A 112,273-nucleotide genomic window follows, 5' to 3' on the forward strand; every position below is an offset into this window, starting at 1 on the left:
CCCGGCGCGGCTGTCTCGGCGCTCAGCGCCGATCTCGACCCGCTTTTGGCCGCCTTGACGGGGATGGGCATCGCGCCATCGGATATCCAGACCGGGCGGCTGTCCCTGTCCCCGGTCTATGCCGACGGGCCGCGCGACGGCGGAGAGGCCCCGCGAATCGCGGGCTACAGCGCCGAAAGCGATGTGAACGTGCGCCTTGGCGACGTGGCGCGCCTGGGCGATGTGCTGGATGCGGCGGTGGGCGCCGGGTCGAACCGGTTCGGCGGGGTATCGTTCGGCCTGTCCGATCCGCAACCCGCCGAGGATGCAGCTTTGGCCGGTGCCATGGCCGATGCGATGCGCAAGGCCGCGATCCTGTCCGAGGCGGCCGGGCTGGCGCTTGGGGACGTGATCTCGATCGACGAAACGGGCCGGTCGTCCTCTCCCGGCCCGGTCATGATGCGGATGGATGCCGCCGAGGGGGGTGTGCCCACCGCCCCCGGCGAGGTCGAGACCGTCGTGACCATCCAGGCCGTTTTCGGCCTGGAATAGCCGCGCCGCCTATCCCGCGGCCTTGGCGAGCGCCTGGTCGAGGTCGCGGATCAGGTCGTCGGCATCCTCGAGCCCGATGGAGAGGCGCACCATCTCGGGGGCGGCGCCCGCCGCGCGCTGCTGGTTCTCGTCGAGCTGGCGGTGCGTGGTCGAGGCCGAGTGAATGATGAGGCTGCGCGCGTCGCCGAGATTGGCGACATGGCTGAACAGCTCGACCGAATCGATCAGCTTCATGCAGGCGTCGTAGCCGCCCTTGAGCTCGAAGGTGAACAGCCCCGACGCGCCCTTGGGGCAGATGCGCTGCGCGCGTTCGGCATAGGGCGACGAGGGCAGGCCGGCATAGGTGACGCGGGCCACGGCCGGGTGCGATTCGAGCCACTGGGCGACCTTCATCGCGTTGGCGCAATGACGCTCCATCCGCAGCGACAGCGTCTCGGTGCCCATCAGCGTGTAATGCGCGGCCTGCGGGTTCATCGTCATGCCCAGATCGCGCAGGCCGACGGCGATGCCGTGGAAGGTGAAGGCCATGTTGCCGAAGGTCTCGTGGAACTTGAGCCCGTGATAGGCCGGCTCGGGCGCGCTGAGCGAGGGGAACTTGTCGCTCGCGGACCAGTCGAAGGTGCCGCTGTCGACGACGCAGCCGCCGGTGACGGTGCCGTTGCCGGTCAGGTATTTCGTGGTGGAATGCACGACCAGCGTCGCGCCATGCTCGATCGGGCGGCAGAGATAGGGGGTGGCGGTCGTATTGTCGACGATCAGCGGCAGCCCCGCATCCTGTGCGATCCGGCCCACCGCATCGAGATCGGTGATATAGCCGCCCGGATTGGCGATGCCCTCGCAAAAGATCGCGCGGGTGTCGTCGTCGATGGCGTCTCGGATGGCGCCTTCGTCGTCGAAATCGACGAACTTGGCCGACCAGCCAAAACGTTTGATCATCTGCGTCATCTGCGTGACGGTGCCGCCGTAAAGCCGGGTCGAGACGACGACGTTGCAGCCCGGCATCATCAGCGGAAACAGCGCCATGACCTGTGCCGCGTGGCCGGACGAGCAGCAGACCGCGCCCGCGCCGCCCTCGAGCGTGGCGATACGTTCCTGAAGCACGGCCACCGTGGGGTTGGTCAGCCGCGAATAGATGAACCCGACCTCTTGCAGATTGAACAGCGCCGCGGCGTGGTCGGCATCGCGAAAGACGTAGCCCGTGGTCTGGTAGATGGGTGTCTGGCGCGATCCGGTAGCCGGGTCGGGGCGGGCGCCCGCATGGATCTGCTGGGTGTCGAAGCCGTAATCTGACATGGAATCCTCCGCATCTGTCGCCGCCCGTTTAAGCGAGGCTTGCCGCTTGGGCAACGTCCGCGGGCGGGCTCAGTCGGTGGGGCGCTGGACGTTCTCCTCGGCATAGGCGCGCGCGTCGTCGGGGCCGTCGCGGGCCACGATGCTGAAGGTTCCGTTGGCCTCGAGGATAAGCGCCGCGACCTTTTCGGGCGCGCCCGCCGCGCTCGAGCGGATGACAGCCATCAGTTCGTTCACGGTGATCCGTTCCTCGCGCAGCGCGTCGTGCAGGATCTCGCCGCTGCGCATCAGCAGCCGCGGCTCGGAGCGGACGGCGCGCGCGATGGTCTTCGACCGCAGCGATGTCCACGCGACGATCCATTGCAGCCCGATCAGAGTGGCAAAGGCCGCGGCACCTTCGACCAGGGGCACGGACTGGGTCAGGATCGTCGAGGCGAGCGTCGAGCCCAGCGCGACCGTCACGATCAGATCGAAGGCGTTAAGCTTGGCCAGCGTGCGCTTGCCCGAGACCCGGATCATCGCGACGACGGCCGTATAGGCCATGAGCGCCATCGCGACGGTGCGGAAAATGCCCTCGGCGCCCTGATAGAACATGTCCATGCCGGTTCTCCTCTGCCGCCCGGCGTTCAACGCATGGGCCTGCGGCTCGGGTCCGGCACCGGCTCAGCCGGTCATGCGCACCTTGCCGATATAGGGCAGGTGGCGATCGGCCTGGGCATAGTCGATGCCGTATCCCACCACGAACTCGTCGGGGATCTCGAAGCCCGTCCAGGTCGCGGCGATATCGACCTCGCGGCGCGACGGCTTGTCGAGCAGCGCGATGGTTTCCAGCCGGCGGGGGCGGCGGCTTTCGAGCAGGCGCAGGACATGATGGAGCGTAAAGCCCGTGTCGACGATATCCTCGACCACCAACACGTCGCGCCCGCCGATCTCGCCCGACAGGTCCTTGAGGATACGGACCTCGCGGCTGCTTTCCATGGCGTTGCCATAGGACGACGCCTCGAGGAAATCGACCTCGACGGGCAGGTTCAGAACCCGCACGAGGTCGGCGATGAACACGAAGGATCCGCGCAGCAGCCCCACCACGACAAGCTGATCGGTCCCGGCAAAGGCGGCCTCGATCTCGCGCGCGAGCTCTTCGATGCGGGCCGCGATCTTCTTGGCCGAGATCATCTCGTCTATGTCGTAGCCGTCATGTGCCATGCCGTCCCCTTGAATTCATGCGCGTTCCGGCCGACATCCCTGTTGGCCGGGATGGGCCGGACCGCACCGGGAGAGGATATGCCCAAGCATCACGAGACCCGCAAGCTGCCCTATACGGCCGAGCAGATGTACGACCTCGTCGCCGATGTCGAGGATTACCCGAAATTCATCCCGTGGATCTCGGCCGCGCGGATCCGCACCCGGACGCCGCGCGACCCCGGCGAGACGATCGAGGCCGATCTCATCATCTCGTTCAAGGTCTTTCGCGAGCGGTTCACCAGCCGGGTGGATCTCGACCCCGAGGCGCGGCGCATCGACACGGCCTATCTGAACGGGCCTTTCCGCCACATGGAATCGGTCTGGCGCTTTCGCGACGTGGATGGCGGGTGCGAGGTGATCTTCGACGTGGATTTCGAGTTCAAGAGCCGGATCCTCGGCTCGGCCGCCTCGATGTTCTTCAACGATGCCATGCAGCGCATCGTCCGCGCCTTCGAACGCCGCGCGGCCGAGCTTTACGGCCGTCCCGGTGGCTGACGGCCCGGCGGCGCAGGCGAACATCGTCGTCATGGGCGTCTCGGGCAGCGGCAAGAGCACCATCGGCGAGGCGCTGGCGGCGCGGCTAGGGCGCGATTACCTCGACGGCGATACGCTGCATCCGCGGGCCAATATCGACCGGATGGCGCGGGGCATCGCGTTGACCGACGCCGATCGCCTGCCCTGGCTGGAACAGGTGGGTGCGGCGCTGGTCCCGCCGGGCCGGGTCGTCGCCTGCTCGGCCCTGACGCGGGCCTACCGCGACCTGATCCGGGCGCGGGCCGGGCGCGAGGTGATATTCGTCTACCTGCGCGGCCGCCGCGAGACGCTGGCCCGGCGCATGACCCGGCGCACCGCGCATTTCATGCCCGTGGACCTGCTCGACAGCCAGTTGGCGACACTGCAGGAACCGGGCCCCGACGAACGCGCCGTCACCGTCGATATCGAGAACGGCGTGGACGAGATCGTGACCCGCGCGGCGCGTGAAATCGCCGATCCGGGCTGAGCCGCGCCTCAGCCGATGGCCGCGGCCAGCATCCGCAGCGCATGTTCGACCGTCGCGCGGCGCACGGCGTCGCGGCCCGCCGCACCGAACAGCACCGTTTCGGCCCGCACGCCCCGCCCGTCGGCCAGGCCGAAACAGACCATGCCCTCGGGCTTGTGCTCGGACCCTCCGGGGCCGGCGATGCCCGTGACCGCGACGGCCAGCGTCGCGGCCGAGCGGTCGCGCGCGCCCTGGGCCATCTCGCGCGCGACCTCCTCCGATACGGCGCCCACACGGTCCAGCGTCGCGGCCCGCACGCCCAGCATGTCGCGTTTCGCCGCGTTCGAATAGGTGACGAAGCCCCGGTCGAACATCGCCGAGGATCCGGGCAGGTCGGTCAGCCGCGCGGCGATCATGCCGCCCGTGCAGCTTTCGGCGGTGGCGATGACGGTGCCCGTGGCCGTGGCCCGCGCCAGCAGCGCGGCAAGGTCAACCGAAGGCGACGACATGCCAGGCCACGCCGAGCAAGATGACGCAGATCGCGGCGAGCGCCCCGGCGATCACGTCGTCGAGCATCACCCCAGTCACGTCCCCGCGCCGGTCGGCCCAGCCCACCGGACCGGGCTTGAGGATGTCGAACAGCCGAAACAGCGCAAAGCCCGCCAGCCATCCGGGCCAGAGATCGAGAATCGCGGCGCCCGCGAATGCCGAACCGATGCTGACGGGCATCAGCGCGACCCATTGCCCGGCCACCTCGTCGATCACGATCTCGCCTGGATCGGAATGCGCGCTGCCCGCCGTCATCTTGGCCGTGGCCCAATGCCCCAGGCCATAGGCGGCGGCGATCCCGAGGACGCAGGCCACCGGCCCGCCCAGCACATGCAGCACCCAGAACACCGGCAATGCGGCCAGCGACCCCCATGTGCCGGGCGCGGGGCGCAGATAGCCGACAAGGCCGAATGTCGCGATCAGGCGGGGCAGGGTGGCGGGCATGGGGCCTCTGGCGTTGGCGTCAATCGGCGATGAGCGTGACCGACGCGATGGCGGCGATCCCCTCTTCCCGGCCGGTGAATCCCAGCCGTTCCGAGGTCGTGGCCTTGATACTGACCCGGTCGGCAGCGATGTCGAGGATTTCCGCCGTCCGCGCCCGCATCGCGTCGGCATGGGGGCCGATCCTCGGCCGCTCGCATATGAGCGTCACATCGACATTGCCGATGCGGAACCCCCGCGAGCCCGCGCGCGACACCGCGTGTTCGAGAAAGACATGCGAGGCCGTGCCCTTCCATTGCGGATCGGAGGGCGGGAAATGCGTGCCGATATCGCCCTCGGCCAGCGCGCCGTATATGGCATCGGTCAGCGCGTGCAGCCCGACATCGGCATCGCTGTGCCCCGACAGGGCGCGGTCGAACGGCACCGCGACCCCGCACAGCGTCACCGCGTCCCCCGGCCCGAAGGCGTGGACGTCATAGCCCGTTCCGGTGCGGATATCCCTCATGCGGCCCCCTGACGACTGCGCGACGATCGCCTCGGCACGGGCGAAATCGCCCGGCCCGGTGATCTTGAAGGCCCGTTCATCGCCCTCGACGATGGAAACGTCCAGCCCCGCGGCGCGCGCGATCTCGACATCGTCGGCCGCTGCGCCGCCATGGCTGCGATGGGCCGCGCGGATGGCGGCGAAACGGAACCCCTGCGGCGTCTGGGCGCGGAACAGCCCGTCGCGCGGGTGCACGCCCTGCACCCGCCCGTCCGCGCCCGTCCAGAGCGCGTCGACCACGGCAAGCGCGGGCGCGGCGCCCGGCGCGTGGGCCAGCGCGTCGATGACCCGGTCGATCATGTCGGCAGGCACCAGCGGGCGGGCGACGTCGTGGATCAGCACCGCGTCGGGCGCAAGCGCGTCCAGCGCGGCGAGTCCCGCGGCCACCGATTGCGCACGGGTATCGCCGCCCGCGACGACGCGCATGTCGGGATGCGCGTCCCAGCCGGGGGCGAGCCCCATGTCGTCGGGCGCCAGCACCAGCACCACCTGCGCGATGCGCGGATGGCTGCGAAAGGCGTCGATGGTCCATGCGGCCACGGTGCGGCCGGCGAGTTCGCGCCATTGCTTGGGCCGGCCGGGACCGGCGCGGCGGCCCCGCCCGGCGGCGACGATGATCGCGGCGACCGTGCTATCCTTGTCCATGCGTCTGCCCCGCCAGTTTCGCGCCCGTCCGGGCGCCGGTTCATCCTTCTTTGCGCGCGAACTGCGGCAATATACGCCCAAGAATCGGGCTATGCCGGATTTTCTGTGGAAACACCGTGTCGAAGATTTGCAGGCTCGGGGGCATGACGATATGCGATTGGGCACTTGCCGAAGGATTGAGCATCTTGCACGCCGGCCACCGCGATGACGACTCCATTCGACCTGCGCTGCGCGCGCTCGGCGCGTGGCCCCCGGTCTATCTCGCGCCGATGGCGGGGATCACGGACCTGCCGTTCCGCCGGATCGTTCAGGGATTCGGCCCCGGATTCGCCGTCTCCGAGATGGTGGCCAGCCAGGAGATGGTGCAGGGCAAACCGGGCGTGCGCGAGCGCGCGGCGCTGGGCCTCGGCTGCACGCGCACCGCGGTGCAGATCGCGGGGCGCGATCCCTACTGGATGGCCGAGGCCGCGCGACGGGTCGAGGCCGCGGGCGCGGCCGTCATCGACATCAACATGGGCTGCCCGGCGAAAAAGGTGGTGAACGGGGCCTCAGGCTCGGCGCTGCTGCGCGAACCGGACCTCGCGCTGCGCCTGATCGAGGCGGTGGTGGCCGCAGTCGCGGTGCCCGTCACGCTCAAGACGCGGCTGGGCTGGGACGGCGATTGCCTCAACGCCGCCGATATCGCCGCCCGCGCCCAAGCCGCCGGCATCCGCGCCGTGACGATCCACGGCCGCACGCGGTGCCAGTTCTACAAGGGGCGCGCCGATTGGGCTGCCATCGCCGCGATCAAGCGCGCCGTGACGATCCCGGTCATCGCCAATGGCGATATCGTCACCACGGGCGATGCGCGCGAGGCGCTGCGCCTCTCGGGGGCCGACGGGGTGATGATCGGGCGGGGCACGCAGGGCGCGCCCTGGCGCGTGGCCGAGATCGCCGCCGCGCTTTACGGCACGCCCGCCCCCAGGATCCCGCGGGGTGCCGCGCTGCTCGATCTGGCGCTGCACCATCTCGACGAATCCTGCGGCTTTTACGGGGCGCATTTCGGCACGCGGGTCGTGCGCAAGCATCTCGGGTGGTACATGGACCGGGCCGGCGCACCCGAGGCGACACGCCGCGGCGTGCTGACCGCCGCGACGCCTAGCGCCGCGGCGCGCGCCTTGCGCGTCGCGTTCGGGGCTGCCGCGGGCTGCGCGGCGTGAACCGGGCCGAGCGGATCTGGGCGGCAATGCCGGTTCCCGCGATCCTGATCGACGCCGCGGACCGCATCGCCGAGGTCAATGCCGCGGCCGAGGATTTCCTCGGCACCTCCGAGAAATCCCTGCGCGGAGCCCCGATCTTCGACCGGGTCTTCATCGACGCGCCCATCGACGGCGCGCTCGCGCGGATGCGGCGCGACCGTGCGCCGCTCTATGCCAACGCGGTCGAGGTCGGCGGCGGGCAGGCCCCGCCCGAGACCTGCAATCTCAGCATCGCGCCGGTGCCGGGGCTCGAGGGGCATATCCTCGTCATGCTGTCGCCGCGGCAGGTGGCCGGTCGGCTCGGCAAGGCGGGCGAGCCGCGCAACGCCGCGCGCGCGGCCATCGGCATGGCCGAGATGCTGGCCCACGAGATCAAGAACCCGCTGGCGGGGATCACGGGCGCGGCCCAGCTTTTGTCGATGGGGCTCGACCCCGAGGGCGTGGCGTTGACCGATCTGATCGTCGCCGAGAGCCGCCGGATCGTCGCGCTGCTCGACCAGGTCGAACAGTTCGGCAATCTCGCGCCGCCCCGTCGCCGGGCGGTGAACCTGCACACCATGCTCGACCGCGCAAGGAACAGCGCCGCGTTGGGCGCCGCCGCGCAGATGCGGATCGAGCCGCGTTACGACCCGTCGCTGCCCGCGGCCTGGATCGATTCCGACCAGATGCAGCAGGCGGTTCTGAACCTGATGCGCAACGCCGCCGAGGCCGCGGGGCCGGGCGGCGGCACCATCGTTCTGCGCAGCTTTTACGACGCGGGCCTGCGCCTGCGCCGCCCCGACGGGTCGGGCCGTGCGCTGCCGCTTCAGATCGAGGTGATCGACGACGGCCCCGGCATCGCCGCCGACATGCTCGACGGCATATTCGACCCCTTCGTGTCCGGTCGCGAGAACGGCACCGGCCTGGGGCTGGCACTGGTGTCGCGCATCGTCGCCGATCACGAGGGGCTCGTCTCGGTCGACAGCCGCCCCGGACGAACGGCCTTTCGCATTTCGCTGCCCGCGGCGCCCGAAACCGCCCTGCGCGACCCGACGCCTCAAGAGGTGCGCTGACATGGATGGAACCGTTCTCGTCGCCGACGACGACCGCACGATCCGGACGGTTCTGGCGCAGGCGTTGACGCGGGCCGGATGCAAGGTCCATGCCACGGCCTCGATGGTGACGCTTTTGCGCTGGGTCGAAGAGGGCAAGGGCGACCTCGTGATCTCGGACGTCGTGATGCCCGATGGCAACGGGCTCGAAGCGATGCCGCGCATCGCCGCGCTCAGGCCCGGACTTCCAGTCATCGTGATCTCGGCGCGCAACACGATCCGCACCGCCATCGAAGCCGCCGAGGCCGAGGCGTTCGACTACCTGCCCAAGCCCTTCGATCTGCCCGATCTGATGAAACGCGCCGCGCGGGCCTTGTCGCAGGGCGTCGGCACCGCCCCCGCCACGCAGGCGGCACCCCCCGCCGAGGCCGCCGCGGACCTGCCCCTCGTCGGTCGTGCGCCGGCCATGCAGACGCTCTATCGCATGGTCGCGCGGATCATGAACAGCGACCTCGCCGTTCTCGTGACCGGGGAAAGCGGCGCGGGAAAATCGCTGGTGGCGCGTGCGATCCACGATTTTTCGGACCGGCGCGCGCGCCCCTTCGTCGTGGCCGGCGCGGGCGACTTGGCCCAGCCCGAGACGGCCGCGGCGCTTTTGGCCCGCGCGCGGTCGGGCACGATCCTGTTCGACGAGGCGGGCGACCTGTCGCCGGGCGAACAGGCGCGGCTGGTGCGGCTGCTGGACGCGCTCGACCCCGAGGGCGGCCCCCGGATCATGGCGACGACGCAGGCCGATCTCGGCCGCCGGATCGAGGCGGGCGGATTTCGCGCCGATCTGTTCTACCGGCTGGGCGGGGTGGCTCTGCACGTCCCGCCGCTGCGCGAGCGTGTCGAGGACATTCCCCTGCTGGCCGAGCATTTCCTGGCTCGTGCCGCGCGCGACGGGCATACGGCGCGCAGCCTGTCGGACGGGGCGGCGGCGCTTGTGCGGCGCTATGCCTGGCCCGGCAATGTGCGCCAGCTCGAGAACGCGATGCAGCGGCTCGCGGTGACGGGCAACCGGCCCGAGATCGCGCGCGACGAGATGGAGGCCGTGTTGGGCGGTCAACCCGCGGCGGGGCCGCTCCGGGACGATGGCGACGCCGACCGCCTTGGGGCCGGGGTGGCGCGGCACCTGCGGCGCTATTTCGATCTGCACGGCGGCAGCTTGCCCGCGCCGGGGCTTTACGCCCGTATCCTGCGCGAGGTCGAAACCCCGCTGATCGAGATCGCGCTCGACGCGACCAACGGCAATCAGGCCAAATGCGCCGAGCTTTTGGGGATCAATCGCAATACGTTGCGAAAGAAGATCACCGATCTCGATATTCAGGTAGCCAGACGCCGAAAGTTGATGTAAAACGGCAACAGAAGCGTGGCACAAGGGACGACAGATCCCGCCAAAAAGCCATGCCGAGCGGTTTATATCCAGGCGTCGTGTTCACGCCAGAACCTGATGAGGTAGCCCATGATGCATCCGTCCCGGATGCTCAGTTGGGATCGGCTGGCGCGACTGCGCCGCAGGCGGCGTGTGCGCAATGCGGCGACGATCGTTCTGGTCTGTCTCGGTCCTGTGCTGGCATTCGCGACCTACGCGGTGCTCGGCCCGCTCGAGGTGGGGCTGGGCGCGGTGTCGCTGCGCCTCGTGCTGCTGGCCGACCTCGTCTATATCATCACGCTGGCCGCGCTGGTGCTGGCGACGCTGGTGCGGGTCGTTGCGGCGCGGCGCCGCCAATCGGCCGGATCGCGGCTGCATCTCAGGCTCGCGGGCGTCTTTGCGCTGATCGCGCTGATCCCGACGATCACGGTCGCGGTCTTTGCCACGCTCACGGTGAATTTCGGGCTCGAGGGGTGGTTTTCGGACCGGGTGCGGCAGGTGGTGGGCGCCTCGCTCGCCGCGGCCGAAGCCTATGAGGACGAACAGCGCCGGGATCTTTCCGAGGATGCCGAGGCGCTGGCCGCGTTCCTGTCGGCCGCGCGGGCCAATTCGTTCCTGCGCTCGGATGGCGAGCTGCGCCAGCTGCTCGGGCAGGGGCAGTCGCGCATTCAGCGCGGCCTGCGCGAGGCCTATGTCGTCGACGGCGAGGGCGAGATCCGAGCCCGTGGCGAAGACAGCTATCTCTTCGATTTCGAACGCCCCGCCCCCGAGGCCATCGCCGCCGCGCGCAGCGGGCGCACGGTGGTCATCGAGGATTGGGACATCAACGAGTTCCGCGCGCTGGTCCCGATCGCGGGGCTGGGCGATCTGTTCCTCTATGTCAGTCGCGATGTCGACGGAGAGCTCCTGGCCCTGCTCGACGACACGCAGGATTCGGTGCGGCTGTACAACCAGCTCGAAAGCGAACGCGGGCGGCTGCTGTTCGAGTTCGGGCTGCTCTACCTCGGATTTGCGCTGATCCTGATCCTCGCCGCGATCTGGCTGGGGCTGTGGTTCGCCGAGCGGCTGTCGCGCCCCGTCGGCCGGCTTGCCGGCGCCGCTCAGCGGATCGGTGCGGGCGATCTGGACGTGCGCGTCCGCGAGGAAGAGGGCGACGACGAGATCTCGATGCTGGGGCGGATCTTCAACCAGATGACCGGGCAGCTCAAACTCCAGCGCGAGACGCTTCTGGCCACCAATGCCCAGATCGAACGCCGCCGCCGCCTGTTCGATTCGGTCTTGTCCTCGGTCACGGCGGGGCTTGTCGGACTCGATGCCGAGGGGCGCGTGACCTTCGTCAACCGCTCGGCCGAGCGGCTGCTGCAGCTTGACGAGGCGGCCGGGCAGGACACGCACCTGACCGTGGCCATCCCCGAATTTGGCCCGCTTTTCGAAAAGATCGCCCAGGGCCGCGACGAGACCGTTCAGGGCGAGGTCAAGGTGACGCGCGCGGGCCACCTGGAAAGCCTGCTGGTGCGGGTCGCCACGCGGCGCGGCGAGAACGGCGCGCTCGAAGGCTATGTCGTGGCCTTCGACGATGTGACCGACCTCGTCGCGGCACAGAGGCTTGCCGCCTGGGGCGACGTGGCCCGGCGGATCGCGCACGAGATCAAGAACCCGCTGACGCCGATCCAGCTTTCGGCGGGGCGCATCACGCGCAAGTTCGGCCCCGAGGTCTCGGACCCCGACAAGCTGGCTGAGCTGACCGACGTGATCGTGCGCCAGACCGAGGGTCTGCGCCGCATCGTCGACGAGTTCAGCCGCTTTGCCCGCATGCCCGAGCCCGAGCGCTACCGCCACGATCTGGTCGAGACGCTGCGCGGCGCGGTGGTGCTGCAACGCGCGGGGCAGGAGGGCGTGATCATCGACGCGGACCTGCCCGACACGCCGCAGATCGCCGAGTTCGACGAGACGATGATCGGCCAGGCGCTGACCAACCTCATCAAGAACGCGGGCGAGGCGACCCAATCCCTGATCGAGGCGGGCGCCCACGAGGGCTACGCCCCGCAAATCCGCATCCGGCTCGAGACGCCCGCCCGCGACGCGGCGGCCATCGTCATCGAGGATAACGGCATCGGCCTGCCCGACGACCGTGCGCGCCTGTTCGAGCCCTATTTCACCACCCGCTCGGCCGGCACGGGGCTGGGCCTGCCCATCGTGCGCAAGATCATCGAGGAACATGGCGGCACGCTGACGCTGTCGGACGCCGATCCCTTTGCACCCGGCGCCCATCGCGGCGCCCGCGCCGAGATCCGCCTGCCACTTGTCCCCGATCCGCCCGCCACCGGCGCGGCCGGGCCCGATACCGACGCCACGCGCGACCCCGATCATCATTTCATGGAGGCACAGGGAAAATGAGCGACATTCTGATCGTCGACGACGAGCGCGACATCCGCGAACTCATCGCGGATATCCTCGAGGAAGAAGGATATACCACGCGGCGGGCCTCCAATTCGTCGGAATGCATGGCCGAGATCGAGAAGGAGCCGCCCGCGCTCATGATCCTCGATATCTGGCTGAAAGACAGCGACATGGACGGGATCGACATTCTCAAGATCGCCAAGCGCGATTATCCGGGCGTCCCCGTCATCATCATCTCGGGCCATGGCACCATCGAGATCGCGGTCGCCGCGATCAAGCAGGGCGCCTATGACTATATCGAAAAACCCTTCAACATCGACCAGTTGACCGTCGTGATCGGCCGCGCGATGGAAACCTCGCGGTTGCGTCGCGAGAATGTCGCCCTGCGCCGCCGCGAGGCCGAGCCGCCCGAGATGATCGGCAGCTCGCACGCCTTCAAGACGCTGAAATCGCAGCTCGACAAGGTGACGAAATCGAACGGGCGGGTTCTGCTGTCGGGGCCCGCGGGGTCGGGCAAGGAACTGGCCGCGCGCTATATCCACGCCAACTCGGGCCGGTCCGAACATCCTTTCGTCACCGTGGGATCGGCCAGCATCGAGCCCGACCGCATGGAAGAGGTGCTGTTCGGGCGCGAGACGCCCGAGCGCGAGATCGAGCCGGGATTGCTGGAACAGGCCGATGGCGGCATCCTCTATTTCGACGAGATCGCCGACATGCCGCTGGGCACGCAATCCAAGATCCTGCGCGTTCTGGTCGACCAGTCGTTTCAGCGCGTGGGCGGCACCGAAAAGGTCAAGGTCGATATCCGCGTCGTGTCATCGACCACGCGCGACCTGGCCCACGAGATTGCCGAGGGGCGGTTCCGCCAGGAGCTGTTCCACCGCCTCGCGGTCGTGCCGATCCCGGTGCCGGGGCTCGACGAGCGGTGCGAGGATATCCCCGAACTCGCCGATCATTTCCTCAGGGGCTACAACCGCACGCAAGGCCTGCCGCTGCGCGCGCTGGCTGACGACGCCACCGCGATGCTGCAGACGATGAGCTGGCCCGGCAATGTGCGACAGCTCAAGAACCTGATGGAGCGGGTGCTGATCCTGAGCGACGGCAAGGGTCCGATCTGCGCCTCGGACCTGCCCGGCCCCGATGCGCCGGTCGAGCACGAAGGCCGCGCCGTGGCGCTTGGCGCGCTGGCGACACTGCCCCTGCGCGAGGCGCGCGAGCTGTTCGAGCGGGAGTATCTGCTGACCCAGATCAACCGCTTTGGCGGCAACATTTCGCGCACGGCGAATTTCGTGGGGATGGAGCGGAGCGCGCTGCACCGCAAGCTGAAGTCGCTGGGTGTCGTCACGGCGAACAAGCAGGGCAGCCGGGTCGCGTTTCTCGACGAACATGCCGCGGGGTGATCCCGCCCGCGGCGGCCGGTGTCAGGCCGTCGCGTCCTGCGACGCGCCCATCGCGACCTCGGCACCCTCGGCATAGACGATCTGGGGCGTGTCGAAGACCAGCACGAAACTGCGCAGGCGCGCCACCGGCGTCTCGGAGATGAAATCCCCATCGACGAGGCGCCGCGCCGGGACGACCGCGGTGTCGGTGCCGAACATGGCCCGCGCGCGCCAGTCGCGCAGCACCACGGGCTGATCGGCGGCGACGCGCAGCGGGTGTTCGGGCCGGTCATGGCCCAGAACGCTTGCCCGTATGGTCACGACCTGCTGCGCGGTCCGTTCCACCACCGAAACGGCGCGGAGCCGGCGCAGCCCCTGCCGCGTCACGATGCGGTCGCCCGCCTCGAGGAACTCGACCGGGAGCATCCCGTCCGACGTCATCACGCGGGTACCGGCAACGAGGCCGGTCTGGGTGCGGGCACCGGTTTTCGCGATCTGGGTCATGGTCGGCTCCTGTCCGTGGCGTCGCGGCAGTTCTGACCCCCGATTGTGACGGGAATGGGCCGGCGCGGCGGCGAACTCGCGATTTGGCGCGGGGCAGGGCGGGGCCCATGTTTTTCCGCTCGCATCCGACAGGGGGCTTTGCTAGTCAGGCGCGAATTTCGGGGGTACGCCTCCGGGGCGGTTTCTGCGGGTGTGGCGGAACTGGTAGACGCACCAGATTTAGGTTCTGGCGCCGCAAGGCGTGGGGGTTCAAGTCCCTTCACCCGCACCAAAGGACAAAGGGAAGCAAGGCAGATGCAGGTCACCGAGACCCTGAACGAAGGACTGAAGCGGTCCTACCACATCACCGTGACGGCCGACGAGCTCGATGCCAAGGTCAACGAAAAGCTGGCCGAGGCGCAGCCGACCATCGAGATGAAGGGTTTTCGCAAGGGCAAGGTCCCGATGTCGCTGCTGCGCAAGCAGTTCGGCGAGCGTCTGCTGGGCGAGGCCATGCAGGAGGCCGTCGATGGCGCCATGTCGTCGCATTTCCGCGAGACCGGCGACCGCCCGGCCATGCAGCCCGACGTCAAGATGGCCAACGAGAACTGGCAGAAGGGCGACGATGTCGAGGTGAACCTCTCTTACGAGGCGCTGCCCGAGATCCCCGAGTTCGACGCCTCGACTCTCGAGCTCGAGAGGCTCGTCGTCACCCCCGAGGACAGCGCGGTTGACGAGGCCCTGCAAAGCCTGGCCGACAATGCCAAGGCCTACGAGGCCAAGGACGGGGCGGCCGAGGATGGCGATCAGATCGTCATGGATTTCAAGGGTTCGGTCGATGGCGAGGAGTTCCAGGGCGGCGCCGCCGAGGATTATCCGCTGGTGCTTGGCTCGGGCAGCTTCATCCCCGGATTCGAAGAGCAGCTCGTGGGCAAGTCCGCCGGTGACGAAGTCGACGTGAAGGTCAGCTTTCCCGAGGATTACCAGGCCGCGAACCTGGCCGGCAAGGATGCCGTTTTCGCCTGCACCGTGAAAGAGGTGAAGGCCCCGCAGCCCGCCACGATCGACGACGAGCTGGCCAAGAAATACGGCGCCGACGATCTCGACGCGCTCAAGGGCCAGATCCGCGACCGCCTCGCGGCGGAATACGGACAGGCCGCCCGCGCCGTGCTCAAGCGGCAGCTTCTCGACAAGCTCGACGACATGGTGAAGTTCGAGCTGCCCCCCAGCCTCGTCGAGGCCGAGGCCAAGCAGATCGCGCACCAGCTCTACCACGAAGAGCATCCCGAGGATCACGGCCATGATCACGGCGAGATCGAACCGACCGACGAGCATAACAGCCTCGCCGAGCGACGCGTCCGCCTCGGCCTCCTGCTGGCCGATATCGGCCGCCGCAACGAGGTGCAGGTCACGGATGCCGAGTTGACGCAGGCGGTGATGAACCAGGCGCGCCAGTATCCCGGCCAGGAGCGGCAGTTCTTCGAGTTCGTGCAGCAGAACGAGCAGATGCGCCAGCAGATCCAGGCGCCGATCTTCGAGGACAAGGTCGTCGATCACATCGTCGACCACGCAAACGTCACCGACAAGACCGTGAGCAAGGACGAGCTTCAGGCCGCTGTCGAGGCCATGGACGAGGACGAGGCCGCGGCGTAAGCTGAGGTCGGTTCGACTGCTCCGGCCGAGGCCGGGGTTCTGGCGGGGTCGCGTTGGGAGGCGCGGCCCCGTTTCCCGTTCGGGGTCTTGGCACGCTCAGTTCTCGGCCAACTGGCAATAGGCGCCCGCATCCTGCATCCGGCGGCACAGCGCGATGGCTTCGTCCCGCCCCTGGGTCGTGACCTGCGCGGTCAGCCGTGCGCGCCGGCCGAACCCGGCCATCCGCGCCTCGACGATGGCGATCTCGCGCCCCTCGAGGATCGTCGGATATTCGCGCGCGACGCGTTTCACGAACATCTCGACCGTCTGTCGCCGCCGCCCGGCGGCGATGATGACGCCCCAGGCGGGTTTGGGCGGGGTGAACTCGGTCACGCGGCGCGTTCCGGCCTGCCGCGTGCAAGCGTCGAGAAAGGGCTCGTCGGGGGCGAGCGCAAAGTCGGTCGCCTCGGGGGGGTCATCGCGCCAGACCCGCGCGGAATGCCCGGTGATCGCGCGCACATAGGCGCGCGTCTCGCCCGGCAGGATGTGGTCGGGCGCGGCCAGGAACCGCTCGGCCCGAGCCTCGCCCGCGTTATAGGCGGTGGCGGCAAGACCCGGATTGCCGAATCGCGCGGTCAGCTCGGCAAGGTATTCGGCCGAGGCGAAAATCGCGCGCGCCGGGTTGAACGGATCGTCGAGCTGCCGCAGCGCGGCGGTCGCGGGCATGAACTGCGCGATTCCCTGCGCCCCCGCCCGGCTGACGGCGCCCGCGTCGAACAGGCTCTCGCGCCAGAGCAGCCGCGCGAAAAAGCCGGTGTCGATCCGGTGCGTTTCCGCCGCGGCCGCGATCAGGCGGCACGTATCCTCGGTATAGGTCGCAAGCCTGATGCAATGCGCCCCGTCGGCGGTGCAACGGGCATCGACCGGACGCGGCTGCGGGCGCGGCGCGTCCTGCGCCGGGGCGGGAGAGGTCAGGCCGGAAAGGGCAAGGGCGAGAACGAGGATCTGTCGGCGCATGGTTCCGGCGAGGCAATCGGGACGGCCGGGCGGCTGATCCGCCCCGCCTGCTCGAACCTAGCGCACGGTAGCGATTCGTTAAGACGCCTGGGGCAGGCTGGTCGGGAACACCGGACCGGGGCGGAGAATGCTGGACGACATGCGCGACGATACGGGGCCCGCGCGGGATACGCGGGCGGGGGGCGATCCGCTCGCCATTCCGGGCGTGCTGCTGCGGGGGTGGTGGATCGCCGCGATCTTCGTGATCTGTGCGACGACGCTCGGGGCGTGGTACGCCTTCGGGGTGGCCGAGCCGAGCTATCGGGCGACGACAACGCTTGCCGTCGAGACGGCCGCGCCGCCCTTGCCGGATATCCAGTCGCCCAATGCCGGGCTGCCGCCCGAGGATATCGCGCTCAACACCGAGATCGAGGTGCTGCGCTCGCGCGGGGTGCTGACGCGGCTCGCCGACCGCCCCGGCATCGCGGATCACCCCCGGTTTCCGGGCGGCACCGGCGACCGGGTCGAGGATCTGCGCCGCGCCATCGTCGCGAGGGTCAAGCGCGGCACGCGCACGATCGAGATCGGGGTCGTCACGGGCGACCCGGCCCTGTCGCGCGACATCGCGAACGGGCTCGCCGGGCTTTACGTCACGGCCGGGGTCGAACGCAAATCCGAGGCGATCGAGCAGGCCGTCGGCTGGCTTTCGGGCCGCGCGCAGAGCCTTGGCGCCGATCTGCTGGCGCGCGAGGCCCGACTGCGCGCGTTGCGCGAACGCGCCGATCTGGACGGTGCCGAGGGGATCGCCGCATCGGGCATCGAGCTGGAGCGCCTTTTGGCCCGCCTGCCCGAAATCCGGGCCGAGGCCGCGCGGCTCGAGGCGCGGCTCGCCGGGGCGCGCGACGCCGACGCCGATCCGGTGCGGGTGGCCTCGATCCTCGGCGACGCATCGCTCGACCGGCTCGCCGCCGGGGTCGCGACGGGCGAGGGGCGGCTGCGCTTTGACCGGCGGCTGTCGCATGTGGCCACGGCCACCGCGACGGCGCTTGCCTCGCTGCGCGCGGACGAGGCCGCGCTGGCCGGCCGGATCGAGGACCTGCGCCGCCGGGCCGAGGCGCGCGCCGATACGCTCGACGCCATCGCGCAGCTCGAACGCGAAACCGAGGCCGTGCGCGTCCTGCATGACAGTTTCGTGCGCCGTCTCAAGGAAACTACGGTACAGCGCGGATTGCAGGCCCCCGATGCCTGGATACTGTCCGAGGCCGTCGACGGGCGCCGCATCGCCCCGCTGCGCGGCCGCATCACCGCGATGAGCGCGCTTTCCGGGCTCGTGCTCGCGGTCATCGCGATCCTCTTGCGCCACCGGATCTGGGGCGGCCTGCGCACCGCCCCCGAGCTCGAGCGCGAGACCGGCCTGCCCGTGCTGGGCGCCATCCTGCGCGACCCCGCCGGCGGGCCGAGCGACGAGGGCCGGATCGGCCTTCGCCAGTTGCGCACCTCGCTCGTCATGTCGCGTCTGCCGGTATCGGTCATCGCGCTGACCTCGCCAGGCCCCGACGGGACGCGCGCAGGGATGGCTGTCGGACTGGCCGATGCCTTTGCCGAGACGGGGCGGCGGGTGCTGCTCCTGGCGGGTGACACCGGCCCCGAGGGGCTTCAGCCGCATCTCGATCTGCCTTGGGACGAGATCACGCTCGACCCCGGAGAGGCGACGCCCGCAAGACGCGCCCGCCGCGATCCGCGCCATTCCTTCGACGTGCTCGCCCTTCCGGCCGACGGGAATGGGGGGCAGTCCGGTGCAAATGGCTGGCATGGGTCTGATTCAGGCGCGATCTTCGACCGGCTGCGCGGGGCCTACGATACGGTCATCATCGATCTGCCACCGGTTCTGATCGCGGCGCAGACGCGCGCGCTGGCCAGTCATGCCGACGCGGTCCTGCTGTCGGTATCGGCCGGGGCGACGCCGCGGCGGCAGGTTCACGCCGCCATCCGTCAGTTCGGCCTTGTCGCGATGCCCCTGCGCGGGCTGGTCCTGACGGCGGCGGTGCCGGGGGGCACCGGCATTCGTGCCACGCTCGCCCGCCACGGGATCACGCGCGCCCCGGTGATTTCGGCGGTGTGAGCCCCGTCGCCACACGACGCCGCAGCGGCTGAAACGAAAAAGGGCGCCCGTGGGGGCGCCCTTTCGCAATAGCGTTTGCATTCCGCGGATCAGTCTTCGTCGATCTCGGATTTCTCGCGCACGGCCGGCTGGGCGGTCCGCTGCTCGACTTCGCTTTCGTCCTCGTCGAGCTGGGCTGCGCCCAGATCGTCGAACAGGTTCTGCACCTCGAACTCGGCCGCGGCCTCTTCCTCGGCGGCAAGCTCCTGCACCGATTTGCCCTGGCGCTGCAACTCGGCCTCTTCGGGGCTGCGGGCGACGTTCAGCTCGATGCTGACCTCGACCTCGGGGTGCAGGGTGACGGTCGCGCCGTGGATGCCCAGCTCCTTGATCGGGGCCTTGAGCGCCACGCTGCGGCGGTCGATCTCGAACCCGTCGGCCTGGGCGGCCTCGGCCACGTCGCGGGTCGACACCGACCCGTAAAGCGCGCCGCCGTCCGAGGCCGCGCGGATCACGACGAATTGCTGCCCGTCGAGACGTTCGGCCAGGGCCGAGGCGTCGCGCTTGGTCTCTTCGTTGCGGGCCTCGAGCTGGGCCTTCTGCTGCTCGAAGGCGTCGACATTCGCCTTGGACGCCCAAAGCGCCTTTTTCTGCGGCAGCAGGTAGTTGCGCGCGTAACCTTCCTTGACGGTCACGACCTCGCCCATGTTGCCGAGCTTTGCGACGCGTTCCAGCAGGATAACGTTCATTGCCATGGTGCTGTCTCCCTTACTTCACGGCGTAGGGAAGAAGCGCCAGGAAACGGGCGCGCTTGATCGCCCGCGCCAGCTCGCGCTGCTTCTTGGAGGACACCGCGGTGATGCGGCTCGGCACGATCTTGCCACGCTCGGAAACATAGCGCTGCAGCAGGCGGATATCCTTGTAATCGATCTTGGGCGCATTGTCGCCCGAAAAGGGGCAGACCTTGCGACGGCGGAAAAACGGTTTGGCGGCCATGTGTGTACTCAGCTCCTGTCTGGTCTTCAGCGGCGACGACGGTCGTCGCGCTCGTCGCGCTTCTGCATCTGCGCCGAGGGCCCGTCCTCGTGAGCGTCGACCTTGACGGTCAGCACGCGCATGACGTCCTCGTGCAGCCGCATCAGCCGTTCCATCTCCTGCACGGCGGCCGCGGGGGCGTCGCTGCGCAGAAAGGCGAAATGGCCCTTGCGGTTCTTGTTGATGCGATAGGCAAGCGTCTTGACGCCCCAGTATTCGCTGTCGACCAGCGATCCGCCGTTATCGGTCAGAACGGTGCCGAAATGTTCGACCAGCCCTTCGGCCTGCGCGTTCGACAGGTCCTGGCGGGAAATGAAGACATGCTCGTAAAGCGGCATGGCGTTTCCTGTTTTCAGGGCGCATTTCATAGACCGGGAATGGCCTTCCGCGCCCCGGTCACGAGAGGCTGCGCCGATCATGGATCTCCGCGGAAGTCCGCGCCGCCTACACGCTTCACGCAATGGATGCAAGTCTGCCCCGATTTCGGCAAGATCGGCGGCTAGACCATGGTCCATAGCAGCATCGCGCAGGCCAGCCATGATCGCAGACCTTGTCCTCCATCCTCTTCGCAGCCTGGCTGGGCGCCATGTGCGCATCGCCGGGTCGGGGGCCGAACTGCGTCTCGTGCGCACCGGCCCGCCCGAACGCCACGCCGCCGCGTTCGAGATCGCGCTGTGGATCGTCGCCGCCGCGATGGCGGCATTCGCGGTCGGGTTGTGGCTGTGGCTCGACGCCTTTCCGATCGTGCCGCGGGTGGCCGCCACGGTCACGCTGCTTGCGGCGGCGGTGGTGCTGGCGCGGGCGGCGCGGCGCGGAACCGGGCTCGAGACCTTCATCGACACCGAAAAGGGCGAGCTGCGCCAGTACCGCCGGACCTCGCGCGGGGCGCGTCGGCTGGTGCGGCGGGTGCCGCTTGCCGCGGCCGATGCGCTGTTCATCCGCCGCGGCCCCGGTTTCCGGAGCGAGCTTCACGCCCGCACCGATTCGGGCACCACGCTGAGCCTCGGCTGCGCGAGACTGGCCGAGCTCGAGCGGATCGGCGTCCGCCTCCGTGAATGCACGGGTGGCGCGGCACCCCTTGCGGGCGCGCAGGGCGCTGCACCGCCCCGCGCGATGCTGCGCTAGCTGTGCGGACGCGCGCAGAACCTGTTCACGGGTCGGGCTATGTCCGCGCGACGCGCCGGAATATGTCTGCGGCCTGATCCATGACCGAAAGGCCCGACATGACCCGATTTCTCACAGCTGGCGCCATCGCGCTCGGCATCACCGTTGCCGCCGCGGCCCAGGCCGAGCCGGTCGTCTACGATTTCGATCCCGGCCATAGCCAGATCGTGTTCACCTACGATCACCTCGGCTTTTCGACCAATTACGGCATGTTCTCGGGCTTTGACGGCCGCATCATGTGGGACGAGGCGGACCCCGCCGGCTCGAGCGTCGAGGTCTCTTTCCCCGTCCGCTCGATGATGACGGGCTGGGCCGAGCGGTTCGAGCATTTCATGTCCGAAGAGTTCTTCGGCGCATCCAAGGACGACATGGTCACCTTTACCTCGACCGGTATCGAGGTGACGGGCGACGACACGGCCCGGATTACGGGCGATCTGTCGATGAACGGCGTGACCGAGCAGGTGACGCTCGACACCGTTCTGAAAAAGACGGGACAACATCCGATGATGCAGAAGCCCTGGTTGGGGTTCGAGGCGACGACGACCGTTTCGCGCGAGGCGTTCGGCGTGGGCGCCTTCGCGCCCGCCATCGGTGACGAGGTCGAGATCCTGATCTCGATCGAGGCGGGACAGGCCGAGGACTGAGCGGCCCCGTTCCTACCCGTGCCCCGCCGGAGCGATCCGGCGGGGCTTTTTCATGCCCTGGTGTGACCCTTAGCGCAGCGTCACTCCACCCGTTCAGCGGTCAGCGTGATCGTCACCGGCACGTCGAAGCCCAGCGTCGCCGGATCGGTCTGGCCCGCGCCGATGCCGAAACTCCGGCGGTCGATCACCGTCTCGCCCTGCATCCGCGCGGTGTCGCCCTCGATCTCCAGCGTGAAGGGCAGTTCGATCCCCGCCGTCTCGCCCGCAAGCTCAAGCGTGCCTTGGGCAAGATAGGGCCCCACGTCGCCCGGCACGATCTCGGCGGCGAAGACGGCGGTCGGGTGGTCCGCGGCGGCAAAGTAGTCGGGGCCCAGGGCCTGCTGCGTGACCGAGCCGAGCGTCAGGCTCTCGATGGCGACCTCGACCCGCACCGTGCCGTGCCGTCCGTCGCGCGGGATCTCGGAAAAGGCGATATCGGCCGTCCAATCGGCAAAGCTGCCTTCGACCCGCGAGCCGAATTGCTGCACCGCGATCTCGATCCGGCCCTCGCGCACCTGCCAGTTGCCGGCGCCCGCGCCGATCGCGCCGCCATCCTCGGCGGTGGTCAGGGCGGGCGCGGCCAGAACCAGCACCGCCACCACCCCGCCCGCGTAGATCGCAGCGGCCAGCGGCATCGCGGCGCCGGTCTCGTGCGGATAGCCCACCGGCGCCTCGGCCCGCGCGGGCCCGAACCACATGCGCCGCAGCGTGTCGTCGCGGTCGATCAGCGCGTGTTTCAGCGCGCCCGCGACATGCAGCGCGATCGTGCCCGCCAGGATGACGACAAAGACGTAATGCGCCGTGCCCGCGACGACGTGGACGGTCTCGGATTTCGGCACCAGCGGCAGGCCTTGCCCCAGCGGCCACCAGATCGGTGCGAACCCTTCGGAGGAGGCGTGCTGCACCCAACCCGTCAGCGGCACCACGACGAGGGCGGCGTAGAGCACCCAATGCGCGGTGTCGGCGAGGAACGTCTCGGCCCGGCGTTCGGGATGCAGCGGCGCGGGCTTGGGTTGGATCAGTGCCCACAGGATGCGCGCCAGCGCCAGGGCAAAGATCGCGATGCCGAGCGTCTTGTGGGTCGAGAAAAGCGTGGCCTTGACCGCGATCTGACCCTCGGTCTCGAGCGGCCATCGCTCGGCCACGACGCCGAGAACGATCTGGCCGAGGATCAGCCCCGCGACGAGCCAGTGAAACCCCTTGGCGATAGTGCCATAGCGGGCGGCGGTATTGGCGAGCGGCATGTCCATCTCCGTGATCGTCCCGCGCGCCGCCTAGCATATGTGCCACGCCGCGCCCATGAGCGCCTCCGCGCGGCGATTGCAACGTCCGCGCACAGAAGCTATCCGCGCCAGAGGCGACGAGGAGGACGGCTATGAGCGTGGCATTCGTATATCCGGGGCAGGGCGCCCAGGCCATCGGCATGGGGCGGGACCTGGCACAGGCCTATCCGGCCGCGCGCGCCGTGTTCGACGAGGTCGACGCCGCCCTGGGCGAGTCGCTTTCCACCCTGATCTGGGAGGGCGCGCCCGAGGCGTTGACGCTGACGGCCAATGCGCAGCCCGCGCTTATGGCGACGTCGCTCGCCGCGATGGCGGCGCTGGCGTCCGAAGGGGTCGAGGTGACGCATGCGGCGATGGTCGCGGGCCATTCGCTGGGCGAGTACTCGGCGCTGGCCGCGGCGGGCGCGCTGTCGGTGGGCGATGCCGCGCGGCTCCTGCGACTGCGGGGCGAGGCCATGCAGGCCGCCGTTCCGGTGGGCGAAGGGGCGATGGCGGCGCTGCTGGGGCTCGACCTCGAGGCGGCGCAGGATGTGGCCGCCCGCGCGGCCCAAGGCGAGGTCTGCCAGGCGGCGAACGACAACGATCCGGGGCAGGTCGTGGTCTCGGGCCATCGCGCGGCGGTGGAGCGGGCCTGCGATCTCGCCCGCGAGGCCGGTGCCAAGCGCGCGGTTCTGCTGCCGGTCTCGGCGCCGTTTCATTGCGCGCTGATGCAGCCCGCGGCCGAGGCCATGGAAAAGGCGCTGTCGGGCATCGAGATCGCGGCCCCCCGCGTGCCCGTCATCGCCAATGTCACGGCGGCGCCGGTCACCCGCCCCGACGAGATCCGGCGCCTGCTGGTCGAACAGGTCACGGGCGTGGTGCGCTGGCGCGAAAGCGTCGCGCGCATGGCCGCCGACGGCATCACCGAAATCTGCGAGATCGGTGCGGGCAAGGCGCTGTCGGGCATGGTCCGGCGCATCGACCGCTCCATCGCCACGCGCACCATCGGCACGGCCGAGGAAACGCGCGCGGCGGCGCAGGCGCTTCTTGAGCCGAGGGGAGACTGACATGTTCGATCTGAGCGGCAAGGCCGCGCTCGTCACCGGGGCGTCTGGCGGCATCGGCGGGGCGGTGGCGCGCGCGCTGCACGGCGCGGGCGCGACGGTGGGGCTGCACGGCACGCGCGAGGCGCCGCTACACGATCTCGCGCGCGAACTGGGCGAGCGGGCGCATGTGCTGCCCTGCGACCTGGGCGATGCCGATGCGACGGCGGCACTGCCCGGCCGCGCGGTCGAGGCGATGGGATCGCTCGATATCCTCGTCAACAATGCCGGCATCACCCGCGACGGGCTGATGATGCGGATGACCGACGAGGATTGGCAGGCGGTGCTCGACCTCAACCTCACGGCGGCGATGCGCCTTTCGCGCGCCGCCCTGCGCGGCATGATGAAGGCGCGCTGGGGCCGCATCGTCAACGTCACCTCCATCGTCGGGGCGACCGGCAATGCCGGGCAGGCCAATTACGCGGCCGCCAAGGCGGGGCTCACGGGCTATTCCAAGTCGCTCGCCCAGGAAGTGGCGAGCCGGGGCATCACCGTGAATTGCATCGCGCCGGGTTTCATCGCCACGGCGATGACCGACAAGCTGAACGAGGCGCAGCGCGGCGCGATCATGGCGCAGATCCCCATGGGCCGCATGGGGGCACCCGACGAGATCGGTGCCGCCGCGCTCTATCTCGCGAGCCCCGAGGCGGGCTATGTGACCGGTGCGACCTTGCATGTGAATGGCGGCATGGCCATGCTCTGAGCGGCGGCGGGACCATGCCGGTTCCCCCGGCGAAAGCGTTTGCGGTGCCGGGGCGATATGCTATAGGCGGCGCACGATTTTTCAGGGTCGGGGGAAACTCCGCATCCTTCCAGGCAGGCGGCCCGCGCGGGTGCGCGGGGCCGAAACCCAAACCGGGCCGGACCCGGAAGACAAAGGAAAGACCATGAGCGAGAACGATATCGAAACGCGCGTCCGCAAGATCGTCGTCGAACATCTCGGCGTCGAGGAAGACAAGGTCACGGAGAACGCCTCGTTCATCGACGACCTGGGCGCGGACAGCCTCGATACCGTCGAGCTGGTCATGGCCTTCGAGGAAGAGTTCGGGATCGAGATCCCCGACGACGCCGCCGAGACGATCCAGACCTTCGGCGACGCGGTGAAATACATCAAGGACGCCGTGTAAGCGGTTTCCGCAGAACGGATTACGGGGGCGTCGCAAGTGCGGCGCCCTTTTTCGTTCGCGGCCCGCGGCGCGTTCTTGGCGGGCCGGATCGCCATGGGTATTTGAGAAAGAGAAGAGGGGCAGGCCCGCGCGCGGGCGACCGCCGAGGGCTCTTTCGCTCGGGGCGCGGCGCGTGTATCACGCCGCGCAACTGGAACAGCAGGATCGGAGGGGCCGATGCGGCGCGTCGTCATCACCGGAATGGGCATGGTCACGCCACTGGCCTCGGGCGTGGAGGCGACCTGGCGGCGCATCCTCGACGGGCAATCGGGTGCGGGGCCGATCACGCGATTCGACGCCTCCGGCCTGGCCACGACCTATGCCTGCGAGGTGCCGCGCAGCGGTGCGGACGCCTTTGACGCCGATGACTGGCTCGAGCCCAAGGAACAGCGCAAGGTCGACGATTTCATCATCTTCGGCATCGCCGCCGCCGAGCAGGCCATCGCCGATGCCGCGCTCGGCGATCTCGGCGAGGCCGAGCGCGAGCGCGTCGGCGTCATGATCGGATCGGGGATCGGGGGGCTGGAGAGCATCGCCGAGACGGCGCTCCTGATCCGCGACAAGGGCCCGCGCCGCGTCTCGCCGTTCTTCATTCCGGGCGCGCTCATCAACCTGGTGAGCGGGCAGGTCAGCATCCGCCACGGCTTCAAGGGGCCGAACCATTCGGTCGTGACCGCGTGCTCGACCGGCGCCCATGCCATCGGCGACGCGAGCCGCCTGATCCGGCTGGGCGATGCCGATGTCATGGTTGCCGGCGGGGCCGAGGCCGCGATCTGCGAGATCGGCATCGCGGGGTTCAACGCCTGCAAGGCGCTCAGCACCAAGTTCGGCGACGCGCCCGAAAAGGCCAGCCGCCCCTGGGATTCCGAGCGTGACGGCTTCGTGATGGGCGAGGGTGCAGGGATCGTCGTGCTCGAGGATCTCGACCGCGCGCGGGCCCGCGGCGCGCGCATCTATGCCGAGGTCATCGGCTACGGCCTGTCGGGCGATGCCTATCACATCACCGCTCCGCCGCCCGATCACGAGGGCGCCGAGCGCGCGATGCGCGCCGCGCTGCGCAGCGCCGGGATCGCGCCCGCCGATATCGACTATGTGAACGCGCATGGTACCTCGACCATGGCCGACACCATCGAGATGGGCGCGGTGCAGCGTCTTCTGGGCGACGCCGCCGGTGCGGCGACCATGTCCTCGACGAAATCGGCGACCGGGCACCTGCTGGGCGCGGCCGGCGCGATCGAGGCGATCTTTTCGGTGCTGGCCATCCGCGACCAGGTGGCGCCGCCGACGCTGAACCTCGACACCCCGCCCGAGGACGCGATCATCGACCTCGCGCCGAACGCAAAGGTCGAGCGCGAGATCGACGTGGCGCTATCCAACTCCTTCGGCTTTGGCGGGACGAATGCCGCGCTCTTGCTGCGGCGGATGCCTGACTGATGTGGAAGAACCTCGCCTCGAACGGGATCACGCTCCTGATCGTCGCCATGGCGCTTTTGGCCGGGGCGATCGGATGGGGCATGAACCAGTATCGCGGCGAGGGACCGCTGGAGCAGGCGATATGCCTCAGGGTCGAGCCGGGCTCGACCCTGCGCGAGGTGTCCGAGGACCTGGCCGGGCAGGGTGCCGTGGCCTATCCGCAGATCCTCAGGATCGGGGCCGATTACACCGATCTTGCCGACGATCTCAAGGCGGGCAGCTTTCTCGTGCCCGAACGTGCCTCGATGGAGGAGATCCTGGGCATCGTGACCCGCGGCGGCCAGAGCACCTGCGGCACCGAGATCGTCTATCGCATCGGCGTGGCCGCCGTGGAGGTGGAGGTGCGCGAGCTCGACCCCGCGACCGCGCGCTTTGTCGAGGTGGCCGAGTTCACGCCCGGAGCCGGGGAGGTGCCTGCCGCCTATACCGAGATGCGCGACCGTGACGACACCCGCTACCGCGTCGCCATGGCCGAGGGCGCGACGAGCTGGCAGGTGGTCGAGGCGCTGAAATCGGCCGATTTCCTGACCGGCGAGGTCGGCGAGATCCCGGCCGAGGGGCGGCTCGCCCCCGACAGCTACGAGATGCGGCCCGGCGACAGCCGCGAGAGCCTGCTGGCCCGCATGGAGGCCCAGCAGGAAGAGCGGCTGGCCGAGATCTGGGCCGACCGGGCCGAGGGCTTGCCCTACGACACCCCCGAAGACGCGCTCATCATGGCGTCGATCATCGAGAAGGAGACCGCCGTCGCCGACGAGCGGCCGCAGGTGGCGAGCGTGTTCGTCAACCGCCTGCGCGAGGGGATGCGGCTGCAGACCGACCCGACGGTGATCTATGGCGTGACCAACGGGCAGGGGGTTCTGGGCCGCGGCTTGCGACGCTCCGAGCTCGATGCCGAGACCCCCTACAACACCTACCGGATCGACGGGCTGCCGCCGACGCCGATCGCCAATCCGGGGCTCGAGAGCCTGCGCGCGGCGGTCGACCCGGCCCGGACCGAGTATCGTTATTTCGTCGCCGACGGCACCGGCGGGCACGCCTTTGCCCGCACCCTGGACGAGCATAACGCCAATGTCGCCCGCTGGCGCGAGATCGAGGCCGACGCCGCCAACTGAGCCGCCGTTTTGCACCCCGTGGGGGTTGTGCCGCGGCCTGGGGCGGTGTAACGGCTTGCGCACTTCACAGGCGGGGTTCGGGCCCGCGGGGGAGACATTCCCGCGACGTCCACCGGTTGGCCAGCATGGCCGTTCAGCCCCGCCGAGGATCGAAACCGGAAAAGGATAGCGCAATGGCTCTTCCCGAGTTCTCCCTGCGCCAGCTTCTCGAAGCGGGCGTTCACTTCGGCCACCAGACCCAGCGGTGGAATCCGCGCATGGGCGAATATATCTACGGTGACCGCAACGGCATCCACATTCTCGACCTGACGCAGACCGTTCCGATGCTGGAACAGGCGCTGCAGGTCATCCGCGACACGGTGGCCAAGAACGGCCGCATCCTGTTCGTCGGCACCAAGCGGCAGGCGCAAAAGCCCGTCGCAGACGCGGCCGAGCGTTGCGCGCAGTATTACATGAACCACCGCTGGCTCGGCGGCACGCTCACCAACTGGAAGACCGTGTCCCAGTCGATCAAGCGCCTGCGCGAGATCGAGGAGCGGATGGAACAGGGCGCCGACGGCCTGACCAAGCGCGAGCGTCTGAGCCTCGAGCGCGACCAGCAGAAGCTGAACGCCTCGCTCGGCGGTATTCGCGAGATGGGCGGCGTGCCGGACCTTCTCTTCGTCATCGACGTCAACAAGGAGGATCTGGCGATCCTCGAGGCCAAGAAGCTCGGGATCCCGGTCGTGGCCGTCGTCGATACGAACTGCTCGCCCGATGGCGTCGATTACATCATCCCCGGCAATGACGACGCGGCCCGCGCGATCCAGCTTTACTGCGATCTGGTCAGCCGCGCCGCGCTCGACGGCATGTCGGCCCAGCTCGGCGCCGCCGGTGTCGACATGGGCGCGATGGAGCAGATCGACGAGGATCTGCCCGCCGAGCCCGTCGAGACGCCCGCCAATGCCGAGGCGCCGCTAGACGTGTCGACCGAGGCCGTGCATGACGACGCGGTGGCGAAGGACGCGCCCTACGCGCTCGACAACAAGGAGTGACGGATCGGGCCCGCGGATGCCGGGCCCACGTCACGACCGGCGACGCGCGGGGCAGGACGAGCCCCGCGATGTCGTCCTTTTCAGATGAGACGATGAGGAGAGCTTGAAGATGGCGATCACCGCTGCACAAGTCAAAGAGCTGCGCGAATCCACCGGCGCGGGCATGATGGATGCCAAGAAGGCCCTGACCGAGACCGATGGCGACATGCAGGCCGCGGTCGACTGGCTGCGCACCAAGGGTCTGGCCAAGGCCGCCAAGAAATCGGGCCGTACCGCGGCCGAGGGTCTTGTTGCGGTCAAGGTCGACGGCAATGTCGGCGTCGCGGTCGAACTGAACTCGGAAACCGATTTCGTCGCCAAGAACGCCGAGTTCCAGTCGCTGATCCGCGACGTGGCCGATGTCGCCGTGCATCAGCCCGATGTGGCCGCGCTGGCCGAGGCCGACATGGGCGGCAAGAAGGTCAAGGACGTTATTACCGATGCCATCGCCAAGATTGGCGAGAACATGACGCTGCGCCGGATGGAACGGCTCGAGGGCGACAATGTCACCGCCTATGTCCACAATGCCGCCGCCGACGGCATGGGCAAGATCGGCGTGCTCGTCGCGTTCAAGGGCGACGATGCCGCCACCGCGCGCCAGATCGCCATGCATATCGCCGCCATCGCGCCCGCCGCGCTCGACGAGAACTCGCTCGACCCGGCGGTGATGGAAAAGGAAAAGGCGGTTCAGATGGATATCGCCCGCGAGTCCGGCAAGCCCGAGCAGGTCATCGAAAAGATGATCGACGGACGCATGAACAAGTGGCTCTCCGAGGTGACGCTGGTCAATCAGGCCTTTGTCGTGAACCCCGACCTGACCGTGGGCCAGGCCGCCAAGGAGGCCGGGATCGAGCTTCAGGGCTTTGTCCGCGTGGTCGTGGGCGAGGGGATCGAGGTTGAGAAGGAAGATTTCGCCGCCGAGGTCGCCAAGGCCGCCGGCAAGGGCTGAAACTTCGCCACGTGACACGGAAAGGGCGCCCCGCGGGGCGCCCTTTTGCGTTCAGCGGCCGGCATCCCCGGCCATGTCGGCGATCCGGTCGATGGCCAGCGGCTCGATGGTGCGGATCAGGACGGAATTGTTCCGGCTTTCATGCGTTTGCGAGGCGTCCCTGCGGCGCTTGAACACGATCGTGTCGCGCGCGGTCAGGTGCCGCCAGCCCGCCGCCGTCGCCTCGACGAACCACTGGTAATCCTCGAACGCATAGCCGCGGGCCACGTCGCGATCAGCATAACGGATGTCCTGCCATGCCGCGCGCGGCGCCACGCAGATCGCATCGTAGTAATTCGCCGCCGGCATGACGCGGGGCGAGAAAAACGGATGGTCCTGCGCGGGGCTGGCATAGACGTTGTTCACCCCGTCGAACAGCCAGTTGAGCTCGGGGTGGACGATGGCGCGGTCATTCTCGGGACGCTCGAGCAGGTCGAGCGCGCCGGTCAGCCAGTTCTCGCTGACCAGATCGTCGGCATCGACAAAGGCGAGGAACCGACCCCGCGCCAGATCTGCCAACGCGTTGCGCGTCTTGCCCTGGTCGCCGAAATCGAAAGCGTGTCGGTCGAAATCGTCCAGGGCGGCCTGGGTCATGAAAGCATGGCTCGCCTCGGTGCAGCGATCGAGCCCGAGCAAGAGCTGCACCTCGGCACCTCTGGCCTCGACCCCCGCAAGCGCGGCACGGACGCTGCGAAACGTCGGGCCCGAAACGATGGTCTCGGAATGGGCGGTGATGGCGATGGTCAGGGTCGTCACGTTGCGGGCTCCATGTCCAGCGCGGCGAGCAGGTTCGCCATCGCGGCGCCATAAGCCTCGGGTGTGCCGGCGGGTGCGGCCACGGCGTTCCCGTCAAAAATTGAGCGGACTTGGTGGGCGAGCGTCTCGGCATCGGCCTCGTCCCCGCATTCGAGCGGGTCGGTCGATGCGGCGATGACCGGCCGCCCGATCCCGGCGAGAACCATATGCAGGCCCGCCCGATCATGGCCGCGCGCGGTATCGAGAAACGCGTCGATCCGATCGAGCGGCAGGTCCGACAGGCTGTCGATCTCGCCCTCGAGGGTCACGTTTTCGGGCTTGGCGGGCAGTTTGAGCAGCCGGTGCGACGCGCCCGCCGCGACACCGCCGGGAATTGTCCAGACGTGGAAATCGCAGTCCGGCATCTCGAGCGCGACGCGATAGGCCAGCGCGCGCCGGGCGTCGGGCAGTTCGCGATCCGCCCAGCCGATACGCGGGCGTTCCGCCTCGCTTGTAGGCAGGGGAGTGGCGGGCAGATCGGGGTGCGGCGGCAGCACATGCAGCTTGGCATGTTGAGCCTCGGGGATGAGGAACGCGTCGATCAGGGCCGCACGCTCTTCGGGGCGGTCGACGCAGAGCGCCGAGACAAGGTCGAAATGCCGGTAGACATGGCGCGGCCAGCCGCCCGAAAGCCCGCCCAGGTGGCTGACCGCGATACCGGGGCAATGGATCGCGATCCGCGCCACGTCGGCCAGCACCTTGCCGTGGATCTGGAGCGTGTCGAGCATCAGGTCGCTGTCGGTCCCGAGGATCAGCTCGGGCCGGAGCGAGCGCAGCAGTTCCGCCAGCGCACGTTCACGGTCGCGGTTCACCGTGACGGACAGCCGACCGAAAGGCACGGTCCGCACGCCCCGCGGGAAACGGTCCTGCGGGACGTCGAACGGGTCCTGCGTGGCGATGACCACCACGTTCGCGGCGCCGAACCGCGCAGCCAGATCGCGCACCGCGCGGTCGGTGCGGTCAGGCGCCAGGTCGGGCAGCGCGCGACCGGCCACGACCACGATCCGCGCCCGGCGCCATTCGGCGGCGGCCTGCGCCGCGCTCGTTAGCCAGATGCGCGAAACCAGCGCATCGTTGGCCAGCGGCAGCAACCGGACGCCAAGCGCCGCTTCCCATCCGGCGCCGATGAGCGGCTCGATCGCGGTGGCCTTGCGTACCATCTCGCCCAGCGTTCCCTGTTCGAGCCGCGCGCGGATATCGCCATAGGTTTCGCGGTGGATCGTGGCCATCTCGGTGCGGTCGAGCCCGAGCACATCGCGCCCGAGAGCGTCGGCATTGCGGTAAAGCGGCGCCGGGGCAGGCGGCGCGCCCGCCGCGACCCAATGGCCGAGCGGCGTGAGGCCGCTGGCCTCGACCTCGTCGCGGTGCAGCTCGCGATAGGTCCGCGTGGCAAAGAACGGCGACGGGTTGCGACCCTCGTTGGCACCCGCGAGGATGTAATGGGCCACCGGGTCGAGGTTCTTGAGGCCGATATCGGGATAGAGTGCCAGGTAATACGCGAAATCGAAATGCGGTTTGATAAGGTCGTACTCGTCGGGCAGGCCCTCGGGCCGCGGATTCAGCTTTGCGGCCAATGCGTTGCGGTGCAGCTCTTCGCCGTAATGCGCCACGGGGCCGTCATCTGCCATCGCGCGCCGCCAAGCCTCGGCCGCGATCCGGTGCAAGTCCGGCCGCAAGGGACCATGGCCCGCCGGCTCTGGCGGTGGCGCGGGCGGGACCGATGGCGGCTCGGGGCGGAGCCTTCGGCGGAGGCCGGCAAAGAGAGGCTTCATACGGTCAGAACCACATCCGTTCCTGCCCACGGAAGAGGTCCGCAAGACTGTTTTTCCCCAATATTCGGTGCCCGGTCTCTAGCAGAGATCCGCGCGACGCCGCAAGCAAAGGGGGGCCCGAACCGGCGAAGCATAAGTCCGGTAATCATGATTATGTTAAATAAACCTGATGCCCCCGAACGCGTCGGCCCCGGATAGCATCACGCCGTTATCCCATGGTTATCATGGCGTTCGCCGCATGGCTGCATCCATCGAACTCTGTTAGATCATCTGCGACGTTCAGCAGAATGGTTCCGCTCATGTCCCGTACCGCCGGCCCTCGCTCCTCCACCACACAGCCGCGCGTCGTGGTGATCGGCGCCGGTGCGGCCGGGTTGAGCGCGGCCGCCGATCTGCGTGCGGCCGGTATCGCGCCGGTGGTGATCGAGAAAAGCCGCGGCATCGGCGGGCGTCTTGCCACGCGGCGGCGCGACGGCGCGCAGTTCGATCACGGGGCGCCATCGGTCTCGGCAGTGTCCGAGGATGGCGCTGCGTGGCTCGATGCCGCCATGCAGTCTGGCCATGCGACCGAATGGGCCGCGGCTGGAGATACCGCGGGGCCGCAGCATGTCGGCCTGCCGGGCGCCAGCGGGCTTTGCCGCGGGTTGGCAGAGGGGCTCGATATTCGCTTTTCGACCGAGGTCGCGACCGCCCGGCGCAAGGATGGTCTCTGGCGGCTCGGCACCTCCGCGGGCGATCTCGTCGCCGAGATGGTAATCGCCGCGATCCCCGCGCCCCAGGCCGACCGGTTGTTCGGCCATCTGGACCGGGTGAGCACGGAGCTTGCCGGAGTCACGATGGCGCCGGCCTGGACGCTGATGGTGCAGTTCGAAGCTGCTTTCGACGCTCCGCCGCCCGATCCGGCGCCGAGCGGCGTATTCTCGGCGATCCTGTGCGACAGCGCCAAGCCGGGGCGCGATGCGCCGGGCTGCTGGGTCGCGCATGCGACGGCCCCGTTCAGTCGGGCGCATCTTGAACGGGATCGCGACGAGATGGCCGGGATGCTCGTGGCGGCGCTGGCCGAGGCGATGGGCCCCCTGCCCCCGACCCGCCTTGCCATGGCGCATCGCTGGCGCTTTGCCCGCACCGACACGGCGGCCGGGTTGCCGGTGCTCGCCTATCCGGATGACGCGCTGTTTCTCGCCGGGGACTGGACGCTCGGCGCGCTGGCCGATCACGCCGTGCAAAGCGGTCGCGCGGCGGCGCGTGCGGCCCTGTCGGTGATGAGCGGGGGTTAGCTCGCCTCTTCGGCCGCGGGCGCGGTGCGGGCGCGGTCGAGTTCCTCGCGGATCTCGCGCTGCACGCCGCCGAACTCCTTGGCGAGGGTCAGGATCCACAGCACCAGCGGGATGGCGATGAACCCCCCGATCGGCCCCCAGAGCCACAAGAAAAATACAAGCGACAGGAACACGACCAGCGGATTGACCGCAAGGCTGCGCCCGATGGCGGTGGGCGTGACGAACTGCGCCTCGATCATGTTGAGGCAGATATAGACCAGCGCGGGCACCAACGAATAGGCGCCGTCGAACACGACCAGCCCCGCCAGCAAAAGCGCCACCCACAAGAGCGCGGGGCCGAGATAGAGCACGAAATTCATCAGCGTGGTCGCCGCCCCCCAGATATAGGGGTTGGGCATCCCGACCGCGATCATCGCCGCCGTGACCGCGAGGCCAAAGCCGAGATTGACCACCGTGATCGTCACGAAATAGCGCGCGACGCGGCGCTCGGCATTGAGCAGCCGCCGCGCAAGCTCGGTCTCGGCGCCCTTGGCCGAGATATGCTGAGCGCACCAGCCATAGATGCGCCGCCGCGTCAGAAGGAAAAAGAACAGCACCCCGGCAAAGGTGATCGTCTGCCCGGCCACCGCCGGCGCGAGAAACAGCGCGTCGGCCGTGCCGGGCATCGCCATGCCGCCGCCTTCGGTGTCGCCGTTGCCGTTGCCCTCGGGCGACAGCACGTCGTTGATGCGCTCCTGCGCGGATTCGAGCCCCTGGAGCACCGATTGCCAGCGCAAAAGGAATGCGCGCAACTCGCCCATGATGGCGGGCCAGGCATCGACCGTCTTTTGCACCACGGGCAAAAGCAGCGCCGCGAGCGTGAAGATCAGCAAAAGCGCCAGGAAAAAGCTGGCGAGCGCGGCGATATAGCCGGGCAGGCCGATCCGTTCGAGCAGGTCGCTGACAGGCGACAGCACGATCCCGATGACCAGCGCGAGCAGCGTGGGGGCGAAAACGCTCTGCGCGAGGCTCATCGCCCCGACAAGCAGGATGACGCCCATGACGATCGTTGCGATCCGGGCCGAGGTCTCGAGGCGATCCGATGCGGTTGACATGCGGCTGAACGCGCAAGACGGCGCCGCGTTCCCGCCCCCGGCGATCTTTGACGCCCCTAGTCCAGCGCATATCCCGCGCCGCGCACGGTGCGGATCGGGTCGCCCGATCCGGCCGCGCTCAGCGACTTGCGCAGGCGCCCGACATGGACATCGACCGTGCGGCTGTCGACATGGATATCGCGCCCCCAGACCCGGTCGAGCAGTTGCTCGCGGCTCCAGACGCGGCCGGGCTTTTCCAGCAGCGTGCCCAGCAGCCGGAACTCGGTCGGGCCAAGCTTGACCGCCACGCCGTCGCGCGTGACGCGATGCGTTTCGGGGTCGAGCGTGATACCGCCATGCGACAGGGTCTCGCCCAGGTCGGCGGGCCGGGCGCGGCGCAACTGCACGCGGACCCGCGCGATCAGCTCGGCCACCGAATAGGGCTTGGTCACGTAGTCGTCGGCCCCGGTCTCGAGCCCGCGCACGCGGTCGGATTCGTCGGTGCGTGCCGAGAGCATGATGATCGGGATGCCCGCGCCGCCCGGCCGCCGCTTGAGCCGTCGGCAGATCTCGATCCCCGACACTCCGGGCAGCATCCAGTCGAGCACGACGAGATCGGGCGCGACCGCGTCGAACAGGTCCAGCGCCTCGTCCCCGGTCTCGGCGCAGGTGACGCCGAACCCCTCGGCCCCTAGGTTGTAGGCGAGGATCTCGCGCTGCGCGGGCTCGTCCTCGACGATCAGCACATGCGGCGCGCGATCCATCCCCCTACCCCTCGAACTGCGCGCTCGACGTGCGGTCGGCCTTGGGCCGGTCATCCGCAGGCAGCGCCCCCTCGACGATATAGATGACCTGATCGGCGATGGAGGTCACGTGGTCGCCCATCCGCTCGATGTTCTTGGCGATGAAATGCAGGTGCATGCAGCCGGTGATGTTGCGCGGATCCTCCATCATGAAGGTCAGGAACTCGCGAAACAGCGCGTTGTACATCTGGTCGACGCTTTCGTCGCGCGCCCGCACGTCGCGGGCGAGGTCGGCGTCGCGCTGGATGTAGGCGTCGAGCACGTCATGCAGCATCTGCTCGACCTCGCGGGCCATGCGGCGGATCGAATGCGACGCGCCATCGACCACGGGCAGGTCCATCAACAGGCCGGTCCGCTTGGCCATGTTCTTGGAGTAATCGCCGATCCGTTCGAGATTGGCCGAGATCTTGATGACGCTCAGCACGGTGCGCATGTCCGACGCGATGGGCTGGCGCATGGCGATGATGCGCGCGGCATCCTCGTTCACCCGATCCTCGAGCGCATCGACGCGCGCATCGGCATCGCGCACCTTCTGGGCCAGCGCCTCGTCGCGCGACACGAGCGAGGTGGTGGCGTTGCGGATCGATTCCTCGACCAGCCCGCCCATCTTCATTGTCAGGGCCTGCAACCCCTCGAGGTCGCGGTCGAATGCCGAAACGATGTGCTTGTGGGTCATGTCTCTATCCAATCCGGCCGGTGATATAGCTCTCGGTCAGTTTCTCGCGCGGGTTGGTGAATATCTCGTCGGTCTTTCCGAACTCCACCAGTGTTCCGAGATGGAAGAACGCCGTTTCCTGGCTGACCCGCGCGGCCTGCTGCATCGAATGGGTTACGATGACGACGGAATAATCCGCCTTGAGCTCGTCGATCAGCTCTTCGACCTGGCCCGTCGCGATGGGGTCGAGCGCCGAGCATGGCTCGTCCATCAGCAGAACCTCGGGCTCGGTGGCGATGGCGCGGGCGATGCAGAGGCGTTGTTGCTGGCCGCCCGACAGGCCCGTGCCCGAGGCGTGGAGCCGGTCCTTGACCTCGTTCCAGATCGCCCCGCGGCGCAGCGCCTTTTCCACGATCTCGTCGAGATCGCCCCGCGACTGCGCGAGCCCGTGGATGCGCGGGCCGTAAGCCACGTTGTCATAGATGGATTTCGGGAACGGGTTGGGCTTTTGAAAGACCATGCCGACCTTGGCACGCAGTTGCACCGGATCGACGCGGCGATCGTGGATGTTCTCGCCATCCAGCGCGATGCCCCCTGTCACGCGGCAATTGTCGATGGTGTCGTTCATGCGGTTGAAACACCTCAGGAAGGTCGATTTCCCGCAGCCCGACGGGCCGATGAAGGCGGTGACGGCCTTGTCGCGGATATCGACCGAGACATCCTTGATGGCATGCGTCTCGCCGTAGAACACATCGACGCCGCGCGCGGCGATCTTGGGTTCGGTCGTGGCCGTGTCGGCGGCTGTGGGGCTGTCTTTCATGGGGATGTCCTTACCAGCGGCGCTCGAACCGGCGGCGCAAGAGCACCGCGGCGATGTTCATGATGGCGAGAAAGACCAGCAACACGATGATCGCCCCGCTGGCCCGTTCGGCAAAGGCGGGATCGGCGCGTTGGGTCCAGTTGTAGATCTGCACCGGCAGGGCCGAGGCCGGGTCGAAAAAGCCCTCGGGCGGGGCGTCGGGATATTCCCCGACAAAGGCCACCATCCCGATCAGCAGCAGCGGCGCGGTCTCGCCCAGGGCCTGCGCCAGCCCGATGATCGTGCCGGTGAGGATACCGGGACCGGCCAGCGGCAGGACGTGGTGGAACACGGTCTGCATCTTCGAGGCGCCAACCCCCAGCGCCGCCGTGCGAATCGAGGGCGGGACCGATTTCAGCGCGGCGCGGGTCGAGATGATGATCGTGGGCAGCGTCATGAGCGTCAGCACAAGACCGCCGACAATGGGCGCCGATTGGGGCAGCCCGACGAAATTGATGAAGATCGCCAGCCCGAGAATGCCGAAGACGATGGACGGTACCGCCGCGAGGTTCGAGATATTCACCTCGATCACGTCGGTGAACCGGTTCTGGGGGGCGAACTCCTCGAGATAGATCGAGGCCGCGACGCCGATGGGCAGCGCGAGAAACAGCACGATCAGCATCATGTAGGCCGAGCCGAGGATCGCCACGCCCAGACCCGCGGCCTCGGGACGCTGGTCCGAGGCATCCGGGCCGGTGACGAAGCCCCAGTTGAACCCGCGCTCGAGCGCGCCCGCCTCGCGCAGCGCCTCGGCAAGACGAAGCTGCGCGACGCTGATCCGGCTGTCGCGTTCGGCGCTTTCGAGCGTGACCTCGTTCTTGAGGAACTGGTCGACGCGGCTTGTCGCGAGAAAGCGAAAGACATAGGTGCCGCCGATGACCTCGGGATTGGCGAGGACATGGTTGCGCACCTGCGCCGGGGCCGATTTCGACAGCAGCGCGGCGGGATCCTCGAGCCCCTCGATGGTGACGCCCAGATCGGCCACGCGCCGCTCCATCGCGGCCTCGATCAGGGGAACATAACCGAATGTGAGGATCTGGGCGATATCGTCGGGGTCGCGCTCTCCCCGCGGATCGAGCGTCTCGGCCGGCAATGCCACCTCGAGCTCGACGGTGGTCTGGGTAAAGGCCGGCAGGCCCTGCGACAGGATCGACACGAGCAGGAGGAACAGCATCGACAGGGCCGCGACGATGGCGGCCAGCCCGTAGGCGCGGAACCGTCTCTCGGCGGCGTTGCGCCTTGCCGTGCGCGGATCGGCCGTCAGGATCGAGCCGTCGGCGCGGGGGGTCGCGTCTTGCGTGGCGTCGGTCATTCGTACTGCTCCCGGTAGCGGCGCACGATGTAGAGCGCGAGGACATTCAGCGCGAGCGTGATGACGAACAGCGTCAGCCCCAGCGCAAAGGACACCAGCGTCTCGGGCGAGGCGAAATTGGTGTCGCCGGTCAACTGGCTCACGATCTTGACGGTCACGGTCGTCATCGCCTCGAACGGGTTGAGGTCGAGTCGCGCCGCCGCCCCCGCCCCCAGCACGACGATCATCGTCTCGCCGATCGCGCGCGACGCGGCCAGCAGGACGGCGCCCACGATCCCCGGCAGGGCCGCCGGCAGCACGACCTGGCGGATCGTTTCGGACCGGGTGGCGCCGAGCCCGAGCGAGCCGTCGCGCATCGCGTCGGGCACGGCCGAGATGATGTCGTCGGACAGCGACGAGACAAAGGGAATGAGCATGATCCCCATCACCAGCCCCGCCGTCATTACCGACGAGGACGAACTGCCCAGTCCCAGCGGCTGCGCGAAATAGTCCCGCAGCGCGGGGCCGACCACCATCAGCGCGAAGAGCCCGTAGACGATGGTCGGGATGCCCGCCAGCACCTCGAGCAGCGGCTTGACCACCGACCGGACCCGCGGCCCGGCATATTCGGCGAGGTAGATCGCCGCGAAAAGCCCGATTGGCACCGCCACGATCAGCGCGATGATCGAAATGTAGAGCGTCCCCCAGAGCAGCGGCAGGATGGCGAGATCCGAGTCGCCCCGGAAATTGGGCGCCCATGTCGTGCCGAAGAAGAACTCGCTCGCGGGATACTGGCGGAAAAAGTTGATCGATTCGAAGAGCATCGACAGCACGATCCCCAGCGTCGTGAGAACCGCGATGCTGGCCGCCGCCAGAAGCGCCCAGCGGATCGCGCGCTCGACGATGTTGCGGGCGCGGCGATGCCGGTCGACCCGCCGCCATGTCAGCCCCGACCCGATCAGCGCGGCGGCCAGCACGGCAAGGGTCATCGCGCGGCGCCCCGCCTCGCGCAGCGCCAGCGTGTCGCGCGCCGCGTCGAGCACCCACGGCTCGACCGACGCCCCGAGCGCGACGCCCGCATCGGCCAGCCGCGCGCGGATCGCATCCGCGCCGTCGGCGTCCAGCGCCGCGATCCCGTCGGCGTCGATCCGGCCGATCGCCCTGAGCTGGGCGAGCCCGGTGGCCAGACGCTCGACCTCGCCCATGGCAAGGTCGCGGGTGCCCGCGGCCTCGACCGCCGTGTCGGGGATGGCGGCCTTGATGCGGGCGTCGATCGCCAGCGGCTCGACGGCGAGCCATGCGAGCAGAAGCGCCAGCGCGGGCACAAGCCCGGCCAGCGCCACGTCGGCCCCGTAATAGGGCGGTCGCGAATGCAGCTTGCGCGTATCGCCGCCCGCATCACGCAGCGCACGTGCGCGGCCCATGACAAAGGCTGCGACCGCGATGGCCGCGAGCGTCGCGAGGATCAGGATGACCGGCATGGCGTGTTCCCGTTACTCCGGCGGATGGATGGGCGCGGCGCGCCCGGCTTTCGCGGCGCTCGTCAGAGCGATTCCTCGGTCTCGATGCGCGCCTGCATGTCACTCAGCGCGGGATCGGGGACCAGCCCGTAATCGGCCAGCGGCCCGCCCGGCCCCGCGACCTGGTCGTGCACGAAGAACGCGGCGAACTCCTTGAGGCCGGGGATCACGCCGATATGGGCGCCCTTGACGTAAAAGAACAGCGGTCGCGACACCGGGTATTCGCCGCTGGCGATGGTCTCGGTCGAGGGCACGACCCCCCCCATCGTGGCGACCCGCAGCTTGTCGGTATTGTTCTCGTAGAAGGACAACCCAAACACGCCCACCGCATCGGGGTTGGCCTCGATCCGGGCCAGCGTCTCGGTATAGTCGCCGTCGATATCCACCGCGCGGCCATCGTCGCGCACCGCCATGCAGGCGGCCTCGGCAGCATCCTCGTCGCCGCCCATGATCGCGGCGATCTCCTCCAGCGCGCTCGACGCCTCGCAGCCATGCAGCAGCACCTTTTCCTCGAACACCTCGCGCGTGCCGTGCTTGGTGCCCGGAATGAAGGCCGTGATCGGCACATCGGGCAGACGGGCGTCGATCTCGGACCAGCGCGTATAGGGGTTGGGCACGAGCGTCCCGTCCCGCGGCAGCTCGGCCGCCATCGCGCGATACCATTGCGCCGCCTCGAAATCGGCGAAATCGGGGCCGTCGGTCTGGCTGGCAAAAACGATCCCGTCATAGCCCAGCCGCACCTCGATGATGTCGGTGACGCCGTTCTCGATGCAGACGGCACGCTCGCTCTCGCGCATGGGGCGCGAGGAGTTGGCGATATCGACAGTCGTCTCGCCCAGGCCCTGGCAGAACAGCTTGAGCCCGGCCGACGACCCGCCCGCCTGGATGATCGGGGTGGGAAAATCGAAGTTCTCGCCGAAATACTCGGCCGCGATATTGGCATAGGGCAACACGGTCGACGACCCGGCGACCTGCACCTGTTCGCGCCCCTGCGCGACTGCCGCGCCGGTGGCCAGAGCGGCCAGCGCAATGGCCGGGGCGATGATCCTGAGCGTCGGCATCCAAGCCTCCTGTTTGGCGATGGGCGGGCCCTGCCCCGTCTGTTAGCCGAGTCGCGCCACGCTTTTGCAACAGGCGTGTAACGGTTTCATGACAAATCCACGCCCGAACCACCTTCCGCCCGTTTCGCGGGGAGCAGGACGGTGACGCGCGTTCCCTCACCGGGCGTCGAGGCAAAGACCAGCCGCCCCCTGTGGCGCGACACGATATGCTTGACGATGGCGAGCCCCAGCCCCGTTCCGCCAACATCGCGCGCACGGTGGCTGTCCACGCGGTAGAACCGTTCGGTCAGGCGCGGCAGGTGCCGCGCCTCGATTCCGCGGCCGTCATCGCACACCTCAACGCGGTAGCCCGGCCCCCCGAGGGGCGCGGCGCGATCCTCGGCGGCAAGCGAGACCGTGACCGAACGCGCACCGTATTTTACCGCGTTCTCCACCAGGTTCGCAAAGACCTGTCTGAGCTGGTCGGCATCGCCCGTGACGGGCTGCGGCCCGTCGGGCAGGTCGAGCCCGAGATCGACCTCGGCCGCCGCCGCGCCGTCCTCCATCATGCGCAGCACCGCGCGGATCACCTCGGCCAGATCGGTGACGCCCGCGGGCATGTCGGCCTCGCCCTCCTCGAGCCGCGAGAGCGACAGCAGGTCGTCGACCAGCCGCGCCATGCGCCGTGTCTCGGTCTCCATGATACCGAGGAAACGTTCGCGCGCCTCCGGGTCGTCGCGGGCCGGGCCGCGCAGCGTCTCGACGAACCCCGCGATGGCGGTCAGCGGGGTCTTGAGCTCGTGGCTGACATTCGCCACGAAATCGCGCCGCACGCGCCCCGCCGCGTCCGAGGCGGTGCGGTCCTCGAATGTCACGAGAACGCCGCCGCCCGCGCGCGCGACATGGGCGATCCAGGTCGTCTCGACCCCGGCCCCGCGCCCGAGATAGCGCGCGGTCGCCGCCGGAGCGCCCGCCTCGACCGTCTCGATCGCGTCCAGCAGCGCCGGCTGGCGCAGTGCCACGCCGTAATGCCGCCCCGTCATCTGCCGCCCCAGCAGGCTGTGCGCATCCCGGTTCGCGGCCTCGATCCGCCGCGTGGCCCCGATCAGCAGCGCCGGCCATGGCAAGGCGCCGAGCAGGGCCGCGGGACCGGGTGCGGCCATCCGATCAGCCCGCGCCGCGCGCGGCCGACACCGCCCGCGCAAAGGTCTCGCCGATGATCTCGAAGGGCTCGACCCCGACCGAGACGCGGAACGTCCCCTCGCCGATGCCCAGCGCCCTGCGCGCCTCGGGCGACAGGGCGCGATGGCTCGAGGTGGCAGGATGGCTCAGCGTCGTGGCCACGTCGCCCAGCGTCGGCGCAAAGGCCAGCCCCTCGGCCGCGCGCACCAGCGCGTTGGCGGCGGCGCGGCTGTCGTCCACGTCGAACGTCACCATGTTGCCCGTCCGGGCGCCGAGCAGTTGCCGCGCCCGGCCGGCGTCGGGGTGATCGGGTCGGCCGGGATAAAGCACCCGCCGCACACCTTGCGTTTCGGCCAGCATGTCGGCCAAGGCGCGCGCGTTCTCTTCGGCCCGGTCATAGCGCAGGTCGAAGGTATAGAGCCCCCGCTCGGCCAGCCAGCAATCGAAGGGGCTCGGCGTCAGGCCCATGGTCACGGCCAGCACCCGCATCCGCTCGGCAAGTACGGTATCGCGCGCCGCGGCCCAGCCCAGCGTGACGTCGGAATGGCCCGCCATCAGTTTCGTCACAGAATGCAGCACCACGTCCGCGCCATGCTCGAAGGGGTGGATCGCGCGCGGCGTGGTAAAGGTATTGTCGACGATCAGGGCAATGCCGCGCGCCTTTGCCAACTCGGCGATGGCATCGAGATCGGCGATCCGCAGACCGGGGTTCGACACGACCTCGATCAGGATCGCCCGCGTTTCGGGGCGAAGTGCGGCCGCAACCGCCCCGGCATCCGTCGCGTCGACGGTCGAGGCGGCGATGCCGAGCCGCGGCAGCTCGTCCGAAAACAGCCGCAGCGAACGGCCGTAAAGCTGGTTGCCCCCCAGCACGTGATCCCCCGATTTCGCGAGGGCGAGCAAGGCCAGCGTGACGGCGGCCATGCCCGATCCGGTGACGATCCCGTCCGTGCAGCCCTCCATCGCGTTGATCTTGGCGCCCAGAACGGCGGCGTTGGGATGGCCCTCGCGGGCATAGGTGAACCCCTCGGCGCGGCCCTCGTAAAGCGCGTCCAGCGCGTCGGGGCTCTCGGCGCCATAAACCACCGAGGGCTGCAACGGCGTGCCGAGCGCGCGTTCGGTGCCCGCGGGCCAGGGCGTGCGTCGCACGGTGGTCATGCTGCGATCTCCTTTCGGGCGGGGCCGGGCCGCGTGGCGGTCATGTGCGGTCCTCGAACTCGGCATCCAGATGGCGGACCGTCTCGACCAGTCCGGGCTGCTGCTTGCGGCGCAGGCGTTCGGCCGCGATGATGGTTTTCAGGCGGTCCTCGGTCTCGTCGAGATCGTCGTTGACGAGGACATAGTCGTATTCCTGCCAATGGCTGATCTCGTCGCGGCTTTTCTGCATCCGGCGCGCGATGATCTCGGCGCTGTCCTGTCCGCGCTCGACCAACCGCCGCTCGAGCTCGGCGATGGAGGGCGGCAGGATGAACAGCGACAGCGTGTGTTTGCCGAGCGCCGATTCCCGGATCTGCTGGCCACCCTGCCAATCGACGTCGAACAGCACGTCGCGCCCCTGCGCGATGGCCCGTTCGACCGGGGCCGCGGGCGATCCGTAGAGGTTGCCGAACACCTCGGCATGTTCCAGCATCTCGCCGCGCGCGACCATGCCCTCGAACCCCGAGCGGTTGAGGAAGTAATATTCGCGCCCCTCGATCTCGCCCTCGCGCGGGGGGCGGGTCGTGGCCGAGACCGAGAATGTCAGCGCCGGATCCCAGGCCATCAGGCGCCGCGCCAGCGTGGATTTTCCCGCGCCCGAGGGCGAGCTGAGAATGATGAGAAGTCCGCGGCGCACCTGCTGCCCGGTCATGAATTACTCCACGTTCTGAACCTGCTCGCGCATCTGGTCGATGGCATATTTGAGGTCAAGGCCGATCCGGGTCAGGGTTTCGGACTGTGACTTGGCGCAGAGCGTGTTGGCCTCGCGGTTGAACTCCTGCGTCAGGAAGTCGAGCTTGCGCCCCACGGGCCCCTCGCCGGCGAGCAGGTTGCGCGCGGCCTCGACATGCGCGCCCAGCCTTTCGAGCTCTTCGGTCACGTCGGATTTGACGGCGATCAGGGCAAGCTCCTGCGCGAGCCGGTCGGGATCGGCGGCCACCTCGGGCGCGATCCGGTCGAGCGCGGCGCGCAGGGCGCGGCGCTGATCCTCGGCCCGGTCGGCGGCCGCGTTGCGGGCACGGGCGGTCAGGTCGGCCACCTCGTCGATGCGCGCCGCCAGCAGGGCCGCCGTGGCCGCACCCTCGGCGTCGCGCATGGCGAGAAAGGCGGGCAACAGCGCCTCGTCGAACTGGCGCAGCAGCGCCGCGCCCAGCTCGCCCGTCTCGTCCCGTGCGGGTGCGGCATCGTCGGTCCGGACCGAAAGCACCTGCGCGGCCGAGGACGGGGCCAGCCCGTGCCCGCGCGCGGCGGCCAGCGCCTCGAGCGCCATCACCGCGTCGAGCGCCCGTTCCATCGCGCCGCCCTCGGGTCCGGCCGCGGTCCGCGTCACCCGCAGGCCCAGCGTGACATTGCCGCGCGAGAGCGCCTTTTGCAGCCGCGCACGCAGCGCCGCCTCGAGCCCGTCGATCCAGTCGGGCAGCCGCAACCGCAGGTCGAGCCCGCGCCCGTTGACCGAACGCAGGTCCCACGACCACGTCCAGGGCCCGTATTCGCCGGTCGCGGCCGCGAAGGCGGTCATGGATCGCGTCATGCGTTAACCTTTCATTCAAATTGAAGCGGATTTTCGACAGCTGCCATAGTATGACCGTATTCAGGGCCGCAATGGGGCGAAACCGCGTCAGCCCGGACATAGTCCGGCCATGTTAGCGCCGCCCCCGAAGCTGGAGGGATCGAGATGGTATCGGACAAGGTCGTTTTCCTCGGATCGCACAAGACGGCAGGGCAGACCGATCCGCTTGCGGCGCTGGATGCGTGGTGGCGCGGGCTGTGCAAGGGGCGCATCATGCCCCTGCGCGACGAGGTCGATCCCGCCGCGCTCTCGCGCAATCTCGACCGGGTATGCCTGATCGAACGGATCGCGCCGCGGCAGGCGCGGTTCCGGCTCGCCGGGCAGAACCTCGCGGCGATCCTCGGGATGGACCTGCGCGGAATGCCGGTGTCGTGTCTGTTCGAGCCATCGGCGCGCGCTGCGCTCGGCGACGCGCTGGCGGTGCTCTTCGACGAGCCCGCGCGAACCGAACTGCGGCTGAGCGAACCGCCCTCGGCCTTTCGCACGCCCGTGACCGCGCGGCTTCTGCTTTTGCCGTTGCGCGGGCGCAGCGGCGAGCCCGACCGCGCCATCGGCCTGCTCGACCCCGGTGCCGCGACCGTGACGCAACGGCTGAGGATCGAGGGCGCCGATCACCGCACGCTGATCGGCTGCGCCACGCGCCCCGACCCGGTCGACGCACCCTTTGCCGCCGTGGAAAAGGCGCGCAGCATCGCCGCCCGGCGCGCGGGATTCCGCGTGGTGGACTGAACCGGCCCGGTCCCGCGTCGGGCCCGGGCCGTGACGTCAGATCGCGGCGGCGACCTTGGTGCCGTGCACCTCGCGCAGCTCGTCCGCCACGAGGAACGCAAGCTCGAGCGCCTGGCTTGCATTGAGACGCGGGTCACAGGCCGTGTGGTAGCGATCCGACAGATCCTCGTCGCGCAGGGCATGCAGCCCGCCGGTGCATTCCGTGACATCCTTGCCGGTCATCTCGAAATGCACGCCGCCGGGGATGGTGCCCTCGGCGCGGTGGACGGCAAAGAACTCCTGCACCTCGCGCAGCACCGAATCGAACGGGCGGGTCTTGTAGCCCGTCGCGCTCTTGATCGTGTTGCCGTGCATGGGATCGCAGGACCAAACGACGCGCGCGCCCTCTTCCTCGACCGCCCGGATGAGACGCGGCAGGTGGTCGCCGACCTTGCCCGCCCCGAACCGCGCGATCAGCGTCAGGCGTCCCGCCTCGTTCGCGGGGTTCAGCCGTTCCATCAACCGCTTGAGATCGTCCGAGGTGATCGAGGGGCCGCATTTCAGCCCGATGGGGTTCGAGATGCCGCGGCAGAACTCGACATGGGCGCCGTCGGGCTGGCGCGTCCGGTCGCCGATCCAGACAAGATGCCCCGACCCCGCGATGGTCTGGCCCGAGGTCGAATCCACCCGCGTCAACGCCTCTTCGTATTCGAGCAGAAGCGCCTCGTGGCTGGTATAGAACTCGACCGTCGACAGCTCGGCATTGCGGTCGGCGGTGATGCCCGCGGCCGTGATGAAGTCGAGCGTATCCTGAATCCGGTTCGCGATATCGCGATATTTCCCGGCCTCGTCGGCATCGGTAAAGCCCAGCGTCCAGGCATGGACGCGGTGGACGTCGGCGAAACCGCCGGTCGAGAACGCGCGCAGCAGGTTCAGCGTCGCCGCGGCCTGCGTATAGGCCTCGAGCATCCGGTTGGGATCGGGGACGCGCGAATCCTCGGTGAAGTCGAAACCGTTGATGATGTCGCCCCTGTAGGACGGCAACTCGACCCCGTTCGCGGTTTCGGTCGCGGCCGAGCGCGGCTTGGCGAACTGCCCCGCCATGCGCCCCACCTTTACCGTGGGCACCTTGGCGCCATAGGTCAGCACCATCGCCATCTGGAGCATGACCTTGAACGTGTCGCGGATCGTGTCGGCCGAGAACTCGGCGAAACTTTCGGCGCAATCGCCGCCCTGCAACAGGAACGCCTCGCCCCGGCTGACGGCGGCGAGGTGCGATTTCAGCCGCCGCGCCTCGCCCGCAAAGACCAGCGGCGGAAACCGCGACAGGCGCTGTTCGACGGCGCGCAGGGCATCGGCGTCGGTATAGTCGGGCATCTGAACCCGCTCGCGCGTGCGCCAGGTCGATTTTTGCCAGTCGGACATAACGAAACCCCTTCAAACGGTCGCCGGGTCGCAGATATACCGGCCTCAGGGCGGAACGCAAACCTCGATCCGCCATCCGCCCGTCTTGCGCCGGTGTGCCAAACGCGGCAGCGTCCCTCGGGTTATCGCAAGGAGACCGACATGGCGGAGCGTGACCGATCCTCGACCGGCACCCCGCAGCACGTCACCTTTCTGTTGCTTGAGCGGTTCACGCTGCTCAGTTTCGCCTGCGCGCTGGAATGCCTGCGCCTGGCCAACCGTTCGGCGGGGCGAACGCTTTATACCTGGTCCGTCACCGGCGACGGCGGCGACCGGATCGCCTGTTCGGCGGGTATGTCCTTTGCGCTCGACGACGATCTCGCCGAGACGCCGCGCGATGCGCTGATCCTCGTTTGCGGCGGGCTCGACGTCGCGGCGGCCGGCAGCAAGCGGGTTCTGAACTGGCTGCGCCGCGAGGCGCGGCGCGGGGCCACGGTGGGCGGGCTTTGCACCGCCGCCCATACGCTGGCGCGCGCCGGTCTGCTGGACGGGCGCCGCGCCGCGATCCACTGGGAAAACCACGACGGGTTCACCGAGGATTTTCCCGAGATCGAACTGACCAAGTCGATCTATGCCATCGACGGGCCGCGCATGACGGCCGCGGGCGGAACGTCATCCATCGACATGATGCTGAAACTGATCGCGCGGGCCCATGGCGAAGATCTGGCCAATGCCGTGGCCGATCAGCTCATCTATTCCACCATCCGCAGCGCCGAGGACAACCAGCGCCTCTCGACCCTGACCCGGATCGGCGTGCGCCATCCAAAGCTCGCCACCGTCATCCAGAAGATGGAATCCCAGATCGAGGACCCGGTGAGCCCGGCCGAACTGGCAAGGATGGTGAACATGAGCACCCGCCAGCTCGAGCGACTGTTCCGCCGTTACGTGAACCGCTCGCCCAAGCGCTATTACATGGAACTGCGCCTGCAACGCGCGCGCAACCTGCTTATGCAGACCGATATGAGCGTCATCAACGTGGCACTGGCTTCGGGCTTTGCTTCGGCCTCGCATTTCTCGAAATGCTACCGCGCGCATTACGACACGACCCCCTATCGCGAGCGCGGATCGAAAGGCGACGGGCCGCTCGAAGACGCGGCAGCGGAGGGCGAGACATGAGGCGGCCCGGATGATTTTCGCGTCATCCGGGCCTTCTCAGCGACAGTCTGCGTGCGGATCGCGCCGGTCGGGACAGTACCGGCAAACCCACGGGGAGTTGGGCGTATCCGCACCGGGAGGGGTGCGGCCACGTTCGACCGCCGCATGATGAACTGTCTGAGGCGTGAACCCCCGATGCCCCGTTCGGTTCCGGCAGGGCGGTTGTTTTTTGCAAGGCGTCGCGGACGCGGATGGATCGGGGCGGAAACAACGGGAAAGGGCATGGCATGACCGACCGTCTTTGCGTGGCGATCCTCGCCGCCGGGGCCTCGCGCCGGATGCGCGGGCGCGACAAGCTGCTCGAGCCGGTCGATGGCGTGCCGATCCTGCGCAAGACGGCGTTGCGGGCGCTGGCATTGGGCCTGCCGGTCACGATCACCCTGCCCCCGGATGCGCCACGCCGCGCCGCCGCGCTCGACGGGTTGCCGGTCGAGCGCCGGATCGTCGCGGCCGCGCATGAGGGAATGTCGGCCTCGTTGCGGGTGCTGTCGGGATATGGCGGGCCGATGATGATCGTCCTCGCCGACATGCCCGAAATCGGCGTGGCCGAGATGGCGGCGCTGGTCTCGGCCTTCGACAAGGCGGGCGGCACCCGCCCCGTGCGCGCCGCGACCGAGACCGGGCGCGCCGGTCAGCCGGTGGTGTTTCCCGCGCGTCTCGTCACGCGGTTCGCGACGCTCACAGGGGATATGGGCGCAAGGCAATTGCTTGAGGGCGAAGAGGTCGTGTCGGTCCCCCTGCCCGGCGACCGCGCGATCCTCGATCTCGACACGCCCGAGGCTTGGGAGGCCTGGCGCGCGCGGCGCCCCTGAGGCCTCAGACCGTGCCGATCTTGTGCATGTCCCGCACATAAAGCCACAGCGCCACGGCAAAGGCGGCCGAACCCCAGAGCACGATCAGCCCCAGCCATCCCGCAAGCTCGAACAGGCTCGGGTCGGGAAAAACGGTGAACCAAGCGGCCGTCACGATGGCGGCGATCGCCGACACGCTGAGCACGAAGGGCGCGATCCCGACGCGGAATATCGCCAGCACGACCCCCAGAAGTCCCGCCCAGGCCGTGACCGCCCAAAGCGCATCGACCCAATCCGGCATGGTCTGGACGAACCCCTGCTGCCGTTCGGTCATCAGCTTCAGCCAGGGTTCCCAGTCGTATTGGGTGGCGGTGTAATCGGCGGTGCTGATGAGGTGCCAGACCAGGGCAAGGGTCAGGATCGGCCAGAAATGCCAGGGGGTGGGCGTCATGGGATCCTCGAGGGTTGAACGCGATTGGCCGCAATCTGCCCTGTCGCGCTCCTGCCGTCCAGAGCCGACGGCGCGGCTCTCGCGCGCGCGCCTTGCCTCAGGCGGCGAGCTGCGCCTCGAACCGGCGCAGGACGCGGCAGCCCGGCGCGGCCACGCGCCCGCCGGCAAGTTGCGGGCCTTCGGTCTCGACCCAGGCGCCGTCGACCAGCGCAAGCTCGTGCGAGTCGAGCAGGATCGACACCCAGCCGCGACGCGGCGCGTCGGCCCAGCCGATGCCGGGCCGCCCGACCAGGTCGCCCGCCTGCGCAAAGGCCTCGGCCGTGCCCAGCACCAGCATCATCCTGTCGGAGGTGACCAGCACCTTGTGCGTTTCGGCCACCACCATGTCGCGCATGGGCAGATCGGGGCCCAGCGCGCCTGCGGCGATCCGCACGGCGCGGGCACTGCGCGTTTCGGGCAGTTCGTGGCTGATCGCGTGGATCGTGCGCAACCCGTGATCGCGGGTAAAGACCGTGTCGCCCGCCCTGAGATAGCGCGCAGCGATCTCGCCTAGACCCGTCGCGACCATCGCATCGGCCGAGATGCCGGATGCGCGCTGGCCGCGCGGTGCAGGGGGCAATATCGCCGCCAGCCTGGCGGCGAGGGTAGCGTCGGTCATACCGGTCCCTCGGATTTCGGCCGCTGCTGCGCAGCATGGCCTGTTCCTGTGTTGGACTGTTCTAGAGGAAAATATTCCACCGATCTACGGGCAAGAACGACGGATCGACTCTTCTTGCCGGAAAACCGCCTGACGGCCGCCCCGGTCGCGACATGATCGCCGTCACAGGGGCGCCACCGGGAACGGTGCGGGGGCGCGGGCGCGGACCGTTTCCAGAACCGCGCCTATTCTCGACAAATCCCACCGGCCGGCACGGTTTCCTGTATTCGGGCAATCGCTGACCGTGGCGAAACTGTCCGCCCCTGGGAAACGCGCACCCGGTCTTGGCCGACTCGCTCCGCCGTGCCTCAATGCACCCGGTCGTGTTCCCGGCCGCGCGTCAGCACGGGGCGCGCCGCCGCGAACCGCGCGCCGTCGCGTAGCGGGCCCGCGCCCGCAAGGCCCGGAAAGAGGCGTGTGATCTCGTCGCGCTGCGAGCCGTTCAACGCCGCCATGCCGTCGGCCGAGGGCTGGAAACTCTCGCTCCAGGTGCCGTTCGACAGGATCATCTGGTGGCAGTCGAACATGAGGTGGATATAGGTCATCCCCAATGCCTCGACCTGCGCCGCGCCGGGGCCGGCGCACAGCTCGATCGCGGGCACGAGCATCTCGCGTTCCGGCAGATATCGCGTCCTCGTATCCATCGTCATCAACATCCGGTGGTTCGGGCTGACCAGCGTATCGCGTTCGGGCAGTCCGTAGCCCAGGGCGCCCTGCCGGATCAGAACCGGGCGCAGCTCGGGCGCGGCGACGAGATCGGCATGGGTCAGGCGCTTTTGCCCGACCCAGCAGATCTCCTGGATCCCGGCATCGCGGGTGATGATCCGGTCGCCCTCTCGCAGGGTCTCGACCTCGCGTTCGCCGCAGGGCGTGGCGATCCGCGTGCCGGGCGTGAAGCAGGCCGCGCGGGGGCGCGAAGCGGGGGCGGTTCGGGCTGACATGGTACCTCGGCAACAACGGACCGGCCGAAGATGGCGCGAAACCGCGGCCTTGGCAAAGAGAAACCCGCGGGCCTCGAGGCCCGCGGGGTCGCATCGTCGGGGGTCGACGGGCGGGCCCACCCTCCGTCTTGGCCTAGAGCAGCTTGGCCTCGTGCTTTTTCAGCGTCCGGCGGGCGGCGCGATAGGCCTCGATACCCTCGTAATCCTCGAACTCGGGGAAGAGGCGCAGGATCTCGGCGCGCTGATCCTCGCCGATCCCCTTGAGGGTATAGTCGCCGGGCTGGAAGCTCTCGGACCATGCGCCATCCGCCAGAACGACCTCGTGCTGGTCGAACATGAAGTGGATGTAGCTCACCCCCAGCGCACAGACCTGCGCGATCCCGTGCATGTGGCACAGGTGCTTGGCCGCCACGAGGACCTCGCGATCCTCGAAATAGAGCGCGCTCTTGTCGTTGTTGACCAGCATACGGTGATTGGGGCTGACAAGCATGTCGCGCTCGGGCAACCCGAAGCCCAGCGCCCCTTTCGAGATCAGCACCGGCCGCAGGTCGGGCTGCGCGGCGAGATCCTGCCGGGCGAGCCGCTTTTCGCCGATCCAGCGCACTTCCTGGATGCCGCTGTCACGGGTGATGATCCGGTCGCCTTCGCGCAGATCCTCGACCGGGCGCTCGCCCCTGGGGGTCGCGATCAGGGTTCCGGGGGTGAAGCAGGGAATGATCCTCTCGATATTCTCGAAGACCAGCTTGCCGTTCTGGTTGCCGTCGGCGTCGAAGAACAGAACCTCGCCGTCGATCCCGTTGCTGTAGACGACCTCGCCTGGGATCACGCCGTTGGGCGACGTGCCGTCGGTGTTGTCGTTGTCGGGCCGGACATTGACCAGCTTGTAGCTGCCGCCCGGCGCGACCGACCCGCGCAGGTCGAGCGTGTCGAAGTCGTTGCCGCCCGATCCGCCGAGGACGGTATCGTTGCCCAGCAGCAGCTCGAACGTGTCGGCATCGTCGCCACCGCGCAGCAGATCGTCGCCCGGCTCGTCGCCGCCGTTGATCGTGTCGTTGCCCGCGCCGCCGTCGACCGTGTCGTTGCCGCCGGCCGCGTTGATCGAGTCGTTGCCCGCGCCGCCGTCGATATAGTCGTCGCCGAGCCCGCCGACGGCGGTGTCGTCGCCGTCGCCGCCGTACATGGTGTCGTCGCCGATATTGCCGCGCATGAAGTCGTTGCCGGCACCGCCTTCGAGCAGATCGCTGTCACCGTTGGCGATCAGCGTATCGTTGCCGTCTCCGCCGAGCAGCGTGTCGTTTCCGTCCCCGCCGCTGATGAAGTCGTCGCCCTCGCCGCCATCGACCCAATCATCGCCCTTGCCGGCCCAGACGGTATCGTTGCCCGCGCCCGCATGGATCGAATCGTCGCCCGCGCCGCCCTCGATGCTGTCGTCGTCGATCCCGGCATGGATGGTGTCGTTGCCCTCGCCGCCAAAGATCGTGTCCGCATCGTCGCCGGTATAGATCAGGTCGTTGCCCTTGCCGCCATCGACGAGGTCGCGCCCGTCATCGGGGTTGGGATCCTTGGCGTCGGGCAGGGTGTCGATGCCCGCGATGATGGTGTCGTTGCCGTCGCCGCCAAGGATCGTATCGGACCCCTGGATATCGGTGATGTAGTCGTCGCCATCGCCGCCATCGACCGAGTCGTCGTCGATCCCGGCCTCGATCCGGTCGTTTCCGGCACCGCCGAGGATCGTGTCGGCATCGTCGCCGGTAAAGATCGTGTCGTTGCCGGCCCCGCCATCGACGAAATCGCGGTCGTCGTCGGGGTTGGGGTCGAGATCGCCGAGAACGTCGGGCGACTCGGCACCCTCGGGGTCGGGCGAGATGAACGGCACATCGGTGTCGAAGGCCTGATCGGTGCCCGAGGTGTCGATGTGGTCATCGCCCTCGCCGCCCAGCGCGGTATCCGAGCCGTCGCCCCCCAGGAGGGTATCGTCGCCTGTCCCGCCATGGAGCGAGTCGTCGCCCGCGCCGCCGGAAAGGCTGTCATCCCCGGCTTGGCCGCTGAGCGTATCGTCGCCCGCCTGCCCGAGGATCGTATCGCGGCCGCCATCGCCGAACAGCGCGTCGTCACCCTCGCCGCCGTCGATGAGATCGGCACCGGATCCGCCCACGACCGAGTCGTTGCCGTCCTCGCCAAAGATGGTGTCGCCGCCTAGGCGCCCGAACACCGTATCGTCGCCGCCACCGGCCTTGACGATATCGGCATTGGTTCCGATGGGGCTGCCGTTCACGATCTGGTCGGGCCGGTCGATGAGGTCGCCCTCGGGATCGCCGGTGTAGTTCTCGTCGATCAGGTTGGCCTCGTCATCGCCCTCGACGATGCCGTTGAGCTCTTTCCCGCCCAGCGGGGGCGGAACGGGCGAGTCGCCGCGAAGCTCCTCGATCTCGGTAAAGGTCAGGCGGCCCGTTTCGTGGCCCGAGGCATCGCGGAACACGACCGTTCCGTTCGCGCCGTTGCCGTTGCCGTCGACGACGAGATCCTCGACGGTAAAGGCGCCCTGGCCGGTCAGGTCGAGAATGTCGTAATCGGCCGATTCACCCGGCTGGATCTCGGAAGGGCGCGTGACCACGCGTCCGCCCGATCCGCCGTCGATCCGGTCGCCATCGGTTCCGCCGACGATCAGGTCGGCATCGTCGCCGCCCTTGATGGTATCGGCGCCGTGCCCCCCTTCGAGCACGTCGCGCCCGCCCGCGCCGACCAGCAGGTCGTCGCCGTCGCCGCCATGCAGCGTGTCGTCGCCGCCCGGCCCGGTCGTGGCTTCGGTGTAGTAGACATCCGAGATATGGATGCCGGAATTGGCGTGACCGTCCTGCTCATGCGTGATCTCGATGCGCGAGAAGGGCCCGGCGATGTTGACCAGCACCGAGTAATCCTTGGACGTCTCGGAGGCATAGCCCCCCTTGCTGTCGGCCGTCTCGGACCCCGCGACGCTGTCCTCGTCCTTGAGCGTGATCTTCGTGCCGGCATCGGTCAGCGTGACCTCGACCGGGCGGCCCTCGTCGTCATAGGCGCGGACCCGGACGATGCCGTCGCCGTCGATATCGGTGATGCGGAAGCTGCCGTCGGTGACTTCCTCGGAGTAATCGAGAACGTAGGTCGCCTCGTTCCCGTGGCCGTTCAGATCGGATTTGAGGCTCGAGTCGTCATCGACCGGCTCGCCGTCGCTGTCGATCCCGCGCGTGTCGATCTTGGTGTTCGAGACGAAGGTCTCGATATCCTTGTCGTTCTCGTCCTTTGTGAACGTCACCTGGACCTTGCCGGTCTCGTCCAGCCGGTCCCATTCGAACCGCTCGCGGCTGCCCTCGGGGGGATTGTCGCCGTAAAGCTCGTCATCGCCCGCGCCGCCCGACAGCGAATCGTCGCCGCCCTCGCCGTAAAGCGTATCGTCGCCATGGCCGCCGATCAGCGTATCGTCGCCCTCGCCCTCGGCGACGGTCGTCGTGAACTTCACGTCCGAGATATGAATGCCCGAGCGGCCCGAATCCGATCCGGCCGAATGAATGATACGGATGCCCTGCACCGGACCCGCGATCGAGATCTCGGCGCCGACATACTTGCTGTCGGGATCGTCGTCGGCGACCTGCTTCGACTCGCTGATCGTCCCATCGGCCGAGACCTGGAGGTTCTTGCCCAGCTCGAACTCGACCGGAACCTGTTTCCCGTCCGGCCCGACCGCGATTACCTGCACGCCTTTCAGGTTCGCATCGAGATCGGAGAGGGTGAAGCGGACATTCTCGACCGCCTCGGAGAACCCGAACTCGTAGGTGCCGCTTTCATGCGCATCGAGCAGCGATTTGAGCGAGCTTTCGTCGTCGACCCCGGTATCGCCGGTAAAGATGTCGTCATCCTCGAAGCTCGACCGGACCCCCGATCCGGGGATCGCGACGCGCACTTCGACACCGTCGACGGTCTGGCTGACCACGCGGTTCGACAGGTCGTCCCCATCGTCGATATCGCCGTGGCCGTTGGGATCGTCCAGCGCGCTCCAGCGGAAGGTGCCTTCGGTCGCGACGCCTGGCAGGGCGCGGTCGCCATAGATCACGTCGTTTCCGTTGTCGCCCGACAGCAGGTCGTCGCCCGCGCCGCCCAGAACGATATCGTCGTCATGGCCGGCCGATACGGTGTCGTCCCCGCCCCGAGCGTCGACGATATCGCGGTCGGAATGCATGAAATCGCCCGCGTCGATGCGGTCGCCCTCGGGATCGCCACGATACCCGGCGTCGATCCGGTCGGCGCCGTTCGTGCCGCTGACGACATCGTCGGAGGTCAGCTTGCCCTCGGCGAGCTTGGTCTCGAACCATTCCGTGAAACGCCAGGTCATTCGCTTTCCTCCCATGCTGTCGGCACACCCGCTTTCGAGCCGGTGCGGCGACAGAAAATATATTCGCCCAATTATTCCGCCACGAACCCATGGGCATCGGCCCACGCATCAGTGACGGTGTGCGACCCCCCAGGGCCACCGCCAAGTCCCGTCACCGGAGCTCCGAATCGGAAACCCGCGGCTTGGCAAGGTTAGTACGATTTCAATCTACTCTGTTTAGGATCGTTCAGCACACGAACATGCGTCCGACCGAAAATAATCGTCGCCGCTAACAGGCTGAATTGTACGCCATTCAGAAACACATTCGGCCGAATTGCAGACCGACCTAGACTTATGGTGCAGTTTTCGGTTCAGCCGTTTCTCGAGGGCATCCAATCCGTTGCCAATCGCATCCAATACAACCCTGGGATGTATCTATTCGTCGTTAAGCACGTGTTTCCCGAACTGCGCCAATCCGTGGACGAAGGGGGGGATCGTTCCCAAACGTCAAGCGATGTGGAGGCAACCGGAGAATCGCGCCATAAATATGGCGACGCCACGGCCCCGATGCGCCCGATGCGTCAAGGCTGTGGTGCGGGCGGCGGGACTCGAACCCGCACGGGCCTAGCCCAAGGCATTTTAAGTGCCATGCGTCTACCATTCCGCCACGCCCGCGCGCGTCCCCGAAGGGAAAGGTGGTACCCGCGGCCGGACTCGAACCGGCATGGCCTCTCGGCCGGCGGATTTTGAATCCGCTGCGTCTACCATTCCGCCACGCGGGCATCGGGCAACCACCTGTCGAGGCGTTTACCCAGACCCGCCGGGCATGAAAAGGCCCCATGGCGCTTGCGCCGACCCGCGGGCGACGCCACGTTGCGCGGATGGATACGATCCCCCGTCTCGGTGCGCTGGCCGTCGTTCCCAGGGGCGATGCGGTTTGTCTCGTCCAGCGGCGCAATCCGCCCGATGCCGGGCTCTGGGGTTTTCCCGGCGGCCATGTGGAGCCGGGCGAAACCGCGCTGGCCGCCGCCGCGCGCGAGCTCTCCGAGGAAACCGGCGTGATCGCGCGCCCGCTGCGCTACCTGACCAATATCGACGTGATCCGCCGCGATGCCTCCGGCGCCCTGCTCTGGCACTATCTGCTGGCCGCCGTGCTCTGCGCCCACGAAAGCGGCGAGCCCCGCGCGGGCGACGACGCGCTCAGGGCCGCATGGGTGCCGCTCGGCGATATCGCGGCGGGCCGCCTGCCGCTCAGCGCCCGCGTGGCCGAGCTTGCACGCCTGGCCTTGCGCGACCCCCGCCATGCACCCGCCGGTCACGCGCACCCTTGACCGCCCCGCCGCCGCGTGGTCGGAGACCGCCATGATACGCGCGCTCTATGACTGGACCATCGGCCTTGCCGCGCATCCTCATGCGCTTTGGGCACTCGCCATCGTCGCCTTCGTCGAAAGCTCGGTCTTTCCGATCCCGCCCGACGTGCTGATGATCCCCATGATCATCGCCCGCCCGCGCCGCGCCTGGATCGTGGCGGCGGTCGCGACGATCGCCTCGGTGCTGGGCGGGCTCGCCGGCTATGCCATCGGGGCCTTCGCCTTCGAGCAGATCGGCCGCCCGGTTCTCGAGTTCTACGGCAAGGACGGCAATTTCGACCTCTTCGCGGCGCGCTACAACGCATACGGCGCCTGGGCGGTGCTGGTCGCGGGGATCACGCCCTTCCCGTTCAAGGTCATCACCATCCTGTCGGGCACCACCGCGCTGTCGCTGCCCGTCTTCATCGTCGCCTCGGTCATCGCGCGGGGGCTGCGCTTCTTTCTCGTCGCGGGGCTGTTGCGCGTCTTCGGCGCGCCGATCCGCGAGTTCATCGAGCGGCGGCTGAACCTCGTCTTCACCCTGTTCTGCATCCTGCTCATCGGCGGCTTCCTTCTCGTGAGGTACCTATGACCCGACGCATGTTGACCACGCTGGCGGGGCTCGGCTCGGCCGCGCTTCTGGCCGGGGCCTTCGGCTTTCAGGCGATGGGCTATGCGCCCTGCCAGATGTGCCTGTGGCAACGCTGGCCCCATGCGGCAGCGGTGGCGCTGGCGGTGGTGGCATTCGCCTGGCCCCGGCGGATCGTGGCGGTGTTGGGCGCGCTGGCCGCGCTCGTCACTGCCGGGCTCGGCCTGTTTCACACCGGGGTCGAGCGCGCCTGGTGGGACGGGCCGGCCTCCTGCGCGGGGGGCGGATCGCTAGCGGGGATGGGCGGAGCGGACCTTCTGTCGACCGACACGCTCGACAAGGTGGTGATGTGCGACGAGGTGGCCTGGGCCTTTGCCGGGCTGTCGATGGCCTCGTGGAACGCGGTGCTGTCGCTGGGCCTCGCCGCGATATGGGTCGCCGCCGCCCGCCGGGGGCTGCGCGCATGACCCGCGTGACGCTTGTGGGCGTGCCGCTCGATTGCGGCAAGCGGCGGCCGGGATGCCTGATGGGGCCGGATTCGTTCCGCGTGGCGGGGCTGGCCGAGGCGCTGACGGCGCTGGGGCACGAGGTGCGCGATATCGGCAACCTCGCCCCCGGCCCGGCGCGCGAGGTGCCGGGCGCGCATCTCTACCGCGCGGGCGAGGTCGCGGCCTGGACCGAGACGCTGATCGCCACGGGCCGCGCCCTGCCCGACATGCCGATCTTCATGGGGGGCGATCACGCGCTGTCCTGCGGCAGCGTGGCGGCCATGGCGGCCCGCGCAAGCGACCGCGGTCGGCCGCTGTTCCTGCTCTGGCTCGACGCGCATAGCGATTATCACACGCTGGCGACGACGGAGTCGGGCAACCTGCATGGCTGCCCCGTGGCCTACGCGACCGGCCAGCCCGATTTCGACGGCTTCCCCGATCTGCCCGCGCGCGTCGCGCACGAGAATATCTGCATGATCGGGCTGCGCTCGGTCGATCCGTCGGAACGCGACCGCCTGGCCGGGACCGAGGCGGTGCTGCACGACATGCGCGCGATCGACGAACATGGCATCGCGGCCCCCCTGCCCGCCTTTCTCGACCGCGTGCGCGCGGCCGGGGGCGATCTGCATGTCTCGTTCGACATCGACTTCCTCGACCCGTCCATCGCGCCCGCGGTCGTCACAACCGTGCCCGGAGGCGCGACCTTCCGCGAGGCGCACCTGGTGATGGAGATGCTTTGCGAGGCGGGGCTCGTCACCTCGCTCGACCTGGTCGAGCTGAACCCCGCGCTGGACGAACGCGGCCGCTCGGCGCGTCTGATGGTCAACCTGACCGAGTCGCTGATGGGGCGAAAGATCTTCGACCGGCCGACCCGCGCCCGCGGCTAGGCGCCCGCACGCGCGGGCGGCAGCGAATAGGTCATCGAGGCACGCGCGACCGGCGCGTCCTTCCCTTCGGAGTGGATCAGGACGTCGCCCACCGCCAGGCTCCGCCCCAGCTTGAGCAGCCGCGCCTCGCCGATCAGGTCGGCGCCCGCCTCGGGCTTGCGCATGAAATCCATGCTGCAATTCGTCGTCACAGCCAATGCCACGGGGCCGAGCCGCGACAGGATCGCGAAATAGACCGACAGATCGGCCAGCGCGAACATCGCAGGACCCGAAACGGTGCCGCCCGGCCGCAGATGCGCCGGCCGAACCTTGAGCCGGACCGAGATGCCCGCCGCGTCGAGACGCTCGATCCCGAAATCCTCGGCCACCTGCGGAAACTCGGCCCGCAGGAACGCCTCGAGCCCGCCCGCATCCATCTTCAGCCCGTCATCCATTCCGCTTTTCCTTTGCTGACCGGCGCGCCATGGGTATTTGAGAAAGAGAAGAGACATGGGCGCGCCCTGCCCGTCTTCTCTTTTTCAAATACCCATGCCCGCTCAAAGATCGTGGAACGCGCGGGCCTGCCGCGCCGTCCAGTTGACGGTGATCGCGATGGCGTCCTCGCGCGGCGTCTCGTCCTCGACGATCCCCTGCTCGTAGAGCCATGCGCGGCGTCGGCCCGCGTCGAAGGGCAGATCGAGCGTCCGGCGCGAGCGCGGCGCGTCGAGCGCGTCGGCCACCATCCCCAGGAGCGCCTCGACCCCCTCGCCGTCGAGCGCCGAGACGAGCGCCACGGTGTCGTGCCGGTCGGCCAGCGCCGCGAGGGCGGCCGCGCGTTCGGGCGGCAGAAGGTCGGCCTTGTTCCAGACCTCTATCATCGGCACGTCCTCGCGCACGCCGAGATCGGCCAGGATCGCCTCGACATCGGCAGCCTGCTCCTCGGTGCCGGGATGGGCCACGTTGCGGACATGCAGGATCAGGTCGGCGGCCAGCACCTCTTCGAGCGTGGCGCGGAAGGCCGCGACGAGCTGGGTGGGCAGGTTCGACACGAAGCCCACCGTGTCCGACAGGATCACCCGCCGCCCCGTGGGCAGGTCGACCGCGCGCATGGTCGGGTCGAGCGTGGCGAAAAGCATGTCCTCGGCCATGACGCTCGCCCCCGTCACGCGGTTGAACAGCGTCGATTTGCCCGCGTTGGTATAGCCCACCAGCGCCACGATGGGGAACGGCACGCGGGCACGCGCGGCGCGGTGGAGTTCGCGGGTGCGCACCACCTTGTCGAGCTGGCGGCGCAGGCGGACGAGCTGTTCGTCGATGGCGCGGCGGTCGGCCTCGATCTGGGTCTCGCCGGGCCCGCCCACGAATCCGAGCCCGCCGCGCTGGCGTTCGAGATGGGTCCAGGCCCGCACCAGCCGCGTGCGCTGATAGGCCAGGGCCGCCATCTCGACCTGCAAGACGCCCTCGCGCGTGCGGGCGCGGTCCGAAAAGATCTCGAGGATCAGGCCGGTGCGGTCCAGCACCTTGACCCCCCATGCCTTTTCGAGATTGCGCTGCTGCACCGGGCTGACCGGACCGTCGATCAGGACCAACCCGATCTCGTCCGCGGCGAGGCGGGTCTTGAGTTCCTCGAGCTTGCCGGTGCCGAAGAGATGGCCGGGATGGGCGCGCGGCAGGCGCACGATCTCGCCGCCCTCGACCGACAGGTCGGGCAGCGCGGCCGCGAGCGCCAGCGCCTCGTCCAGCGCGGGCTGGGCCGCGCGGCGGTCGCGGTCGGTCTGGATATCGGGGTGCAGGACCCATGCACGCATCATGCGGGCACAACGCGTAAGACGGCAGAGCGGTTCATCGGGGGCGCGGGCCGGAGGATCAGGACACGTCGTCCCCGTCGTAGAGCTGGATCGGCTGCGAGGGCATGATGGTCGAGATCGCGCCCTTGAAGACAAGCTGGCTCTGCCCGTCGCGGCGCAGCAGGACGCAAAAATTGTCGAACCAGGTGATGACGCCCTGCAATTTCACGCCGTTGATGAGGAAGATCGTCACCGAGGTCTTGTTCTTGCGGACGTGGTTGAGAAACGTTTCCTGAAGGTTCTGCTTTTCGGCGGCCATCGGCGATGCGTCCCTGTCCCGGTGTTCTTCTTGGCCCCGATTCCGGAGCGGTTTGGTCCCCGAGTATGCCGTCGGGTCACAGTGTTGAAAAGCGCAAAAGGCCCCCGCCCGTGTCAGCCGCGCCACACATCGCGGTTGAACAGGGCGATGATCGCCAGAAGCTCGAGCCGGCCGAGCACCATGGTCGCCGCGACGATGACCTGCGCGGCGGTGTTCAGCTCGCGCCAGGCGATGGCGTTCTGTCCGCCGACGGCGGCGAGCGGGCCGTTCGTTGACAGGGCCGCGACGGTGATGACCGCGGCTTCGGTAAAGCGCAGCCCCGTAAGCGCCAGCGCCGCCCAGATCGCGCCGATGGTCATGGCGAAGAGCATGAAGAAGATCCACGCGACGAAGGCGCCTTCGCGCCGCAGGCGCCGGCCCGACGATCCCGCGCCGCCCACCGAGCTCGGATGCACCAGCCGCCCCATCTCGCGCGTGCCGTGCTTGTAGAGCGCGTAGATCCGCAGAAGCTTCACCCCGCCGGCGGTGGTCGCCACGCCCCCGCCGATGATCGACAGCCCCATCAGCACCAGCCCCGGCGTCGGCAGCCCCGACCAGAACCGGGCCTGTTCGAAGGTCGAGCCCTCGAACCCGGTCGTGGTGAGGAAGGACAGCGTGGTGAACATCGCGCCCCAGAACGCGGCCAGCGCCCGGCCGAGGTTTTCCTGCTCGTTGGTCTCGATGGCGCCGAGCCAGTGGCGCAGGAACAGGAAGCCGGGGATGGCCAGCACCAGCACCAGAGCCAGCCGGATCTCGGGATCGCGCAACAGGTAACCGCGTTCGCGCGTGATGAAATCGTTGCGGAAGGTCAGGCGCGACACGGCGAAAAAGAGAAAGACGAAGATCGCGATCTCGGGCAGGACGCCGGGGCTTTGCCAGCCGCCCGGCGCGATGCCCGAGGTCGACAGGGTCGACATGGCGATGATCGCGCCCTCGAGCGGGGCGAGCCCCGTCATCACGAGGATCGCCCAGAGCGCCAGCGTCAGCCCGGCATAGACCGGCGCCAGCCTTGCGCCATAGCGCCGCAGGCGCATCCCCGCATCGCCCGCACGTCGTTCGCGCAGCGCCGCGCGGCCGGCGGCGGTCATGTCGGTCGAGACGACCTCGAACCCGCCGAGGTTCAGCGGCGCGAGGATCGCCAGCGCCGAGACCCAGAACAAAAGCCCCCCCATCCAGCCCACCATCGCGCGCCACAGATGCAGCGCCGAAGGCAGGCGGCCGGGCTCCGAGAACAGGCTCGCCCCCGTCGTGGTGATGGAGGAGACCATCTCGAACCAGCAGGCGAAAAAGGACGCGCCGGGGACGGATTCGTGGAACGGCACCGCCAGCATCACCGGCAGCAGCGTCAGCGCCCCCAAGAGCCCCAGAAGCTGGCCGCGCGCCCGCCTGTCCCCGCCCCGGCCAGAAACCGCGACGGCCAGCAGCAGGAACAGCATCGAGAACACGAGCCCCGAATAGAAGAAGCTGCGCGAGACATGCAGGCTGCGCACCTGGAAGGCATAGATCGCCGGCACGAACATCGCGACCGCGCCGATCCCCTGGAGAAGCAGCAGGAAAGGCAGGGACTTGAGCCGGGCCACCATCAGAAAAAGTCTATCGAGACCTGGAACAGCCTCTCGACCGCGGGCACGTCGTCGGCCAGCGCGAAGATGACGATCACATCGCCCTCTTCGATACGGGTGGCGCCGGTGGGGCGGATGATGCGGTCGCCCTTGGCGACGGCACCGACCAGCGCGCCCTCGGGAAAGTCGATCTCGCGCACGAGCTGTCCCGCGATGGGCGAGGTCGAGAGCACCTGCGCCTCGATCACCTCGGCCTCGGCGTCGCCCAGCGAATAGACCCCGCGGACGCGGCCGTGACGAATATGTTGCAGGATCGAGCTGACGGTGGTGGCGCGCGGGTTGATGTAGGCGTCGATGCCCAGCGGCTGCATCAGCGATTGCAGCGACGGGTCGTTCACGAGGCAGATCGACATGCGGCACCCGGCCTGCTTGGCGCGCACGGCCGACAGGATGTTGGTCTTGTCGTCATCGGTGACGCAGAGGACGGCATCGGCCTTGGTGATGCCCGCCTCGTTGAGCAACTCGTGGCTCAGCCCGTCGCCGTTCAGAACGATCGTGCGCTCCAGCGCATCGGCGGCGCGTTCGGCCGCGCGGCGGTCGCGCTCGATCATCTTGGAGCGGATGCGCCGCGCCGAGGTCTCGAGCTTTTTCGCCACGGCCAGCCCGACATTGCCCCCGCCGACGATCACCACCCGTTCCTGCCGGGGGTTCGGCTTGCCGAAGATGTCGAGCGCGCGATCCATGTCGTCGCGATGCGAGACGATATAGATCTGGTCGCCCGCGAAAAGCTGGTCGCCCGGTTCGGGCGCGAAAAGCTGGCCCTTGCGGCGCACGCCCACGACAATCGCGCGCAGGGTCGAGAACAGGTCCGTCAACTGGCGCAGCGGCGTGTTGAGCACCGGGCAATCGTCGTCGAGCACGATGCCCAGAAGCTGCACCATGCCGTCGAGGAACGGGTGCGTGTCGAAGGCGGCCGGCACGCTGAGCCGGCGCAGAGCGGCTTCGGCCACCTCGCGCTCGGGGCTGATGACCACGTCGATGGGCATGTGATCGCGCCGGTAGAGGTCGGAATAGATCGCGTCGAGATAGCTCTGCGCGCGCAGTCGCGCGATCTTGCGCGGCACGGCAAAGACCGAATGGGCCACCTGGCAGGTGACCATGTTGACCTCGTCGGAATGGGTCGCCGCGATGATCATGTCGACATCCCGCGCGCCCGCGCGGTCGAGGATGTCGGGATAGCTGGCATGGCCGACGATGCCCTGCACGTCCAGCACCTCGGTGGCCTGGCGCACGAGATCGGCGTTGTTGTCGACCACCGTCACGTCGTTGCGTTCGCCCGACAGGTGACGGGCGATCTGCCAGCCGACCTGTCCCGCGCCGCAGATGATGATCTTCATGCCGTCCGTTCCGCCATGGCCGCGATCCCGCCCGCTTTGTCACGACGGCCGCGCCGCGGCAAGGGCCGCGCCCTAGCCGCCGCGGCCGGGCAGTCGCGCGATCAGCGCCGAGGTGTCCCAGCGCCCGCCGCCCATGGCCTGCACGTCCTTGTAGAATTGGTCGACCAGCGCCGTCACCGGAAGCGCCGCACCGATCTCGTCGCCGGTCATGAGACAGATCGCGAGGTCCTTGCGCATCCAGTCCACCGCGAAGCCATGATCGAACTCGCGTGCCCGCATCGTCGCGGCCCGGTTCTCCATCTGCCACGAACCCGCCGCGCCCTGGCTGATGACCTCGACCACGGACTCGACGTCGAGCCCGGCGGCCTCGGCAAAGGCAAGCGCCTCGGACAGGCCCTGCAGGAGCCCGGCGATGGCGATCTGGTTGCACATCTTGGTCGTCTGTCCCGCGCCGCTTTCGCCGATGCGGCGCACGATGCGCGCGTAGCTCTCCATCACCGGCAACGCCCGGTCGAAGGCCGCCTGCTCGCCGCCGCACATGATCGACAGCTTTCCCGCCTCGGCACCGGCCTGCCCGCCCGAGATCGGCGCGTCGACGAAGGACAGCCCGGCCGCCTCCGCCTCGGCCGACAGCTCGCGCGTGACGCGGGCCGAGACGGTGGTGTGATCGACGAAAACCGCGCCTTCGGACATGCCGGCGAGCGCCCCCGCATCGCCGCGGCAGATGGCGCGCAGATCGTCGTCGTTGCCCACGCAGGCGAAGACGAACTCGGCCCCCTGCGCGGCCTCGCGCGGGGTGGGCGCGGTGGCGCCCCGGTGATCGCGCGCCCAGGCCTCGGCCTTGCCGGCGGTGCGGTTGTAGACCGTCACCTCATGGCCGGCCGCGGCCAGATGCCCGGCCATGGGATAACCCATCACGCCCAATCCCAGAAACGCGATCTTCGCCATGCTTCACCTCTGCGGTCAAATTGTCTAAGGCGCGAGACTACGCCGGGCCGCCGGGGGGTCAACCTGCGCGGGCCGCACGTTCGGGAACGGGACGCATCCATGGCCGCAGCGATCCGCTGGCTCTTTCGCATCTTCGTGACGCTCGCCCTGCTCGCCGGGCTGGCCTCGGCGGCGCTTTACTGGTTCATGGCGCGCAGCCTGCCCGATTACGACGCCCGGCTCGAGGTTGCGGGGCTCGACGCGCCGCTCGAGATCGTGCGCGACAATTCCAACGTGCCCCATATCTTCGGCGAGACCGATGCCGACGTGTTTTTCGGCCTCGGGTTCGCCCATGCGCAGGATCGTCTGTGGCAGATGACGCTGATGCGGCGCACGGCGCAGGGCCGCCTGTCCGAGATCTTCGGTGCGCGGACCGCCGCCACCGACGAGCTGATGCGCCGGCTCGATATCTACAACCTCGCCCGGCAATCGCTGGGCGCGCAAAGCGACGAGACCATGACCGCGCTCGAGGCCTATGCCGCGGGCGTCAACGCCTGGGTGTCCGAGGTCAATACCGGCGCCCGCGGCCGCGGTGCGCCCGAATTCTGGATGTTCGAGCCGCAGATCGCGCCGTGGAGCCCGGCCGACAGCCTCGCCATGATAAAGCTGCTCGCGCTCAACCTCGGCACCCATCTCGGCGAGGAGGTCCTGCGCGCGCGCGTTTCGCTCGCGCTCGACGATCCCGAGCGGCTGCGCGACATCCTGCCCGACGCGCCCGGACAGGGGGTTGCGGCGCTGCCCGACTATGCCGCGCTGGTCCCCGGCGCGGGCCAGGGCGCCACGCGGCTGGCCGCGGCCACGCCAGATCTCTGGCCGGTGGCCGAACGGGGGCTCGGCGGCGCGTCGAACGTCTGGGCGGCGGGGCCCACGCGCTCGGCCAGCGGCGGGACGCTTCTCGCCAACGATCCGCACCTCGCCTTTACCGCGCCGACGCTGTGGTATCTCGCCCGGCTCGAGCTGTCGTCGGGCGGGGTGATCGGGGCTACGGTTCCCGGAATGCCGCTGGTGCTGCTCGGCCGGTCCGAACGGCTGGGCTGGGGCATCACCGCCTCTTATGCCGACGACCAGGACCTGCACATCGAAAAGGTCAATCCCGACAATCGCAACGAGCTGCTGACCCCCGAGGGGTTCAAGCCGATGCGCAGTCGCCCCTCGATCCTCAAGATCAGGGATGCCGATCCGGTCACGCTGACGCTGCGCTGGTCCGAGAACGGGCCGATCCTGCCGCGCCGGCAGTTCGACCTGTCCGAGATCACGCCGCCCGGTCATGTCGTGTCGCTGTCCTGGACGGCGCTCTCGCCCGAGGACGGGTCGATGACGGCGGGGCTCGAACTCATGCGCGCCGGCGATGTCGATGCGGCCCTTGCCGCGGCCGAGGGGTTCGTGGCGCCGGGGCTGAACCTCGCCGTCATCGACGCCGAGCGCATCGCGATGAAGACCATCGGCGCCCTGCCCCGCCGCCGCGACGGACATGCCAGCAAGGGCCGCCTGCCCACGCCCGGCTGGATCGCGGAAAACCGTTGGGACGGCATCCTGCCCTATGACGCGAACCCCGTCTTTGCCGACCCCGCCGGCGGCATCGTCGGCAATACCAACAACAAGGTCGTGGATCGGCCTTTTCCCCTGCATGTCTCGTATCACTGGGGCGACACGCAGCGCATCCAGCGGTGGCGGCGCCTGATGCAGAACCGCGAGGTCCATACCCGCGAAAGCTTCATGGAGGCGCAGCTCGACACCGTCAGCCCCACCGCGCGCTCGTTGCTGCCGCTGGTAGGCGCCGATCTGTGGTTCACCGGTGAGGCCGCGCCCGAAGGCACGCCCGAGAGGCTGCGCCAGCGGGCGCTTGCCCTGCTCGCGGGATGGAACGGCGAGATGAACGAGCATCTCCCCGAGCCGCTGATCTATGCCGCCTGGATGCGGGCACTGCAGACCCGGCTGATCGCCGACGATCTCGGGCCGCTCGCGGCCGAGTTCACCCATCTCGAGCCGCTCTTCGTCGAGCGGGTGTTCCGCAACATCGACGGCGCGGCCGGGTGGTGCGACGTGGTGCAATCGGCGCGGGTCGAGACCTGCACCGACATGGCGCGACTGGCGCTCGATGATGCGCTGATCTGGATCGACGAGCGCTATGGCACGGCGCTGGAATCGCTGCGCTGGGGGGATGCGCACGAGGCGCTTCACGCGCATGAGACGCTGGGCGGGATCGGAGGGATCGGGTGGTTCGCCAATATCCGTCAATCGACCTCGGGCGGCGACAACACGCTGAGCCGCGGCCTGTCGCGCGGCACCGGCACCAACCCCTTCACCAGCGTCCACGGCGCGGGATATCGCGGCATCTACGATTTCGCGGATCCCGATTCGTCGGTCTTCATCACCTCGACCGGCCAGTCGGGCCATCCGCTGAGCCGTCATTACGACGACCTGGGGGATCTGTGGCGGCGGGGCGAATACATCCCCATGACGCTCGACCCCGATCTTGCGCGCGCCGCCGCCGTGGGCGTGACCGAGCTGATCCCGGCAGGCCGGGCGGAGTGAGCGAAAGGCGCGCTCAGCGCCCCTTGAAGAGGCTGCCCAGCACGCCTCGCACCAGCCGCCGCCCCGTGGTGCCCTGCAACTCGGAAATCAGCGCCTTGGTCATCGCCGCGCCGATCCCGCCGGCGACCGAGGGCCGGGCCTGATCGCCGCCCGTGATCGGGCCGCCATAGCGGCGCCCGGCGCGATAGGCGCGATCCTCGGGGGCGGGGTTTTCGACGGCGGCCGCCGCGCGCGCGGCATCCTCGGTTCGTGCGCGCAGCATCTCGAAGGCGCTTTCGCGATCATGGAGGGCCTCGTATTTCCCGGCGACGGGCGAGGTCGCGATCGCCGCGCGCCGCTCGGCCTCGGTGATCGGGCCGAGCTGCGAGGATGGCGGGCGGATCAGCGTGCGCTCGACCATGCCGGGCACCCCCTTTTCGCCCAGGAAAGACGTCACCGCCTCGCCCACACCGACCTCGAGGATCGCCTCGTCGGTGGCAAAGCGGGGGTTGTCGCGATAGGTCTCGGCCGCGCGCATCAATGCCTTGCGGTCGCGCGCGGTGAATGCGCGCAGCGCATGCTGCACCCGGTTGCCGAGCTGGCCCAGCACGTCCTCGGGCAGATCGTCGGGGTTTTGCGTGACGAAATAGACGCCCACGCCCTTGGAGCGGATCAGCCGCGCGACCTGCTCGACCTTGTCGACCAGCGCCTTGGGCGCGTCGTCGAACAGCAGATGCGCCTCGTCGAAAAAGAACACCAGCCGCGGGCGGTCGGTATCGCCGATCTCGGGCAGGGTCTCGAAAAGCTCGGACAAAAGCCACAACAGGAAGGTGGCGTAAAGCCGGGGCGAGGTCATCAGGCTGGCCGCATCCAGCACGTTGATCCGCCCCCGCCCGTCGGGATCGGTGCGGATCAGGTCCGACAGCTCGAGCGCCGGCTCGCCGAAGATCTCGGCCATGCCTTCGTTCTCGATCACCAGCAGGCGGCGCTGGATGGCCCCGACCGACGACGCGGCGACATTGCCGTAACGCAGTTGCAGCGCGTCGCGGTTCTCGCCCGTCCAGACCAGCAGCGCCTGAAGATCCTTGAGATCGAGCAGCGGCATCCCCTGTTCGTCGGCGATGCGGAACGCGACATTCAGCACCCCTTCCTGGCTTTCGCTGAGATCGAGGAGCCGCGACAGCAAGAGCGGCCCCATCTCGGCCACGGTGGTCCGCACCGGATGCCCGTTCCGCCCGAAGAGATCCCAGAACGTGACCGGAAAGGCCGAATAGGCGTAATCGTTCAGCCCGATGGTCGCGGCGCGCGCGGCAAAGGCGTCATGCAGCTTGAAATCCGCGCGTCCCGGTCGGGCAAGCCCGGACAGGTCGCCCTTCACATCGGCGAGGAACACCGGCACCCCGCGCGTCGAGAACCCTTCGGCGAGGATCTGGAGCGTGACCGTCTTGCCGGTCCCCGTGGCCCCGGCGACGAGACCGTGGCGGTTGGCGTAGTCCAGCCTGAGATATTGCGGGGTGCCGCGATCCGGCCCGCCCCCGCCGACAAAGATATCGTCGCCCATGTCCCTGCCCCGTCCTGCGCGCCCCGGTCCCGACTTTAGCGGTTGTGCTGCCGCAGGGTAAACCCGCCCCCGCGGGGCCGAACGCCTTGCCGGGGCCGGGAAAAATGGCTGTTGACGGATGGGATCGCAGCCCATAGCGTCACCGTCAATCAAGAAGCCGGCCAGTCCGGCAGGGAGATACACCACCATGAAAGGCCCCGCCCCGGCGGGGCCTTTCGCTGTTCGGCCCCTGCGCGCCGGTTTCACCAAGGGCGATGCGTTCGGCCCTTGGAAACGGGGGGCGCGACCTGATAGACGGGCGGGAAACCTTCGGCCAAATCGAATATCAGGGATGGATGGCGACATGACCAAACTGTGGAGCTCGATGTCACTCGCGGCGCTTCTGGCGCTTGCCGCACCCGGTTTCGCGCAGGATGCGCCGGCTGCGGGCGACGGCGGCGATGCCGGCGCCGAGACTTCGGAGCAGGAGGCCGGAACCGGCCCGGCCGTGCCCCCGGTCAACGATCTCGCCATGGGCGAAGAGATCGGCACCGGCACCGAGCCGGGCACGAGCTATGTCGCCACCACCCATGGCGATTGGGAACAGCGCTGCGTGCGCACCGAATCCGGCAACGATCCCTGCCAGCTCTACCAGCTTTTGCGCGACGGCGACGACAACCCGGTGGCCGAGATCAGCATCTTTGCCTTGCCGCCCGGCCGCGACGCCGCCGCCGGCTCGACGATCATCACCCCGCTCGAGACGCTGCTGCCGCGCCAGATCACGCTGGCCGTCGATAGCGGCGCGGCCAAGCGTTACCCCTTCGAGTTCTGCGCGCCCCAGGGCTGCTTTTCGCGGATCGGCTTTACCGAGGCCGAGGTGCGGGCCTTCAAGGCCGGTGCCGCCGCGACGATGACGATCTATCCCGCCGGGGCGCCCGACCAGCCGATCGCGCTCGATATCTCGCTGTCGGGGTTCACCGCCGGTTACGACGCCGTGGCCGAAGCCAACGCCGCCGCGCGCTGAGCGGCGCGGCGATCAGGCGGCCCTGAGCGCGAGCACCGCGTTCAGGCCGCCGAACGCGAAGGCATTGGACAGCGCGACCTCGACGCGGGCCTCCCGCGCCACGTTCGGCACCACGTCGAGCGCGCATTCGGGGTCGTGTTCCTCGTAGCCGATGGTGGGCGCCACGATCCCGTCGCGCAGCGCCATGATGCAGGCCAGCAATTCCACCGCGCCGGTGCCGCCGATCAGGTGGCCATGCATCGACTTGGTCGACGAGATCATCAGGTCGTTGGCATGATGGCCGAACACGTCCGCCACGGCCGCGCATTCCGTCTTGTCGTTGGCCGCCGTCCCGGTGCCATGCGCGTTGATATAGCCCACCCGGTCGCGGTCGATGCCCGCATCCTGCAACGCCCCGGCAATGGCGCGCGCGGCACCCTGCTTGTTTGGCATCACGATATCCGACGCGTCCGACGTCATGGCGAATCCCGCGACCTCGGCGAGGATCGGCGCGCCGCGAGCCAGCGCGCGGTCGCGATCCTCGAAGACGAACATGCCCGCCCCCTCGCCCTGGACCATGCCGTTGCGGGTGGCCGAGAACGGGCGGCAGGCATCCTTGGACATGACGCGCAGCCCCTCCCACGCCTTTACCCCGCCGAAACAGAGCATCGACTCGGATCCGCCGGTCAGCATGACATCGGCCATCCCGTGCCGGATCATCTGAAAGGCCAGCCCCATCGCGTGATTGGACGAGGCGCAGGCCGTCGCCACCGTAAAGGACGGCCCCCTGAGATTGAGCTGCATCGAGACGTGGCTCGCCGCCGCGTTGTTCATCAGTTTGGGCACGACAAAGGGGTGAACGCGGTTCTTTCCCTCTTCGTAGACGGCGCGGTAATTCTCGTCCTGCGTCCTCAGCCCGCCGGCCGAGGTGCCCATGACGACGCCCGCGCGCATCGACAGCTCGTCGGTAAAGACGATGCCGGATTCGCGCGTCGCCTGCCCGGCCGCCAGCAGCGCGAACTGCGTGAACCGGTCGTAAAGCGCGATCTGCTGGCGATTGAAATGCGCGGTCTCGTCGTAATCCCTGACCTGGGCGCCGATCCGCACGGCAAGCCGGTCGACGTCGCGCATCTCGAGCGGCCCGATCCCGCATCGCCCCTCGCGCATGGCGGCGAGCGTTTCGGGCACGTCCGCGCCGAGGGCGTTGATCGTCCCCGCGCCGGTGATGACCACCCGCCTCACGAGCGTTGCGCGGCGATCAGCCCCTCGACCGCGCCCACGATGGCGGCGATCGAGGATATGTCGAACTCGCTTTCCGAGGGGGCGTTGGCGTTGAAGGGGATGGAAATGTCGAACTCTTCCTCGATGGCGAAGATCGACTCCACCAGCCCGAGGGAGTCGATGCCGAGATCCTCGAGCGTCTGGTCGAGCGATACGTCGCCGGGTTCGAGCACGGCCTGCTCGGCGAGGATGTGGATCACCTTGTCCCTGACGTGTTCAGCCATTCTCAACCTCTGGGTCCCTGCCGGCCGATCTAGTCATTCGGGCGGTCTTTTGGAACCTCATTCTGCGCCCCTTTCAGCCGCTTCAGCATCCGCGGCAGGCGGCGCAGGGCCTTGTACATGTCGATATGGGTCTGCATCTGGACGGCCGGGTAGCCCAGCATGACGCGGCCCGCGGGCACGTTCGACAGCACCCGGCTGCCGCCGCCGAATATCACGTCATCCCCGACAAGCAGGTTGTCGGCGATCCCGGTGGCGCCGCCGCAGACCACCCGGTCGCCCAGGACGGTCGATCCGGCGATGCCCGACAGGGCCGCCATCAGGCAGTCGCGACCGAGGACGACGTTGTGGGCGATGTGGCACAAGTTGTCGATCTTGCAGCCCGACCCGATCCGGGTCGACCGGATCGTGCCGCGATCGACGCAGGAATTGGCGCCGATCTCGACATCGTCGCCGATCTCGACCCCGCCCAGCGAATGGATGCGCGTCCAGCTTTGCGCCCGGATCTCGCCCTGGTCCCCGAGGCTTGCGCGGGCACGCTCCACCCCCGAGGCTTCGGGCGTGACGAAGGACAGGCCGTCGGCCCCGATCACGGCACCCGGCTGCGCGATGAAGCGTGCGCCGATCATGACGCCCGCGCCGATCCGCACACCCTGAAGGATCAGGGCATCGTGGCCGATCACGGCATCCTCGGCGATGCTGGCATGGGCGGCGATGCGCGCGCCCGATCCGATCCGGGCGCCCCGGCCGATGACGACGAGCGGCCCGATGGCGGCGCCCACGCCGATCTGCGCCTCGGGGTCGATGACGGCCGAAGGGTGGATGCCGGGCGCGATCTCGGGGCCCGGATCGAGCATGGCGGTCAGATGGGCCATGGCGAGGCGCGGGCGCTGGACGAAAAGCGCCCCCTCGAGCCCGAGTGCGCGCCAATCCGCGCCTTCCCACAGGATAGCGGCGCGGGCGTGGCCCTTGGGCAGGGCCTCGGCATAGGCGGGCTGCATCGCAAGAGCGAGGTCGTCGGGTCCGGCATCGCCAGGCTCGGCCGCGCCGGAAAGGCGCAGGTCGCCCCGCCCCTCGAGACGGGCGCCGAGCGCGGTCGCGATTTCGTCGAGCGTATAGGTTGTCGAGGCCATGGTTCCTCCCGCTTCGGTGCGGGCGGAACCCTAGCTTTGCGGCGCGGGAAGAGCCACCCCGGCCTCGAGCAGCGCCTCGAGGATGCGGGCGTCGCGGCCATAGATGTCGTCGCGATACTCCATCCCGCCGCCCGGCTTGGTCAGCGCCGTGCGATAGACGATGTGCACGGGCAGCGGCTTGGCGAGATTGACGCGCGATTCCCGCCCGGTGCGCAGGTGACGCTGGAACTCGCCCTCGGGGTCGTCGGTCTGCAGCGACAGCAGCGCATAGCCGAACTCGAACGGGTCGTTGAGCCGGATGCAGCCATGCGAGAACGCCCGCACCGTCCGGTCGAACAGGGATTTCGACGGGGTATCGTGGAGGTATATGTTGTACTTGTTGGGAAACATGAACTTGACGAGCCCGAGCGCGTTGCGCGGGCTCGGCGGCTGTTTCATCGAATAGGGAAAGCTGCGGGCCGAGTAGCCCGCAAGGCTGCGCCCGCGGGGCACGACCCGTCCGCGGCTGTCGATGAGCTGCATGTGCCCGTGCGCATAGGGGTTGCTGCGCAGGGCCGGCAGATATTCGTTCACCACGATCGAGCGGGGGACGTACCAGCTCGGGTTGATGACCATGTGATCCATCTCGTCCGAGAACTCGGGAGTGCGGCGCCCGTTCGCGTTCGAGCCGATGACGGATTTGGTCTCGAAAAAGGTCTCGCCGTCGATGACGATCCGTGTGCGGAAATCGGTCAGGTTGACCCAGATGTGTTTCTGCCCGAGATCGCGGTTCAACCACCGTTCCCGCTCCATCGAGACGAGGATCTGCCCCAGACGGTCGCGGGGCGGGCGGTTCATCTCGGCCAGGGTCCGGCCTCCGACGATGCCATCCTCGGCCAGTCCGAAATCGGCCTGGAACGCGGTGACGGCCGCCGTCATCGCCGCGTCGAAGACCTGCGTGGCCGAGCGGCGCAGGTAGCCCATCGCGATGAGCCGGTCGCGCAGCGCCACGACGGCGGGGCCCGACGCCCCCTGCCGCAGCCCTGCATCGGGAATGTCGGCGCCCCAGCCGCCGGTCGCCATGATCCGTTCGAGCTTGAGCTTTTCGCGCACGAGGCGGGTATATTCCTGCGAGGACGGCGGCAGCGTTTCGACGAAGGCGCGCGGATGGGGGGCGGCAGCGAAATCGGCGAGCATCCTGACCCGGTCGACGGTCGGGATGTCACGTTTGATGTCGGGCACGACCCGCGAGGGCGTCAGGATCCCGGTCGACAGCTCGGCCGCGAGGTCGAGAAAGACGCGCGTCAGTTCGACCTCGACCGCGGCACGCTGCGCGGGATCGGTGGCGCGCGCCATCAGCGCCCTGAGCGCCGCCGCATCGGTATCGGGCCGCGGCAGCCCGTGCATCTCGGCCTTGTCCAGCGCGTGCAACAGCGCCGCACGCCGTTCCAGCGCCATCCGGTCGGAGCCAACCCAGATCGGACGGTAGCGCGATTCGCGATAGAACGCGGCCAGCACCTCGTCCTTGGCGGCGGCCACGGCCATCGAGTGTACGAAAGGCGTGATCTGTTGCGAGATTGCCGGCGTGCCCGCGCAGAGCCCCGCGATCAGCGGAACGAGGATCGAGCGGCGGATCAGGGCGGGCGTCATGCGGGACCTCGTGGGGATGCGTGGGCGCGAAAAGATAAGGCGCACGAACGGGATGGAGTACAGGCCTCGACCACGCCGGCCTGTTCAGCGTCATCCGGTTTGTGTCTTTGACGCAACGGAAAATTCTCTCGGATCGTCGCGATTTCGTGTCCGCTTGTTAAGCGGTTCTTTGCCGATTTATGGGAACTTTTTCCCGTGACGCCGCGCGACCCCTTTTCAGATCGTTTGGGGCCGTGTCATACAGTCCCTGCCTAAAGGGGATCTGGGCGAACAACCGCGATCAACGCGGATCGTATGTGAGACAGAGAACGGGACAGGACATCCATGGCACAGAACGACCGGTCTTCGGGCCTTAACCGGCGCGGGCTTCTGCTTGGCGCCTTCGCGGCAACCACGGTCGCCGCCGCTCCGACATATTCCAATGCTTTCGGCATCCTGCGCGGTGCCGGCGATATCCGCCGCATCAAGATGTATTCGGGCCGGACCGGCGAAAAGATCGACACGATCTACTGGATCGAAGGCAATTACATCAAAGATGCCATCGACGAGATCAATTTCTTCATGCGCGACTGGCGCAACAACAAGGTCCGCGGCATCGACACGCGCACGATCGACATAATGTCGGCCTCGCACAACCTGCTCGACACGACCGAACCCTACATGCTGATTTCCGGCTATCGCTCGCCCGAGACGAACGCCATGCTGCGCAGCCGTTCGTCGGGCGTGGCCAAGAACTCGCGCCATCTCGTGGGCGAGGCCGCCGATCTCAGGCTCTCTTCGCGTTCGGTCAACCAGATGTATCGCGCGGCGGCGGCCTGCGCGGGCGGCGGTGTCGGCCGGTATTCCAGCTCGAACTTCGTCCATATGGATTGCGGCCCGGTCCGGTCCTGGGGCCGTTGATCCGCACGCTCCCGACCCCGTAGACAAAAGGCCCGCGACGCATCCGGCGTCGCGGGCCTTTTCGTGTCCGCGCCGCCGTCGCCCGGCGGCGGCGATCTGCCTCAGACCGCCAGTTTCGCGTCCCGCGCTGCCTTGAGCCGGGCGAAATCGTCCCCGGCGTGATAGCTCGACCGGGTCAGCGGCGTGGCCGACACCATGAGGAACCCCTTGCCCCATGCGGCCTTTTCATAGCCCGCGAAGGCCTCGGGGGTGATGTAATCGGCGACGACATGGTGTTTCGGCGTCGGCTGGAGGTACTGGCCAATGGTGATGAAATCGACATCGGCCGCGCGCATGTCGTCCATCACCTGATGCACCTGCGCCCGCGTCTCGCCCAAGCCCACCATGATGCCCGACTTGGTAAAGATGGTCGGGTCGATCTCTTTCACGCGCTGCAATAGCCGCAGCGAATGGAAATAGCGCGCGCCGGGCCGCACCTCGGGATAGAGGCCGGGCACCGTCTCGAGATTGTGGTTGAACACGTCGGGACGCGCCGCGACCACGGTCTCGAGCGCCTCGGGGCCGCATCGCAGGAAATCGGGCGTCAGCACCTCGATCGTGGTGCCGGGCGATTGCCGCCGCGTCGCGCGGATCGTCTGCGCGATATGGGCCGCGCCGCCATCCTCGAGATCGTCGCGGTCCACCGAGGTGATGACGACATGGTTCAGCCCCAGCTTTTTCACCGCGTCGCCGACGCGCCCCGGCTCGAACGCGTCGAGCGCATCGGGCCGCCCCGTCGCCACGTTGCAGAAGGTGCAGCCACGGGTGCAGATCTCGCCCATGATCATCATGGTGGCGTGGCCCTGGGACCAGCATTCGCCGACATTGGGGCAGCCCGCCTCTTCGCAGACGGTGGTGAGGTTATGCGCCCGCATCGTGTCGCGGGTCTTTGCATAGCCTTCGCCCGAGGGGGCACGCACGCGGATCCAGTCGGGTTTCCTGAGGCGCGGCGTTTCCGGGCGATGCGCCTTTTCCGGGTGGCGCTGATCGGGAATTTTCAGGTCGCGGGGCATGGAAAATCTCCTTCGCCCGACCGATCTATGCAGCATCGCCGCCGATGTCCACGCAGGCGCGACCCTTTCGCGCCGTCATCCGCGTCGCATGTTGCACCCGCGGGACGAGACGATTAGAACCGTTCTAAACCGCCCGACCCGAGGAGATATCCCATGGCCGACAAACCCCGCCTGACGACGACCGCCGGTGCGCCCGTCGTCTCGAACCAGTATTCGCAGACTGCCGGTCGCAACGGCCCGATCCTGCTACAGGATTACCAGCTTATCGAAAAGCTCGCCCACCAGAACCGCGAACGCATTCCCGAGCGGGTCGTTCACGCCAAGGGCTGGGGCGCGCAGGGCACGTTCACCGTGACCCACGACATCAGCAAGTATAGCTGTGCCGCCCTGTTCTCGGAGGTCGGCAAGACGACCGAGGTGCTCGCCCGCTGGTCGACCGTCGCCGGAGAGGCCGGCGCCGCGGATGCCGAGCGTGACGTGCGCGGCTTCAGCCTCAAGTTCTTCACCGAAGAGGGCAACTGGGACATGGTGGGCAACAACACGCCCATCTTCTTCGTGCGCGACGCCTTCAAGTTCCCCGATTTCATCCGCACGCAAAAGCGTCACCCCAAGACCAACCTCCGCTCGCCCGAGGCGATGTTCGATTTCTGGGCGGCGCAGCCCGAATCGGTCCACCAGGTCACGATCCTGATGTCGGACCGGGGTATCCCGGTGAACCCCGCGCGGATGAACGGCTATGGCAGCCACACCTTCTCGATGTGGAACGCCGAGGGCGTGCGCCATTGGGTCAAGTTCCACTTCAAGACCCAGATGGGCCACAAGACCTATACCAACGCCGAGGCCGAGGCGCTGATCGGCAAGACGCGCGAGAGCTACCAGGAAGACCTCTACAACATGATCGAATCGGGCAATTTCCCGAAATGGACCATGTATATCCAGGTCATGGCCGAGGAAGACGCCGCCAAACAGCCCTTCAACCCGTTCGACCTGACCAAGGTGTGGCCGCATTCCGATTTCCCGCTGATCGAGGTCGGCGAGGTCGAGATGAACCGCAACCCGGAAAACTACTTCCAGATGGTCGAGAATGCGGCCTATTCGCCCTCGAACGTGGTGCCGGGCATCGGCTTCAGCCCCGACAAGATGCTTCAGGCGCGCATCTTCTCCTATGCCGACGCGCATCGCTACCGCCTCGGCACCCATTACGAGGCCCTGCCCGCCAACGCCCCCAAGGCGGCCGCCAATGTGAACCACTATCACAAGGACGGCCCGATGCGGTTCTTCACCAATGATTTCGGCAATCCCGACGCCTATTACGAGCCGAACCAGTATGACGGCCCGGTCGCGGATTTCTCGAAGAAGGAGCCGCCGCTCAGGATCGACGGCGATGCCGACCGCTATGTCGTCGAGGATGCCGACGCGGATTACGTGCAGCCGCGCCAGCTCTATCTCGAGGTGCTCGATCAGGACGAGCGGAACCGCCTGCATCACAACATGGCCGCGGCGATGGGCCCCTGCTCGGAAAGCGTGACCGAGCGTTGGCTGGCCGTGCTCGAGCGTGTGCATCCCGACTATGCCGCGGGCGTGCGCCAGGCGCTCAAGGACGCGAGCGACGTGAACGCCATCGCCGTGACCGATGACAGCGCCATCGAGGCGGCCGAGTAAGCTTTGAGCTGAAAGCCATTGGAAGGGCGCGGTTTTCCGACCGCGCCCTTTCGCATTTCCGGCCCTAGCCGATCATGTCGTCGGCCGAATGGGTGTCGTAGTGGCGACACAGCCGGTCGAGCCCCACGACCAGCACCACCTTGCCCGAGCGCGCGGCCCAGCCCATGCGCCGCTCGACCGTCTCGAGCCCGTCGAGCCGGCAGGCCACGCGATAGACCACGTCCCCGAGCCCCGGCCCCAGATCGGCCAGCGCCGCCTCGGCACGGCTGCGCGCGGCCTGGGCGCCACGGCCCGTTTGCCGCGCGACCGGCTCCGTCTGCGTCATCGCCGCGTCCCAGTCGATCGCGGTGCCGTCCGCGGCCTCGGCGACGGCCACATCCTCGCGCAGACGCTCGGCCGCGCGGACATGCGCAGGGGTGAGATAGCGTGCGCCCCCCTTGTCGCGCCTGCGGGCCAGCATGGCGATGGGCGTATCCGTGGTCGAATAGCGTGCGCCGCGCCCCGATACGGGGCCGCTCGCCGGCAGCGCGCCGTCGTTGCGCTGGCCCGCGCGGTTTTCCTGCGCGGCGAGAAGGTCGCCCAGAGCCGCACGCCCGCGCGCCGTGATGCGGTAGCGCGCGACGCGCCCCGTGCCGCTGCGCTGTATCCAGTCGCGCAGGGCCATGTCCTCGGCGAAACAGGTCTCGACCACGCCGGTGCGTTCGGTGGTGCCGTCCTCGGTCTCGCGCACGATGACGGCCATATCCATGCCCGCACCGACGGTAAGACAGGCGCCCGTCGCGCTCAGCCGCCGCAGGACCCGGCGGGCTTCGGTCTCGAACCGGGCGTCGCCGGACGGAGAGACGGTCTGGCGGGAGGGCGTCTGATCCATGCCGTCTTGTCGCCGCTCGGCGCGATTCGCACTAGGGTCGACGCGGTCCCCGGCGAGCCGGTCGAGCGCGGTATCGACCAGAGGATCGTCGCGCCGCGCCTCGTATCTGCGGACGCGGCGCAGGACGGTGGAGGGGTGCGCGCCCGTCCGGCGCGCGATCTCGCGGATCGATTCGCCGCCGCTGACATGGTCGAGATAGTGCCGCACCGGCTCGGGCATTCCGGCCTCCCGCTTATCGTCTTGTGCAATCTGGTCCATTCTTCAGCCCCCGTTAAGACAAACAAGCTACGAACCGGCTGGCAGGCCTTTTCGATGCGATGACTGTCGGGCGGAAATGGTTAACGCGCGTTCATCTATGCGCACTATGGTTAACGTCCGTTAACAAATGGTAACGAACTCTTTCCATGTCGCACGCGAAACGTCGCGTCTGCGCAACATGCAGGGGGATCGTGGCAGAAATGGGGCATCGACCCCGGATCACAGGATTTTCCGCCATGAGCTTTCACCCCGACGACCCCATGCTGTACCTGGCCGCGCTGTCGCGCCCCCGCCTGCTGGTCGAGGCCGCACGCCGCGTGGCCGAGGCGCGGCAGTCCGATGCGGCGGCGTCCGCGACGCTGCGCGCGCTGGCCGTGGCCGAGGCCCGGCACGACCGCGACCGCCGGTCGGGCGCGCCCTGCTATGACGGCGCGCGGCACGTCGCCGCGCTGGCCGCGCTGATGGCCGCCTGTCAGGGCCGCATTGCCGGCCGGATCACCCCGGTGGAGTAGCGTTCAGGCAAAGCTGTCCGGCAGGCTTTCCTTGCGGCGGGCGACATAGTCGTTCAGCCCGTCGCGAATCCCCTCGTCGAGCGGCGGCGGGCTGTAATCGGCCAGCATCTTTTCGACCCGCGCCGCGGCCAGCGTCGCGCTGTCGCGCGCGCCCTCGTCGAACCATGTCTCGAACGGTTTGTAGTCGAGCACGTCCGAGCGCCAGAACGCATCCTTGAAATTGGCCTGCGTATGCGCGCAGCCGAGATAATGCCCCCCCGGCCCGATCTCGGCGATGGCATCCATCGCCTGCCTGTTCTCGGAGATGTCGATGGCCTTGGCCAGCCGGTGCAGGATGCCGAGCTGATCGGCATCCATGATGAATTTCTCGGGGCTCGCCACCAGCCCCCCCTCGAGCCAGCCGCAGGCATGCAGCATGAAGTTCACGCCGGCATAAAGTCCCGCCTGAAGCGAGTTCGCGCTTTCATATCCGGCCTGCGCATCGGAAAGCTTGGCGCCGCAGAACGCGCCCGCGCTGCGGAACGGCAGCCCCAGCCGGCGCATCAATTGCCCCGCGCCATAGGTGATCTGGGCCGTCTCGGGCGTGCCGAAGATGGGCGCGCCCGAGTTCATGTCGATCGAGGTCACGAAGGCCCCGGCGATCACCGGCGCGCCGGGCCGGACGAGCTGGGAATAGGCGACGCCCGCCAGCACCTCGGCCAGGACCTGCGCCAGCGTGCCCGCGACCGAGACCGGCGCCATGGCGCCGCCGACGATGAAGGGCGACAGGATCACCGCCTGGTTGGCACGGGCATAGACCTCGAGCGCGCCCATCATCGTCGCGTCGAAGGTCAGCGGCGAGTTCACGTTTATGAGCGAGGTCATCACCGTGTTCTCGGCCACGAACTGCTTGCCGAACAGGATCTCGCACATCTCGACCGAATCGCGTGCCCGCGAGGGCTCCGTCACCGAGCCCATGAAGGGTTTGTCGCTGAGCGTGATATGGGCCATCAGCATGTCGAGATGGCGCTTGCTCACCGGAATGTCGGTCGGCTCGCAGACGGTGCCGCCCGAATGGTGCAGCCATTTCGACATGTAGCCGAGCTTCACGAATTTCTGGAAATCGGCGATGGTGGCATAGCGCCGTCCCCCCGCCTGGTCGCGCACGAAGGGCGGCCCGTAGACCGGGGCCAGCACGAGGTTGCGCCCGCCGATCTCGACCGCGCGTTCGGGGTTGCGCGCGTGCTGGGTGAACACGCGCGGCGCGGTCTCGCACAGCTTGCGCGCGAGCCCCTTGGGGATGCGCACCCGTTCGCCCTGCACATCGGCCCCCGCATCGCGCCAAAGCGCGAGCGCGGCGGGATTCTCGACCACGTTCACGCCGATCTCCTGAAGCACCGTCTCGGCATTGGCCTCGATGATGGACAGCGCCTCTTCGGTCAGGGGCTCGTGATCGGGCACCTCGCGGGTGATGACGGGCGCGCATTCGATCCGCACCGCGGTCCGCTCGGCCCGCCGCGCGGCGCCGCCGCCCGTTCCCCTGCCTCGCTTGCGTGTCGCGGCTTCGGTCATGCTGGCTCTCCTCGTGCGCGCGCGGATCGCCCGCGCGTCCACCGTGACTAGCGCCGGGCGCGGGGCGCGATCTGCCGGTTTCCGCCGCTTCCTGCACCCGCAGCGACATGGCCTCGCGAGGCTCGCGTGCCGCGGGCGATTGTCAACGCGGTCCGGGCGGCGTAATCCCGCGCCCATGGATATCACCGACACCCACCAGCGCCTTCTGATCGTCGATTTCGGCAGCCAGGTCACGCAGCTCATCGCCCGCCGCCTGCGCGAGGCGAACGTCTATTGCGAGATCCACCCGTTCAACCACGTCGACGACGCGTTCCTCGACGATTTCGCGCCGCGTGCGGTGATCCTGTCGGGCGGGCCCGCCAGCGTGCCCGAGGCCGGATCGCCCCGCCCGCCCGCGCGGATATTCGATCTCGGCGTGCCGGTGCTGGGCATCTGCTACGGCCAGCAGGTGATGATGCAGATGCTAGGCGGCGAGGTGGTGCGCACCCCCGGCTCGGCCGAGTTCGGCCGCGCCTATATCGAACCGACGGACGAGCCGCTGGAGCTCATGCGGGGGTGGTTCCACGGCGGGCGCGAACAGGTCTGGATGAGCCATGGCGATCACGTCTCGAGGCTGGCGCCCGGTTTTCGGCCCTTTGCCACCTCGCCCGGCGCGCCCTTTGCCGTCGTGGCCGACCCCGAGCGGCGGTTTTTCGCGACGCAGTTCCATCCCGAGGTGCACCACACGCCGGGCGGCAAGACCTTCCTCGCCAATTTCGTGGCGCTCGCGGGGTTTTCGGGCGACTGGACGATGGGCGCCTATCGCGAACAGGCCGTCGACGCGATCCGCGAACAGGTGGGTGATGCGCGGGTGCTGTGCGCGCTGTCGGGCGGTGTCGACAGCTCGGTCGCGGCCGCGCTGCTGCACGAGGCCATCGGCGACCGCCTGACCTGCGTCTTCGTCGATCACGGCCTCTTGCGCAAGAACGAGGCCGAAGAGGTTGTGGGCATGTTCCGCGACAACATGAACCTGTCGGTCATCCATGCCGACGAAAGCGATCTGTTCCTGACCGCGCTCGAGGGCGTGTCGGACCCCGAGCAAAAGCGCAAGATCATCGGCGCCCTGTTCATCGAGGTGTTCGAGAAACACGCCCGCGCCATCGGCGGGGCCGAGTTCCTGGCCCAGGGCACGCTGTATCCCGACGTCATCGAAAGCGTGAGCTTTTCGGGCGGACCCAGCGTCACGATCAAGAGCCACCACAATGTCGGCGGCCTGCCCGAGAAAATGGGCATGAAGCTGGTCGAGCCGCTGCGCGAGCTGTTCAAGGACGAGGTCCGCGCGCTGGGGCGCGAGCTTGGCCTGCCCGACAGTTTCATCGGCCGCCATCCGTTTCCCGGCCCCGGCCTCGCCATCCGCTGCCCCGGCGAGATCACGCGCGAAAAGCTCGCCATCCTGCGCGAGGCCGACGCGATCTTCATCGACCAGATCCGCCGCCACGGGCTTTACGACGATATCTGGCAGGCCTTCGTGGCGATCCTGCCCGTGCGCACCGTCGGCGTCATGGGCGACGGGCGGACCTACGATTTCGCCTGCGCGCTGCGCGCCGTCTCGAGCGTCGACGGCATGACCGCGGATTACTACCCGTTCTCGCATGATTTCCTGAGCGAAACCGCCACCCGCATCATCAATTCCGTGCGCGGCATCAACCGCGTGACCTACGACATCACCTCCAAGCCGCCGGGCACCATCGAGTGGGAATGACCGGCCCCGAGACCCCGGCGGCAGAGATCCGGGGCGTCCAGCCCGTCACCGACCGCGCGCAGATTCTCAAGGCGACGGTCTGGATGCTGGGCGCGGTGGTGTCCTTCACCTCGATGGCGGTGGCGGGGCGGGCCGTAACGCTCGAGCTCGATACGTTCGAGCTGATGCTCTATCGCTCGCTCATCGGCATCTGTCTGGTGGTGGCGGGCGGTGCCGTCGCCGGGCGGCTCGGGCAGATCCGCGCGCGGCGGCTGGGCCTGCACCTGATCCGCAATCTGTCGCATTTCGCCGGGCAGAACCTCTGGTTTCTCGCGATCAGCCTGATCCCGCTGGCGCAGGTGTTCGCCATCGAGTTCACCTCGCCGATCTGGGTGGCGCTGGCCGCGCCGCTGCTGCTGGCCGAGCGGTTGACGCGTCTCAAGATCACGGTCGCGATCGTGGGTTTTGTCGGCGTGCTCATCGTGGCCCGGCCGGGGCTCGACGGGCTCGACCCCGGACAGGCGGCGGCCGCCGCGGCGGCCATCGGCTTTGCCGGTTCGGCGATCTTTACCAAGCTGCTGACGCGCACCGAGAGCATCCTGTCGATCCTGTTCTGGCTGACCGTCATGCAGGCGGGCATGGGTCTGGTCGCGGCCGGGTTCGACGGGGACATCGCCTGGCCCTCGGCGTCGATCTGGCCATGGCTCGCGCTGATCGGGGCGGCGGGGCTCACCGCGCATATGTGCCTGACCACGGCGCTGAGCCTCGCGCCCGCCACCATCGTCATGCCCGTGGATTTCCTGCGCCTGCCGGTCGCCGCGCTGGTGGGCGCGCTGTTCTTTGCCGAGGCGCTGGACCCGGTGACGGCGCTTGGCGGCGCGATCATCCTTGCGGCGAACTGGGTCAATATCCGCGCCCAGACCCGCCGGCCCAAAGCCTGACGGTCCGTAATGCGGCCTCTTGTCGAGCGCGCGCCGCTCGGGCTAAGCCGCCTCCATGATTTATGAAACCCCCGAGGCATGGCGAACGGCGCCCGCGAAAAAGGTCCTGCTGTTCGGCATGTCGGGCCTTGGCAAGACCTATGTCTCGAACATGCTGCGCGCGGCAGGCGGGTGGTTTCATTACTCGGTCGATTACCGCATCGGCACCCGCTACATGGGCGAACACATCGCCGACAACTTCAAGCGCGAGGCGATGAAGGTTCCGCTGCTGCGCGAGCTGCTGCTGGGCGATTCGATCTATGTTGCGTCGAACATCACTTTCGACAATCTCGCCCCGCTCTCGACCTATCTCGGCAAGCCCGGCGATCCGGCGCGCGGCGGCCTGCCCTTTGCCGAATACCAGCGGCGCCAGGCCCAGCATCGCGAGGCCGAGATCGCCGCGCTCGAGGACACCGTGCCCTTCATCGACCGGGCGCGGGCGCTTTACGGCTACGACGATTTCGTATGCGATTCGGGCGGGTCGATCTGCGAGGTCGTCGATCCCTGGGACCCGGACGACCCGCTTTTGACGCGCCTGGCGCAGAACCTGCTTTTCGTCTGGATCGAGGGCAGCGAGGCCCATACCGACGCTCTGGTGCGCCGCTTCGACCGCGCCCCCAAGCCGATGTATTACCAGCCCGCTTTCCTCGACGCCGCCTGGTCCGAATATCTCTCGCTCAAGGGTATCGCGCCCGAGGCGGTCGATCCCGACGATTTCGTCCGCTGGACCTATGCCCGCGCCCTGGCGCATCGCCAGCCGCGTTACGCCGAGATGGCGCGCCGCGGCGTCAGCGTGACCGCCGACGAGGTCGCCGCCCTGGCCAGCGCCGAGGATTTCACCGACCTGATCGCGCGCGCCATCGCCCGGCGCGGCTGAGCGCGGGTTTCAGCACCCAGACCGCGCGCGCGACAATGCCCGTGCCGAGCCGTCGAGCGGCAGGTCGAACAGCTCGCGCCCGTTGCCGCGCAGGATCTGCACCCGGTCGCCCGCAATGAGCCGTTTCATCACCGCGCCGCCGTCGCGGATGTTGAACTCGGGCCAGCCCGAGGGCCCTATGGGAAAGCGGCGATCCTTTTCATAGCTGCCGATGCGGATGCGATAGCGCCCGCCCTTGGGCTCGCCCACCAGCATCAAGACGGACCGGCCGCCGGGCACGCAGGCGAACCACAGCCCCGCTTCGCCGACGCGGCCCGTCTCGTCTATGCCCGCCACGCGCTCGCCCGTGGGCGCGCGCGCGTTTACCCAGCGTTTCGCGCTGGCGCGGCCGGGGGCGGGGTGGTCGGGGGTCGCTCGCGGCTTGACGTCCGGCTTGGTCGCCTGCGCGGGCGGAGGCGTTTTCTGGACCGGGGGCGCAGGGGCTTCGGCCTCGGACGCCTCGACCTGGCCGCGCAGCGCCTCGATCTCGGCGCGCAGGGCCTCTATCTCTGCCGGGTCGATCGCGGGCTCGGCCACCGGCGCGGGCTGCGGCGACTGCTGGACGGGCGGCGCTGGTTGGGGGGCCATCTCTACGGGGGCGGGCCGAGGGGCGGGCTCCGCGGGCGCGACGACCGTCTCTTCGGCCTGTACCGGCCGCGCGGGCTCGGACGGCGTTGCCGCTACCCCTGCCCCCTCGGCTCCGCAGACCCGCGCCATGCAGGCGTCGAAATCCGGCCCCTCGCGGGATTCGGTTTCGGCCGCGCAGGTCAGGCTGCATTGCGCCCGTTCGAGAAAGCCCTGCGCCCCGGCGCTGGCGGGCAGCCCGAGGCAGATCGCGGCGGCAAGGATAGGTCTCATCACGCTCTCCCGGCTTGGTCTGTCCCTTATGCCATCGGTTCCCGCGCGGCCAAACCCTTATTCCCCGCTCTTGAGCCCCGCGCTCCGAGCGCCTAACTGGACCCTCCAGACGCCGTTATGGAACCGCCCCCCGTGCCGATCAAACTCCCCGAAGACCTGCCCGCCTTTTCCGTCCTGCGGACCGAGGGCGTTCACGTCATGGCCGAGCGCGAGGCCATGCGGCAGGATATCCGTCCGCTCAGGATCGGGCTGCTGAACCTCATGCCCAAGAAGATCCAGACCGAGACGCAATTCGCCCGGCTGGTCGGCGCGGGGCCGCTGCAGATCGAGTTCCACCTCATCCGCATGTCCGAACACCAGACCCGCAACACCGCCGCCGAACACATGGAGGCGTTCTATCGCCCCTTTACCGAGGTGCGCGACGAGAAGTTCGACGGCCTCATCATCACCGGCGCGCCCATCGAGCATCTCGATTTCCGCCAAGTCAGCTATTGGGACGAGCTGCGCGAGGTGATGGACTGGACGCAGACCAACGTGCATTCGACCTTTGGCGTGTGCTGGGGCGGCATGGCGATGATCTCGCATTTCCACGGCGTGCCCAAGCACATGCTGGGGGCCAAGCTCTTCGGCTGTTTCCGGCACCGCAATCTCGACCCGACCTCGCCCTATCTGCGGGGGTTTTCGGACGATTGCGTGATCCCGGTCAGCCGCTGGACCGAGATGCGACAGGACGAGGTCGACGCGGCGGGCGGGCTCAGGACTCTGCTCGCCTCGGACAAGGCCGGGCCCGCGCTGATCGAGGACGCGGCCCATCGCGCCCTCTATATCTTCAACCATTTCGAATACGACGACGATACGCTCAAGCAGGAATACGACCGCGATATCGCCGCGGGCGTGCCCATCGGGGTGCCTTGCAACTATTACCCCGAGGACAATCCGACCCGCGCGCCGCTCAACCGGTGGAGAAGTCACGCGCATCTTCTATATGGCAACTGGATCAACCGGATATACCAGACCACGCCCTATGACATCGACCAGATTGGCCGCTAGGCTCGCCATGGCGGGCGTTCTCGTCGCGGGGTGCGCCCTTGCCACCGGCTGGAGCGCGGCGCTGCGCGCGCAGACCGCCGAGGAACGGTATCCGCCGATCGGGCAATTCGTCGAGATCGACGGGCGGAAGGTTCATTACCTTCAGACCGGTGCGGGGCCCGACCTGGTGCTCATCCATGGCGCGTCGGGCAACATGCGCGATTTCACCTTCGGCCTCGTCGATGCGTTGTCGGATCGCTACCGCGTCACCGTCTTCGACCGCCCCGGCCTTGGCTACACGCAGGCCGACCCGGCATTCGCCGGAGCCTTTGACGGCCGCGCCGAGGGACCCGAGGCGCAGGCGGCGCTGCTGCACCGCGCGGCCCGCGCGATCGGTATCCGCGACGAGATCGTGCTGGGCCATTCCTATGGCGGCGCGGTGGCGATGGCCTGGGGGCTGAACCACGACCCCGCCGCGCTGGTCGTGGTCTCGGGCGCGACCGAGCCCTGGCCGGGCGGGTTGGGCACGCTCTACACCCTTGCGGGCACGGCATTGGGCGGGGCGCTCGCCGCGCCGGTGATCTCGGCGCTGGTGCCTCGTTCGCTGGGCGACCGGGCGGTGCAGGCCATCTTTGCACCCAACGATCCGCCTGCGGGCTATTCCGATCATGTCGGCGTCGGGCTGGCCCTGCGCACCGAGACCTTTCGCAACAACGCGCAGCAGATCAACAGACTGCGCCCCCACCTCGTCGAGATGTCGGCGCGCTATGACAGCCTGACCCTGCCCATCGAGCTGGTGCACGGGCTGGCCGATGACATCGTCCCCGCCGAGATCCATTCGGAGCGGCTGGCCCAACAGGTCGAGAGCGCGCACCTGACCCGCCTCGCCGGTGTCGGGCACATGCCGCACCATGTCCGCCCCGAAGCCGTCACGGACGCCATAGACCGCGCCGCCCGCCGCGCCGGATTGCGCTAGGCGTCCGCCGCGCCTAGTGTGCCACGGCCCCCGGCTATCGGAGTGCCCGCCATGCCCCTGCCCTTCGACGGCGCGATCAGCCGCTTTCACGACAATGCTCCGCCCGAGATCCGCGATGCCATTTCGGGCGCGCGCAAGAACCATATCGTGACGCCCGAATTCCCGTACGAGACGCGGATGGACAAGGGGGAATACGAGGACACGTTGGGCGCTCTGCAGAACCAGCTCGTGCGGCTTCAGGCCGATGTGCGCGCGACGGGCAAACGGGTCGTGGTGGTGTTCGAAGGGCGCGACGCGGCCGGCAAGGGCGGCACGATCAAGCGGTTCCGCGAGAACATGAACCCGCGCGTGGTGCGCACCGTCGCGCTGTCGGCCCCGACCGAGCGCGAGCGCGGGCAATGGTATTTCCAGCGCTACGTCGCGCATCTGCCCACCGCGGGCGAGATCGTCCTGTTCGACCGGTCCTGGTACAACCGCGCCGTCGTCGAAAAGGTGTTCGGATTTTGCAGCGATGCCGAACGCGCGCGGTTCTTTGCGCAGGTCCTGCCGTTCGAGCGGATGCTGCAGGATGACGGCATCGAGCTGGTCAAGATCTGGCTCACAGTCGGCCGGGCCGAGCAGCTTCGCCGCTTTCTCGACCGCGAAAAGGATCCGCTGAAACAGTGGAAGCTGTCCTCGATCGACGTCGAGGGACTTTCGCTCTGGGACGACTATACCGAGGCCATCGCCGAAACCTTCGAGGCCACGCATACGCCCGACACTCCCTGGACCGTGATCCGCTCGGACGACAAGCGGCGCGCCCGCATCGCCGCGATCAGGGCCGTGGTCGCGACGCTCGATTTCGCAGGCAAGGACGACGCGGTTTCCACCGCTCCCGACCCGTTGATCGCGGGCGGCCCCGATATCTGGCCGCAGTGCCGGAATGGCTAAACGCGGGTATCACCACGGCAATCTCGGGCAGGCACTGGTCGATGCGGCGCTGGTCCTGATCGAGCAGAAGGGCCCCCAGGGATTCACGCTGAGCGAGACCGCAAAGGCCGTCGGCGTCACCCCCGCGGCCGTCTATCGCCATTTCGAGGGGCGCGACGACCTGATCGCCGAGGCTGCGCGGCAGGGCTACGAGATATTCGCCGACCTGATGGAATATGCCTATCGCAAGGGGCAACCTTCGGCGCTGGCGAGCTTTTCGGCCACCGGCCGGGCCTATCTGGCCTTTGCGCGCAAGCATCCCGGCCATTACGTCGCGATGTTCGAAAGCGGCATCTCGATCCGCCGTACGCCAGATCTGGAATCGGCGGCCTCGCGGGCCTACGGCATCCTCGAACGCGCGGCCGCGGACCTGGCCGAGCACATCCCCGAGGATCGCCGCCCGCCCGCGGCGCTATTCAGCTCGCATATCTGGGCGATGAGCCACGGTGTCGTGGAGCTTTTCGCCCGGAACTCGCCGGGCACCACCTCGCGCTTTCCGCCCGAGGATCTGCTCGAGACCGGGATCGGGATCTACCTGCGCGGGCTGGGCCTGATCCCGCCGGACTGAGGCGCACCCCGTCCGGCAGGAAATATTTCACGTTCAGCGCCTTACGGGCTGAACGTCATGTCGTGCATCACGTCAGGCGCTGGCGGATCATCTCGTTCAGCTTTTCGTTGTCGGCGTGGAACTTGCGGATGCCCTCGGCCAGCTTTTCGGTGGCCATCGCGTCCTCGTTCAGATCCCAGCGGAACCTGCCTTCGGAAAGGGTGTCGGCCGTCGCGCCCGACGCGGCCCCCGCCTCGAGCTTGCGGGGCAGATCGCCCTGGTCGGCGTCGAGCGCGTCGAGCAGATCGGGCGAAATCGTCAGCCGGTCGCAGCCCGCCAGCGCCTCGATCTGGTCGGTGTTGCGGAACGACGCCCCCATGACGACCGTCTCGATCCCGTGGGATTTGTAATGGTCATAGATCGCGCGCACCGATTTCACGCCCGGATCCTCGTCGGGCGCGTAGCCCTCGACGCCTTCGGCGGCCTTGTACCAGTCGGTTATGCGCCCGACGAAGGGCGAGATCAGGAACACGCCCGCATCGGCACAAGCCCGCGCCTGGGCCATGCAGAACAGCAGCGTGAGATTGCAGTCGATCCCGTCCTTTTGCAGCCGTTCGGCGGCGCGGATCCCCTCCCAGGTCGAGGCGAGCTTGATGAGGATGCGGTCGCGTCCCACGCCCTTGTCCTCGTAGGCGGCGATCAGCCGCTTGGCCTTGTCGATGGAGCCTTCGGTGTCGAAGGACAGGCGCGCATCGACCTCGGTCGAGACGCGGCCCGGAACGATCCCGGCGAGTTCCGTGCCGACGGCGACGGTCATTGCGGTGGCGATGGCCTCGACATCGCCGGCGGCGCGCCCCGCCTCGATGGCGTCCGAGACATGCGCGGCATAGGCGTCCGAGCCGAGCGCCTTGAGCACGAGCGAGGGGTTCGTGGTGCAATCCTGCGGCTTGAGCCGCTTCACCGCCTCGATATCGCCGGTATCGGCGACCACGACGGTCATATCGCGCAACTGGTCGAGCTTGCTGGGCATGGTTTGCATCCTTCACCTGAGGTCGGGCCAGTGCTACTGCGCGCCACGCTCGGGCGCAAACGGAAGAATGGCCCGCGGCCGGCAAGACGCGGCCCCGGCGTGGAACCAACGGGCGGCTGCGACGCTTCGTCAGGTGCCGTTCGGTTGGAGGGGCCCATTCAGACCAGCAAAGCAAACATATCCGCGCATCCGGGGAAGACAGATCCATGAACACCGTTTCCCTCGCCTTCGCCGTCCTGGTGTGGGTCTTGTGCCTTGCGATCCTTTTCGTGACGGTCGCGCCGATGACGCGGTCGGATGCGTGGTGGGTCAGGATGTGGGATTTCCCGCGATTGCAGATCCTGATCGCCGCGGCGGTTGTTCTGATTCTATCGCTATTCGCGGGATGGGCGACGGCCATTCCGGTCACCGCCCTCATGCTTCTTGCCGGCGGATATCAGTTCTGGCGCATCTCGCCCTATACGCCGCTCGCGGCAAAGGAATTGGTGCTCGCCCCCGATAGCGCCGACCAGATCAGTTTGCTGTCATCGAATGTCCTTATGGAGAATACCGATTACCGAAAGCTTTCGGATCTCATAGATAGGGTCGATCCCGACGTGATCCTGCTGATGGAAACCGATAGCGCCTGGGTCGAGGCGATGGAGCCGGTATTGAAGCGGTACGACACGGTCATTCGGCATCCGCGCGATAATCATTACGGGATGGTCTTTGCCACGCGCCTTTCGACCGAGAATGCGGAAATCGTCTATCTCACCCCGGATGAGACACCGTCGATATTCGCCGAACTGAGAACCCCGGAGGGCGTTCTGTTTCGCTTCGTCGGCCTGCATCCTCGCCCGCCCGTTCCCGGCCAGGATACCGAAGAACGCGACGCGCAAGTGCGCTACGCGGCGCGTTTCGCCCGCAGTTCGGGCGTGCCGCTGGTCACGATGGGCGATTTCAACGATGTGGCATGGTCCGACAGCTCGCAGATGTTCAAGCATTTCGGCGGCTATATCGACCCGCGGGTCGGGCGGGGGCTCTATTCCAGCTTCGACGCGAACAAGATCTACATGCGATGCCCCATCGACCATTTCTTTGTCACCGAAGAGGTCGCGGTCGTCTCGTTCCACCGCGAGGCGCATATCGGCTCGGACCATTTCCCGATCGTGGCGACGATCCGGCTGGATGAGGCACTGGCCGACCGGCTGAACCGCCCGCCGAAACCTTTGACCGACGAGGAAAAGGCGACGCTGGAGGAAACGCTGAATCGCCAGCGCGAATTGCTTGGCCATCGCGATTTCAGTGCGGATCCCGAGAGCAACTGATACCGCAATTCCGGTTCCGCAATTACGCGGGCTGCGCCCGCGCCCGACCGTCACCGCCTGTGACGTGAAAAGACATGCGCGCACCGGCCGCCGTTCTTGCACGTGCCTATGCGGAAATCACGGTAAACAAACGCGAAAGCCATCCAAACCCGATAGTTTCACTACGGCGTGAACCTTTCGCGGCAAGCTGCGTTCTCTCGGCATATGACGGGCCGCGACGCCGGCAGCAAAGGAGTTTCCCATGCATAACGTCTTCTACCTCATCGGGGTGATCGTCGTCGTTCTGGCGATCATCAGCTTTGTCTTTTGAACGGGAGCAGGAACACCATGACCAATCCCACGAACCCCACCGATCACGACAGGTTGACCGAGAGGTCGCGCGATCTGGCCGACCAGGCCAAGGACGCCTCGAAAGGCGCGATGCGCGATGCTTCCGACGCGGCAAAGGCCCAGGCCGAGGCCGCCAAGTCCTCGGCCGCGGACGAGGTGTCGAACGTCTCGGAGGCGCTGCGTGCCGCCGCCGACAAATCGCGCAGCGGCTCGCCGCAGGAACGGACCTTTGGCCAGATCGCCGAAGGTCTCGCCGATGCGTCGGATGCGATGCGCGACAAGGATCTCGGCGAGATGGTCAATGACCTCAACCGCTTCGCCCGCAAGAACCCGGTGGCCTTTCTCGGCGGTGCCGCGCTGATCGGCTTTGCCGCGACGCGCTTTGCCAAGGCGTCGAGCAGCCCCTCGCACGACACGGGCGGCGGATCGTCCCATTCGTCCGTCCCGCGGACGACGCCGGGCACGACCACGGGCACCTCCTACCCGGCCGCCGGCACGACCACCACCGAGCCCTACCCGGCCTCGGGCACGACGACGACCCGGCCCCACGACCCGACGAAAGGAGAGTTCTCATGAGCGCCCCCGATCAGAACAAGAGCACCGGCACCCTCATCTCGGACGCTATGAACAACGTCAGCGCCCTTGTCCGCAACGAGGTCGACCTTGCCCGTGCCGAGGTCAGCGAGAACGCGTCGCGCGCGGGCGTTGCCCTCGGGCTCATCGCCGGGGCGGCCATCGTGGCACTTGTCGCGCTGAACGTGCTGGCCGCGGCGCTTGTCTCGGCGCTGGCCGAAACCGGGCTCGAGCCGGGCTGGGCCGCGCTGATCGTGGGCGTCGTCCTCGCGATCGTCGGCTACGCGATGTTCAGCAAGGGAACCAGCGATCTGAAACTGTCGAGCCTTGCGCCGACGCGGACGGCCAAGAACGTCCAGCGCGACGCCGAAGCCGTGAAGGGAGCCTATGATGACAAATGACACCAGATCCCCCGACGAGATCGAGCGCGACATCGAATCGCGCCGCTCGGATCTCAGCTCGAACCTGGACGCGCTGCAGGACAAGTTCTCGCTCGATACGATGGTGCGCCAGCTCGGCGACCAGTTCCGCGAGCATGGCGGCGATCTGGGCAAGTCGATCACCGAGCAGGTCAAGGCCAACCCCATTCCGCTGGCCCTGACCGGCATCGGTCTGGCGTGGCTGATGATGGGCAATTCGCAAAAGCCCGCCACGCGGTCCCATGGCGTCGATCAGGAGGACGATTACCGCCGGTCGCGCCTCGACGCCGGGCGCCCCTATACGCCGCCCTCCGCCGGCATTCCGCCGCGCGGCCCGGTGCCCGCCTGGGCCGATGATGACGATATGGGCTATGCCGACCGGTCCCCGACCCGCCCGACCCATGATACGGGGCTGCGCAGCGCCGGCATGGGAACCGGCTCGACCCAGAGCGCGATGCCGGGAAGCTCGACGGGTTACACGTCCTCCCCGGGCTCGACCTCCGCGCCGGTCTCGGATGCGTCGGACGATGGCGATGGTCGCATGGCGCGCGCCAGACAACGCCTGTCCGAAGGGACCGAGAACCTCTCGGAAGAAGCCCGCAAGCGCGTCATCGCCGCACGGCAGCGCGCGGTCGAGATGCGCCGCAGCACGATGCGTTCGGTGCAGAGCGGGTCGGACGCCGCGGCCGATTTCTACGAGCAGCAGCCGCTGGTGATCGGCGCGCTGGCGCTTGCAGTCGGCGCCGCGCTTGGCGGGGCGCTGCCGCGCACCAGGATGGAAGACGACGCCATGGGCGATCAGAGCGACGCGCTGATCCGCGAGGCCGAAGCCATCTTCGAGGAAGAGCGCGCCAAGGCCGAAAAGGTGGTCAAGGCAGCAGCGGACGAGGCCAACACCATCGCGTCCGAAACCAAGGACGAGATGGACCGCGAGGCGCCGGGCGACCGGACCGCCGCGCAGGCCGCCGGCGACAAGGCCGCGGAATCGGCGCAGCGCGTGGCCGACAGGGCAAAATCGACGGCCGAGGACGAAAACCTCGGCAAGCCCCAGAGCTGATTCACAGCGTGAAAGGGGGCCGTGCGAGGCCCCCTTTCGTCCGACCGGGCCGCCGGTACGAAAACGGAACCTTCCCGGTCAACAGACGTTTCCGAATCGTGGGCAATCCAGCCCCCATATGGAAGGAGAGTCCCATGGACCATTCCAAGCATGTCCCCCTGCAACCCGAAGAGATGACCGCCTCGATGGTCGAGGGCGCCAATGTCTATGGCCCCGAGGACAACCATATCGGCGACGTGTCCGAGCTGCACGGAACCGGCCCGACGTCAAAGGTCATCGTCGATGTCGGCGGATTCCTCGGCATCGGGGCAAAGCCCGTGGCGCTCGACGTGTCGCGTCTGAACTTCATGCGCGACGAGAACGGCAAGGTTCACGCCACGACCATGATGACCAAGGACGAGCTGAAGTCCCTGCCAGAGCACCCCAAGAGCTGAGGCGGCCTTCAGACGCAATCCCAAGCCCGGCGCGCATTGCGCCGGGTTTTCCATTCGGGCCTTGGTCCGTCGATATCCCGGAATTGATGGAAAATGGTGCACCCGACAGGATTCGAACCTGTGACCTTTCGCTTCGGAGGCGAACACTCTATCCAGCTGAGCTACGGGTGCCTGTTGGTCGCATCGGACCGGGTTTGCTTACGCCAGAACCGTTCGGGTTCCAACCGCTTTGTCCGTGTCGGGCGATGCGTCCTGTCCATTTCTCAGATGCCGCGCGCGGCGTGAGGCGGGTGTTAGCCGCTCGGCTCGCGGGCGGCAACAGCTTTCACGCAAAGAGATCGTGGCAAAGCTCCAGCGCGTCGATCAGCACGTCGACCTCGGCGCGGGTGTTGTAAAGCCCGAAGGACGCGCGACAAGTCGCCGTGACGCCGAGGTGGTCCATCAACGGCCCGGCGCAGTGATGGCCCGCACGCACCGCCACGCCCCGCTTGTCGAGAACGGTCGAGATGTCATGCGCGTGGGCCGCGCCTTCGAGGGTAAAGGAAAAGATAGCCCCCTTGTTCGGCGCATTGCCCTGCACGTTGAGCCAGTTCAGCCCCGCCAGCCGCCCCGCCGCGTAGTCGCGCAGGCCGGCCTCGTGGGCGGCGATGGCTTCCATCCCGAGGCTCTCCATGTAGTCGAGCGCGGCGCCCAGCCCGATCTGCGAGACGATGCCGGGCGTGCCGGCCTCGAACTTCATCGGCGGGTCGTTCCAGCTGACCTCGTCGCGATGCACCTCGCGGATCATGTCGCCGCCCGCCATGAAGGGCCGCATCTCGGCCATCCGTTCGGGGCGGATGTAGATCGCGCCCGACCCCGATGGGCCATAGAGCTTGTGGCCCGTGATGGCGTAGAAATCGCAGCCGATGGCCTCGACATCGACGGGCATGTGAACGGCGGCCTGGCTGCCATCGACCAGCACCGGCACGCCACGCTCGCGCGCGCCCTTGCAGATGGCCGCCACGTCCACGACGGTGCCCAGCACGTTCGACATATGCGTGACGGCGATCAGCCGCGTCCGGTCGGTCACGGCCTCGAGCATCTTTTCGGGCGGCAGCGTTCCGTCCGGCTCGGGCTCGACCCAGACGAGCCGCACGCCCTGCCGTTCGCGCAGCAGGTGCCAGGGCACGATATTGGCGTGATGCTCCATCACCGACAGCACGATCTCGTCGCCGGCCTCCATCCGGGGCATGGCCCAGCCATAGGCGACGAGGTTGATGCCCTCGGTCGTGCCGGTATTCATCACGATGGCCTCTAGCGAGGCCGCCCCGAGAAACCGCGCGATCCGGCCACGCACCGCCTCGTATTTCTCGGTCGAGATCGTCGAGAGCGTATGAAGGCCGCGATGGACGTTGGAATATTCCTCGGCATAGCCTGTGGTGACGGCGTCGATCACCGCCTGGGGCTTTTGCGCCGAGGCGCCGTTGTCGAGATAGACCAGCGGCTTGCCGTTGACCTGCCGCGACAGGATCGGGAAATCGCGACGGATCGCGTCGACATCATACATTGCAGGCTCCTTGCCGGCTCGGATCACCGGGGGACCGTGACCCCGATCAGGGTCAGAACGAAAGAGAGACCGAGTGCCACACCCACCAGCACGAACAGGATCATGGCAAAGACCCGGCCCATGCTGGCAAAGCCGTGCAGCTCGGCGATAAAGGCCGTCAGCAGGTAGAGAAACAGCGCCAGACCCGCAATCACGACGATGCCCGAAAGCGGCGGCAGCAGCGCCAATGCGACGATCTGCACCAGTTGCAGCCCCAGCATCACGACCTGCAACCACGTCACGGCAAGGATCGCATCCTCGAGCCGGCCGGTGCCGCCCATGCCCCGGCCGAGCCAGTGGATCAGGAAAATCGTGAGCACCGGAACCGCCGCCTGCACCGTGACCAGCATGAGCGGGCTGATGACAAAGCCCCCGTCGGGCGCGGGGGCGAGAAAGACCGAGGTCAGTTCGGTGATGAGGGTCGACAGGATCAGCGTCAACGCCAACGCCTGCCACAGCACGTCGCGCGGCAGGTTCAGCGACATAAGCCGCCCGAAGGTCGGGCGCGGCTGGCGGACCGTCTCGACGGCCAGCGCGGTCAGAAGGCGCGGCGACATGAGGTTCACGACGCGCCCCCCATGGCGGCGTTGCGCCCGTATTCGACCGACCACAGCCCTGCCCCCCAGATCGCGACAAAGGCGATCAGCGCGGCGATGCCCACGATGTCGAGCCCGATCCCCGGCCCGACGAACCCCGCGATCAGCCCCCAGAGCAGCCAGAGCGGCGCCGCGGCGAGCAATGCCCAGAACAGCGCCATGCGGCTGCCGAAATAGGACCCGCGCCCGCCCATGGCACGCAGCACGAGATGCACCAGCCCCGCCACGCCATAAAGCACCAGCGGCGCGATGAAGAGCCAGCCCAGAAGGGCCCCGCCCAGCAACATGTTCAGCTCCTGCCCGGTGAGGAATGCCTCGCGCGACAGGCGGGGCCATTGCGCGACGAAGATCAGGAAGCACGCCAGCATCACGGTGACAAGCGCCCGCGGCTCGCCCGCGCCGGGCGGGGCGGCCATCCGCCGCCCCAGCGCCTCGGCCGGGGCGCGGTAGCTGGCCACCATGTCGCGCGTCAGCGACATCTCAGCCCGCGCGCCGGTCGAGCCAATCCTCGATCCGCTGGCGAAGCCCCTCGGCGATGGTGTCGTCCTCGATCTCGAGCAGCGCCTCGGCGAGGAAGGCAAGGACCAGAAGATCCTGCGCCCGCGGCTCGGGCACCCCGCGCGAGCGGAGGTAGAACAGCGCCTCCTCGTCGATGGCGCCGGTGGTCGAGCCATGCGAACAGGCCACGTCATCGGCATAGATCTCGAGCTCGGGCTTGGCGAGGAACTGGCTGTCATCGTCCAAAAGCAGCGACTGGCTGATCTGGTAGCCATCCGTCTTCTGCGCGCCCTTCTTGACGAGGATCTTGCCCTGGAACACGCCCACCGCGCCGTTCTTGAGCACCTTCTTGAAGACCTGGCGACTTTCGCAATTCACCGCGTCATGGGTGATGAACACCGTATCGTCGTGGTGGAACGGATCCTCGCGGCCGTCGCCGATGGCCGCACCCGCGACATGGGCCTGCGCGTCGTTGCCGGTAAAGGCGATGACGTTCTCGTTGCGGGTAAGCGCGCCGTTCAGCGTCAGCGTGAAGGACTTGAACACCGACCTTGCGCCCAGCCGGGCAAAGCTATGCGTCGCCGCCTGCCGCAGATGGTTGCGGCCCTGGTCGCGCAGGTGATGGAACCGCCCGTCATCGGCGATATCGACCTCGAGCGCGGTGTTGAACCGCGCGCCCGCCGTGCCGGTCTCGAGCAGGGTAAGCTCGGCGCCCGGCTCGATCCGTACGACATGGTGCAGGATCGGGTCCGAAGTGTCGTCCTCGTGGCGATAGACGATCTCAACGGGGCGCGGCACACGGCCCGTGACGCGGATCAGCACGCCGTCCTGCGCGAATGCCGTGTTGAGCGCGGCAAGGGGGCGGTCGACCGGCGTCTGTCCCTGCGCCTCGAGCGCGCCGTAGATGTCGCGCGCCCAGTGCAGATCGGTTTTTTGCGCCTCGGCCAGGCGCACGATCTCGCAGCCCTCGACGGCCAGATCGTCCGATGCCCCGGCGTCGAAGACACCGTCACGGAACACGATCTTGAGCCGGTCGATTTCGTCATGCAGAACCGCCTCGTCCGACAGGTCCATCGGCGCAGCCGGGCGCGGCGCGGCGGCCGTCAGCCGGGCGGGATCGGTGAACCGCCAGTATTCGTCCCGGCGATGCGGCACGCCCTGCGCGCGCAGTCGCGCCAGCGCGTCCTGCCGCGCGGCCGCGGTCCAGCCAACGCCCTCGGGCAGGAACAGCCCTTCGAGCCGGGCCTCGGTCGCATCGTGTTTCACCTTGGGCAGGGCCATCATGCCGTCTCCGCGAGAATGTCGGCATAGCCGTTCTTCTCGACCTCGAGCGCGAGCTCGGGCCCGCCGGTCTTGACGATGCGGCCATCGGCCATGATATGCACGAAATCAGGTGCGATATGGTCCAGAAGCCGTTGATAATGCGTGATAACGAGGAATGCCCGATCAGGTGCGCGCAGCGCGTTCACGCCATCGGCCACCAGCTTCATCGCGTCGACATCAAGCCCGGAATCGGTCTCGTCCATGATGCAGAGCCGCGGCTCGAGCATGGCCATCTGGAGGATCTCGTTGCGCTTTTTCTCGCCGCCCGAAAAGCCCACATTGACCGGCCGCTTGAGCATGTCGGCGTCGATCTGCATCTCTTTCGCCTTGGCGCGGATCACCTTGAGGAACTCGGCCGATGACATCTCCTCCTGCCCGCGGGCCTTGCGCTGCGCGTTCACCGCGGTCCGCATGAAGGTCATGTTGCCCACGCCGGGGATCTCGACCGGGTACTGGAACGCAAGGAAGACACCCGCCGCCGCGCGCTCCTCGGGGTCCATGTCGAGGATGTTCTCGCCCTCGAGCGTGGCCGATCCGTCGGTCACGACATAGCCGTCGCGCCCCGACAGCACATAGCTGAGCGTCGACTTGCCCGACCCGTTCGGCCCCATGATCGCGTGCACCTTGCCCGCCTCGATGGTCAGGTCGACCCCCTTAAGGATCGCCTTGTCCTCTTCTTCAAGTTTGCAGTGCAGGTTCTTGATTTCCAGCATCTTTCCCTCTTTCCAATATCGGTGAAGTCAGTCCAGCGAAACGGCGGTGCCGCTGACCGAGACCATCATCATGGACCCGTCCTTGCCGATGACCTCGTAATCCAGATCGACGCCGACGACCGCATCGGCCCCGGCCTCTTTCGCGCGCGTCTCCATCTCGGCGATGGCGATGCGCCGCGCCTCGTTCAGGCTTTTCTCGTAGCTGCCCGACCGCCCCCCGATCACGTCGGTGATCCCCGCGAAGAAGTCGCGGAACAGGTTGGCGCCGAGGATCGCCTCGCCCACGACGATCCCGCGATAGGCGGTTATGCGGCGCCCCTCGACCGTCGGGGTGGTCGTGACGATCATGTCGGTCTTTGCCCAGATGCTCATTTCTTTCTCCGAAACATCATCCGGCCCGCGACCCAGCCCAGCGAGCCGCTGACCACGAGCACGATCAGCACCCGCGGAATGGGCGCCTGCAACCACCAGGCGAGGCTCGCGATCAGCCCCAGCGCGATGGCCACGCCGATGGTCAGCGTGACGTAGAATCGCGGGCGGCCGGGCGCGCGCAACGGGTCTAGCTCTCCCATCGCACGGCCCCCGCGTGGCTTTTGTCGTCGATGCGCGGCTGCATGATCAGCCCACCGAGCCTTCGAGCGAGATGGCGACGAGCTGCTGGGCTTCCATCGCGAACTCCATCGGCAACGCCTGGAGCACCTCGCGGCAGAACCCGTTGACGATCAGCGCGACGGCCTCTTCTTCGTCCATGCCGCGCTGCTGGCAGTAGAACATCTGGTCGTCATCCACCTTGGATGTCGTGGCCTCGTGCTCCACCCGGCTCGAGTTGTTCTTGACCTCGATATAGGGAACCGTGTGCGCGCCGCATTCGCCCCCGATCAGCAAGCTGTCGCACTGCGTGTAGTTGCGCGAATTGGTGGCCTTGGGATGCATCGACACGAGCCCGCGATAGGTGTTCTGCGCGTGCCCGGCGCTGATCCCCTTGGACACGATTCGCGAGCGCGTGTTCTTGCCCAGGTGGATCATCTTGGTGCCGGTATCGGCCTGCTGCCAGTTGTTCGTGATGGCGATGGAATAGAACTCGCCCTGGCTGTCATCGCCGCGCAGGATGCAGGACGGGTATTTCCACGTCAGCGCCGACCCGGTCTCGACCTGCGTCCACGACACCTTGGACCGCGCCCCGCGGCAATCGGCGCGCTTGGTGACGAAATTATAGATGCCGCCCTTGCCGTTCTCGTCGCCCGGATACCAGTTCTGGACGGTCGAGTATTTCACCTCGGCATCGTCGAGCGCCACGATCTCGACCACCGCCGCGTGAAGCTGATTGGTGTCGCGCATCGGCGCGGTGCAGCCCTCGAGATAGCTCACATAGGCGCTGTCGTCGCAGATGATGAGCGTCCGTTCGAACTGGCCGGTATTCTCGGCATTGATGCGGAAATAGGTCGACAGCTCCATCGGGCAGCGCACGCCCTTGGGCACATAGACGAACGATCCGTCGGAAAACACCGCACTGTTGAGCGTTGCGAAATAGTTGTCCTGCACCGGCACGACGCTGCCCAGGTACTTGCGCACAAGCTCGGGGTGGTCGCGGATCGCGTCCGAGATCGAGCAGAAGATGACGCCCGCGGCGGCCAGTTCCTTCTTGAAGGTCGTGCCCACGCTGACCGAGTCGAACACCGCGTCCACGGCCACCCGCCGCTCGCCCGTGGCGGGCTCGCCGTCGAGATCGCGCGCATCGGCGGGCGCGGCATCGGCGCCCTCGACCCCGGCGAGGATCAACTGCTCCTTCAGCGGGATGCCGAGCTTGGCATAGGTCTCGAGCAGCTTGGGGTCGACATCGTCCAGCGACTTCGGCTTTTCCTTCATCGAGGCCGGCTTGGCGTAGTAATACTGCTCCTGGTAGTCGACCGGCGCATATTTCAGCATCGACCAGTCGGGCTCGTCGAGCTTTTGCCAGCGGCGGAAGGCCTCGAGCCGCCATTCGAGCATCCACTCGGGCTCTTCGTTGCGCTCGGAAATCAGCCGGACGATATCCTCGTTCAGCCCTTTCGGCGCGAAATCCATCTCGATCTCGGTGTTCCAGCCATGCTTGTAGGTGCCAAGCGCGGCGACGGCATCCACCGTTTCCTTTTCGACGCCGTCCTTCACCTTGTCCTGAAGCGCGATCTGATCGGTCATGTCGGTCTCCTTCGCTCAGGCGGCACGCGCCCGATATCTGTTGAAATGCTGTAGCCACGCTTCGGCGAAGCGGTCCACATCGTCATCCGTCGTCGTCGGGCCCATCGAGACGCGCAATGCCGAACCCGCCGCCGCCGCGTCGAGCCCCATCGCCGCCAGCACGCCCGAGCCGCGCAGCTTGCCGCTGGAACAGGCCGATCCGGCCGATACCGCGACCCCCGCGAGGTCCATCTGCATCACCTGCGTCTCGCCCTTCCAGCCGGGCGTCACGAAAAGGCTCGTATTGGGAAGCCGGGGCACATCCTTGCCCAGGCAGATAGTCACGGGCGCCTCGACTGCCAACCGCCGCTCCAGCCGGTCGCGGCGCTGCGCCACACCGTCCCAGAGCCCGTTCGCCAGATCGCGCGCCGCCGCCGCCGCCGCCGCGCCGAAGCCCGCGATGGCGGCTACGTTCTCGGTCCCCGCGCGGCGGCCCATCTCCTGCCCGCCGCCGCGGATGCGCGCCGCGATATCGAGGCCGCGCCGGATCAGCAGCGCGCCGACGCCTTTCGGGCCGCCGATCTTGTGGGCCGAGACAAAGGCCATCTCGACCCCCGACCAGTCGAAGGCAAAGGGTATCTTGCCGAACGCCTGCGTGGCGTCGCAGACGGCCAGTCCCTCGGGCAGGCGCTGCACGACGCCCGTTTCTGAATTGGCGGCCTGCAACGCGGTGCGCGCCGGGTCCGCGACCGTGACGGCGCCCTGCGCGTCCACGCCCAGCACAGGCGCGCACCACGCAAGGACCGCGTCATGTTCGACCTGCGCACAAGCCAGGTCGCGCCCCGCGCAGGCCAGGGCCGCCGCCTCGGTCGCGCCCGAGACGAACACGACATCGGACCCGCTTGCGCCCGCGGCCTCGGCCACCTGCGCGCGGGCCCGTTCGACCGCCGCACGCGCGCGCCGTCCCTCGTCATGGATCGAGGACGGGTTGCCCGCGAGATCCAGCGCGGCGATCATCGCCTCGCGCGCCTCGGGACGCAGGGGCGCGCTGGCGTTCCAGTCGAGATAGGCGCGCTCAGGCTTCATCGACGACCTCGAACAGAGACGGGACCGCCGGGCATGGCGCCAGCCCGTTGCCGACGACATCCGACAGGCGCGTCTGGTGCAGGAAGACATAGACATGCGCCGACAGACCCTCCCATAGGCGGTTGTTCAGCGATTGCGCCTTGGTGCCCGACAGGCCGCCCGAGGCCCCGGCGCCCGCCTGCAACGCGTTCACCGTCTCGTCGACCGCCGCCAGCACCTCGATCACCCGGATTTCCGAGGCAGGCCGCGCAAGGCGATAACCGCCGCCCGGCCCGCGCACCGACGAGACGAGCTCGGCGCGGCGCAGCTTGACGAAGAGCTGTTCGAGATAGGGCAGCGAAACCGACTGCCGCCGGCTGAGATCGGTCAGCGACACCAGCGTGCCCGGTGCCTGAAGCGCCAGGTCGCTCAGAGCGATCATGGCGTATCGTCCCTTTGTGCTCAGCTTCATCGCGTCGCTCCGCCCGGCACGGAAACCGTGCTTTCAGTTGACCTTGGCCCGCCCGTTGCCTACCTGCGATCGGCGGTCGTCCCGGTTATCGGGCACGATTTAGAATTGTTCTAAGGTACCCGACCATTGACGTCAACAATGGCCGGACCCCCCAATCTGGAGCCGACCATGCCCGAGGTGATTTTTCCCGGCCCCGAGGGGCGCCTCGAAGGGCGCTACCACGCCCAGAAGAAACACGATGCGCCCATCGCGATCGTGCTTCACCCGCACCCGCAATTCGGCGGGACGATGAACAACCGGGTGGTCTACAACCTGCATTACGCCTTCCACGAGATGGGTTTCACCGTCCTGCGCTTCAACTTCCGGGGCGTCGGCCGCAGCCAGGGCGAATACGACCAGGGAATCGGAGAGCTTTCGGACGCCGCATCGGCGCTCGACTATCTACAGGCGCTCAATCCCAACGCCAAGCATTGCTGGGTCGCCGGATTCTCGTTCGGGGCGTGGATCGGGATGCAGCTTCTGATGCGCCGCCCCGAGGTCACGGGCTTCATCTCGGTCTCGCCGCCCGCGAACATGTACGATTTCTCGTTCCTCGCGCCCTGCCCCAGCTCGGGCCTCATCATCAACGGCAGCGCCGACCGCGTGGCCCCGCCCAAGGACACCCAGGCCCTCGTCGCCAAGCTGCACGAGCAAAAGGGCATCACGATCACCCATCAGGAGGTCGAGGGATCGGGCCACTTCTTCGAAGATCCGCACATGGAGCCCATGATCGGCTCGGTGCAGGACTACGTCCGCCGCCGACTGACCGAGAACACGCGCTGACGGGCGCCGCCCGCGGGGCGCGCGGGACACTCTCGCGCCCCGCGCCTCCGGCGCTCATTTCTTGGCGATGATCCAGACCGCGTGCACGATGCCGGGGATGTAGCCCAGGATCGTGAGCAGGATGTTCAGCCAGAAATGCTTGCCCAGACCGACCTGCAGAAAGACGCCGAGCGGCGGCAGGATGATGGCGATGATGATGCGGATGATGTCCATGGCGGATTCCTTTCGGTGTTGCCGGTAGGGACGCGCCAGCGCGCGGATCGTTCCACCGCGCGGCTCGGTATCCCGTTGCATACCCTTTTCACGCGACCGCGCTTCGGCTATGTGCGGGGCTGAAACGGCACCTGCACAACCGAAGGACGCGCCCATGTCGAAGATCAAGGTCGAGAACCCCGTCGTCGAGCTCGACGGCGACGAGATGACCCGCATCATCTGGGATTTCATCAAGCAGAAACTGATCCTGCCCTATCTGGATATCGACCTGCTCTACTACGACCTCGGCATCGAGGAGCGGGACCGCACCGACGACCAGATCACCGTCGACGCCGCCGAAAAGATCAAGGAGATCGGCGTCGGCGTGAAATGCGCCACCATCACCCCCGACGAGGGCCGCGTCGAGGAATTCGGCCTGAAAAAGATGTGGCGCAGCCCCAACGGCACGATCCGCAACATCCTGGGCGGCGTTGTCTTTCGCGAGCCGATCATCTGCTCGAACGTGCCGCGCCTCGTGCCCGGCTGGACCCAGCCCATCATCATCGGCCGCCACGCCTATGGCGACCAGTACCGCGCCACCGACATGAAATTCCCCGGCCCCGGCACGCTGTCGATGAAATTCGTCGGCGAGGACGGCACCGTGATGGAGGAAGAGGTATTCAAGGCGCCGTCCTCGGGCGTCTACATGGGGATGTACAACCTCGACGACAGCATCCGCGACTTTGCCCGCGCCTCGTTCAACTATGGCCTCAAGCGCGGCTACCCGGTCTATCTGTCGACCAAGAACACGATCCTCAAGAACTATGACGGCCAGTTCATGATCCTGTTCCAGAAGGTCTTCGACGAGGAGTTCAAGGACGCCTTCGCCGAGGCCGGCCTGACCTACGAGCACCGGCTGATCGACGACATGGTGGCCTCGGCGATGAAATGGTCGGGCGGCTATGTCTGGGCCTGCAAGAACTACGACGGCGACGTGCAGTCCGATACCGTCGCGCAGGGCTTCGGCTCGCTCGGGCTGATGACCTCGGTGCTGATGACGCCCGATGGCAAGGTGGTCGAATCCGAGGCCGCGCATGGCACCGTGACCCGCCATTACCGCCAGCATCAGAAGGGCGAAAAGACCTCTACCAACTCGATCGCGTCGATCTTTGCCTGGACCGGGGGGCTGCGCCACCGCGCCAAGCTCGACGACAACGCGCGCCTGTTGCAATTCGCCGAAACGCTGGAAAAGGTCGTCGTCGACTCGGTCGAGGCCGGGCACATGACCAAGGATCTCGCGCTGCTCGTCGGCCCCGACCAGGGCTGGCTGACGACCGAAGGGTTCCTCGAGAAGATCGACGAGAATCTCGACCGCGCCCTCGGCGCCTGACCCGGCGCGGCGGCGGGGGCCGCGGCTTTGGCCCCCGCCCCCGCCGCCATGCGCCGACCAAACCCCTTGCGCCCGCCGCACCCGCGGGTCAGGACGGGGCCATGGTCTATCTCTACCTCATCCTCGCCGTGCTACTCGAAACCGTGGGCACATCGGCGTTGCAGGCGTCGCAGCAATTCACCCGGCCCCTGCCCTCGGTGGTCGTCGTGCTGGCCTATGCGGGCGCGTTCTACCTGCTGTCGCTGACGCTGGTGTCGCTGCCCGTGGGCGTCGTCTATGCGCTCTGGTCGGGTATGGGAATCCTGTTCATCGCGGTGATCGGCTGGACCGTCTTCGGCCAGAGGCTCGACATGGCGGCCGTCATGGGCATGGGGCTGATCGTGGCCGGGATCGCCGTCATCCAGCTTTTTTCCGACACCACGCCCCATTGACGCGGGGTTTCGGAGCGCGCGGGCCTCGCCCTGCGCGCGGCCTCCGCTAGATGCCCTTGCCATGGAAGACCTGATCCTTTCGACCTGGGCGCGATTGCCCGAACCCATGCGTGCCGAGCTGTCGAGCTATGTCACCGGCTTCTGGCGGGTGCTGCCGCAGCTCGTCTTTGCGACGCTGTTCTTTCTGCTCACGGTCGCGGTCATCCGCGTCGTGCAATGGATCGTGCCAAAGGTGCTGCGCCGCGCGCGGATGCGGCGCGCGCTGGTCGATGTCGTGGTCATGCTGCTGACCGTCGGGCTGTGGCTGATGGGATCCCTGCTGACGCTGACCATCGCCGTGCCGTCCATCACGCCGGGCCGCGCGCTCACCGCGCTTGGCGTGGGCGGCGTGGCCATCGGCTTTGCCTTCAAGGACGTGTTCGAGAACTTCCTCGCCGGGATCCTGCTGTTGATCCGCGAGCCGTTCTCTAAGAGCGATTTCATCGAATGCCAGGGCATCGACGGCCGGGTCGAGGAGATCACGATCCGTGATACCCATATCCGACAGACCGACGGCCAGCTTGTCGTGGCGCCAAACGCGATGTTCTTCAAGAACGCCGTGACGGTGCGGACCTCGACCGATCTGCGGCGCACGACGATCATCTGCGGCGTGGCCTATGGCGAGGATGTCGATGCCGCGCGCGAGGTCATCGAACGCGCGGTCAAGGACGTCGATTCGGTGCGCGACGACGTCAAGGACGTGCAGATCTTTGCCAAGGAATTCGCCGACAGCGCGATCAATTTCGAGGTGACATGGTGGACCGGGTCGCGCCCCGTCGATATCCGCGCGAGCCGCGACAAGGTCGTCGCCGCGGTCAAGCGCGCGCTGGACGAGGCCGGGATCGAGATCCCCTTCCCCTATCGCACGCTGACCTTCGCCGAGGCCCTGCCGCTGACGCGCAAGGACGCGCCCCCGGACGACGACACCGCGTCGTCACGGGACTGAGCGCGGATCGTGACGGCGATTGCGCTTTCCCTTGGGCCCGGCCCGCGTTAAGGGCCGCGCGACCCCACGAGACGGATGCACATGGATCTTCGCAATATCGCCATCATCGCGCATGTCGACCACGGCAAGACGACGCTGGTTGACGAACTACTGAAACAGTCGGGCGCCTTCCGCGAGAACCAGCAGGTGGCCGAGCGGATGATGGACTCCAACGACCTCGAACGCGAGCGCGGAATCACCATCCTCGCCAAGAATACCTCGGTCGAGTGGAAAGGCGCGCGGATCAATATCGTCGACACGCCCGGCCACGCCGATTTCGGCGGCGAGGTCGAGCGGATCCTGTCCATGGTCGATGGCGTGGTGCTGCTGGTTGACGCCGCCGAAGGACCGATGCCGCAAACCAAGTTCGTCACCTCAAAAGCGCTGGCGCTGGGGCTGCGGCCCATCGTCGTCCTGAACAAGGTGGACAAGCCCGATGCCGAGCCCGATCGCGCGCTCGACGAGGTGTTCGACCTGTTCGCCAATCTCGACGCCGACGAGGATCAGCTCGACTTTCCGCATCTCTATGCCTCGGGCCGGTCTGGCTGGGCCGACAGCGATCTCGACGGGCCGCGCAAGGATCTCTCGGCCCTGTTCGAGCTGGTGCTGCGCCATGTGCCGCCGCCGCGGCAGCAATCGCGCATCGACGAGGATTTCAGCATGCTGGCCACGACGCTGGGTGCCGATCCCTTTGTCGGCCGGTTGCTGACGGGCCGTGTCGAGTCGGGCAAGCTCAAGGTGGGCGCGACGGTGCAGGCGCTCAGCCGCTCGAACCAGAAGATCGAGCAGTTCCGCGTCACGCGCATCCAGGCGTTCCGCGGTCTCGGCCAGTCCGACATCGAAGAGGCCCGCGCGGGCGATATCGTGTCACTGGCCGGCATGTCCAAGGCGACGGTGGCCGACACGATCTGTGCCTTGGCCGTCGACACCGCCCTGCCCGCCCAGCCCATCGACCCGCCCACGATCAGCGTGACCTTCGGGATCAACGACAGCCCCCTTGCCGGGCGCGACGGCAAGAAGGTGCAAAGCCGGGTGATCCGCGACCGACTGATGAAGGAAGCCGAGCAGAACGTGGCCATCCGCGTCACCGATACGCCCAGCGGCGATGCCTTCGAGGTCGCCGGCCGCGGCGAGCTTCAGATGGGCGTGTTGATCGAGAACATGCGCCGCGAGGGGTTCGAGCTGTCGATCTCGCGCCCGCAGGTTCTCATGCGCGAGATCGACGGACAGCGGATGGAGCCGATCGAGGAAGCGACGATCGACGTCGATGACGAGTATTCCGGCACCGTGATCGAAAAGATTACCGGCGCCCGTAAGGGCGAGCTGGTCGAGATGCGCCCCGCGGGCGCCGGCAAGACCCGCATCGTGGCTCATGTGCCGTCGCGCGGGCTTATCGGCTATCACGGCGAGTTCCTGACCGACACGCGCGGCACGGGCGTCCTGAACCGCGTCTTTCACGGCTGGGCCCCGCACAAGGGGCCGATCCCCGGCCGGCGGCAGGGTGTGCTCATCTCGATGGAGAACGGACAATCGGTGGCCTATGCGCTCTTCAACCTCGAGGATCGGGGCAAGATGTTCATCGGCGCGCAGGAAGACATCTATACCGGCATGGTCATCGGCGAGCACAGCCGCGACAACGATCTCGAGGTGAACCCGCTCAAGGGCAAGAAACTGACCAACGTGCGCGCAAGCGGCACGGACGAGGCTGTGCGCCTCACCACGCCCGTCAAGCTGAGCCTCGAGGAAGCCATCGCCTATATCAACGACGACGAGCTGGTCGAGGTCACGCCCAACGCGATCCGCATCCGCAAGCGCCACCTCGACCCGCATGAGCGCAAGCGCGCGTCGCGCGCGGGCTGAGCCCAAGGTGCGCCATGGTGAAAACGACAAAGGGGGCCGCGCGGCCCCCTTTTTCCGTTCATCGCCGACAGGCTGAGGGTCCGAACGGATCGACCCTGCGGCAGCCGTTAATCGGGAATCTCGACCAGGACCAGTTCACGCTCCGCCGCGCCCTTTGCGTGGGACAAGGCAGCCTGGTAGGCGTCCGAGCGGTAACATGCCTCGGCCGCCTCCATGCTGGGGAAACGCGCGACCACGTTGCGCGGCCGCTCCGGCCCCTCGAGCTGGAGATAGGCGCCGCCCCGCGCGACGAAGACGCCGCCATGGGCCGCGATCGCCTCGGTCGCGCCGGCGGCATAGCGGGCATAGGCTTCGGCATCGTTCACCTTGACATGGGCGATCCACAAGGCGGGCATGTCACAATCCCTCCAGGTGGGTTTCGACCGCGGCGATGGCCGCATCGGCCTTTTCGGCGGATTTGGCACCGCCCTGCGCCATCGCGGGCCGGCCACCGCCGCCCTTGCCGCCAAGCGCCTCGACCGCGACGCGCACGAGATCGACCGCCGATAGCCGCCCGGTCAGATCGTCGGTAACGCCCGCCGCGACCGCCGCCTTGTCGCCCGCATCCGCGATCAGGACCACCGCGCCCGACCCGATCTGCGCCTTTTGCGCGTCGATGAGCGGCGGCAGATCCTTGCCCGACACGCCGTCGACCCGTTGGGCGACCAGCTTGATGCCGCCGACCTCGCGCAGGACCGGGGCCGCGCCGTTGCCCGCCATCGCGCGGTCGCGGCGCAGATCGGCCAGTTCGGCCTGAAGCTGTCGCCGTTCGTCCATCATCGCCCGCAGCCGCGCCGGCAGGTCGGCCAGCGGCGCCTTGATCGCCGCCGCCGCCTCGTTGGCAAGCCGCGCCTGCTCGGCCAGATGGTCGAGCGCCGCCTGCCCGGTCAACGCCTCCACGCGCCGCACCCCCGCCGAAGAGGCCGAGTCGCCCGTCAGCACGCAAAGCCCGATCTCGCCCGTGCGCGCGACATGGGTGCCGCCGCAAAGCTCGATCGACCATGTCCGCCCGTCGGTGCCGCGGCCCGTCGGCGCCTCGCCCATGGACACGACCCGGACCTCGTCGCCGTATTTCTCGCCGAACAGCGCCTGTGCGCCCAGGGCGCGCGCATCGTCCGGCGTCATCAGCCGCGTCGACACCGCGCTGTCCTGCCGGATGAAGCTGTTGATCCGCCGCTCGATCTCGCCCATCTCCTCGGCGGTCAGCGCCTGGCGATGGCTGAAATCGAACCTCAGCCGGTCCGGCGCATTCAGCGATCCGCGCTGCGCGACATGATCGCCGAGCACTTCGCGCAGGGCCTCGTTCAGCAGATGCGTGGCGGAATGGTTGGCCCGGATCTTTTGGCGACGCTCGCCATCGACGGCGAGGCGGCCGGTCGCCCCCTCGGTCAGGACACCCGATTTCACCGTGCCGAAATGCACGAAGACCCCGGCGATCTTTTTCGTATCGGTGATCTCGACCGTTGCATCCCCGGTGGCCAGACTGCCGGTATCGCCCACCTGCCCGCCCGCCTCGGCGTAGAACGGCGTCTGGTTCACCGCGATCTGCACCGACGCGCCGCTTTCCGCGCGCGCCACCCGGTCCGCGCCCACGACGATGGCCAGCACGCTCGCCTCGGCCTCGAGCGTGTCGTAGCCGAGGAACTCGGTGATACCATGCGCCTCGGCCACGTCGTACCAGATCGCGGCATCGGCCGTCTCGCCCGAGCCGACCCAGGCCGCGCGCGCCTTGGCCTTTTGCGCGGCCATCGCGCTGTCGAAACTCTCGGTGTTCACGCCGCGGCCCTTCTCGCGCAGCGCATCCTGCGTCAGGTCCAGCGGAAACCCGTAGGTGTCATACAGCTTGAACGCGGTCTCACCCGGAAGATCGGTGCCATCGGGCAGGCGCGCGACCTCGTCATCGAGCAGCCGCAGACCCCGGTCCAGCGTCTGGCGAAAGCGCGTTTCCTCGGATTCCAGCGTTTCCTCGATCATCGGGCGCGCATAACCGAGTTCGGGATAGGCATCGCCCATCTGCCGCACCAATTCGCCCACGAGACGGTGCATCACCGGACGCTCCGCCCCCAGCAGATGCGCGTGTCGCATCGCCCGCCGCATGATCCGCCGCAGCACATATCCGCGCCCCTCGTTTGAGGGCAGAACCCCGTCGGCGATCAGGAAGGAACAGGACCGCAGGTGATCGGCGATGACGCGGTGATGCACGTTACCGGGCCCGTCGGGCTCGGTCCCCGTCGCCGCGGCCGAGGCCTCGATCAGCGCGCGGAAAAGGTCGGTGTCGTAATTGTCGTGCTTGCCCTGAAGCAACGCGCCGATCCGCTCCAGACCCATCCCGGTGTCGATGGATTTCGCCGCCAGTTCCTTCCGGGTTCCGTCGGCGAACTGCTCGTACTGCATGAAGACGAGGTTCCAGATCTCGATGAACCGGTCGCCATCCTCATCGGGGCTCCCCGGAGGGCCACCCGCGATGCCGGGGCCGTGGTCGTAAAAGATCTCGGTGCAGGGCCCGCAAGGCCCCGTCGGGCCGGCCGACCAGAAATTGTCGTCGGTCGCGATGCGGATGATCCGGTCGTCGCCAAGGCCCGCGACCCGTTTCCAGATCTCCACCGCCTCGTCGTCGGTGTGGTAGACCGTGACCAGAAGCCGGTCGGGGTCGATCCCGAACTCGCGCGTGAGCAAGGTCCAGGCCAGCGCGATCGCATCGTCCTTGAAATAATCCCCGAACGAGAAATTTCCCAGCATCTCGAAAAACGTATGGTGCCGCGCGGTATAGCCGACATTGTCGAGATCGTTATGCTTGCCGCCCGCGCGGACGCATTTCTGGGCCGTGACCGCCCGCGTGTAGTCGCGTGTCTCGATGCCGGTAAAGAGGTTCTTGAATTGAACCATCCCGGCGGCGGTGAACATAAGCGTCGGATCGTTGCGCGGCACCAGCGACGAACTCGGCACCTCGGCGTGACCGTTCCCGGCGAAGTAATCGAGAAACGTACGGCGGATTTCATTCAGGCTGGGCATCGCGAAGATCGATCCTCTGGAGGCAGACCTGCCCCGATCTAGCCGCCCGCAAGTTCGGCGTAAAGCGGCCCGCGTCCCGCGATCCGCATGTGCTGCACGCCGGGGCTGAGGGGACGGGTCGGCGACCCGCCCGCCCTGTTGCGCCAGCGCCTATTCCTCGACCACCGAATCCTCTTCGGAACCCGCGAAATCGAGACCGTGGCTCGCGCGGATCTTGTCCTCGATCTCGAGCGCGATGGCGGGGTTGGCCTTGAGGAAGGTCTTTGCGTTCTCGCGACCCTGGCCGATCCGCTCGTCGCCATAGCTGAACCACGACCCGGACTTGTCGACCACGCCCGCCTTGACACCGAGATCCAGAAGCTCGCCAGTCTTGGAGATCCCCTCGCCATACATGATGTCGAACTCGACCTGCTTGAACGGCGGCGATACCTTGTTCTTGACGACCTTGACGCGGGTCTGGTTGCCCACCACCTCGTCGCGATCCTTGATCGAGCCGATGCGCCGGATATCGAGCCGCACCGAGGAGTAGAATTTCAGCGCATTGCCGCCCGTCGTCGTTTCCGGGCTGCCGAACATCACGCCGATCTTCATGCGGATCTGGTTGATGAAGATCACCGTGCAACCCGACCGGTGGATCGACCCGGTGAGCTTGCGCATGGCCTGGCTCATGAGGCGGGCATGAACCCCGACGGAGCTGTCACCCATATCGCCTTCGAGTTCACTTTTCGGCGTCAGCGCCGCGACGGAGTCGACGACGACCATGCTCACCGCGCCCGAACGCACCAGCGTATCGGTGATCTCGAGCGCCTGCTCCCCGGTATCGGGCTGCGAGATCAGCAACTCCTCGAGGCTGACGCCGAGCTTGCGGGCATATTGCGGATCGAGCGCGTGTTCCGCAT

At 68.0% G+C, this 112,273-nt stretch carries 109 protein-coding genes and 4 tRNA genes (2 of these 113 only partly in view); 50 read left to right on the plus strand and 63 right to left on the minus strand.

The annotated features are described in order from the left end of the window. Window positions 1-531, plus strand: the 3' portion of a protein-coding gene (locus E2L08_RS02780) for an SIMPL domain-containing protein (protein ID WP_133395540.1). The gene continues 186 nt to the left of window position 1, outside the view; 531 of the gene's 717 nt are visible here — the last part of the coding sequence; the start codon falls outside the window, past its left edge; its stop codon occupies window positions 529-531. 9 nt (window positions 532-540) lie between these two features. Here E2L08_RS02780 and E2L08_RS02785 read toward each other — a convergent pair whose 3' ends face one another. The 3 genes from E2L08_RS02785 to hpt form a co-directional block, all read right to left on the minus strand. After that, window positions 541-1,824: an O-acetylhomoserine aminocarboxypropyltransferase/cysteine synthase family protein gene (locus E2L08_RS02785; protein WP_133395541.1), complete on the minus strand. Its 1,284-nt coding sequence runs from the start codon at window positions 1,822-1,824 to the stop codon at window positions 541-543. Window positions 1,825-1,893: 69 nt separating this feature from the next. Further along, window positions 1,894-2,421: a DUF421 domain-containing protein gene (locus tag E2L08_RS02790; protein ID WP_133395542.1), complete on the minus strand. Its 528-nt coding sequence runs from the start codon at window positions 2,419-2,421 to the stop codon at window positions 1,894-1,896. A gap of 63 nt (window positions 2,422-2,484) precedes the next feature. Continuing rightward, window positions 2,485-3,024, minus strand: coding sequence for a hypoxanthine phosphoribosyltransferase (hpt, locus tag E2L08_RS02795; RefSeq protein WP_133395543.1), 540 nt, complete (start codon window positions 3,022-3,024; stop codon window positions 2,485-2,487). Between the two features lie 78 nt (window positions 3,025-3,102). Between hpt and E2L08_RS02800 the strand changes: the two genes are divergently transcribed. Continuing rightward, window positions 3,103-3,558, plus strand: a complete 456-nt coding sequence (locus E2L08_RS02800) for a type II toxin-antitoxin system RatA family toxin (protein ID WP_133395544.1) — start codon at window positions 3,103-3,105, stop codon at window positions 3,556-3,558. Then, window positions 3,551-4,063 (plus strand): gluconokinase, encoded by a 513-nt coding sequence (locus tag E2L08_RS02805; RefSeq protein ID WP_240758009.1) that lies wholly within the window; start codon window positions 3,551-3,553, stop codon window positions 4,061-4,063. The genes E2L08_RS02800 and E2L08_RS02805 overlap by 8 nt, the downstream gene beginning before the upstream one ends. An 8-nt stretch (window positions 4,064-4,071) precedes the next feature. Here E2L08_RS02805 and E2L08_RS02810 read toward each other — a convergent pair whose 3' ends face one another. The 3 genes from E2L08_RS02810 to E2L08_RS02820 are packed head-to-tail and all read right to left on the minus strand — an operon-like array spanning window position 4,072 to window position 6,221. Then, the gene (locus E2L08_RS02810; RefSeq protein WP_133395546.1) at window positions 4,072-4,551 is read right to left on the minus strand and encodes a CinA family protein; all 480 of its coding nucleotides are present in this window, start codon (window positions 4,549-4,551) and stop codon (window positions 4,072-4,074) included. Beyond that, entirely contained in the window at window positions 4,532-5,035 is a 504-nt protein-coding gene (locus tag E2L08_RS02815) for a phosphatidylglycerophosphatase A family protein (RefSeq protein WP_133395547.1), read from the minus strand. The genes E2L08_RS02810 and E2L08_RS02815 overlap by 20 nt, the downstream gene beginning before the upstream one ends. Before the next feature lie 19 nt (window positions 5,036-5,054). After that, window positions 5,055-6,221 (minus strand): bifunctional 2-C-methyl-D-erythritol 4-phosphate cytidylyltransferase/2-C-methyl-D-erythritol 2,4-cyclodiphosphate synthase, encoded by a 1,167-nt coding sequence (locus E2L08_RS02820; protein ID WP_133395548.1) that lies wholly within the window; start codon window positions 6,219-6,221, stop codon window positions 5,055-5,057. Window positions 6,222-6,406: 185 nt separating this feature from the next. Here E2L08_RS02820 and dusB point away from each other — a divergent pair, with 185 nt between their 5' ends. From dusB to ntrX, 5 genes are all read left to right on the plus strand, one after another. Then, window positions 6,407-7,420, plus strand: a complete 1,014-nt coding sequence (dusB, locus tag E2L08_RS02825; RefSeq protein ID WP_370450563.1) for a tRNA dihydrouridine synthase DusB — start codon at window positions 6,407-6,409, stop codon at window positions 7,418-7,420. After that, on the plus strand, window positions 7,417-8,511 hold the full coding sequence (locus E2L08_RS02830) for a two-component system sensor histidine kinase NtrB (RefSeq protein ID WP_276321513.1): 1,095 nt from the start codon (window positions 7,417-7,419) through the stop codon (window positions 8,509-8,511). The genes dusB and E2L08_RS02830 overlap by 4 nt, the downstream gene beginning before the upstream one ends. 1 nt (window position 8,512) lies before the next feature. After that, complete coding sequence (locus E2L08_RS02835; RefSeq protein WP_133395551.1) at window positions 8,513-9,886, plus strand: response regulator; 1,374 nt, start codon at window positions 8,513-8,515, stop codon at window positions 9,884-9,886. A 108-nt stretch (window positions 9,887-9,994) separates the two neighbouring features. Next, the gene (locus E2L08_RS02840) at window positions 9,995-12,301 is read left to right on the plus strand and encodes a sensor histidine kinase NtrY-like (protein WP_133395552.1); all 2,307 of its coding nucleotides are present in this window, start codon (window positions 9,995-9,997) and stop codon (window positions 12,299-12,301) included. Beyond that, window positions 12,298-13,704, plus strand: a complete 1,407-nt coding sequence (gene ntrX, locus E2L08_RS02845) for a nitrogen assimilation response regulator NtrX (RefSeq protein WP_133395553.1) — start codon at window positions 12,298-12,300, stop codon at window positions 13,702-13,704. Before E2L08_RS02840 ends, ntrX begins: the two co-directional genes overlap by 4 nt. A 21-nt stretch (window positions 13,705-13,725) precedes the next feature. Here the strand turns inward: ntrX and E2L08_RS02850 are convergent, their stop codons facing one another. Next, window positions 13,726-14,187: a Hint domain-containing protein gene (locus E2L08_RS02850; protein WP_133395554.1), complete on the minus strand. Its 462-nt coding sequence runs from the start codon at window positions 14,185-14,187 to the stop codon at window positions 13,726-13,728. Between the two features lie 186 nt (window positions 14,188-14,373). Here E2L08_RS02850 and E2L08_RS02855 point away from each other — a divergent pair. Then, window positions 14,374-14,458: transfer RNA gene (locus E2L08_RS02855), tRNA-Leu, on the plus strand. Between the two features lie 23 nt (window positions 14,459-14,481). Then, window positions 14,482-15,819 (plus strand): trigger factor, encoded by a 1,338-nt coding sequence (gene tig / locus E2L08_RS02860; protein WP_133395555.1) that lies wholly within the window; start codon window positions 14,482-14,484, stop codon window positions 15,817-15,819. A gap of 96 nt (window positions 15,820-15,915) precedes the next feature. On the opposite strand, the gene E2L08_RS02865 is transcribed toward tig, so the two are convergent. Continuing rightward, window positions 15,916-16,815 carry a lytic transglycosylase domain-containing protein gene (locus tag E2L08_RS02865; protein ID WP_133395556.1) on the minus strand — a complete coding sequence of 300 codons (900 nt, stop codon included), beginning with the start codon at window positions 16,813-16,815 and terminating at the stop codon, window positions 15,916-15,918. Between the two features lie 127 nt (window positions 16,816-16,942). Here E2L08_RS02865 and E2L08_RS02870 point away from each other — a divergent pair, with 127 nt between their 5' ends. Further along, window positions 16,943-18,916 carry a GumC family protein gene (locus tag E2L08_RS02870; RefSeq protein WP_133395557.1) on the plus strand — a complete coding sequence of 658 codons (1,974 nt, stop codon included), beginning with the start codon at window positions 16,943-16,945 and terminating at the stop codon, window positions 18,914-18,916. An 89-nt stretch (window positions 18,917-19,005) separates the two neighbouring features. Here the strand turns inward: E2L08_RS02870 and rplI are convergent, their stop codons facing one another. Genes rplI through rpsF form a run of 3 tightly spaced genes read right to left on the minus strand, consistent with a single transcriptional unit; the run spans window position 19,006 to window position 20,268 of the window. After that, window positions 19,006-19,644 carry a 50S ribosomal protein L9 gene (rplI, locus tag E2L08_RS02875; protein WP_133395696.1) on the minus strand — a complete coding sequence of 213 codons (639 nt, stop codon included), beginning with the start codon at window positions 19,642-19,644 and terminating at the stop codon, window positions 19,006-19,008. 19 nt (window positions 19,645-19,663) lie between these two features. Further along, a complete protein-coding gene (gene rpsR, locus E2L08_RS02880; protein WP_133395558.1) occupies window positions 19,664-19,891 on the minus strand; it encodes a 30S ribosomal protein S18 in 228 nt (75 codons plus the stop codon). A gap of 26 nt (window positions 19,892-19,917) precedes the next feature. Further along, window positions 19,918-20,268, minus strand: a complete 351-nt coding sequence (gene rpsF, locus E2L08_RS02885; protein WP_133395559.1) for a 30S ribosomal protein S6 — start codon at window positions 20,266-20,268, stop codon at window positions 19,918-19,920. 199 nt (window positions 20,269-20,467) lie between these two features. On the opposite strand from rpsF, the gene E2L08_RS02890 reads away from it, so the two are divergent. Beyond that, window positions 20,468-21,055 carry a hypothetical protein gene (locus tag E2L08_RS02890; protein ID WP_133395560.1) on the plus strand — a complete coding sequence of 196 codons (588 nt, stop codon included), beginning with the start codon at window positions 20,468-20,470 and terminating at the stop codon, window positions 21,053-21,055. 98 nt (window positions 21,056-21,153) lie between these two features. Next, complete coding sequence (locus tag E2L08_RS02895) at window positions 21,154-21,738, plus strand: YceI family protein (protein ID WP_133395561.1); 585 nt, start codon at window positions 21,154-21,156, stop codon at window positions 21,736-21,738. Between the two features lie 80 nt (window positions 21,739-21,818). On the opposite strand, the gene E2L08_RS02900 is transcribed toward E2L08_RS02895, so the two are convergent. After that, a complete protein-coding gene (locus tag E2L08_RS02900) occupies window positions 21,819-23,021 on the minus strand; it encodes a cytochrome b/b6 domain-containing protein (protein WP_133395562.1) in 1,203 nt (400 codons plus the stop codon). Between the two features lie 131 nt (window positions 23,022-23,152). Here E2L08_RS02900 and fabD point away from each other — a divergent pair, with 131 nt between their 5' ends. The 7 genes from fabD (at window position 23,153) to tsf (ending at window position 29,915) form a co-directional block, all read left to right on the plus strand. Then, a complete protein-coding gene (gene fabD / locus E2L08_RS02905; RefSeq protein ID WP_133395563.1) occupies window positions 23,153-24,106 on the plus strand; it encodes an ACP S-malonyltransferase in 954 nt (317 codons plus the stop codon). A gap of 1 nt (window position 24,107) precedes the next feature. Next, on the plus strand, window positions 24,108-24,845 hold the full coding sequence (gene fabG / locus E2L08_RS02910) for a 3-oxoacyl-[acyl-carrier-protein] reductase (protein WP_133395564.1): 738 nt from the start codon (window positions 24,108-24,110) through the stop codon (window positions 24,843-24,845). A gap of 184 nt (window positions 24,846-25,029) precedes the next feature. Then, complete coding sequence (locus tag E2L08_RS02915) at window positions 25,030-25,269, plus strand: acyl carrier protein (protein WP_133395565.1); 240 nt, start codon at window positions 25,030-25,032, stop codon at window positions 25,267-25,269. Between the two features lie 216 nt (window positions 25,270-25,485). Continuing rightward, window positions 25,486-26,742, plus strand: coding sequence for a beta-ketoacyl-ACP synthase II (gene fabF, locus E2L08_RS02920; RefSeq protein ID WP_133395566.1), 1,257 nt, complete (start codon window positions 25,486-25,488; stop codon window positions 26,740-26,742). Further along, window positions 26,742-27,893 carry an endolytic transglycosylase MltG gene (mltG, locus tag E2L08_RS02925; protein WP_133395567.1) on the plus strand — a complete coding sequence of 384 codons (1,152 nt, stop codon included), beginning with the start codon at window positions 26,742-26,744 and terminating at the stop codon, window positions 27,891-27,893. The genes fabF and mltG overlap by 1 nt, the downstream gene beginning before the upstream one ends. Window positions 27,894-28,066: 173 nt before the next feature. Then, window positions 28,067-28,927, plus strand: a complete 861-nt coding sequence (gene rpsB / locus E2L08_RS02930) for a 30S ribosomal protein S2 (RefSeq protein ID WP_133395568.1) — start codon at window positions 28,067-28,069, stop codon at window positions 28,925-28,927. Window positions 28,928-29,036: 109 nt separating this feature from the next. After that, window positions 29,037-29,915: a translation elongation factor Ts gene (gene tsf / locus E2L08_RS02935; protein ID WP_133395569.1), complete on the plus strand. Its 879-nt coding sequence runs from the start codon at window positions 29,037-29,039 to the stop codon at window positions 29,913-29,915. 51 nt (window positions 29,916-29,966) lie between these two features. On the opposite strand, the gene E2L08_RS02940 is transcribed toward tsf, so the two are convergent. Next, window positions 29,967-30,710, minus strand: a complete 744-nt coding sequence (locus tag E2L08_RS02940) for a glycosyltransferase family 2 protein (protein ID WP_133395570.1) — start codon at window positions 30,708-30,710, stop codon at window positions 29,967-29,969. Next, entirely contained in the window at window positions 30,707-32,377 is a 1,671-nt protein-coding gene (locus E2L08_RS02945; protein WP_133395571.1) for a hypothetical protein, read from the minus strand. Before E2L08_RS02945 ends, E2L08_RS02940 begins: the two co-directional genes overlap by 4 nt. 443 nt (window positions 32,378-32,820) lie before the next feature. Here E2L08_RS02945 and E2L08_RS02950 point away from each other — a divergent pair, with 443 nt between their 5' ends. Further along, window positions 32,821-33,798: an NAD(P)/FAD-dependent oxidoreductase gene (locus tag E2L08_RS02950; protein WP_168771034.1), complete on the plus strand. Its 978-nt coding sequence runs from the start codon at window positions 32,821-32,823 to the stop codon at window positions 33,796-33,798. On the opposite strand, the gene E2L08_RS02955 is transcribed toward E2L08_RS02950, so the two are convergent. From E2L08_RS02955 to E2L08_RS03005, 11 genes are all read right to left on the minus strand, one after another. Beyond that, the gene (locus E2L08_RS02955) at window positions 33,795-34,892 is read right to left on the minus strand and encodes an AI-2E family transporter (RefSeq protein ID WP_133395573.1); all 1,098 of its coding nucleotides are present in this window, start codon (window positions 34,890-34,892) and stop codon (window positions 33,795-33,797) included. The two genes, E2L08_RS02950 and E2L08_RS02955, sit on opposite strands and share 4 nt — an antisense overlap. Window positions 34,893-34,948: 56 nt before the next feature. Then, complete coding sequence (gene phoB, locus E2L08_RS02960) at window positions 34,949-35,635, minus strand: phosphate regulon transcriptional regulator PhoB (protein ID WP_133395574.1); 687 nt, start codon at window positions 35,633-35,635, stop codon at window positions 34,949-34,951. A gap of 4 nt (window positions 35,636-35,639) precedes the next feature. Beyond that, window positions 35,640-36,350: a phosphate signaling complex protein PhoU gene (gene phoU / locus E2L08_RS02965; protein ID WP_133395575.1), complete on the minus strand. Its 711-nt coding sequence runs from the start codon at window positions 36,348-36,350 to the stop codon at window positions 35,640-35,642. 4 nt (window positions 36,351-36,354) lie between these two features. Further along, window positions 36,355-37,149, minus strand: coding sequence for a phosphate ABC transporter ATP-binding protein PstB (gene pstB, locus E2L08_RS02970; protein WP_133395576.1), 795 nt, complete (start codon window positions 37,147-37,149; stop codon window positions 36,355-36,357). 10 nt (window positions 37,150-37,159) lie between these two features. Continuing rightward, the gene (gene pstA, locus E2L08_RS02975) at window positions 37,160-38,500 is read right to left on the minus strand and encodes a phosphate ABC transporter permease PstA (RefSeq protein WP_133395577.1); all 1,341 of its coding nucleotides are present in this window, start codon (window positions 38,498-38,500) and stop codon (window positions 37,160-37,162) included. Then, a complete protein-coding gene (gene pstC, locus E2L08_RS02980; RefSeq protein WP_133395578.1) occupies window positions 38,497-39,960 on the minus strand; it encodes a phosphate ABC transporter permease subunit PstC in 1,464 nt (487 codons plus the stop codon). Before pstC ends, pstA begins: the two co-directional genes overlap by 4 nt. 62 nt (window positions 39,961-40,022) lie before the next feature. Beyond that, a complete protein-coding gene (locus tag E2L08_RS02985; RefSeq protein WP_133395579.1) occupies window positions 40,023-41,060 on the minus strand; it encodes a substrate-binding domain-containing protein in 1,038 nt (345 codons plus the stop codon). 86 nt (window positions 41,061-41,146) lie between these two features. Then, window positions 41,147-42,202: a sensor histidine kinase gene (locus tag E2L08_RS02990; RefSeq protein WP_133395580.1), complete on the minus strand. Its 1,056-nt coding sequence runs from the start codon at window positions 42,200-42,202 to the stop codon at window positions 41,147-41,149. A 4-nt stretch (window positions 42,203-42,206) separates the two neighbouring features. Further along, the gene (locus E2L08_RS02995; RefSeq protein ID WP_133395581.1) at window positions 42,207-43,379 is read right to left on the minus strand and encodes a trans-sulfuration enzyme family protein; all 1,173 of its coding nucleotides are present in this window, start codon (window positions 43,377-43,379) and stop codon (window positions 42,207-42,209) included. 40 nt (window positions 43,380-43,419) lie between these two features. Continuing rightward, entirely contained in the window at window positions 43,420-44,070 is a 651-nt protein-coding gene (gene gmk / locus E2L08_RS03000; RefSeq protein WP_133395582.1) for a guanylate kinase, read from the minus strand. 3 nt (window positions 44,071-44,073) lie between these two features. Continuing rightward, window positions 44,074-44,937 (minus strand): YicC/YloC family endoribonuclease, encoded by an 864-nt coding sequence (locus tag E2L08_RS03005; protein ID WP_240758024.1) that lies wholly within the window; start codon window positions 44,935-44,937, stop codon window positions 44,074-44,076. Between the two features lie 156 nt (window positions 44,938-45,093). Between E2L08_RS03005 and E2L08_RS03010 the strand changes: the two genes are divergently transcribed. Next, window positions 45,094-45,717 (plus strand): PAS domain-containing protein, encoded by a 624-nt coding sequence (locus E2L08_RS03010; protein ID WP_133395584.1) that lies wholly within the window; start codon window positions 45,094-45,096, stop codon window positions 45,715-45,717. 36 nt (window positions 45,718-45,753) lie between these two features. Here the strand turns inward: E2L08_RS03010 and E2L08_RS03015 are convergent, their stop codons facing one another. Beyond that, the gene (locus E2L08_RS03015; RefSeq protein WP_133395585.1) at window positions 45,754-47,121 is read right to left on the minus strand and encodes a class II 3-deoxy-7-phosphoheptulonate synthase; all 1,368 of its coding nucleotides are present in this window, start codon (window positions 47,119-47,121) and stop codon (window positions 45,754-45,756) included. A 141-nt stretch (window positions 47,122-47,262) separates the two neighbouring features. Between E2L08_RS03015 and E2L08_RS03020 the strand changes: the two genes are divergently transcribed. Next, on the plus strand, window positions 47,263-48,276 hold the full coding sequence (locus E2L08_RS03020) for a GlxA family transcriptional regulator (RefSeq protein ID WP_133395586.1): 1,014 nt from the start codon (window positions 47,263-47,265) through the stop codon (window positions 48,274-48,276). A gap of 266 nt (window positions 48,277-48,542) precedes the next feature. Then, complete coding sequence (locus E2L08_RS03025; protein WP_133395587.1) at window positions 48,543-49,127, plus strand: nucleotidyltransferase family protein; 585 nt, start codon at window positions 48,543-48,545, stop codon at window positions 49,125-49,127. A gap of 4 nt (window positions 49,128-49,131) precedes the next feature. On the opposite strand, the gene E2L08_RS03030 is transcribed toward E2L08_RS03025, so the two are convergent. The 6 genes from E2L08_RS03030 to E2L08_RS03065 all read right to left on the minus strand — a co-directional run bounded on the left by E2L08_RS03030 (window position 49,132) and on the right by E2L08_RS03065 (window position 56,322). After that, window positions 49,132-49,557 (minus strand): hypothetical protein, encoded by a 426-nt coding sequence (locus E2L08_RS03030; protein WP_133395588.1) that lies wholly within the window; start codon window positions 49,555-49,557, stop codon window positions 49,132-49,134. Window positions 49,558-49,654: 97 nt separating this feature from the next. Beyond that, window positions 49,655-50,215, minus strand: coding sequence for a Hint domain-containing protein (locus E2L08_RS03035; protein ID WP_133395589.1), 561 nt, complete (start codon window positions 50,213-50,215; stop codon window positions 49,655-49,657). Window positions 50,216-50,562: 347 nt separating this feature from the next. After that, complete coding sequence (locus E2L08_RS03040; RefSeq protein WP_133395590.1) at window positions 50,563-51,195, minus strand: Hint domain-containing protein; 633 nt, start codon at window positions 51,193-51,195, stop codon at window positions 50,563-50,565. A 133-nt stretch (window positions 51,196-51,328) separates the two neighbouring features. Continuing rightward, window positions 51,329-55,561, minus strand: a complete 4,233-nt coding sequence (locus E2L08_RS03045; RefSeq protein ID WP_276321514.1) for a Hint domain-containing protein — start codon at window positions 55,559-55,561, stop codon at window positions 51,329-51,331. Between the two features lie 569 nt (window positions 55,562-56,130). Next, window positions 56,131-56,215 (minus strand) — tRNA-Leu (locus tag E2L08_RS03060). 21 nt (window positions 56,216-56,236) lie between these two features. Further along, window positions 56,237-56,322: transfer RNA gene (locus E2L08_RS03065), tRNA-Leu, on the minus strand. A 99-nt stretch (window positions 56,323-56,421) separates the two neighbouring features. On the opposite strand from E2L08_RS03065, the gene E2L08_RS03070 reads away from it, so the two are divergent. The 4 genes from E2L08_RS03070 to rocF are packed head-to-tail and all read left to right on the plus strand — an operon-like array spanning window position 56,422 to window position 58,853. Beyond that, on the plus strand, window positions 56,422-56,871 hold the full coding sequence (locus tag E2L08_RS03070; RefSeq protein WP_133395591.1) for an NUDIX hydrolase: 450 nt from the start codon (window positions 56,422-56,424) through the stop codon (window positions 56,869-56,871). A 31-nt stretch (window positions 56,872-56,902) separates the two neighbouring features. Next, window positions 56,903-57,481: a YqaA family protein gene (locus tag E2L08_RS03075; RefSeq protein WP_133395592.1), complete on the plus strand. Its 579-nt coding sequence runs from the start codon at window positions 56,903-56,905 to the stop codon at window positions 57,479-57,481. Then, on the plus strand, window positions 57,478-57,945 hold the full coding sequence (locus E2L08_RS03080) for a disulfide bond formation protein B (RefSeq protein ID WP_133395593.1): 468 nt from the start codon (window positions 57,478-57,480) through the stop codon (window positions 57,943-57,945). The genes E2L08_RS03075 and E2L08_RS03080 overlap by 4 nt, the downstream gene beginning before the upstream one ends. Beyond that, complete coding sequence (gene rocF / locus E2L08_RS03085; RefSeq protein ID WP_133395594.1) at window positions 57,942-58,853, plus strand: arginase; 912 nt, start codon at window positions 57,942-57,944, stop codon at window positions 58,851-58,853. Before E2L08_RS03080 ends, rocF begins: the two co-directional genes overlap by 4 nt. On the opposite strand, the gene E2L08_RS03090 is transcribed toward rocF, so the two are convergent. The 6 genes from E2L08_RS03090 to E2L08_RS03115 all read right to left on the minus strand — a co-directional run bounded on the left by E2L08_RS03090 (window position 58,850) and on the right by E2L08_RS03115 (window position 64,884). Beyond that, a complete protein-coding gene (locus tag E2L08_RS03090) occupies window positions 58,850-59,287 on the minus strand; it encodes a PaaI family thioesterase (RefSeq protein ID WP_133395595.1) in 438 nt (145 codons plus the stop codon). The genes rocF and E2L08_RS03090 overlap by 4 nt on opposite strands. Window positions 59,288-59,389: 102 nt before the next feature. Then, on the minus strand, window positions 59,390-60,643 hold the full coding sequence (hflX, locus tag E2L08_RS03095; RefSeq protein ID WP_133395596.1) for a GTPase HflX: 1,254 nt from the start codon (window positions 60,641-60,643) through the stop codon (window positions 59,390-59,392). A 55-nt stretch (window positions 60,644-60,698) separates the two neighbouring features. Next, window positions 60,699-60,938, minus strand: coding sequence for an RNA chaperone Hfq (hfq, locus tag E2L08_RS03100; protein WP_133395597.1), 240 nt, complete (start codon window positions 60,936-60,938; stop codon window positions 60,699-60,701). A 113-nt stretch (window positions 60,939-61,051) separates the two neighbouring features. After that, the gene (locus E2L08_RS03105; RefSeq protein WP_133395598.1) at window positions 61,052-62,560 is read right to left on the minus strand and encodes a potassium transporter TrkG; all 1,509 of its coding nucleotides are present in this window, start codon (window positions 62,558-62,560) and stop codon (window positions 61,052-61,054) included. After that, window positions 62,560-63,936, minus strand: a complete 1,377-nt coding sequence (trkA, locus tag E2L08_RS03110) for a Trk system potassium transporter TrkA (protein ID WP_133395599.1) — start codon at window positions 63,934-63,936, stop codon at window positions 62,560-62,562. The genes E2L08_RS03105 and trkA overlap by 1 nt, the downstream gene beginning before the upstream one ends. Before the next feature lie 72 nt (window positions 63,937-64,008). Beyond that, the gene (locus tag E2L08_RS03115) at window positions 64,009-64,884 is read right to left on the minus strand and encodes an NAD(P)-dependent oxidoreductase (RefSeq protein WP_133395600.1); all 876 of its coding nucleotides are present in this window, start codon (window positions 64,882-64,884) and stop codon (window positions 64,009-64,011) included. 99 nt (window positions 64,885-64,983) lie between these two features. Between E2L08_RS03115 and E2L08_RS03120 the strand changes: the two genes are divergently transcribed. Next, window positions 64,984-67,458 carry a penicillin acylase family protein gene (locus E2L08_RS03120; RefSeq protein WP_133395601.1) on the plus strand — a complete coding sequence of 825 codons (2,475 nt, stop codon included), beginning with the start codon at window positions 64,984-64,986 and terminating at the stop codon, window positions 67,456-67,458. Window positions 67,459-67,471: 13 nt separating this feature from the next. Here the strand turns inward: E2L08_RS03120 and E2L08_RS03125 are convergent, their stop codons facing one another. Next, entirely contained in the window at window positions 67,472-68,998 is a 1,527-nt protein-coding gene (locus tag E2L08_RS03125; RefSeq protein ID WP_133395602.1) for a helicase HerA-like domain-containing protein, read from the minus strand. 343 nt (window positions 68,999-69,341) lie between these two features. Between E2L08_RS03125 and E2L08_RS03130 the strand changes: the two genes are divergently transcribed. Next, complete coding sequence (locus tag E2L08_RS03130) at window positions 69,342-70,001, plus strand: invasion associated locus B family protein (RefSeq protein WP_133395603.1); 660 nt, start codon at window positions 69,342-69,344, stop codon at window positions 69,999-70,001. 12 nt (window positions 70,002-70,013) lie between these two features. Here the strand turns inward: E2L08_RS03130 and E2L08_RS03135 are convergent, their stop codons facing one another. The 4 genes from E2L08_RS03135 to E2L08_RS03150 are packed head-to-tail and all read right to left on the minus strand — an operon-like array spanning window position 70,014 to window position 74,244. Then, window positions 70,014-71,222: a beta-ketoacyl-[acyl-carrier-protein] synthase family protein gene (locus E2L08_RS03135; RefSeq protein WP_133395604.1), complete on the minus strand. Its 1,209-nt coding sequence runs from the start codon at window positions 71,220-71,222 to the stop codon at window positions 70,014-70,016. After that, window positions 71,219-71,485, minus strand: a complete 267-nt coding sequence (locus tag E2L08_RS03140) for an acyl carrier protein (RefSeq protein ID WP_133395605.1) — start codon at window positions 71,483-71,485, stop codon at window positions 71,219-71,221. The genes E2L08_RS03135 and E2L08_RS03140 overlap by 4 nt, the downstream gene beginning before the upstream one ends. Before the next feature lie 29 nt (window positions 71,486-71,514). Beyond that, window positions 71,515-72,615 carry a UDP-3-O-(3-hydroxymyristoyl)glucosamine N-acyltransferase gene (gene lpxD / locus E2L08_RS03145; RefSeq protein WP_133395606.1) on the minus strand — a complete coding sequence of 367 codons (1,101 nt, stop codon included), beginning with the start codon at window positions 72,613-72,615 and terminating at the stop codon, window positions 71,515-71,517. 30 nt (window positions 72,616-72,645) lie between these two features. Next, a complete protein-coding gene (locus E2L08_RS03150; protein ID WP_133395607.1) occupies window positions 72,646-74,244 on the minus strand; it encodes a L,D-transpeptidase family protein in 1,599 nt (532 codons plus the stop codon). A 324-nt stretch (window positions 74,245-74,568) separates the two neighbouring features. Here E2L08_RS03150 and mepK point away from each other — a divergent pair, with 324 nt between their 5' ends. After that, window positions 74,569-75,144: a peptidoglycan L,D-endopeptidase MepK gene (gene mepK, locus E2L08_RS03155; protein WP_133395608.1), complete on the plus strand. Its 576-nt coding sequence runs from the start codon at window positions 74,569-74,571 to the stop codon at window positions 75,142-75,144. A 101-nt stretch (window positions 75,145-75,245) separates the two neighbouring features. On the opposite strand, the gene lipA is transcribed toward mepK, so the two are convergent. Beyond that, window positions 75,246-76,196, minus strand: coding sequence for a lipoyl synthase (lipA, locus tag E2L08_RS03160; protein WP_133395609.1), 951 nt, complete (start codon window positions 76,194-76,196; stop codon window positions 75,246-75,248). Between the two features lie 153 nt (window positions 76,197-76,349). Between lipA and E2L08_RS03165 the strand changes: the two genes are divergently transcribed. Beyond that, entirely contained in the window at window positions 76,350-77,858 is a 1,509-nt protein-coding gene (locus E2L08_RS03165; RefSeq protein WP_133395610.1) for a catalase, read from the plus strand. 64 nt (window positions 77,859-77,922) lie between these two features. On the opposite strand, the gene E2L08_RS03170 is transcribed toward E2L08_RS03165, so the two are convergent. Then, window positions 77,923-78,948, minus strand: coding sequence for a DUF6456 domain-containing protein (locus E2L08_RS03170; RefSeq protein WP_168771035.1), 1,026 nt, complete (start codon window positions 78,946-78,948; stop codon window positions 77,923-77,925). A 275-nt stretch (window positions 78,949-79,223) separates the two neighbouring features. Between E2L08_RS03170 and E2L08_RS03175 the strand changes: the two genes are divergently transcribed. After that, window positions 79,224-79,499, plus strand: coding sequence for a DUF6477 family protein (locus tag E2L08_RS03175; protein ID WP_133395612.1), 276 nt, complete (start codon window positions 79,224-79,226; stop codon window positions 79,497-79,499). 3 nt (window positions 79,500-79,502) lie between these two features. Here E2L08_RS03175 and E2L08_RS03180 read toward each other — a convergent pair whose 3' ends face one another. Beyond that, the gene (locus tag E2L08_RS03180) at window positions 79,503-81,050 is read right to left on the minus strand and encodes a trimethylamine methyltransferase family protein (RefSeq protein WP_133395613.1); all 1,548 of its coding nucleotides are present in this window, start codon (window positions 81,048-81,050) and stop codon (window positions 79,503-79,505) included. Between the two features lie 181 nt (window positions 81,051-81,231). On the opposite strand from E2L08_RS03180, the gene guaA reads away from it, so the two are divergent. From guaA to E2L08_RS03195, 3 genes are read left to right on the plus strand one after another with little or no spacing between them, the layout of a single operon-like run. After that, a complete protein-coding gene (guaA, locus tag E2L08_RS03185) occupies window positions 81,232-82,791 on the plus strand; it encodes a glutamine-hydrolyzing GMP synthase (protein ID WP_133395698.1) in 1,560 nt (519 codons plus the stop codon). Beyond that, window positions 82,788-83,711 carry a DMT family transporter gene (locus tag E2L08_RS03190; RefSeq protein ID WP_133395614.1) on the plus strand — a complete coding sequence of 308 codons (924 nt, stop codon included), beginning with the start codon at window positions 82,788-82,790 and terminating at the stop codon, window positions 83,709-83,711. Before guaA ends, E2L08_RS03190 begins: the two co-directional genes overlap by 4 nt. A gap of 55 nt (window positions 83,712-83,766) precedes the next feature. Further along, a complete protein-coding gene (locus E2L08_RS03195; protein WP_133395615.1) occupies window positions 83,767-84,627 on the plus strand; it encodes an ATPase in 861 nt (286 codons plus the stop codon). Between the two features lie 9 nt (window positions 84,628-84,636). On the opposite strand, the gene E2L08_RS03200 is transcribed toward E2L08_RS03195, so the two are convergent. Beyond that, the gene (locus E2L08_RS03200) at window positions 84,637-85,524 is read right to left on the minus strand and encodes a hypothetical protein (RefSeq protein WP_133395616.1); all 888 of its coding nucleotides are present in this window, start codon (window positions 85,522-85,524) and stop codon (window positions 84,637-84,639) included. A 132-nt stretch (window positions 85,525-85,656) separates the two neighbouring features. On the opposite strand from E2L08_RS03200, the gene metA reads away from it, so the two are divergent. The 4 genes from metA to E2L08_RS03220 are packed head-to-tail and all read left to right on the plus strand — an operon-like array spanning window position 85,657 to window position 89,066. Further along, window positions 85,657-86,574, plus strand: a complete 918-nt coding sequence (gene metA, locus E2L08_RS03205) for a homoserine O-acetyltransferase MetA (protein WP_133395617.1) — start codon at window positions 85,657-85,659, stop codon at window positions 86,572-86,574. After that, a complete protein-coding gene (locus tag E2L08_RS03210; protein WP_133395618.1) occupies window positions 86,549-87,529 on the plus strand; it encodes an alpha/beta fold hydrolase in 981 nt (326 codons plus the stop codon). The genes metA and E2L08_RS03210 overlap by 26 nt, the downstream gene beginning before the upstream one ends. A 51-nt stretch (window positions 87,530-87,580) precedes the next feature. Next, entirely contained in the window at window positions 87,581-88,459 is an 879-nt protein-coding gene (ppk2, locus tag E2L08_RS03215) for a polyphosphate kinase 2 (protein WP_133395619.1), read from the plus strand. Beyond that, on the plus strand, window positions 88,452-89,066 hold the full coding sequence (locus E2L08_RS03220) for a TetR/AcrR family transcriptional regulator (protein ID WP_133395620.1): 615 nt from the start codon (window positions 88,452-88,454) through the stop codon (window positions 89,064-89,066). Before ppk2 ends, E2L08_RS03220 begins: the two co-directional genes overlap by 8 nt. Window positions 89,067-89,133: 67 nt before the next feature. Here the strand turns inward: E2L08_RS03220 and tal are convergent, their stop codons facing one another. After that, on the minus strand, window positions 89,134-90,075 hold the full coding sequence (gene tal / locus E2L08_RS03225) for a transaldolase (protein WP_133395621.1): 942 nt from the start codon (window positions 90,073-90,075) through the stop codon (window positions 89,134-89,136). 206 nt (window positions 90,076-90,281) lie between these two features. Here tal and E2L08_RS03230 point away from each other — a divergent pair, with 206 nt between their 5' ends. From E2L08_RS03230 to E2L08_RS03250, 5 genes are all read left to right on the plus strand, one after another. Continuing rightward, window positions 90,282-91,382, plus strand: a complete 1,101-nt coding sequence (locus E2L08_RS03230) for an endonuclease/exonuclease/phosphatase family protein (protein ID WP_133395622.1) — start codon at window positions 90,282-90,284, stop codon at window positions 91,380-91,382. Window positions 91,383-91,709: 327 nt separating this feature from the next. Then, window positions 91,710-92,288: a hypothetical protein gene (locus E2L08_RS03235; protein WP_206076957.1), complete on the plus strand. Its 579-nt coding sequence runs from the start codon at window positions 91,710-91,712 to the stop codon at window positions 92,286-92,288. Next, window positions 92,285-92,686 (plus strand): phage holin family protein, encoded by a 402-nt coding sequence (locus E2L08_RS03240; protein WP_133395623.1) that lies wholly within the window; start codon window positions 92,285-92,287, stop codon window positions 92,684-92,686. The genes E2L08_RS03235 and E2L08_RS03240 overlap by 4 nt, the downstream gene beginning before the upstream one ends. Then, a complete protein-coding gene (locus E2L08_RS03245) occupies window positions 92,676-93,761 on the plus strand; it encodes a DUF3618 domain-containing protein (protein WP_133395624.1) in 1,086 nt (361 codons plus the stop codon). The genes E2L08_RS03240 and E2L08_RS03245 overlap by 11 nt, the downstream gene beginning before the upstream one ends. Before the next feature lie 134 nt (window positions 93,762-93,895). Beyond that, window positions 93,896-94,195, plus strand: a complete 300-nt coding sequence (locus tag E2L08_RS03250) for a PRC-barrel domain-containing protein (protein WP_133395625.1) — start codon at window positions 93,896-93,898, stop codon at window positions 94,193-94,195. Window positions 94,196-94,289: 94 nt separating this feature from the next. Here the strand turns inward: E2L08_RS03250 and E2L08_RS03255 are convergent. From E2L08_RS03255 to iscR, 11 genes are all read right to left on the minus strand, one after another. Beyond that, window positions 94,290-94,366: transfer RNA gene (locus tag E2L08_RS03255), tRNA-Arg, on the minus strand. Between the two features lie 154 nt (window positions 94,367-94,520). Further along, on the minus strand, window positions 94,521-95,741 hold the full coding sequence (locus tag E2L08_RS03260; RefSeq protein WP_133395626.1) for a cysteine desulfurase: 1,221 nt from the start codon (window positions 95,739-95,741) through the stop codon (window positions 94,521-94,523). A 23-nt stretch (window positions 95,742-95,764) separates the two neighbouring features. Beyond that, window positions 95,765-96,337 carry a Yip1 family protein gene (locus tag E2L08_RS03265; RefSeq protein WP_133395627.1) on the minus strand — a complete coding sequence of 191 codons (573 nt, stop codon included), beginning with the start codon at window positions 96,335-96,337 and terminating at the stop codon, window positions 95,765-95,767. A 5-nt stretch (window positions 96,338-96,342) separates the two neighbouring features. Next, a complete protein-coding gene (locus E2L08_RS03270; RefSeq protein WP_133395628.1) occupies window positions 96,343-96,855 on the minus strand; it encodes a YIP1 family protein in 513 nt (170 codons plus the stop codon). A gap of 1 nt (window position 96,856) precedes the next feature. Beyond that, window positions 96,857-98,155, minus strand: coding sequence for a SufB/SufD family protein (locus E2L08_RS03275; protein WP_133395699.1), 1,299 nt, complete (start codon window positions 98,153-98,155; stop codon window positions 96,857-96,859). Beyond that, complete coding sequence (sufC, locus tag E2L08_RS03280; protein WP_133395629.1) at window positions 98,155-98,910, minus strand: Fe-S cluster assembly ATPase SufC; 756 nt, start codon at window positions 98,908-98,910, stop codon at window positions 98,155-98,157. Before sufC ends, E2L08_RS03275 begins: the two co-directional genes overlap by 1 nt. 27 nt (window positions 98,911-98,937) lie before the next feature. Further along, on the minus strand, window positions 98,938-99,258 hold the full coding sequence (locus E2L08_RS03285) for a heavy metal-binding domain-containing protein (protein ID WP_133395700.1): 321 nt from the start codon (window positions 99,256-99,258) through the stop codon (window positions 98,938-98,940). Window positions 99,259-99,278: 20 nt separating this feature from the next. Further along, window positions 99,279-99,482, minus strand: coding sequence for a hypothetical protein (locus E2L08_RS03290; RefSeq protein ID WP_133395630.1), 204 nt, complete (start codon window positions 99,480-99,482; stop codon window positions 99,279-99,281). 46 nt (window positions 99,483-99,528) lie between these two features. Next, complete coding sequence (gene sufB, locus E2L08_RS03295) at window positions 99,529-101,088, minus strand: Fe-S cluster assembly protein SufB (RefSeq protein WP_133395631.1); 1,560 nt, start codon at window positions 101,086-101,088, stop codon at window positions 99,529-99,531. 15 nt (window positions 101,089-101,103) lie between these two features. Continuing rightward, a complete protein-coding gene (locus E2L08_RS03300) occupies window positions 101,104-102,153 on the minus strand; it encodes a cysteine desulfurase family protein (protein WP_133395632.1) in 1,050 nt (349 codons plus the stop codon). Beyond that, window positions 102,143-102,604: a Fe-S cluster assembly transcriptional regulator IscR gene (iscR, locus tag E2L08_RS03305; RefSeq protein WP_133395633.1), complete on the minus strand. Its 462-nt coding sequence runs from the start codon at window positions 102,602-102,604 to the stop codon at window positions 102,143-102,145. Before iscR ends, E2L08_RS03300 begins: the two co-directional genes overlap by 11 nt. Window positions 102,605-102,772: 168 nt before the next feature. On the opposite strand from iscR, the gene E2L08_RS03310 reads away from it, so the two are divergent. After that, a complete protein-coding gene (locus tag E2L08_RS03310) occupies window positions 102,773-103,426 on the plus strand; it encodes an alpha/beta hydrolase (protein WP_133395701.1) in 654 nt (217 codons plus the stop codon). A gap of 54 nt (window positions 103,427-103,480) precedes the next feature. On the opposite strand, the gene E2L08_RS03315 is transcribed toward E2L08_RS03310, so the two are convergent. Further along, the gene (locus tag E2L08_RS03315; protein ID WP_133395634.1) at window positions 103,481-103,639 is read right to left on the minus strand and encodes a YqaE/Pmp3 family membrane protein; all 159 of its coding nucleotides are present in this window, start codon (window positions 103,637-103,639) and stop codon (window positions 103,481-103,483) included. Between the two features lie 154 nt (window positions 103,640-103,793). Between E2L08_RS03315 and E2L08_RS03320 the strand changes: the two genes are divergently transcribed. The 4 genes from E2L08_RS03320 to typA all read left to right on the plus strand — a co-directional run bounded on the left by E2L08_RS03320 (window position 103,794) and on the right by typA (window position 108,323). Continuing rightward, entirely contained in the window at window positions 103,794-105,008 is a 1,215-nt protein-coding gene (locus tag E2L08_RS03320; protein WP_133395635.1) for an NADP-dependent isocitrate dehydrogenase, read from the plus strand. 101 nt (window positions 105,009-105,109) lie between these two features. Next, window positions 105,110-105,439, plus strand: a complete 330-nt coding sequence (locus E2L08_RS03325; protein ID WP_133395636.1) for a DMT family transporter — start codon at window positions 105,110-105,112, stop codon at window positions 105,437-105,439. Window positions 105,440-105,500: 61 nt separating this feature from the next. Then, on the plus strand, window positions 105,501-106,424 hold the full coding sequence (locus E2L08_RS03330; RefSeq protein ID WP_370450572.1) for a mechanosensitive ion channel family protein: 924 nt from the start codon (window positions 105,501-105,503) through the stop codon (window positions 106,422-106,424). Window positions 106,425-106,505: 81 nt separating this feature from the next. Beyond that, window positions 106,506-108,323 (plus strand): translational GTPase TypA, encoded by a 1,818-nt coding sequence (gene typA / locus E2L08_RS03335; protein ID WP_133395637.1) that lies wholly within the window; start codon window positions 106,506-106,508, stop codon window positions 108,321-108,323. 107 nt (window positions 108,324-108,430) lie between these two features. Here the strand turns inward: typA and E2L08_RS03340 are convergent, their stop codons facing one another. From E2L08_RS03340 to recA, 3 genes are all read right to left on the minus strand, one after another. Beyond that, window positions 108,431-108,718, minus strand: a complete 288-nt coding sequence (locus E2L08_RS03340) for a DUF1330 domain-containing protein (RefSeq protein WP_133395638.1) — start codon at window positions 108,716-108,718, stop codon at window positions 108,431-108,433. A gap of 1 nt (window position 108,719) precedes the next feature. Further along, window positions 108,720-111,374: an alanine--tRNA ligase gene (gene alaS / locus E2L08_RS03345; RefSeq protein ID WP_133395639.1), complete on the minus strand. Its 2,655-nt coding sequence runs from the start codon at window positions 111,372-111,374 to the stop codon at window positions 108,720-108,722. 150 nt (window positions 111,375-111,524) lie between these two features. After that, window positions 111,525-112,273, minus strand: the 3' portion of a protein-coding gene (gene recA, locus E2L08_RS03350; RefSeq protein WP_133395640.1) for a recombinase RecA. The gene runs 316 nt beyond the window's last position; 749 of the gene's 1,065 nt are visible here — the last part of the coding sequence; its start codon lies off the right edge, out of view; it ends in the stop codon at window positions 111,525-111,527.

Source organism: Palleronia sediminis (genome assembly GCF_004358695.1).
Lineage (GTDB): Bacteria > Pseudomonadota > Alphaproteobacteria > Rhodobacterales > Rhodobacteraceae > Palleronia > Palleronia sediminis.

Coding starts and splice junctions, on each gene's coding strand:
- E2L08_RS02785 (WP_133395541.1), bottom strand. CDS start 1,824: ATGTCAGATTACGGCTTCGACACCCAGCAGATCCATGCGGGCGCCCGC.
- E2L08_RS02790 (WP_133395542.1), bottom strand. CDS start 2,421: ATGGACATGTTCTATCAGGGCGCCGAGGGCATTTTCCGCACCGTCGCG.
- hpt (WP_133395543.1), bottom strand. CDS start 3,024: ATGGCACATGACGGCTACGACATAGACGAGATGATCTCGGCCAAGAAG.
- E2L08_RS02800 (WP_133395544.1), top strand. CDS start 3,103: ATGCCCAAGCATCACGAGACCCGCAAGCTGCCCTATACGGCCGAGCAG.
- E2L08_RS02810 (WP_133395546.1), bottom strand. CDS start 4,551: ATGTCGTCGCCTTCGGTTGACCTTGCCGCGCTGCTGGCGCGGGCCACG.
- E2L08_RS02815 (WP_133395547.1), bottom strand. CDS start 5,035: ATGCCCGCCACCCTGCCCCGCCTGATCGCGACATTCGGCCTTGTCGGC.
- E2L08_RS02820 (WP_133395548.1), bottom strand. CDS start 6,221: ATGGACAAGGATAGCACGGTCGCCGCGATCATCGTCGCCGCCGGGCGG.
- E2L08_RS02835 (WP_133395551.1), top strand. CDS start 8,513: ATGGATGGAACCGTTCTCGTCGCCGACGACGACCGCACGATCCGGACG.
- E2L08_RS02840 (WP_133395552.1), top strand. CDS start 9,995: ATGATGCATCCGTCCCGGATGCTCAGTTGGGATCGGCTGGCGCGACTG.
- ntrX (WP_133395553.1), top strand. CDS start 12,298: ATGAGCGACATTCTGATCGTCGACGACGAGCGCGACATCCGCGAACTC.
- E2L08_RS02850 (WP_133395554.1), bottom strand. CDS start 14,187: ATGACCCAGATCGCGAAAACCGGTGCCCGCACCCAGACCGGCCTCGTT.
- tig (WP_133395555.1), top strand. CDS start 14,482: ATGCAGGTCACCGAGACCCTGAACGAAGGACTGAAGCGGTCCTACCAC.
- E2L08_RS02865 (WP_133395556.1), bottom strand. CDS start 16,815: ATGCGCCGACAGATCCTCGTTCTCGCCCTTGCCCTTTCCGGCCTGACC.
- E2L08_RS02870 (WP_133395557.1), top strand. CDS start 16,943: ATGCTGGACGACATGCGCGACGATACGGGGCCCGCGCGGGATACGCGG.
- rplI (WP_133395696.1), bottom strand. CDS start 19,644: ATGAACGTTATCCTGCTGGAACGCGTCGCAAAGCTCGGCAACATGGGC.
- rpsR (WP_133395558.1), bottom strand. CDS start 19,891: ATGGCCGCCAAACCGTTTTTCCGCCGTCGCAAGGTCTGCCCCTTTTCG.
- rpsF (WP_133395559.1), bottom strand. CDS start 20,268: ATGCCGCTTTACGAGCATGTCTTCATTTCCCGCCAGGACCTGTCGAAC.
- E2L08_RS02890 (WP_133395560.1), top strand. CDS start 20,468: ATGATCGCAGACCTTGTCCTCCATCCTCTTCGCAGCCTGGCTGGGCGC.
- E2L08_RS02895 (WP_133395561.1), top strand. CDS start 21,154: ATGACCCGATTTCTCACAGCTGGCGCCATCGCGCTCGGCATCACCGTT.
- E2L08_RS02900 (WP_133395562.1), bottom strand. CDS start 23,021: ATGCCGCTCGCCAATACCGCCGCCCGCTATGGCACTATCGCCAAGGGG.
- fabD (WP_133395563.1), top strand. CDS start 23,153: ATGAGCGTGGCATTCGTATATCCGGGGCAGGGCGCCCAGGCCATCGGC.
- fabG (WP_133395564.1), top strand. CDS start 24,108: ATGTTCGATCTGAGCGGCAAGGCCGCGCTCGTCACCGGGGCGTCTGGC.
- E2L08_RS02915 (WP_133395565.1), top strand. CDS start 25,030: ATGAGCGAGAACGATATCGAAACGCGCGTCCGCAAGATCGTCGTCGAA.
- fabF (WP_133395566.1), top strand. CDS start 25,486: ATGCGGCGCGTCGTCATCACCGGAATGGGCATGGTCACGCCACTGGCC.
- mltG (WP_133395567.1), top strand. CDS start 26,742: ATGTGGAAGAACCTCGCCTCGAACGGGATCACGCTCCTGATCGTCGCC.
- rpsB (WP_133395568.1), top strand. CDS start 28,067: ATGGCTCTTCCCGAGTTCTCCCTGCGCCAGCTTCTCGAAGCGGGCGTT.
- tsf (WP_133395569.1), top strand. CDS start 29,037: ATGGCGATCACCGCTGCACAAGTCAAAGAGCTGCGCGAATCCACCGGC.
- E2L08_RS02945 (WP_133395571.1), bottom strand. CDS start 32,377: ATGGCAGATGACGGCCCCGTGGCGCATTACGGCGAAGAGCTGCACCGC.
- E2L08_RS02950 (WP_168771034.1), top strand. CDS start 32,821: ATGTCCCGTACCGCCGGCCCTCGCTCCTCCACCACACAGCCGCGCGTC.
- E2L08_RS02955 (WP_133395573.1), bottom strand. CDS start 34,892: ATGTCAACCGCATCGGATCGCCTCGAGACCTCGGCCCGGATCGCAACG.
- phoB (WP_133395574.1), bottom strand. CDS start 35,635: ATGGATCGCGCGCCGCATGTGCTGATCGTCGAGGACGAGCCCGCGCAG.
- phoU (WP_133395575.1), bottom strand. CDS start 36,350: ATGACCCACAAGCACATCGTTTCGGCATTCGACCGCGACCTCGAGGGG.
- pstB (WP_133395576.1), bottom strand. CDS start 37,149: ATGAAAGACAGCCCCACAGCCGCCGACACGGCCACGACCGAACCCAAG.
- pstA (WP_133395577.1), bottom strand. CDS start 38,500: ATGACCGACGCCACGCAAGACGCGACCCCCCGCGCCGACGGCTCGATC.
- pstC (WP_133395578.1), bottom strand. CDS start 39,960: ATGCCGGTCATCCTGATCCTCGCGACGCTCGCGGCCATCGCGGTCGCA.
- E2L08_RS02985 (WP_133395579.1), bottom strand. CDS start 41,060: ATGCCGACGCTCAGGATCATCGCCCCGGCCATTGCGCTGGCCGCTCTG.
- E2L08_RS02990 (WP_133395580.1), bottom strand. CDS start 42,202: ATGGCCGCACCCGGTCCCGCGGCCCTGCTCGGCGCCTTGCCATGGCCG.
- E2L08_RS02995 (WP_133395581.1), bottom strand. CDS start 43,379: ATGACCACCGTGCGACGCACGCCCTGGCCCGCGGGCACCGAACGCGCG.
- gmk (WP_133395582.1), bottom strand. CDS start 44,070: ATGACCGGGCAGCAGGTGCGCCGCGGACTTCTCATCATTCTCAGCTCG.
- E2L08_RS03005 (WP_240758024.1), bottom strand. CDS start 44,937: ATGACCGCCTTCGCGGCCGCGACCGGCGAATACGGGCCCTGGACGTGG.
- E2L08_RS03010 (WP_133395584.1), top strand. CDS start 45,094: ATGGTATCGGACAAGGTCGTTTTCCTCGGATCGCACAAGACGGCAGGG.
- E2L08_RS03015 (WP_133395585.1), bottom strand. CDS start 47,121: ATGTCCGACTGGCAAAAATCGACCTGGCGCACGCGCGAGCGGGTTCAG.
- E2L08_RS03020 (WP_133395586.1), top strand. CDS start 47,263: ATGGCGGAGCGTGACCGATCCTCGACCGGCACCCCGCAGCACGTCACC.
- E2L08_RS03025 (WP_133395587.1), top strand. CDS start 48,543: ATGACCGACCGTCTTTGCGTGGCGATCCTCGCCGCCGGGGCCTCGCGC.
- E2L08_RS03030 (WP_133395588.1), bottom strand. CDS start 49,557: ATGACGCCCACCCCCTGGCATTTCTGGCCGATCCTGACCCTTGCCCTG.
- E2L08_RS03035 (WP_133395589.1), bottom strand. CDS start 50,215: ATGACCGACGCTACCCTCGCCGCCAGGCTGGCGGCGATATTGCCCCCT.
- E2L08_RS03040 (WP_133395590.1), bottom strand. CDS start 51,195: ATGTCAGCCCGAACCGCCCCCGCTTCGCGCCCCCGCGCGGCCTGCTTC.
- E2L08_RS03045 (WP_276321514.1), bottom strand. CDS start 55,561: ATGACCTGGCGTTTCACGGAATGGTTCGAGACCAAGCTCGCCGAGGGC.
- E2L08_RS03070 (WP_133395591.1), top strand. CDS start 56,422: ATGGATACGATCCCCCGTCTCGGTGCGCTGGCCGTCGTTCCCAGGGGC.
- E2L08_RS03075 (WP_133395592.1), top strand. CDS start 56,903: ATGATACGCGCGCTCTATGACTGGACCATCGGCCTTGCCGCGCATCCT.
- E2L08_RS03080 (WP_133395593.1), top strand. CDS start 57,478: ATGACCCGACGCATGTTGACCACGCTGGCGGGGCTCGGCTCGGCCGCG.
- rocF (WP_133395594.1), top strand. CDS start 57,942: ATGACCCGCGTGACGCTTGTGGGCGTGCCGCTCGATTGCGGCAAGCGG.
- E2L08_RS03090 (WP_133395595.1), bottom strand. CDS start 59,287: ATGGATGACGGGCTGAAGATGGATGCGGGCGGGCTCGAGGCGTTCCTG.
- hflX (WP_133395596.1), bottom strand. CDS start 60,643: ATGATGCGTGCATGGGTCCTGCACCCCGATATCCAGACCGACCGCGAC.
- hfq (WP_133395597.1), bottom strand. CDS start 60,938: ATGGCCGCCGAAAAGCAGAACCTTCAGGAAACGTTTCTCAACCACGTC.
- E2L08_RS03105 (WP_133395598.1), bottom strand. CDS start 62,560: ATGGTGGCCCGGCTCAAGTCCCTGCCTTTCCTGCTGCTTCTCCAGGGG.
- trkA (WP_133395599.1), bottom strand. CDS start 63,936: ATGAAGATCATCATCTGCGGCGCGGGACAGGTCGGCTGGCAGATCGCC.
- E2L08_RS03115 (WP_133395600.1), bottom strand. CDS start 64,884: ATGGCGAAGATCGCGTTTCTGGGATTGGGCGTGATGGGTTATCCCATG.
- E2L08_RS03120 (WP_133395601.1), top strand. CDS start 64,984: ATGGCCGCAGCGATCCGCTGGCTCTTTCGCATCTTCGTGACGCTCGCC.
- E2L08_RS03125 (WP_133395602.1), bottom strand. CDS start 68,998: ATGGGCGACGATATCTTTGTCGGCGGGGGCGGGCCGGATCGCGGCACC.
- E2L08_RS03130 (WP_133395603.1), top strand. CDS start 69,342: ATGACCAAACTGTGGAGCTCGATGTCACTCGCGGCGCTTCTGGCGCTT.
- E2L08_RS03140 (WP_133395605.1), bottom strand. CDS start 71,485: ATGGCTGAACACGTCAGGGACAAGGTGATCCACATCCTCGCCGAGCAG.
- lpxD (WP_133395606.1), bottom strand. CDS start 72,615: ATGGCCTCGACAACCTATACGCTCGACGAAATCGCGACCGCGCTCGGC.
- E2L08_RS03150 (WP_133395607.1), bottom strand. CDS start 74,244: ATGACGCCCGCCCTGATCCGCCGCTCGATCCTCGTTCCGCTGATCGCG.
- mepK (WP_133395608.1), top strand. CDS start 74,569: ATGGCACAGAACGACCGGTCTTCGGGCCTTAACCGGCGCGGGCTTCTG.
- lipA (WP_133395609.1), bottom strand. CDS start 76,196: ATGCCCCGCGACCTGAAAATTCCCGATCAGCGCCACCCGGAAAAGGCG.
- E2L08_RS03165 (WP_133395610.1), top strand. CDS start 76,350: ATGGCCGACAAACCCCGCCTGACGACGACCGCCGGTGCGCCCGTCGTC.
- E2L08_RS03170 (WP_168771035.1), bottom strand. CDS start 78,948: ATGCCCGAGCCGGTGCGGCACTATCTCGACCATGTCAGCGGCGGCGAA.
- E2L08_RS03175 (WP_133395612.1), top strand. CDS start 79,224: ATGAGCTTTCACCCCGACGACCCCATGCTGTACCTGGCCGCGCTGTCG.
- E2L08_RS03180 (WP_133395613.1), bottom strand. CDS start 81,050: ATGACCGAAGCCGCGACACGCAAGCGAGGCAGGGGAACGGGCGGCGGC.
- E2L08_RS03190 (WP_133395614.1), top strand. CDS start 82,788: ATGACCGGCCCCGAGACCCCGGCGGCAGAGATCCGGGGCGTCCAGCCC.
- E2L08_RS03195 (WP_133395615.1), top strand. CDS start 83,767: ATGATTTATGAAACCCCCGAGGCATGGCGAACGGCGCCCGCGAAAAAG.
- E2L08_RS03200 (WP_133395616.1), bottom strand. CDS start 85,524: ATGAGACCTATCCTTGCCGCCGCGATCTGCCTCGGGCTGCCCGCCAGC.
- E2L08_RS03210 (WP_133395618.1), top strand. CDS start 86,549: ATGACATCGACCAGATTGGCCGCTAGGCTCGCCATGGCGGGCGTTCTC.
- ppk2 (WP_133395619.1), top strand. CDS start 87,581: ATGCCCCTGCCCTTCGACGGCGCGATCAGCCGCTTTCACGACAATGCT.
- E2L08_RS03220 (WP_133395620.1), top strand. CDS start 88,452: ATGGCTAAACGCGGGTATCACCACGGCAATCTCGGGCAGGCACTGGTC.
- tal (WP_133395621.1), bottom strand. CDS start 90,075: ATGCCCAGCAAGCTCGACCAGTTGCGCGATATGACCGTCGTGGTCGCC.
- E2L08_RS03230 (WP_133395622.1), top strand. CDS start 90,282: ATGAACACCGTTTCCCTCGCCTTCGCCGTCCTGGTGTGGGTCTTGTGC.
- E2L08_RS03235 (WP_206076957.1), top strand. CDS start 91,710: ATGACCAATCCCACGAACCCCACCGATCACGACAGGTTGACCGAGAGG.
- E2L08_RS03240 (WP_133395623.1), top strand. CDS start 92,285: ATGAGCGCCCCCGATCAGAACAAGAGCACCGGCACCCTCATCTCGGAC.
- E2L08_RS03245 (WP_133395624.1), top strand. CDS start 92,676: ATGACAAATGACACCAGATCCCCCGACGAGATCGAGCGCGACATCGAA.
- E2L08_RS03250 (WP_133395625.1), top strand. CDS start 93,896: ATGGACCATTCCAAGCATGTCCCCCTGCAACCCGAAGAGATGACCGCC.
- E2L08_RS03260 (WP_133395626.1), bottom strand. CDS start 95,741: ATGTATGATGTCGACGCGATCCGTCGCGATTTCCCGATCCTGTCGCGG.
- E2L08_RS03265 (WP_133395627.1), bottom strand. CDS start 96,337: ATGTCGCCGCGCCTTCTGACCGCGCTGGCCGTCGAGACGGTCCGCCAG.
- E2L08_RS03270 (WP_133395628.1), bottom strand. CDS start 96,855: ATGTCGCTGACGCGCGACATGGTGGCCAGCTACCGCGCCCCGGCCGAG.
- E2L08_RS03275 (WP_133395699.1), bottom strand. CDS start 98,155: ATGGCCCTGCCCAAGGTGAAACACGATGCGACCGAGGCCCGGCTCGAA.
- sufC (WP_133395629.1), bottom strand. CDS start 98,910: ATGCTGGAAATCAAGAACCTGCACTGCAAACTTGAAGAAGAGGACAAG.
- E2L08_RS03285 (WP_133395700.1), bottom strand. CDS start 99,258: ATGATCGTCACGACCACCCCGACGGTCGAGGGGCGCCGCATAACCGCC.
- E2L08_RS03290 (WP_133395630.1), bottom strand. CDS start 99,482: ATGGGAGAGCTAGACCCGTTGCGCGCGCCCGGCCGCCCGCGATTCTAC.
- sufB (WP_133395631.1), bottom strand. CDS start 101,088: ATGACCGATCAGATCGCGCTTCAGGACAAGGTGAAGGACGGCGTCGAA.
- E2L08_RS03300 (WP_133395632.1), bottom strand. CDS start 102,153: ATGAAGCCTGAGCGCGCCTATCTCGACTGGAACGCCAGCGCGCCCCTG.
- iscR (WP_133395633.1), bottom strand. CDS start 102,604: ATGAAGCTGAGCACAAAGGGACGATACGCCATGATCGCTCTGAGCGAC.
- E2L08_RS03310 (WP_133395701.1), top strand. CDS start 102,773: ATGCCCGAGGTGATTTTTCCCGGCCCCGAGGGGCGCCTCGAAGGGCGC.
- E2L08_RS03315 (WP_133395634.1), bottom strand. CDS start 103,639: ATGGACATCATCCGCATCATCATCGCCATCATCCTGCCGCCGCTCGGC.
- E2L08_RS03320 (WP_133395635.1), top strand. CDS start 103,794: ATGTCGAAGATCAAGGTCGAGAACCCCGTCGTCGAGCTCGACGGCGAC.
- E2L08_RS03325 (WP_133395636.1), top strand. CDS start 105,110: ATGGTCTATCTCTACCTCATCCTCGCCGTGCTACTCGAAACCGTGGGC.
- E2L08_RS03330 (WP_370450572.1), top strand. CDS start 105,501: ATGGAAGACCTGATCCTTTCGACCTGGGCGCGATTGCCCGAACCCATG.
- typA (WP_133395637.1), top strand. CDS start 106,506: ATGGATCTTCGCAATATCGCCATCATCGCGCATGTCGACCACGGCAAG.
- E2L08_RS03340 (WP_133395638.1), bottom strand. CDS start 108,718: ATGCCCGCCTTGTGGATCGCCCATGTCAAGGTGAACGATGCCGAAGCC.
- alaS (WP_133395639.1), bottom strand. CDS start 111,374: ATGCCCAGCCTGAATGAAATCCGCCGTACGTTTCTCGATTACTTCGCC.